Genomic DNA, 115,343 nt, shown 5'->3' with positions numbered 1-115,343 from the left:
GGGGGCGGCGGCGGCGAATATCCGCTGCAGGATGGCTTCGGCTGGAGCAACGGCGTGACGCTGAAAATGCTGGATCTGGTGTGTCCGAAAGAGAAACCGTGCGACAGCGTGCCGGAGAATCAGCCGGCGGCAAACGATGCTGTCGCGCCGACGAAAAGTACGGCGCAATAAAGCGGCCGCATTCCCTCACCCTCTCCCACCAGGAGAGGGTGAATGGGCCGTCTTACGGGGTTTAACAGGGCGTCAGAAGCTGTAGCTCGCGCCTAACTGATAGGTTCGGTCACGTCCAATCCAGCAGTTGGTCGCATCGTAACAGGTCAACGTCTCTTTATTGGTGATGTTCTGCGCGCTCGCTTTCAGGGTCAGCCCTTCAAGCGAAGGCAGAATTTCGCCCATCCGATAGGATGCCGCCAGATCGTACTGCGTGGTGCCACCGAGTTTACCCGCGTCGTTCGCCGGTGAAATCTCCATCGGCCCGGTGTAGCGCGCCCCGGCCCCCAGCATCAATCCTTTCAGTGGCGTATTCTCAAAGGTGTAATCCCCCCACAGGTTGAATGCATTTTCCGGCACCTGCGTAGGGCGTTTGCCCTGATACTTATCGTCCTGCGTATTGATGGCGTGAGTGTATGCGTAGTTGGCAATCAGGTTCAGATTGTCTGTCGGACGGCCAATCACAGACAACTCCGCCCCTTTAGACTCCACTTCGCCGGTCTGACGATAGTTCAGGAAGCCGGGATCGGAAGTGACGACATTCTTCTGGCGAATAGTAAACACTGAGGCGGTAAAGGTGGTGGCGTACTCTGCCAGCAGATATTTTACCCCGCCCTCCACCTGCTTGCTGGTGGTCGGCTTGACCTCTTTCGCCGTCAGGGTTCCCTGCGGCGAGACCGGGGCAAACCCTTCTGAATAGCTGATAAACGGAGAGAGACCGTTGTCGAAGGCGTAGAGCGCGCCCAGTCGTTTGGTAACGCGATCCTGCGATACCCACGCCTTGTCGCCGTTATGCAGATAATCGGTGGTGACGGAGCGATAATCATCATAGCGCAGGCTGCCCAACAGATTTAAGCCGCCAAACTCCACCTGATCCTGCAGGTAATACCCATTCTGCTGATAGCTCAGACGGTTTTTCTGCGCGGTATACAGCCCCAGCGCATCCTCATGGACCTGTGAATAGTCCAGATTGCGCATATCAATCCCCGGTGTTGTCGAGGCATAGCGGTAGTGGAAGTGGGAATTCAGCTTCTGGTAGTCAAACCCGGCCAGCAGATGGTGTTTCCACTCACCCAGCGCAACGGTTTTGGTCACCTGATTATCAATGTTGACGCTCCGGAGATCTTCATCCGTGGTGTAGGCAAAGCGGTTAAGCTGATTGACTTCACTGCCCGGCCCGGTTGCATAAATACTGCGCTGGTGGGTATCGATGTCAAAATAGCGTGCCTTCTGGTTAAAGCCCCAGCCGCTGTCAAATTCATGTTCAAAGCTGTAACCCAGCATCCACTGGCGCTGTTTAAACCCGCTCCATTCGTCGCCGGCATAATCCCGCTTGCCCGCATATTTCGAACGCAGCCAGGCGAGCGGCAGCGGGTTAGACGGCGTCAGGCTTGGGGAGTTTTGCGCCAGCGCATCAAGGGTGAGACGCGTTTTGTTGTCCGGTTGCCAGGTGACAGACGGCGCAACCAGGTAGTTTTCATACCGGGAGGTGTGCGGCTGATCGTCACTTTCCGTCGCTTTCCCCAGCAGACGGTAGTTCCAGTCGCTATCGGCAATTTGCCCGGTCGAATCCAGATACCCCTCTTTCAGGTTACGGTTGCCGGTGTTAAAACCCAGTTCGGTCCGGGCGGTCTCTTGCGGTTTTTTACTCTGAATATTCACCAGCCCACCCGGCGAGGCACCGCCGTACAGTACCGATGAGGGACCTTTGAGAATATCAACGCTTTCAACCAACAGCGGATCGATGCGGGCCTTGGTATTGCCGGTGACGTTATAGGGTAACTGCAGCCCGTTGTAGAACTCCTGATCGACGGTAAATCCGCGAATTTTATATTCGCTCATGTAGGAGGTGTTTCCGCGCACCTCGGTCGACACACCCGGTGCATAGCGCAGGATCTCATTCACGGAGTTCGCGTGACGTTTATCGATTTCCTGCGCCGACAGGGTATTGATCACCTGCGGGGTTTTACTCTCGGCAACGGCTGATTTGGTTGCGCTGTTCGTCCAGCCGGGCAGTACGCTGCCCTGCTCTGAGCCCGTGACTACGATGGTTGATTCTTCGGCAAACGCCTGTACCTGCAATGCCAGCGTCACGGCTCCTGCCAACGCGCATAACGTGAAACGAGAGGGGTTCATAAAGTCGTCTTGTGATTAAGTGTAATCAGGAACGACAATTATTATCATTTCGATTAGCAAATCAATATGCACGTAAAAAAACGGCCCTCCTTGAGAGCCGTTTTAGTGAAGTTATGCCCGTCGCAGTAACCTGAAAATGCCCAGCACAACAATGGCACCCACGACAGCCACCAGGAAACTGTGCAGGTCAAAACCGCTGATGCTGCCACCAAAGCCAAACATCGTCGCCAGCCAGCCGCCTACAACCGCCCCCACGACACCGAGCACACACGTCAGTATGAAGCCGCCGCCATCATTTCCCGGCATGATAAGTTTAGCGATAGCGCCAGCAATTAGACCAAAGATAATCCAGGCGATAATACCCATAGCGATGCCCTCTTGCAGGTTTAATGCATGCGCAGAAAACCTTCTGCGCAGGTAACTTAAGTATAGGTCATCCCTGGAAAACTAATTTCATCTCACCGACTTATCTTCTCTGCAATCTGAAAAAAAACTCATCGGTTTGTATTAAGTTTCATTGTGCAGTGCCGATAACGCAAAGACAGTCTGTCATCTATCAAGGAGCCATCCGGCGTGAGTAATTACAGTGAGCAGTTCCTCAAGCAAAATCCGCTGGCTGTATTAGGGGTATTGCGTGACCTGCAAAAAGGTGAAGTGCCGCTGCGCATCAGCTGGTCAAACAATCAGTTCATCACCAAGATCCTCGACGTCTCGCAGGAGCGACTGGTTATCGATCTGGGCAGTCAGGAGTATGAAAACCGCGCTGCACTGAAAGCAGAGAAACTCGCGGTGATGGCAGAGACCCACGGTGCAAAAGTGGAATTTGTGCTCCCGCGCCTTGAGATGAGCGAATACCAGGGTCTTCCCGCGTTTGTCACACCACTGCCTGCCAACCTGTGGTTTGTGCAGCGCCGGGAATATTTCCGCATCAGCGCCCCCCTTCATCCTGCCTATTTTTGTAAGGCTAAAATGCCGGACAAAAAAGAGCTCCGCTTCCGCCTCTTCGACCTGTCGCTGGGCGGTATGGGCGCGCTGATGGATACGCCGAAACCTGACGGACTGGTCGAAGGCATGCGATTCTCGCAAATTGAACTGGATATGGCCGGCTGGGGACGGTTTTATTTTGATGCCCAGTTGATTGCCATCAGCGAGCGGAAGGTGGTGGACAGCAAAAACGAAACGATTACCACGCCACGTTTGAGTTTCCGCTTCCTGAACGTTGGACCCGGTTCAGAGCGCGAACTGCAGCGCATTATCTTTGCACTGGAGCGCGAAGCACGGGAACGTGCGAATAAAGTTCTGTGAGGAAAACGGGCAGCGTGACCGCCGCCCGCCTGCGGCATTACATGGCATCCATCGCTTTCTGTACTTTCCAGATGTAACGCGGAGCCTGTGGTGCCGGATGATTTTTCGCCACATGTTCAACGAATTCATCTTTGTCCATGCCGTTAATCTCTTCTATCGCCTCTTTACGGTCAGAGGAGAAGGTTCGCAACAGCGCCCCGGCGCCGTTGACGTAAGAGACCACCAGCGCGTATTGCATCACTTCCGGGTCGTCGATGCCCTTCAGTACGCCATGCTCCAGAATGCTGAGATAGGCTGTCCCCATGGAGATATTACGCTCCGGGTTCTTCAGCTCGCTGGTCGACGGCTGACCGCTCCAGCCCATGTAGCGGTAGACCTCTTTACCTGCGGTAGACGCTTTAAGCTGCATCAGCCCCACTGCGTTTGATTTGCTGACAAGCGTGGGATTACCGCCGGATTCAACGGCAATGATCGCGGTGATAAGACGCGGACTGACGCCCCACGCCTTCCCGGCTTGCTCGCTGATCGGCATCCACTGCATGGCCCGTTTCACCGGCACTTCCGGGTTCCAGGGCGGATTTTGATAGTCATGTCTGGAACTACAGCCCGCAAGCAACACAATCAAAAAAGGAAACCATCTCAATTTCACGTCATCTATCCTTATAGCCGGTCATCGCAGTGCGCCGCCCCTTGAAGCGGGCAGCGTATAAGCGGCATGATATAGACAATTAGTTTCTCATTCAGCAAGGAATTGCCATGTCTCAGTTTCATCTTATCGCACCGTCGGGCTACTGCATCAATCAGGACGCGGCACAACGGGGCGTTCAGCGCTTACTGGGCTTCGGCCACCAGGTAGAAAATCAGACGATTATCCCTCGCCGCCAGCAGCGTTTTGCCGGAACCGAGGCCCAGAGACTGAATGATATCAACAGCCTGGTGAACCTGAAGGGTGAGGATCGGATCGTGCTTGCGGTGCGGGGGGGCTATGGCGCGAGCCGGTTACTGGAGAGCATTGACTGGCAAGGTCTGGCACAGCGTCAACAGCAGGACCCGCTGCTGATATGCGGCCACAGCGACTTCACGGTCATCCAGCTTGGGCTGCTGGCGCTGCATAACGTCATAACCTTCAGCGGCCCGATGCTGGCCGGAAATTTTGGTGCGCCGGCGCTCGATGCATTTACCCTTGAGCATTTCTGGCGCGCCCTGCGAAACCCAACCTACAGCATAACGTGGCAAGGCCAGGGGCCGCACTGGGCCTGTGAAGGCCAACTCTGGGGCGGTAACCTGGCAATGCTGGTCTCGCTCATCGGTACGCCGTGGCTGCCGGACATCGAAGACGGCATTCTGGTGCTGGAAGATATTAACGAACATCCGTTCCGCGTCGAGCGCATGTTATTGCAGCTTTATCATGTCGGGATCCTTGAACGTCAGTCAGCAATCGTGCTGGGCAGTTTTAGCGGTGCGGCACCCAATGATTACGACGCCGGTTACTCCCTTGAAACGATGGTTGATTTCATCCGTTCCCGTCTCGATATCCCGGTTATCACCGGTCTGGATTTTGGCCATGAGCAACAAACCGTAACCCTTGCGCTGGGGGCACATGCGTCCCTGATACATGATGATTCAGGCAGTCGGTTAACAATAAGCGGTCATCCGGTCATAAAGGCATAAAAAAGCCGTTAAACCCCTTAATAAAACGCTGTTGCCGTGGTTAATATGTTAGGGTTTTAGTAACAGCGTTAACATTGAGGTGGGAGTAAGACAACATTGGATGCCGCAGCGATAATCAGCCTTTTCATTCTGGGTTCTGTGCTTGTAACCTGTAGTATATTATTAAGTTCATTTTCATCGCGTCTCGGCATACCTATTCTCGTTATTTTCCTTGCTATCGGCATGCTGGCTGGCATCGATGGCATCGGCGGTATTCCTTTCGATAACTACCCTTTCGCCTACATGGTGAGTAACCTCGCGCTGGCAGTGATCCTGCTGGACGGCGGGATGCGCACTCAGGCGAGCTCGTTCCGCGTCGCCTTAGGGCCGGCGCTGTCGCTCGCGACCGTAGGCGTATTAATCACATCCGGCCTGACCGGGATGATGGCCGCCTGGCTGTTCCATCTCAATATCATGGAAGGCTTGCTGATTGGCGCTATTGTCGGTTCAACCGATGCGGCGGCGGTCTTTTCCCTACTTGGCGGTAAAGGGCTTAACGAACGTGTTGGCTCCACGCTTGAGATTGAATCCGGCAGTAACGATCCCATGGCGGTGTTTCTCACCATCACGCTGATTGAGATGATCCAGCAGCACGAAAGCGGGCTGAGCTGGATGTTTGCCTGGCATATCCTGCAGCAGTTTGGTCTGGGGATTATTCTTGGCCTCGGCGGCGGCTATCTGCTGCAGCAGATGATCAACCGGATTTCACTTCCCGCCGGGCTTTACCCTCTGCTGGCGCTGAGCGGCGGCATTCTGATTTTTGCCGTCACCACCGCGCTGGATGGCAGCGGCATTCTTGCCGTTTACCTCTGTGGCTTCCTGATGGGTAATCGCCCTATTCGCAACCGTCACGCCATTTTGCAGAACTTCGACGGACTGGCCTGGCTGGCGCAGATTGGCATGTTCCTGGTGCTTGGCCTGCTGGTTACCCCTTCAGACCTGCTGCCTATCGCCGTGCCGGCGCTGATGCTGTCGGCGTGGATGATCTTCTTCGCCCGTCCACTGTCGGTGTTTGCAGGCCTGCTGCCGTTTCGCGGCTTTAACCTGCGCGAGCGTATCTTTATCAGTTGGGTGGGTCTGCGCGGCGCGGTGCCGATTATCCTTGCCGTGTTCCCGATGATGGCGGGCCTGGATAACGCCCGACTGTTCTTCAACGTCGCATTCTTCGTTGTTTTGATTTCACTCCTGTTCCAGGGCACGTCACTCGGCTGGGCGGCGAAAAAGGCAAAAGTGGTGATCCCCCCCGTTGGCTGGCCCGTCTCCCGCGTCGGATTGGATATTCATCCGGAAAACCCGTGGGAACAGTTTGTGTATCAGCTTAGCGAAGACAAATGGTGCGTGGGCGCGTCGCTGCGCGATCTGCATATGCCCGCCGAAACGCGGATTGCCGCGTTGTTCCGCGACAATGTTCTGCTTCACCCTACCGGCAGCACCCGTCTGCGTGAAGGGGATATTTTGTGCGTGATTGGCCGCGAGCGCGACCTGCCCGCACTGGGTAAATTGTTCAGCCAGTCGCCACCGGTGGCGCTGGATCAGCGTTTCTTCGGCGATTTTATTCTGGAAGCGAGCGCCAAATTTGCAGATGTTGCCTTGATTTACGGTCTGGATGAAGGGCTGGAGTATCGCGATAAGCAGCAAACGCTGGGGGAAATTATCCAGCAACTGCTTGGCGCAGCACCCGTTGTCGGTGACCAGGTCGAGTTTGCCGGGATGATCTGGACGGTGGCCGAGAAAGAAGATAACGCGGTACGCAAAGTCGGCGTAAGGCCGATGGAAGAAGAGTCAGAGTAGTTTAGGTTTCGTGTCTTACTGGCCGGGGAAGGCGTTATCGCCCCCCGGCACATCGCATAGTTACACCGTCACAACCGGTACGCGCGGCGCCAGAGCGCACATCAGCTCATAGCCAACGGTCCCTGCAGCAGCGGCCACATCGTCAATTTTAATTTCATTTCCCCACAGCTCAACCGGTGAACCAATCCCCGCCTGCGGGCACGGCGTGAGGTCTACCGCCAGCATATCCATTGAGACCGTCCCCACGGTACCCGTGCGAACACCATCCACCCACACCGGCGTGCCGGTCGGAGCGATACGCGGGTAGCCGTCGGCATAGCCTCCCGCCACAATGCCAATTCGCTGTTCGCCTGTCGCCCGGTAACGGCTGCCGTAGCCCACAGTGGAACCGGCCTTCAGCGTTTGTACGCCGATGATTTCGCTGCGCAGGGTCATCACCGGTTTCAGGCCGCTGTTAGCAATATCCTGCCACTGCCCTGACGGTGACGCGCCGTACAGAATGATCCCCGGGCGTACCCAGCTGTAGTGCGCCTCCGGGTGCCACAGCGTGGCCGCCGAGTTAGAGAGCGAGCGCGAACACGCCAGACCTTCAGCCGCCTGCTCAATCCGCACCATCGCCTCGGCGATGCCATCGGGTTTTTCCGCGTCGGCAAAGTGCGCCATCAGCGTCATTTCGCCCACATTCTTGATGCCGCGCAGCTGTTGCCATACCGTATGTACCCGCTCGGGCTGGAAGCCCAGGCGGTTCATGCCGCTGTTCACCTTGAGATAAATGTCGAGCGGAGCATGCAGTCTGGCGTCCTGCAGGGCTTTAACCTGCCAGTTGCTGTGAATGCTGGTGGTCAGCCGGTACTTATCCAGCAACGGTAGATCGTCGGCATGGAAGAACCCTTCCAGCAATAAGATAGGGCCTTTCCAGCCACGCTCGCGCAGCAAAATGGCCTCTTCCAGATTCAGTAACGCAAAACCGTCGGTCGCGCTGAGCGCGCTCCAGATGCGGTCAATACCGTGGCCGTAGGCGTTCGCTTTCACCACCGACCAGACGCGTGAACCTGGCGCAGCACGGCGAACAATCTGCAGGTTATCCTTCAGGGCCTGCAAGTCCAGCTGAGCCAGAACAGGACGGGACATGACAACTCCTTAGTTATGCGCGCCGTGCAGGTGCTGTGGACGCGAGGGGGTGAACCCAGATTGATAGCGCGCGGCACTTAAATCGTCAAACGGAATTGCCGGGGTGCGACCGGAAATCAAGTCGCTCAACAGCTGACCTGAGCCACAGGCCATTGTCCAGCCGAGGGTGCCGTGTCCGGTATTCGTCCACAGGTTTTTGAACGGAGTGCGGCCCACAATCGGCGTGCCGTCTGGCGTCATTGGACGCAGACCGGTCCAGAACGTGGCCTGCTCGACAAAACCGCCGCGTGGGAAGAGATCGCCCACGACCATCTCCAGCGTTTCACGACGCGGCTGCAGCAGCTCGGTGTTGAAGCCGACAATCTCCGCCATGCCGCCTACGCGGATACGGTTGTCAAAACGGGTAATGGCGATTTTATAGGTTTCATCCAGAATGGTGGAGACGGGTGCACCGCTGTCCTCTTTCACCGGGATGGTCAGGGAGTACCCCTTCAGCGGATAGACCGGAATGTCCAGAATGCCCTTCAGCATGGCGGTAGAGTAAGAGCCAAAGGCCATGACGTAGGCATCCGCTTTGATCACCTCTTCGCCGCACTTCACGCCGTAAATATTACCGCCTTCCGACAGCAATTTATCGACGGGCGTGTTAAAGCGGAATGTTACCCCTGCCTGCTCGCACATCTGCGCCAGACGCTGGGTAAAGAGCTGACAGTCGCCGGTTTCATCGTTGGGTAAACGCAGGCCGCCCGTCAGTTTGTGGGACACCTCCGCCAGCGCCGGTTCAACCTGTCCCAGCTGACTGGCCTCGAGGAGTTGATACGGAACACCGGCATCTTCCAGCACGGCGATATCGCGGGTGGCGTTTTCGTACTGTTGCGCCGTGCGGAACAGCTGCAGCGTACCGCCCTGACGGCCTTCGTACTCAATGCCGGTGGTGGCGCGCAAGGTTTTCAGGCAGTCACGGCTGTATTCCGCCAGACGCACCATACGCCCTTTGTTTTCCATGTAATGGCGGGTGTCGCAATTGCGCAGCATCTGCCACATCCACTTAAGCTGGAACTGCGTGCCGTCGAGGCTAATGGCCAGCGGCGCATGGCGCTGGAACATCCATTTAATCGCCTTCAGTGGCACGCCGGGAGCCGCCCACGGTGCCGCATAGCCCGGAGAGATTTGCCCGGCATTCGCCGCGCTGGTTTCCAGCGCAGGGCCTGGCTCACGATCGATAACGGTTACGTCATGCCCCGCCTGACTTAAATACCAGGCGCTGGTTACGCCAACCACACCACTTCCCAGTATGACAACACGCATAGCCACTCCATAATGTGCAAAAGAACAATCTTCTAATTACAGATTGATAACCTAGTTGAAAATATTATTCAACATACGACTTTTTTATGGTGACTTATCTCACATCTCCCCCTACTGGCGGGGAAAGGACTTATTTGGGATCTCCTGCTGCGCGTTATTTTTAACCAGCATAAAACTCTGCATGAACCGCTTTTTTTACCGTATTGAAAACGGGAAATCGTAAAGAAAAAATTTCTGCTCCAGCACGCTTTTTAACACGTTGATCTATGCTTGAAAGGAGGCTCTCCAGACAGAGAGAGCACCCACAACGAGGGCGCGCTAATGGCTACTATTGATTCCCTGAACAAGGACAACACACGTCTCAGCGATGGACCCGACTGGACCTTTGAGTTGCTGGATGTCTACCTCGCTGAAATCGACCGGGTAGCAAAACTCTATCGCCTGGATACCTATCCTCACCAGATTGAAGTCATAACCTCCGAACAGATGATGGATGCCTATTCCAGCGTCGGGATGCCGATCAATTATCCGCACTGGTCGTTTGGTAAAAAATTTATTGAAACGGAACGGCTGTATAAACACGGCCAGCAGGGGCTGGCGTATGAAATCGTCATCAACTCCAACCCGTGTATCGCTTACCTGATGGAAGAGAACACCATTACCATGCAGGCGCTGGTGATGGCGCATGCCTGCTACGGGCACAACTCTTTCTTCAAGAATAACTATCTTTTCCGCAGCTGGACGGACGCCAGTTCGATCGTCGATTACCTGATCTTCGCCCGTAAATACATTACCGACTGCGAAGAGCGCTACGGCGTCGATGAAGTGGAGAAACTGCTCGACTCCTGCCATGCGCTGATGAACTACGGCGTAGACCGCTACAAACGGCCGCAGAAAATTTCCCTGCAGGAGGAGAAAGCCCGGCAGAAAAGCCGCGAGGAGTATCTGCAAAGCCAGGTGAATATGCTGTGGCGCACCCTGCCTAAGCGTGAAGAAGAGAAAGCTGTCGCTGAGGCGCGCCGCTACCCGTCTGAGCCACAGGAAAACCTGCTCTACTTTATGGAGAAGAACGCGCCGCTGCTGGAGTCATGGCAGCGTGAGATCCTGCGCATTGTGCGTAAGGTCAGCCAGTACTTCTATCCGCAAAAACAGACGCAGGTGATGAACGAAGGCTGGGCGACATTCTGGCATTACACCATCCTCAACCATCTGTATGACGAGGGGAAAGTTACCGAGCGGTTTATGATGGAATTCCTCCACAGCCATACCAACGTGGTGTTCCAGCCGCCTTACAACAGCCCGTGGTACAGCGGCATCAACCCGTATGCCCTCGGCTTTGCGATGTTCCAGGACATCAAACGTATCTGTCAGTCGCCAACAGAAGAGGACAAATACTGGTTCCCGGATATTGCCGGTTCGGACTGGCTGGAAACGCTGCATTTTGCGATGCGCGATTTCAAGGATGAGAGCTTTATTAGCCAGTTTATGTCGCCGAAGATCATGCGCGATTTCCGCTTCTTCACCGTGCTGGATGATGACCGTAACAACTTCCTGGAAATTTCAGCGATTCATAACGAAGAGGGATACCGGGAGATCCGCTCTCGCCTCTCTTCCCAGTACAACCTGAGCAATCTTGAACCCAATATTCAGGTATGGAACGTGGATCTCCGCGGTGACCGCTCTCTGACGCTGCGCTACATCCCGCACAACCGTGCCCCGCTGGATAAAGGGCGCAAAGAGGTGCTGAAGCATGTGCATCGCCTGTGGGGCTTTGACGTGCTGCTGGAGCAGCAGAATGAAGACGGTAGCGTGGAGCTGCTGGAGCGCTGCCCGACGCGGATGAATACGCTGTAGTGCCGGCCTGAACCGAAACGCCCGCATCAGGGCGAAAAAAAACCTCTCAGCTGAGAGGTTTTTTCTTTTAGCGGGTCTGGATGGCCAGGTCACCCGGCAGCGTTTTTTGCATCCGGTGCCAGATTTCACCGGAGTCGCGGCCGTAGCGGCGCACGGTTTCATACACCTGATCGTGCTGACCGGTAGAACAGAGCTCGCTCAGCTTGTGGTAAAAGCCCAGCGCCAGACTGCGGGCTTCCGGATTGGCAAAGTAGTGACGACCGATACGGGTATAGAGCCCTTTCATGCCGTTAAGGATGAGGCCGTAAATCGGGTTACCGGAGGCAAACGCCAGGCCGCGGAAGATGTTGTAATCAAGGGTAGCAAACGCATCCGCATGATCTTCCACCTGGTTGGCACTGGCCAGAACCTGGAGCGCATCTTCCGGGTGCTGACGGAAAGCCGTACGAATAAAGATGGTGGCGATATTGGTACGCACGGAGAGCAGATTATCAATCAGCTGCGGCACGCTTTCATGATCGAGGCGCGCCAGCGTTTCAAGAATATTCAGCCCGGAGGTTTCCCAGAAATTGTTTACTTTTGTTGGCTTGCCATGCTGAATCGTCAACCACCCATCACGCGCCAGTCGCTGGAGCACTTCCCGAAGCGTGGTGCGAGTGACGCCAATCAGTTCAGAGAGTTCGCGTTCAGCCGGAAGAATGGACCCTGCAGGGAAACGATTATTCCAGATGCTTTCAATGATGTACTCTTCCGCGAAACCCGCCGGGCTCTGCGCCTTAATGACCATAGTGAGATTTCCATTACACAGCTTTAGCAAATTGCACTCATCATACCAGAGGCTCGCAGAGGCAGATAGCGCAGCAGTGAGAGAAAAGAGGGATCGCCGTTTCATTTTTATGAAATTTACATTGCAGCCGAATCCCCCTCCAGGCTGTGATTTTTGCGTATACTGATGTTTTGTTTTACTTAACGGGGAAGAACGTCTGTCGTGGAAATTTCTTTTGGGCGCGCGTTGTGGCGCAATTTTTTAGGCCAGTCTCCCGACTGGTACAAGCTGATACTTCTGGTGTTCCTGGTTGTTAATCCTCTCATCTTTATTGTGCACCCGTTTATTGCCGGGTGGCTGCTGGTCGCGGAGTTTATCTTCACCCTGGCCATGGCGCTGAAGTGCTATCCCCTGCTGCCTGGCGGTTTGCTGGCCATTGAAGCGGTTGTCATTGGCATGACCAGCGCCGAGCATGTAAAAGCAGAACTGGCCTCAAACCTTGAAGTGCTTCTGCTGCTGATGTTCATGGTGGCCGGCATCTACTTTATGAAACAGCTGCTGCTGTTTATTTTTACCCGCCTGCTGCTGAGCATTCCTTCAAAAACGCTTTTGTCGCTGGCTTTCTGCGTGGCTGCGGCATTTCTTTCAGCCTTCCTGGATGCGCTGACGGTGGTCGCCGTGGTGATAAGCGTCGCGGTCGGGTTTTATGGTATTTATCACCGGGTGGCCTCTTCACGTCCCGGCGATGACCTGCTTGATGACAGCCAGGTCGATAATGACCACCGCGAGGTGCTGGAACAGTTCCGCGCCTTCCTGCGCAGCCTGATGATGCATGCCGGCGTCGGGACCGCCCTGGGCGGCGTGATGACGATGGTGGGTGAACCGCAAAACCTGATTATTGCTAAAGCTGCGGGCTGGCATTTCGGTGATTTCTTCCTGCGAATGGCACCGGTGAGCATACCGGTTCTGGTGTGCGGTCTGGCGACCTGTGTGGTGGTGGAGAAATTCAGCCTCTTTGGCTATGGCGCGCATATTCCGGCACCCGTGCGTCAGGAGCTGCAGAAATTCGACCAGCAAAGCCGTAGCCAGCGGACGCGTCAGGAGACGCTGCGTCTTATTGCACAGGGCGTCATTGGCGTCTGGCTTATCGCCGCGCTGGCGTTTCATCTTGCCGAAGTCGGTTTAATTGGCCTGTCGGTGATTATTCTCGCCACCAGTTTTACCGGCGTGACGGATGAGCATGCGATTGGCAAAGCCTTTACGGAAGCCCTGCCCTTTACCGCCCTGCTGGCCGTCTTTTTTGCGGTCGTCGCGGTGATCATCGACCAGAAGCTTTTCGCGCCGATCATTACCTTTGTCTTGCAGGCGGCACCGGATGCTCAGCTTTCGCTGTTTTATCTGTTTAACGGGCTGCTGTCGTCTATCTCGGATAACGTGTTTGTTGGCACGGTCTACATCAACGAGGCCAAAACGGCCATGGAGCAAGGCGTCATCAGCGCCGGACAGTTCGAACTGCTGGCGGTGGCAATTAACACCGGGACCAACCTGCCGTCGGTGGCGACGCCCAACGGTCAGGCGGCGTTCCTGTTCCTGCTGACCTCTGCGCTGGCTCCACTCATACGTCTTTCTTATGGGCGAATGGTCTGGATGGCGCTTCCCTATACGCTGGTGCTCACGCTTGTAGGATTGCTTTGCGTCAAAATTACCCTTATTCCCTGTACGCAATGGTTGATACAAGCGGGTATACTTGCCGCGCAGTAAACCTGATATATCGGGCAGCTTGCTGCCCGTTTACCTTTTCGCACGATAAACATCCAATTACGTTTTATTTCGTCAGGTACAGGTGGCGCGAAAAACGAATTCGTTTACACTGCGCTTTCTAAGCATGTTCCAGGGAAATGATTATGTTGAGATTTTTAAACCAGTGCTCTCGCGGTCGCGGAGCGTGGTTGTTAATGGCCCTGACCGCCTTTGCGCTGGAAATGGTCGCGCTGTGGTTCCAGCATGTGATGGGACTTCAGCCTTGCGTACTCTGTATTTACGAACGCTGTGCATTGTTCGGCATTATGGGTGCGGGTCTGGTGGGCGCGATTGCCCCTAAATCGCCGTTACGCTATGCCGCAATTGCCATCTGGCTGTACAGCGCCTGGAAAGGTATTGAGCTCTCCTGGCAGCACACCATGATGCAGCTGCATCCGTCACCTTTTATGACCTGTGATTTCGCCGCCCGCTTCCCGAGCTGGCTGCCGCTTGATAAGTGGCTGCCGCAGGTGTTTGTTGCTTCCGGTGACTGCTCTGTGCGCCAGTGGGAATTCCTGAGCCTTGAGATGCCGCAGTGGCTGGTGGGGATTTTTGTGGCCTACTTCATTGTGGCGCTGCTGGTGCTCATCGCACAACCGTTCAAACCCAAGAAACGCGACCTGTTTGGCAGGTAAAAAAAACCCGCCTCGGCGGGTTTTTTCTTATCCACGGTTGGGATGATTCATGATGTGATCTTCCCAGTCCTGTACCTCTGACTCTTTCACCGCAATATGACGCACAGAGATGCGTTCACCGTGCATCGCCGCTTTGGAGCCCGTCAGCAGCGGGTGCCATTTTGGCAGGTCTTTGCCTTCCGCCAGCAGACGATAGGCGCAGGTATGCGGCAGCCATTCGAAGGTGGGCAGGTTCTCACGGGTTAGCTTGATGCAATCCGGCTCGTACTCGAAGCGACGCTCATAGTTGCGACACTGGCAGGTTTTGATGTTCAGCTGCTTGCAGGCAACGTTGGTGAAATAGATTTCGTCCGAATCTTCATCCATCAGTTTATGCAGGCAGCACTGCCCGCAACCGTCACACAACGATTCCCACTCCACGTCTGTCATTTGGTCGAGAGTTTTGCTTTGCCAGAAAGGAATGTTGTTCATCAGGATGTCCACACGTCAAAAGAGAGCGCACCTTATAACGAGTCTGGCACGTTGTTGCAAGTTTTGCCGCCCTCTTCAGGCGGCAAGATGCTTTTACAGCACGCGAGTTTTCAGTGACAGGCCGTTAAAACTGACGTCCAGTTCGTCACCGGCCTGCAACGGGCCGACACCTTCTGGCGTACCGGTGAGGATCACATCGCCCGGTTTCAGGGTAAAGAAACGGCTCATGTAGGCAATCAGCGGCACAATTTTATGGATCATATCTGCCGTGGTGCCCTGCTGGCGGATCTCGCCGTTAACCTTCAGGCTAAGCGGGGTGTTCTGCGGATCGTCGGTAAATTCACTTACCGGAATAAAACCGGAGATCGGGCAAGCGTTATCAAACCCTTTGGCCTTTTCCCACGGCTGCCCCGCTTTCTTCATTTTGCCCTGAACATCACGCAGGGTCAGGTCGAGCGCGACACCGTATCCGGCAATCGCCTTTTGCACATGCTCTTCGGAGGCCTGACGCAGCGTCGCGCCAATCAGCACGGCCAGTTCCACTTCATGATGCACCGACCCCAACCCCTGCGGCAGCGCCAGCGGCTGGCGAATGTCGCACAGCGCGGTTTCTGGTTTGATGAACAGAACCGGCTCGTCTGGCGTCGCGCTGCCCATCTCCTGAATATGTTTGGCATAGTTACTGCCTACGCAGACCACTTTGCTGACGGGATAATCCAGTAATGCACCTTGCCAGTTATGATGTTGATACATGTACGACCCCTAAACGGTTGATGTGTTAACCCCGAAAACAGCCGGGACTATTTTTTCCCGTTCACCTCAAGATGCTGTTTTAATAAATTCTCGGGTGGTGGCGGGAGCTGTAAATAATAGCCTTGCTCCGCTAATGCGGTTTTCACTTTTTCCAGATCGGCGTTGACCAGTTTCTTACGGCCATCCAGCGGCAGCAGCATCGCCAGCTGAGGTCGGCCAAAGTTCTTCATTAATTCTTCAGGTACGCGCGAAAAATCGTCTTTCTTTTCGACATAAAGATAGGTCTGGTCACGACTTGTACTTCTGTAGATCACACAAAACATGTTTTTACTCTGAATTAATGGGTGGTTGCTTGCCTCAATATACTCCTGACTATAACATGCCTGATACTCTTCGGAATATCGCAACGGCGGTGTTGCGGTTAATAGCAAATTGAGTAAGGCCAGGATGTCAAACACGCCAATCGAGCTTAAAGGCAGTAGCTTCACCTTATCAGTGGTACATTTGCATGATGCAAAACCCGAGGTTATTCGTCAGGCGTTAGAAGACAAAATTGCGCAGGCTCCCGCTTTTCTGAAACATGCCCCCGTCGTCGTGAATGTCAGTGGTCTGGATGCACCGGTTAACTGGAAACTTCTCCAGCAAGCCGTGGCCGCGACCGGGCTGCGTATCGTCGGTATCAGCGGCTGCAAAGATGCTGAGCTAAAAGCAGAAATTGACCGTGCGGGTCTGCCCATTCTGACCGAAGGCAAAGAAAAAGCCGCGCGTCCTGCCCCTGCGGCAGTCCAAACGCCTCCTCCTCCGGTGCAAAACGTTACACCTGTCACAAAAACGCGATTGATTGATGTGCCGGTTCGTTCCGGTCAGCGCATTTATGCACCAAACTGTGATCTGATTGTTACAAGCCACGTCAGCGCTGGCGCAGAGCTGATTGCAGATGGCAATATTCACGTATACGGTATGATGCGTGGGCGTGCGCTCGCGGGTGCAAGTGGTGACAGGGATGCGCAAATATTTTGTACTCATCTGACGGCGGAACTGGTGTCCATCGCAGGTGAATATTGGCTGAGCGACAAGATCCCAGCCGAATTTTATGGCAAAGCGGCTCGTCTGCGACTGGCAGACGACGCGTTGACCGTTCAACCGTTGAATTGATCCCTTTTTAACAAGGAATTTCTATGGCACGCATTATTGTTGTTACTTCGGGTAAAGGAGGCGTTGGCAAGACCACCTCCAGCGCGGCCATCGCTACTGGTTTGGCCCAGAAGGGAAAGAAAACCGTCGTTATCGATTTCGATATCGGTCTGCGTAACCTCGACCTGATCATGGGATGTGAACGTCGCGTGGTCTATGACTTCGTGAACGTCATTCAGGGCGACGCCACACTGAACCAGGCGCTGATTAAAGACAAGCGCACCGAAAACCTCTACATCCTTCCGGCTTCTCAGACGCGTGATAAAGACGCCCTGACCCGCGAAGGCGTGGAAAAGGTGCTCGATGAGCTGAAAAAAATGGAGTTTGACTTCGTTGTCTGTGACTCCCCTGCCGGCATCGAAACGGGCGCCCTGATGGCACTCTACTTCGCTGATGAAGCCATCATCACCACTAACCCTGAAGTCTCATCCGTGCGTGACTCGGACCGTATTCTGGGGATCCTCGCCTCCAAATCGCGTCGTGCGGAAAATGGCGAAGAACCCATTAAAGAGCACCTGCTGCTGACCCGCTATAACCCGGGTCGCGTGAACAAAGGTGACATGCTTAGCATGGAAGACGTGCTGGAGATCCTGCGCATCAAACTGGTCGGTGTGATCCCGGAAGATCAATCCGTATTGCGCGCCTCTAACCAGGGCGAGCCAGTGATCCTGGATACAATGGCAGATGCAGGTAAAGCGTACGCGGATACCGTTGACCGTCTGCTGGGAGAAGAACGTCCTTTCCGCTTCATTGAAGAAGAGAAGAAAGGTTTCCTCAAACGCCTGTTCGGAGGATAAGTTATGGCATTACTGGACTTTTTTCTCTCGCGGAAAAAGAACACCGCCAACATCGCAAAAGAACGACTGCAAATCATCGTTGCGGAGCGTCGTCGTAGTGACGCCGAGCCACACTACCTGCCGCAGCTGCGTAAGGACATCCTGGAAGTGATCTGTAAGTATGTGCAGATTGACCCGGAGATGGTCACGGTGCAGCTGGAGCAAAAAGACGGGGATATTTCGATTCTGGAGCTGAACGTTACGCTCCCGGAAGCCGAAGAGTCACGTCCGTAGTTCGGGATTGTGTATCCCCGGTAAGCGTATGCCGCCGGGGAAATGTGCCGGGCATGTCAGCATGACCCGGCATTTTCATTATCGCGGATAACCTTCCAGCACCGTATTCAGGCGATCGGCCATCAATTCCCCGCGCCAGCCCGCCATCATTTCCGGCAAACCATTCTGAGGTTTCAGCTTCCAGTGCCAGTTCAGCAGCTGGTTAATCTGACGGCGTGACGCCAGCAGTTCCGCGCCCAGTTTGCTTTGCGTCGCGACGTCCTGCACCAGCGCTTTGATATCCTTGAACGCCTTGCGATAGCCCGGCATATCCATCAGATTCAGCAGTGGCTCCGGCAGTGCTTCGTCCGGCATTTCCTGCGCTTTTGCCACCAGCGCAAGCAGGGTTTTACCGTGGAAACGGATCTCGCTGCCGGAAAGCCCGATGCTGTCCAGTTCGCCCATGCTGCCCGGCATATACCGCGCGACCGCCCAGAGGTGTTCTTCGCGTACCACAAAGTTAACGGCCAGATCGCGCTCGCGTGCTTTACGCAAACGCCAGTCCGCTAACAGCTGCAGACACGCCAGCTGACGCGTACGCAGCTGCCAGGCGTTACTGATATCGCGCCAGGCCTCTTTCGGATCAACCACTTCCTGACGACGCTGCTGCGTCATTCGGCACTCATCCAGCGCGGCGGGCAACCAGCCTGACGCTTCCGCTTCTTTCATCAGCTGGCCAGCAATCGGCAGGAGGTAAAACACGTCTGCCGCCGCGTATTCCAGTTGACGCTCGGTTAATGGGCGTGCCAGCCAGTCGGTGCGGGATTCGCTTTTATCCAGCGTCAGGCCCGTATACTCCTCAACCATGGCGGCAAAGCCCCATGAGAGCGGTCGATTACTGAAGGCCGCGAGGATCTGTGTATCTATCAACGGTTGTGGCATGACGCCAAAAGTATTCAGAAAGACTTCCAGATCTTCACTGCCTGCGTGCAGGTATTTCGTTACCGCAGTATCGAGCAGCAGGTCACGCATCGGCGTCCAGTCGGTAATGCCGAGCGGGTCGATCAGCGACACGTGTTTACCGTCGTACATCTGAATCAACCCCAGCTGCGGATAGTAGGTCCGGGTGCGGACAAACTCGGTATCCAGGGCAATGGCAGGAAAGTCGCGCGTCACTTCGCACAGCGAAGCCAGCTCGTCGTTGGTCGTGATCATCTGGTAATTCAAAACGGATTCTCTTTTGTTTGCGCCCATAAAAAACGCCGGCTTAACCGGCGTCTGGGCGATTAGCGTGAAGCTCAGGCCTTATTGTCTACTTTGCCACGGGCTTCGTCACGTAATTCTCGTCGTAATATCTTTCCGACATTCGATTTCGGCAGTTCCTCGCGAAACTCAACCAGCTTCGGCACCTTGTAGCCGGTCAGCTGACGACGACAGAAGGTGATCAGCGCCTCCTCCGTAAGAGAAGGATCTTTTTTGACCACAAAAATCTTCACCGCCTCACCGCTGCTCCCGGAAGGGACGCCTACGGCAGCCACTTCGAGCACGCCGCTGTGCTGCATCACCACATCTTCGATTTCATTCGGGTAGACGTTGAAACCGGAAACCAGAATCATGTCTTTCTTACGATCGACGATACGCAGGAAGCCCTCTTCATCCATCACGGCGATATCACCTGTGTGCAGCCAACCGTCTTTGATAATTTCATCGGTCGCGTCAGGACGTTGCCAGTAGCCCAGCATCACCTGCGGCCCTTTGACACAGAGTTCGCCCGGTTCACCTGGCGCCACGTCGTTATCGTCATCATCAACCAGTTTGGCTTCGGTCGACGGAACCGGCAGGCCAATGCTTCCGCTGTGATAGTCGATATCGTGCGGGTTCACACTGACCAGCGGGGCGCACTCCGTCAGGCCATAGCCTTCCAGTAAATACTGACCCGTCAGTTTCATCCAGCGTTCGGCAACGGCCTGTTGAACCGGCATACCGCCACCCGCAGAGAGGTGCAGTGTGGAGAAATCGAGCTTCTGGAACTCTTTGTTGTTGAGCAGCGCGTTAAACAGCGTATTCACCCCGGTCATGGCGGTGAACGGATATTTCGCCAGCTCTTTCACCAGCCCCGGAATATCGCGCGGGTTCGTGATCAATACGTTTTGACCGCCCAGCTCAATAAACAGCAGACAGTTCATGGTCAGCGCGAAGATGTGATAAAGCGGAAGCGCGGTGATCACCAGCTCTTTTCCGTGGTGCAGCAACGGTCCGTAGGTGGCATTCACCTGCTCAAGGTTTGCCAGCATGTTACGGTGGGTCAGCATGGCGCCTTTAGCCACACCCGTTGTGCCGCCGGTGTACTGCAGAAACGCGAGGTCTTCTGATACCACTTCCGGTTTAACGTATTGCATGCGGTAGCCCGCCTGCAGCGCACTGCGGAAGGAGATCGCGTCCGGCAGGTGGTATTTCGGCACCAGACGTTTGATGTATTTGACGACAAAGTTAACCAGTGTCCCTTTGGCGGTAGAGAGTTGATCCCCCATACGCGTCAGGATGACGTGTTTGACCTGGGTTTTGTCGACCACTTTTTCCAGCGTGTGGGCAAAGTTAGAGACAATCACAATGGCGGCGGCACCGCTGTCGTTGAGCTGATGCTCCAGCTCCCGCGGCGTATACAGCGGGTTAACGTTGACAACAATCATCCCGGCACGCAGGACACCGAACAGCGCCACCGGGTATTGCAGCAGGTTCGGCATCATCAGCGCGACGCGATCCCCTTTTTGCAGCCCCAGCCCTTCCTGCAGATAGGCGGCGAACGCCCGACTACGCTCCTCAAGTTTACGGAACGTCATGACCTCGCCCATATTCACAAAAGCAGGCTGGTCTGCGTAACGCCTCACCGAGTGTTCAAACAATTCAACCAGGGATTGATAACGGTCAGGATTGATCTCGGCAGGAACATCTGCGGGATAACGGTTAAGCCAAACCTTCTTCAATGCATCACCTCTGAAATGAGTGTTCGTCGTCATCACAACCCCGATAATAAACAGTTTGTTAACATTATATTAACTCAGCGTACCAGTTTATTAATTGTTCAGATTTAAGGTTGCGAAGCGCGTCACTCTTTTTTTTCGTTTTATTCGTAAAAAACAGAGACAGCGGCTGAGCCGCTGTCTCTTTTCTAACAATTACAGGGAGTTACTCAGTAACGATTGTCTGAACCTGTGCAGGCCCCGGGTTATACCAGCCCCAGCCCGGGTAGCCATACCGATAAGGATGTGGACCCCACATCCACGGATCCATCGGCTGAGGTGGCATGATGACCTGCTGTGTCAGCCGCCAGCGCTTATACCCGTTGACCTGCATGGTCATAAATTTATACGGTGTGTTGCCGACTTTGCCCTCTACCGAACCGGTAATCGGGCCGACGACGGTGACCAGCTGTCCGCGAAAATCGACCGGGTCGAGAAAACCGCCAACGTCGGCATAAATACGCCCACGGGAAGGTTCGCCAAGGATGGGCCGCGCACCGCTATCCAGCGGAACGGTGGCAATCTCCAGACGGGTTTTCCCCTGCTGGTTTTGCACCTCGATAACCTTGCCGCCAAAGCGCGCTTCCTGACCGACGTAAAGCTCAGGCGCATTCATCACACGAACCAGATCCTGCTGTGGCGTGGGGCTGCTGCCCTTAATCGCATCAGGAACGGAAACGCATCCGCTCAGTGCTATGGCCACTGCGCCTGCCATAAAAAGGCGTACAACTTTAGTCTGAACCGCCATGATGCGACTCCTTTTTCTCAGTTCCTGTTACTGAGATTCATTCCCGGCCCGGAAGTTTCTTCCACGCGACGGTGTTTCGCAAATAAACCGGCTCCGCATGTTCAACGGCCACGGTTTTGCCCGCCTCAAGCAGTTGACAGGCGATGGGAAGCATATCCTCTGCGGCGGGCAGAAGCATGTTGCCGTCTGTCAGCGTGATCCCGGTGCCGTTAGCCATCTCTGGCCATGCCGGCCAGCCGGTGCCTACTGTCGCCCACTCGCCGGACAGCTGTTTCAGCCGCTCGGTCACCGCTTCCGGCTTGAGGACAGCCTCGGTCTCTTCACCGTGCCAGATGCCATTTTCATCGCGGGTGTATTCTGCCCAGTAAACTTCTCCCATTCGGGCGTCAATGGCCGCCAGAACGCGCGTTGCCCCGGTCATACGCCATGCGCCCTGCGCCATGGTTGCCAGCGTGGAAACACCGATCATCGGCAGTTCTGCGCCCAGCGCCAGCCCCTGCGCAATGCCAATTCCAATGCGTACGCCCGTAAAGCTGCCGGGGCCACGGCCAAAGGCCAGTGCGTCGAGGTCGGTTAAGGTGGTGTTGCCCCGGGTTAAAATCTCTTTAACCAGAGGCAGAATGCGTTGGGTGTGTTCTCGTGGGCACTCTTCGAAATGAGCAGAGATAGCACCGTCGTTCAACAGAGCAACAGAACAGGCCTCTGTCGCGGTATCAATAGCCAGAATTCGCATCAGTCGTCGCGCTCTCGCAATGGTCAGTCACAAAATGGCGCGCATCTTAGCATACTCACGGGCAAATTACTCCGCCGTTGGGTTTGCCAGGAAGCGAACCGCGCGTTTAATGTCCCGCGTGCGCGGCGCGGGCGGCAAGCTGGCAAGGAAGGTCGCACCGTAAGGGCGCATCACCAGCCGGTTATCGCATATAACCAGCACGCCGCGGTCGTCTGTGTCGCGAATCAGGCGCCCTACCCCTTGTTTAAGGGTGATCACCGCGTCCGGTAGCTGGACCTCATCAAAAGGATCGCCGCCGCGCAAACGGCAGTCTTCCATACGTGCCTTCAGCAGCGGATCGTCCGGTGAGGTAAACGGCAGTTTATCGATGATCACCAGCGACAGGGTATCTCCCCGCACGTCCACCCCTTCCCAGAAGCTGCTGGTGGCTACCAGCAGGGCGTTACCGGCACTGACAAACTGCTGTAACAGTTGCCCTTTGCTGGTCTCGCCCTGAAGCAGAACCGGCAAAGTCATGGTGGCGCGGAACTGCTCCGCCAGATCGCGCATCATCGCGTGGGAGGTGCAGAGCATAAAACAGCGGCCGTTGTTGGCCTCGATCATCGGCCTGAGCATTGCCGCCAGCAGGCGCGCCGCGCCGGGCTGGTTAGGCAGAGGCAGATTACGCGGAACGCAGAGCAACGCCTGTTTTTCATAATCAAACGGGCTGGGCAGCAGCAGCGACTCCGCCTCCTCAATCCCCAGACGCCCGGTAAAGTGGTGTAGATCGTCATTCACCGAAAGGGTTGCCGACGTGAAGATCCAGCTTCCCGGTTTTTGCGCCATCACCTCTTTGAATTTATCCGCTACCGTCAGCGGCGTCAGGGCCAGCGTGAAATGGCGGGAGGTGCATTCATACCAGTAGCTGAACCCCGGCTGGTTTATCTCTTTCAGCCGTTTGAGGCGTGCCCGATAGAGCGTGGCGCGCTCGAAGGCGGCATCCAGCAGTGCGGAACGGCCGAGCGATAGTTTCGCCACGTCGTAGCAAAGCTCAAGGGCATCATCGAGCAACAACAGCGCGCGCTGGATATTTTTGTCTGCCAGCAGCTCACGCAGATTACCGCGATAGCCCGGCTCACCCAGTTGCAGGCGAAAATCCTGCGCACTTTGCGCCAGGCGGTCAGCACACTTCTGCAGCTGTTGGGTATCTTTTAACTCGGTGCGGTAGGCAATGGTGAAATCTTTCGCTAAGTCCTGCAGCTGGCGGCTGGAGAGCGACTGGCCAAAATACTGGCTGGCGATGTCAGGAAGCTGGTGGGCTTCATCGAAGATCATCACGTCCGCTTCCGGGATCAGTTCGCCAAAGCCGCTATCTTTAACCACCATATCGGCAAGGAAGAGATGGTGGTTGACCACCACGACATCCGCATCCATGGCAGTTTTACGCGCTTTCACCACAAAACAATCTTTATACAGCGGGCAGTCGCTCCCCAGGCAGTTGTCGTTAGTACTGGTGACCAGCGGCCAGGCGGGAGAGTCTTCCGGCACGCTCGCGCAGGTGCTGATATCCCCCTCCTCCGTCTGATTGGCCCAGGCGCGAAGAATAATGACATCGCTGAGCGTCTGCACCGGCAGATCACCGCCCGCCAGCGCCTGCTGCTCAAGCCGTTCAAGGCAGAGGTAGTTGGAGCGGCCTTTCAGCAACGCCAGGCGACCTTTATACTTCAGGGCGTTGGCAACCGTGGGCAGATCGCGGCTGTAAAGCTGGTCCTGCAGCGCTTTAGACCCGGTGGAGATGATCACTTTCTTTTTAGCCCGCAGCGCTGGCGCCAGGTAGGCATAGGTTTTGCCCGTGCCGGTACCGGCTTCCACCACCAGCGGCTGCGCGGTGTCGATTGCGCGGGCCACGGCATGCGCCATCTGCCGCTGGGGTTCACGCGGTTTAAAACCGGGAATCGCCTGTGCTAACTGACCTTCTGGGGAAAAATCGTCTGCCACGTTGCTCTCTCACTGTATTTTTGCACAGGGATTATGTCAGCCCATCCTCTCCAGTGCCACCCCAAATAGTGACGAGGGGAACACAATATGGCAGTCTTGCCGACTGACATGAAAATAACGAGGAAACGTTTATGACAATTGTGCGCATTGATGCCGAAGCACGCTGGTCTGATGTGGTCATCCATAACAAGACGCTCTACTACACCGGTGTACCGGAAAATCTCGACGCAGATGCCTTCGAACAGACGGCGAATACGCTGGCGCAGATTGACGCCGTGCTGGAAAAGCAAGGCAGCGACAAATCACGCATTCTGGATGCGACCATTTTTCTTGCCAGTAAAGACGATTTTGCGGCGATGAATAAAGCCTGGGATGCCTGGGTTGTGGCGGGACATGCGCCCGTACGGTGTACCGTACAGGCGACGCTGATGAAGCCGGAATACAAAGTCGAAATTAAGATTATCGCGGCGGTTTAAGCCGGATTACTCCTCTTCATCATCCTCAAAACGCGCCACGATCCGCTCGCCGGTGTGGGTGGCGCGAAGTTCATTAGCAACTTGTGTGATCGCCTGTCCGCTGCTCATCCCCTGGGACATCAGTTCCTGAATACGCTCAACCGCTTTCTGCTGCTGGTCATGGCTCAGAGAAGGTAAACCTGCAAACATTGTCAACTCCTGCTAAATTATCCGCGCTAATTATTTCACGCTGCCCGGTAGTATGCCACACATGAACCCGTTACCCCCTACAGTCATTTCGTTACCCTGGCGTTCAGACGCCGCAGAATTCTGGTTTGCCCGCCTCAGCCATCTTCCTTTTGCGATGTTGCTGCACTCCGGTTATGCGGATCATCCCTATAGCCGCTTTGATATTCTGGTTGCCGACCCTCTGCAGACCCTGATAACACAAGGGAATGTGACTACGACGGGCGAAACGCAGTCAACGGACGATCCGCTGTCATTACTTCAGCAGGCGCTGGACGCGCTGGGCTTAACCGTTCCGCAAAATCCCGACCTTCCCTTCCAGGGAGGTGCGCTGGGCTTGTTCGGCTATGATTTAGGTCGCCGCTTCGAAACCTTGCCGGAGACTGCGCAGGACGACATTCCGCTGCCGGATATGGCGGTGGGGCTTTACGACTGGGCAATAATCGTCGATCACCACAAGCAGGCGGTCTCTCTGCTCAGCCATCAGGATGTGTCCGCCCGGCTTGCCTGGCTTGAGGCACAGGTCCCCGTCGCAACAGCGGATTTCCACCTGACCTCTGCGTGGCGCGCCAACATGACCGCGCGGGAGTACGCCGCGAAGTTTGAGCGGGTTCAGGGCTATCTGCAGAGCGGTGATTGCTATCAGGTCAACCTTGCTCAGCGTTTTCAGGCAACCTGTGAAGGCGATGAGTGGCAGGCATTTACCCGCCTCAACGCCAGTAACCGGGCACCGTTCAGTGCATTTCTGCGCCTGGAACAGGGCGCTATCCTGAGCCTCTCGCCCGAGCGTTTTATTCATCTTGCCGATGGCACTATTCAGACGCGACCGATTAAAGGCACGCTTCCCCGCCTGGCCGATCCTGTTGCCGACCGCCAGCAGGCGGAAAAACTGGCGGCCTCGTTAAAAGATCGCGCTGAAAACCTGATGATTGTCGACCTCATGCGTAACGACATTGGCCGGGTCGCTGTACCGGGAAGCGTGCGTGTCCCTGAACTGTTTGTCGTCGAGCCGTTCCCCGCGGTGCATCACCTGGTCAGCACCATTACCGCGCAACTGCCCGCCTCGCGCACGGCCTGCGATCTGCTTCGCGCCGCGTTCCCGGGAGGCTCGATAACCGGCGCGCCTAAAGTGCGGGCAATGCAAATAATCGATGAGCTGGAACCGCATCGTCGAAACGCCTGGTGCGGCAGCATTGGCTATATCAGTCTCTGCGGTATGCTGGATACCAGCATCACCATTCGAACGCTGACCGCCTGTAACGGGAATCTGTACTGTTCCGCAGGGGGCGGAATTGTTGCTGATAGCCAGGTCGATGCGGAATATCAGGAAACCTTTGATAAAGTTAACCGTATCCTGAAACAACTGGAGTAATGACGGGTGGAAAAAGAGAACCTGACGCTGGATGATTTTCTGTCGCGCTTTCAGCTTTTGCGGCCCAACGTGAGCCGCGAAGCCCTCAATCAACGTCAGGCAGCGGTGTTGATCCCGGTGGTCCGTCGTGAGCAGCCGGGTCTGCTGCTCACCCAGCGTTCGCCACATTTACGTAAGCACGCCGGTCAGGTCGCCTTTCCGGGCGGTGCCGTGGACAGTTCTGACGCCTCGCTGATTGCCGCCGCGCTGCGCGAAGCCCAGGAAGAGGTCGCCATTCCGCCTGAAGCGGTTGAGATCATTGGCGTGCTGCCGCCGGTCGACAGCGTGACCGGTTTTCAGGTCACACCGGTGGTCGGCATTATCCCGCCGGATCTGCAATATCACGCCAGCGTCGATGAAGTGTCTGCGGTGTTTGAGATGCCGCTGGAAGAGGCTCTTCGGCTCGGGCGTTATCATCCGCTGGATATCCAGCGTCGGGGTCATGCGCACCGGGTGTGGTTGTCCTGGTATCAGCATTATTTTGTCTGGGGCATGACGGCGGGCATCATTCGTGAACTGGCGCTGCAAATCGGCCTGAAACCTTGACTATACTTTACATTCCACCCTCTTCTGCCAGGTTTGCGATCGGCGTCGCGCTATTAGCAAAACCATCGTTAACCATTAGTTTAATTCATGTGAATAGTTAAGCCGAGGTTGGTCTTCCCTCTTACACTATGCGCAGTTATAACATCGTTACTGGAACCCCGGTAACCCTGTCAGGAGTGTGAAAGTGATTAGTATATTCGACATGTTCAAAGTGGGAATTGGCCCTTCGTCTTCCCATACTGTTGGCCCGATGAAGGCCGGTAAACAGTTCGTCGATGATCTGGTCGAAAAAGGATTACTGGAAAGCGTTACCCGTGTCGCCGTGGATGTTTACGGCTCACTGTCATTAACGGGTAAAGGCCACCACACCGATATCGCCATTATTATGGGTCTGGCGGGCAATATGCCGGATACCGTAGATATTGATGCCATTCCGGCATTTATCCGCGACGTGGAAACGCGCGGCCGCCTGCTGCTGGCAAACGGTCAACATGAAGTGGATTTCCCGCATGATGACGGCATGCGTTTTCGTAGCGATAACCTCTCCCTGCATGAAAACGGTATGCAGATCCACGCCTTTAACGGCGACAAAGTGATCTACAGCAAAACCTATTACTCCATTGGCGGTGGTTTTATCGTTGATGAGGAACACTTTGGCAAAGATACAACGGGCGATGTGAACGTACCTTACCCGTTCAAGTCCGCCAAAGAGATGCTGGACTACTGCCATGAAACCGGTCTGTCACTTTCCGGCATGGTGATGCAGAACGAACTGGCGCTGCACAGCAAAAAAGAAATTGAAGACTATTTTGCGAACGTGTGGCAAACCATGCAGGCCTGTATCGATCGCGGCATGAACACCGAAGGCGTACTGCCTGGGCCACTGCGCGTACCGCGTCGCGCCTCTGCGCTGCGCCGTATGCTGGTCACCACAGACAAATTCTCTAACGACCCGATGAACGTGGTCGACTGGGTGAACATGTTTGCGCTGGCGGTGAACGAAGAAAACGCCGCGGGTGGCCGGGTGGTGACTGCACCAACGAACGGCGCGTGCGGTATCGTTCCGGCGGTACTGGCCTACTACGATCACTTTATTGAACCCGTAACGCCTGATATCTACATTCGCTACTTCCTGGCAGCAGGGGCGATTGGTGCGCTGTACAAGATGAATGCGTCTATCTCTGGCGCTGAAGTGGGCTGTCAGGGTGAAGTGGGCGTGGCCTGTTCTATGGCCGCGGCTGGTCTTGCAGAGCTGCTGGGTGCCAGCCCGGAGCAGGTCTGCGTGGCGGCTGAAATCGGTATGGAACATAACCTCGGTCTCACCTGTGATCCGGTTGCGGGTCAGGTGCAGGTACCGTGCATTGAACGTAACGCTATCGCGTCGGTAAAAGCGATCAACGCCACGCGTATGGCCATGCGCCGTACCAGCGAGCCACGCGTTTCGCTGGACAAGGTTATCGAGACCATGTACGAAACCGGTAAAGACATGAACGCCAAATATCGTGAGACCTCCCGCGGCGGTCTGGCGATAAAGGTGCAGTGCGACTAACCGTTTCGCCTCAACGCCTCTCTCGCCCATCTTCCACGGATGGGCGAATTTTTATCCCTTTCTCGTCGACTTAATATTTCCCCACTACACTTGCTGTGTTGCCTCGGCTTTTGGTGCTGAAGGCGTATTGGGCGGCCTCCCATGCAAACAGCACAGAGGATCATAAAAAAGTATCGCCGAAAACGCGTCATCGTCTGCGTGATGGTTGCGCTTCTTACGCTCATCATTACGCTGGGTATACGCTTTATTTCACAGCGTAACGTAAATCAGCAAAACACCCTGAACTTTGCGGCGCACTCCGTCAACGTGCTGGATAACGTCTTATTGCCGCTGGAAAAAGGGCGCAGTCCGCTGCTGGCGCTGGTCGGAGCGCCCTGCTCTCAGGCGCATTTAGTGTTACGAAAACAGGCGGCCTCACTGCAAACGGTGCGCTCAATTGCACTGGTCAAAGACGGTATCCTTTACTGTTCAAGTATTTTCGGCAATCGCGACGTCCCGTTGCGAGAGATTCAGCCTGCCCTGCCCTCCGCCGAAACAAAACTGGTGCTCTCCACCGACAAATCCTTGCTCAAGGGAAGCCCGATCCTGATCCAGTGGTATCCGGTTTCTGATAGCGGAGAAGATGGGGTGATGCAGATTGTGAATATCGATCTCATCACTCGCCTGATGCTGGAGCCACAGCGCCCGCTTATCACCGACGTGGCCCTGACCGTAGGGGATAAATACCTGCGCTACGGTGAAAATGTCTCCGACTCGCTGACAATAAACGATGATGAGAGGGTTCTGCGCCAGCAATCCAGCCATTTCCCGTTCACCATTACCGTCAGTGGCCCGGGAGCCAGCGAGCTGGCGTTGATATATTTGCCCTCTCAGCTGCCGCTGGCGCTGATGCTCAGTCTCCTGATGGGTTACGTCGCCTGGCTTGCGACCGCGAACCGCATGAGTTTTACCTGGGAAATTAACCTTGGCCTGGCCGCGCGTGAATTCGAGCTGTTTTGCCAGCCGCTGCTGAATGCCCGCACGCAGAAATGCGTGGGGGTGGAGATCCTGCTGCGCTGGAACAACCCCCGTCAGGGATGGATCTCCCCGGACGTTTTTATTCCGCTCGCCGAAGAGCACAACCTGATTATCCCCCTCACACGTTACGTCATTAACGAGACGGTGAGTCAGATTGGCTATTTTCCGGCAACGCCCGGCTTCCACATTGGCATCAACGCCGCCGCCAGCCATTTCCGGCATGGAACGCTCATTCAGGACCTGAACCGCTACTGGTTCAGTGCGCATCCCACCCAGCAGCTGATTGTTGAGCTGACGGAGCGTGACGCGCTGCAGGACGTGGATTATCGCATTGTAAGAGAGTTACACCGTCAGGGCGTGAAGCTGGCCATTGATGATTTTGGCACCGGCAATAGCTCACTCTCGTGGCTGGAAAAGCTGCATCCGGACGTGCTGAAAATTGATAAGTCTTTTACCAGCGCTATCGGCACTGATGCCGTGAACTCCACGGTGACGGACATCATCATTGCGCTCGGACAACGGCTTAGCATTGAGCTGGTGGCTGAAGGGGTAGAAACGCCCGAGCAGGCGCGGTATTTGCGTCATCACGGGGTAGAGGTACTGCAAGGATTTTTGTTTGCGCAGCCTATGCCGCTTAGGGAATTTCCGCAATGGCTGGCGGAGAGTTCGTCTCCGCCAGCACCGCGTAACGGGCATATCGTTCCGCTGATGCCGTTACGCTAGACGCAGTTACTCTTCTTCGTCGTGGGCTGACTGCTCTTTAACAATGCGCACCATATCGACGCGATAGTCATTCGCTTCGATTATCGTGATCTGCAGCGGAGGCAGTTCAATGATATCGCCGGTCCGCGGGATTTGTCCGTTAACGGCAATAACCAGCCCAGCCACAGTCGCAATGTCCTCTTCATCGTTGATGATGTTTTCCAGACCCAGCGTGTGCTGTAGCGCGTGCAGATCGGTGGTGCCTTTCACCAGCCAGCCGTCACCGTCGGAGACAATTTCCGGGGTTTCATCCGCATCCGGGAATTCACCGGCAATGGCTTCAAGCACGTCGAGCGGCGTCACCAGACCCTGCACCACACCAAATTCATTGGTGACGATAACAAAGCTACCGCGTGCGCGGCGCAGGACGCCAAGCAGGTTGATAGGATCCAGCGTTTCCGGCACCACAATCGCCGGTGATGCGGCGGCGACAGCTTCGACGTTAATCCCCTCTTCCAGCGCCACCAGCATCTCTTTCGCACGCACCACGCCGATGATCTCGTCCAGTTCACCCCGGCATACCGGGAACAGACTATGCGGTGAAGAGAGCAACTGCTGGCGAATCTCATCAACGCTCAGGCGGGAATCGACCCAGCTGATTTCACCGCGCGGGGTCATGATGCCGCGCAGCGAGCGGGAGGCCAGGGAGAGCACGCCGTTAATCATATAGCGCTCTTCTTCCACAAATGCCCCTTCCGGGACGGGAACCGGGTTACGGCTTTCATTGTCATTCTGCACGTTGACCTGACGGCGACCGCCCATCAGACGCAGAATCGCATCAGCCGTACGCGCACGCAGCGGCTGGGTAGACTGCTGCTTGATAAAGTTATGTCGTGCAATCTGGTTAAACAGCTCGATGAGGATCGAGAAGCCAATGGCTGCGTACAGGTAGCCTTTTGGTATATGGAAGCCAAAACCTTCCGCCACCAGGCTCAGACCAATCATCAACAGGAAGCTAAGGCAGAGCACCACGACCGTCGGATGCTGATTCACAAAGCGCGTCAGTGGCTTAGACGCCAGCAGCATCACCGCCATCGCGATAACCACCGCAGCCATCATCACCGGGAGGTGGTTCACCATGCCGACAGCCGTGATCACCGCATCCAGCGAGAAGACCGCATCAAGCACCACGATCTGCAGTACCACGACCCAAAAGCTGGCATAGCCTTTACCGTGTCCATCATCGTGCTGGCGATTTTCCAGCCGCTCGTGAAGCTCTGTCGTCGCTTTGAAAAGCAGGAATATCCCCCCGAGCAGCATGATCAAATCACGGCCGGAGAAAGTGAAATCCATGACGGAAAAAAGCGGCTTCGTCAGCGTAACCATCCACGAGATCACGGACAGCAGTGCCAGACGCATGACCAGTGCCAGAGAGAGACCGATCAGACGCGCTTTATCACGTTGTTTTGGCGGCAGTTTGTCCGCAAGGATGGCAATAAACACCAGGTTATCAATGCCGAGAACAATCTCAAGCACGACCAGCGTGAGCAATCCCACCCAGATTGACGGGTCCATTAAGAATTCCATGAAACGCTCCTGCTAACGGAATGACCAAACGGTGCCCCACTCAACGTGGGCAAAACAGAGGCAGACAGAGTCGATACGTGGCGAGGATCGCCGGTGAAACAGGCGCGGAATGGCCTGGAGGATGACTGACGTCGGTGACGGTCCATATAGTGGGCTGTAGCCCTATACTCCTGAACAATTAAACGGAGGCTAAACATATCAGAGACAATGCGTTTTTAGCAAAGATTTACGTTCCTTTGCAAAGATCTGTAACACAGCTGCTTTACCTTACAGATAATTCTGTAACCCATAGCTAAATTACGGATCTTCATCACATAAATTATTTTTTCACTATCTAAAATAATTCGCGGAAGTCTTAGTTTTTTAACTCTAACCCTTTTCTGAATCGATTCGGTTGGCCAGATACGATTCACAGTGCGACTGCCTGGCAGGCGTATTAATGATAATAAAAGGAGGTAGCAAGTGACCATTGCTATTGTCATAGGCACACATGGTTGGGCTGCAGAGCAGTTACTCAAAACAGCAGAGATGCTGTTGGGTGAGCAGGAAAACGTCGGCTGGATCGATTTCGTTCCCGGTGAAAACGCTGAAACGCTGATTGAGAAGTACACTGCTCAACTGCAGAAACTGGATACCAGCAAAGGCGTGCTGTTTCTCGTTGATACATGGGGAGGCAGTCCGTTCAATGCTGCCAGCCGCATTGTCGTCGATAAAGAGCATTATGAAGTTGTCGCCGGGGTGAATATCCCCATGTTGGTGGAAACCTTCATGGCACGCGACGACAATCCGAGTTTCGATGAACTGGTCGCTCTGGCAGTTGAAACCGGTCGCGAAGGCGTGAAAGCGCTGAAAGCACAACCGGTTGAGAAGCCTGCTCCAGTGGCCGCGGCGCCAAAAGCCGCAGCCCCGGCGAAGCCCATGGGCCCGAATGATTACATGGTGATCGGCCTTGCCCGTATCGATGACCGTTTAATCCACGGCCAGGTGGCAACGCGCTGGACCAAAGAGACCAACGTTCGACGCATTATTGTCGTCAGCGATGAAGTTGCTGCTGATACCGTACGTAAAACCCTTCTGACACAGGTTGCTCCTCCTGGCGTTACCGCGCACGTGGTGGATGTCGCCAAAATGATCCGCGTTTATAACAACCCGAAATATGCGGGTGAGCGCGTGATGCTGCTGTTCACAAACCCGACAGACGTTGAACGCCTGGTTGAAGGCGGCGTGAAAATTACCTCCGTAAACATTGGTGGTATGGCATTCCGTCAGGGCAAAACGCAGGTCAACAACGCCATTTCAGTCGATGCGAAAGATATCGAGGCATTCAACAAGCTGAATGCACGCGGTATCGAACTGGAAGCCCGTAAGGTTTCCACGGATCAGAAACTGAAAATGATGGATCTGATCGGTAAAGTTGGGAAATAAGCCCGCGCCGGTTTTTCACATAAAGCTTATGTAATAGGAGAAGTACAATGGAGATTACCACTCTTCAGATTGTGCTGGTGTTCATCGTCGCGTGTATTGCGGGTATGGAATCCGTACTTGATGAATTTCAGTTCCACCGCCCTCTGGTGGCCTGTACGTTGATTGGTGCCGTTCTGGGTGATATGAAAACCGGAATCATCATCGGTGGTACCCTGGAAATGATCGCCCTGGGCTGGATGAACATCGGTGCGGCAGTTGCGCCTGATGCCGCGCTGGCGTCCATCATTTCTACGGTTCTGGTTATTGCCGGTCACCAGAGTATCGGTGCAGGTATTGCCCTGGCCATCCCGCTGGCAGCAGCAGGTCAGGTACTGACCATCATCGTGCGTACTATCACCGTGGCTTTCCAGCACGCGGCGGATAAGGCGGCCGAAAATGGCAACCTGACGGCGCTCTCCTGGATCCACGTCTCGTCCCTGTTCCTGCAGGCGATGCGTATCGCGATCCCGGCCGTTATCGTTGCGATCTCCGTCGGTACCAGCGAGGTACAGAGCATGCTGAACGCCATTCCAGAAGTGGTCACCGGCGGTCTGAACATCGCAGGCGGTATGATTGTGGTGGTTGGTTATGCGATGGTTATCAATATGATGCGCGCAGGCTACCTGATGCCGTTCTTCTACCTCGGCTTCGTTACTGCTGCGTTCACCAACTTCAACCTGGTTGCGCTGGGTGTGATTGGTGCAGTGATGGCGATTCTCTACATCCAGCTCAGCCCGAAATATAACCGCGTTGCGGGTGCCCCAGCGCAGGCTGCTGGTAATAACGATCTCGATAACGAACTGGACTAGCAGGTGAGCGAAATGGTTGATATGACAAAAACTACCACCGAGAAAAAACTCACTCCGGGTGATATTCGTGGCGTGTTCATCCGTTCTAACCTGTTTCAGGGTTCATGGAACTTCGAACGTATGCAGGCGCTGGGCTTCTGTTTCTCCATGGTACCGGCTATCAAACGCCTGTATCCGGAAAACAACGAAGCGCGCCGTCAGGCGATTAAGCGTCACCTGGAATTCTTTAACACCCATCCTTATGTGGCGGCTCCGGTTCTGGGCGTGACGTTGGCGATGGAAGAGCAGCGTGCAAACGGCGCAGAGATTGACGATGGTGCCATCAACGGTATCAAAGTCGGTCTGATGGGTCCGCTGGCAGGCGTCGGTGACCCGATCTTCTGGGGTACCGTGCGTCCGGTCTTCGCGGCGCTGGGTGCCGGTATCGCCATGAGCGGAAGCCTGCTTGGGCCACTGCTGTTCTTCATCCTGTTCAATGCGGTGCGTCTGCTGACCCGTTACTACGGTGTGGCTTACGGTTACCGTAAAGGGGTGGACATCGTTAAGGATATGGGCGGCGGCTTCCTGCAGAAACTGACTGAGGGGGCGTCAATCCTCGGCCTGTTTGTCATGGGGGCACTGGTTAACAAGTGGACGCACGTGAACATCCCGCTGGTGGTGTCTACCATCACCGGTCAGGATGGTCAGACCCGTGTTACCACCGTGCAGACGATTCTGGACCAGCTGATGCCGGGTCTGGTACCGCTGCTGCTGACCTTCGCCTGTATGTGGCTGCTGCGTAAGAAAGTTAACCCGCTGTGGATCATTGTTGGCTTCTTCGTCATCGGTATCGCGGGCTACGCTGTCGGTCTGCTGGGCCTGTAAGACATCATGTAATACGCCGGGGGCTTGCCCCCGGTTTTTTTATCTGGAGGATGAATGACTGTCACGGACATCGTACTGGTTTTGTTTATTGTGGCCCTTCTGGCATATGCGATCTATGACGAGTTCATCATGCCCCGCCGCCACGGCGAAACGCTGCTCTCCCTGCCCCTTCTGCGACGCGGCCGCGTGGATGCGTTTATCTTCGCCGGTCTCATCGTCATTCTAATTTACAACAACGTGACCGGTCATGGTGCAATATTAACCACATGGTTATTATGTGCGCTGGCATTAATGGCGATTTATCTGTTCTGGATCCGTGTTCCGAAAATCATTTTTAAAAGCCGCGGGTTTTTCTTTGCCAATGTATGGATAGAATATAACCGTATTAAAGAGATGAATTTATCGGAAGACGGTGTACTGGTGATGCAATTAGAACAACGCCGGCTGCTTATTCGGGTCAAGAATATTGATGACCTGGAAAGAATATACAAACTTATGCTTAAAACTCAGTAAGTTAACTACATAGCTTTGGCTATATTCTGCGTTTATTTTGCGCACCTGATATAGCCAAAGCTATATTCCATTCTGTCATTTATCTTATATTTATTAACGTTATTTTCACGCATAAATCTAAATGAAAATCGTTATCAACACCTTGACGAAATAATGCCGTTTCATTGTTGTTTTATATTCTCAAAATATGTTAAGGTTGCGCCCGTCGTTGGGGAGTAGCTGATTTCCTGTTCGCAGGAAATGTACGTGTCAACATACTCGTTGAAAAACGTGGCACGTACGGACCGTTTGCCGCACAGATTTGTGCAAGGCGGTCAGGCGAGACCATAGATACATCAACTGCTGTTTACTGGGGGCAGTGATGTGTCATATGGATATCTCCCGGTCTGGACGCTTTAATGAATATCTCCGCAACCCTTCTTCTTGCTTTCGGTATGTCCATGGACGCTTTTGCCGCTTCCATCGGTAAAGGTGCCTCGCTGCACAAACCCAAATTCTCTGAAGCGCTACGCACAGGCCTTATCTTTGGTGCTATCGAAACGCTGACACCGCTCATCGGCTGGGGTCTTGGTATGCTGGCAAGCCAGTTCATACTGGAGTGGAACCACTGGATCGCTTTCGTGCTGCTCGTATTTCTGGGGGGGCGAATGGTGATTGAAGGTTTTCGCGGCAATGGCGATGAGGAAGACGAGCCGCAGCACCGCCACGGTTTCTGGCTGCTGGTGACCACCGCCATCGCCACCAGTCTCGACGCCATGGCCGTCGGTGTGGGCCTGGCATTCCTGCAGGTCAATATTATTGCGACCGCGCTGGCCATTGGTTGTGCCACGCTGATTATGTCGACGCTGGGAATGATGGTTGGACGGTTTATTGGCCCTCTGCTGGGCAAACGCGCCGAGATCCTGGGCGGTATCGTGCTGATTGGCATTGGTGCCCAGATCCTCTGGGCACACTTCGCCGGTTAATCTTCACGCTGCCAGCAGTGGATACTGAAATCTGTCTGGCAGCGAAACGTTGTTTGCTCCGCTAAGGTTTCCCACACGTCCGGTTTTGCCCGCCATGCAAATGGCGTCATCTGCAACAACGCTACAGCTTCTTCCCCTGCCAGGTTCATCTCGTAGGCCAGCGTCTGCTCCTGCTTCAGCGTAAAGCCCGCCAGTTGCTCAGAATGTGGCGCATGCAGCCGAACATCATCATAGATAAGCCCTTTAAGCTCCATCAGATGTCGGGGACCTGGCGTGACGGTAATGACCCATCCGCCCGGTTTGATAACGCGTGCCAGCTCCTGCGCCTTACAGGGCGCATAGATGCGGATAACCGCATCCATGCTGGCATCGTCAAACGGCAGCCGGTGGCTCGATGCCACGCAGAACGTCACGCCGGAGTAGCGTTTTGCCGCCGCGCGGATAGCCACTTTGGAAACATCCAGACCAAATGTCTGCGCGCCCTTCTCTTGTGCAACCTCAGCAAACCGCGCGGTGTAATACCCTTCCCCGCAGCCAATATCCAGCACGCCTGCTGCACTGTCAGTCAGATTATCTTCCAGCAATTGCGCGACGGCCTCTCTGAGTGGCTGATAGTGCCCGGCGTCGAGAAATGCCCGGCGTGCCTGCATCATCTCAGCACTGTCACCCGGATCGCGCGAGCGCTTATGCTGCACCGGCAGAAGATTCACGTAGCCTTCTTTCGCCATATCAAACTGATGTCCCTGCGGACAGGCATAACTTTTTTCTGATCGCGTCAGACGCGCGTGGCAAAGGGGACAACTGAAGGACATGGCAGCTCCGGGGCGTAAATCAAAGGGCGAAGTGTACCGCTATTCGCCCCGGTATAAAACGCCTGGGTTAACGCATGACGATAAGGTGCGAGGAATCAGGCGCCAGACCATCGGGTTTGACGTTCTCAAGACGCAATACGTTACCCATAATCTCGCTGAATACCGGTGCGGAGACGGCGCCGCCATAGTACGCTCCGTTTTGAGGATCGTTAATCACGACCACCAGCGCAAAACGCGGATCGCTGGCAGGCGCGACGCCCGCGGTATAGGCAACGTATTTATCGACATATTTGCCGCTATCATCGATTTTCTTCGCCGTACCGGTTTTCACCGCCACACGGTAATCACGCACCGCAGCCTTAACGCCGCCCCCGCCCGGCAGCGCAACGCTCTCCATCATATGCTCGACCTGATGAGCAATCTCTTCCGGCATGACTCCGTGCCCGATAACGGGTGGATCGATACGGGTAATTGAAAGGGGCCGTTCCAGTCCGAAGCCGCCGATGGTGGCATAGACGTGCGCCAGCTGGAGGGGGGTGACCATCAGACCATAGCCAAAGGCGAAGGTCGCCCTGTCGAGCTGGCTCCAGTATTTACGCTGGGGTAACAGACCGGCGCTCTCGCCGGTTAAGCCAAGCCCGGTGTTTGTACCAAAACCAAAGTTCCGGTAGGTATCAATGAGGTGCTGAACAGGCATCGCCAGCGAGAGGCGAGATACGCCGGTGTCGCTCGATTTTTGCAGGATCCCGGTCATCGAGAGTTCAGGGTAGTAACCCACATCCCGAATACGGTGTCCGTCAAGCATGTAGGGATGGGTGTCAATGACGCTGTCAGGCTGCACCAGCCCCTGTTGCAATGCCGTCATCAGCACAAGCGGCTTCACGGTTGAACCTGGCTCGAACGTATCGCTGATGGCACGGTTACGAAAATCGTCTATTGTCGCGCCCTGGCGGTTATTGGGGTTGAAATCGGGATAGCTCGCCATCGCGAGGATTTCACCGGTGGGGATATTAATGAGCACTGATGCCCCCGACTCCGCCTTGTTCCAGGCCACTGCGTTATCTAGCGCATCTTCGGTGATGGTTTGCAGGCGCTCATCAATACTGAGCTGAATATTGTGCGCAGGCACTGGCGCGACTTCCGTCAGATTCTCCACCACGCGACCGTAACGGTCTTCCCTGACCTGCCGGACGCCCGGCTTGCCTGTTAGCTGGGTGTTGAAACTTTTCTCCACCCCCTCAATGCCCTGACCGTCAATATTGGTGAAACCAATCAGGTTTGCCGCCACATGCCCGGCAGGATAAAAACGGCGTGATTCATCGCGTAAATTGATACCCGGCAAATTCAGCTTATCGATCCATTTTGCCTGAGCAGGATCCACCTGCCGGGCAAGGTAGATGAATCTCCCCTGTGGATTCGCGTTTATCCGTGATGACAGGGTGTTCAGGGAGAGATGTAACGCATTCGCCAGTGCCTGCCAGCGATCGTCAAAGCCCACGCCCCCTTTTGCCAGCACCGTTTTTGGGTCGGCCCACACGGCCCTGACCGGGACACTGACCGCCAGCGGCCGGCCCTCACGATCCATGATCATTCCGCGGGGAGCATCAATCGGCAGTTCGCGCAGCGATCGCATATCCTCCTGCTTGACCAGGTTGTCAGGTTTAATAATTTGCAGCCAGGCAACGCGGCCCAGCAAAAACGCCAGACTGCAAAAAATGGCTAAACAGAGCAGCGCAAAACGCGCCGGCGTGAAATTGCCGGCGGTCGTTATCATTTTCTTCTTCACCTGAACCCCAGGACTGTTAAACAACGCCCTGATTTAACGGGAAAAGACGGCCAGAGGGAGGGAAAACAGTGCTACTAACCTCGTAGCTTTGCAACAAGTTACTAACAAGAGCGGGGATGGTAATATTTTGAAAGATAAGGCACATAAAAAAGCCCCGCTATATGCGAGGCTTTATGTCTGAGAGTGAAGTACTACGTGCTTCAGTCAGCAGTGGTTCGATCAGATAGCAGTTACGTTAACTGCAGCTGGGCCTTTCTGGCCGTCCTGAATTTCGAACTCAACGTTCTGGCCTTCAGCCAGAGTTTTGAAGCCGTTACCCTGGATTGCAGAGAAGTGTACGAACACGTCTTTGCTGCCGTCAGCAGGAGTAATGAAACCAAAACCTTTAGACTCGTTGAACCACTTAACTTGACCTTTAATCTTTGCCATTTGCAAAATTCCTTAGAGTGTTTTCTTAGCCCGCAGGCATTACTGAGATAAAACTGAGACATTACTGCATGAGGCACTAATATAAGGTTCGGCAGAGAAGCGGTATTCAACGACAACGTGTTTACTCAGGACTTCTTTACTGAAAATGCCACACATAAACAGAACTGTACCTCGTTTGACCCAAAACGTGTTATCACACACTATGTTTAATATGGCAAGCCATTTTTAAACATGTCTCGATCCGCCGCACAAATTCGAACTGTGCCGGTATGCTTTTGCACAATTATGCGCATGACATATGGACAGCCCTGCTCACTTACACAGACTCGCCGTTGCTTTCACAACCGCTGTTATCTAAGACTTTTTTAACATAGCTCAATCATTCCAGTGCGTCCAGCAACCCGCTAAGAAAAACCCTTACATTGATTGAGTTAGAACAATTTGTGAAAACTTATGCTTAAATCATTGTAACGCCCCTGTATTGTTACAGTGGAAATACAATGTTAATCCTTCACGCTAAACTGTATTAAAAAGCACCAGCTAATAAAGAATGTTATGCACCAAAATAATGAAATTTTTATGACTCTGCATCAAAACAAGGCAAGCAAAACGTTTCGATAAAAATAAAACATTCTTTAGACCTTAGACATACAGAATATATGCAACAATCCAGCGCTTCGTTTATAAGGATAAATATTCACCAATTTTCAGTATCCTGAAGGAATTATTAACCGGTGCTAAATTATCGAGGACTGCAGTTAACTCTCGCACGGGGTCATCAAGCGATTCATCAGCCAGTTCAAACACGCCCCAGTGAATGGGAAACGCCAGTGGGCATCCCAACTGTTGCCACAACGCAACGGCAGATTGCGGATCCATATGATGTACGGCCATGAACCACCGTGGTGCATAAGCGCCAACGGGCAACGCCGCGGCGTTAATTTTACCCAGCCTTTCCGGTATTCGCAGCAGTTCAGGTGAATAGCCCGTGTCGCCGCCAAACCAGAAACGATGATGCCGCCCTTCAAACACCCAGCCACACCACAGGGAGCGATTGCGGTTCCAGAGCGTGCGCATACTCCAGTGCTGCGCCGGTACGGCGGACAGCGTTATCCCCTGCCAGGTGAAACTCTGCCACCAGTCGAGCTCAACAATGCGTCTTGCCCCCCGGCGGCGAAACCAGTCTCCCAGACCTAAGGGAACAAACAGAGTGACGTCGGGGAAGCGTTTAAGGATCCGGCGAATGGTCGCGTCATCCAGATGATCGTAATGATTATGGGAAATAACCACTGCATCGAGCTGCTGGAGCTGTTCGACAGACAGAGCGGGAGGCGTTTTACGTTGTGGTCCGAGGAAAGGTAAGGGAGAGGCGCGACGAGAAAAAACGGGGTCGGTCAGCAGGGTGTTGCCATCAATGTGCAACAACAGGCTTGCGTGTCCGAGCCACCATACCCCATTTCCCTGCGGCTGCTTAAGCGTTGCCGGCTGCCACCACTGGCGGATAAAGTCCTCATATCCGTTTGCCGGGGGGCGGGGTAAGCCAGCTTCTTTGCGCGCTTTTCGCCAGCGATCAACGTCACCGGGCTGATGCCCGACGGGGTCAGTATTACGAAAACCGTTCGGTGTGTGATGTTTCAGGGAGGGGTCATACCAGGGATTTTTCCAGACCACAGCCACCTCCCGGATAAGACAAATTAACGCTCAGCCACCAGGCGGATAAAGTCATCCTGCTCAGTGTTGTCTTCAGCAACCGCGTCTTTCGCCGACTCTTTCTCTTCTGGTTCGTTAGCCTCACACAGACGACGTAACAGCGCATTCTGACGTTTTTGTTGGTCAAGCAGCGCTTCCAGCAGTTCGATCTGCTCGTTTGTACGGGAACTGGCACGGTTTACGAAAAACCAAATGACAAGCCCCACCAGCAGAACAACCAACGAGATCATCAGGGATGCCATATTTAGCAGCCCTGAATTCAGTAACTCACCCATTTCACCACCTCAATAAAAACGTCTATCTTACCACTGGTGCGAAGGAAGGAAATCACCTTGAGAAAAAATGCGTGTTACCACGGAATAAACTTATTGATTGCGCAAACGCCGCTAAAAAACTGTACATCCTGATCGCACATCACATTGATAGTCTGCGTCCACAACACCACACAGGCTACCAGCACAATAATCAGAATCACCCAGCGTATTTTTTTCACTCCACACTCCGTCTAAAGGCCCGATATAACCAGGTTATCACGGCTATCTTAAACAAGGACTAACTGTACCGCCATCTGGTCGTTTTCAGAATCATGCACTTGTTTCATAGAGTAAACCGTTTAGGCTTACTGCATGACAACAAAGATAAAGAGGCAATGATGCATTTAATCATTCGTACAATTATTGCACTGGGCGTAGTATGGGTTGGCCTTCTGTTAACCGGCTATGGCGTGCTTGTGGGAAGCACCGAAAACGCCGCTGGATTAGGTATTCAATGCAAATACATGACCGCGCAGGGCATGAGCACGGCACAATATATTCATTCAGACAGCGGGATCATTGGTTTAACCAACTGCCCGGTTCTGCGTAAAACATCCGTAGTCATTGATAACGGCTAATCACCCCGATTGATACTGACAAAAAACGCCGCACTGTGTGCGGCGTTTTTTGTGCCCGTAAGGATCAGAACGGGTAGTCGTTATAGCCCATTTGTTCAGAAATCTTGCGTGCGGCTGTATGGAGAATCGCCACATACTCATGCAGACGTTCTTCAGAAAAGCGCAGGGTCGGGAAAGAGATACTCAGCCCGGCAATGACAACGCCAAAGCGGTCAAATACCGGCACACCGATACAGCGCAGCCCTTCTTCCTGCTCTTCGTTATCTTCGCCATACCCCTGCTCACGTACTTTGTCGAGCACGGCCAATAACTCGTCAGTGCTGGTAATAGTGCGTTCAGTACTGCGCTTATATTCCACGCCTTCGAGGATCTGCTTCACTTCTTCGCGATCGCGCCACGCCAGCAGCACTTTGCCAATCGCGGTACTGTAAAGCGGATTACGACGACCGATACGTGAATACATGCGCAGGTTGTACATGGAGTCGATTTTATGGATGTAGACAATGCTGTCTTCATCCAGTGCCCCCAGGTGGATAGTCTCTTTGGTCAGGCGAGAGATCTCACGCATCTGGATATCTGCGCTGCGGATCAAATCCACGTTTTGCAGCGCACGGGCCCCGAGCTCGAACAGTTTCAGCGTCAGAGAATACTTTTCAGACTCGCCTTCCTGTGCGACGTAACCCAGTGACTTCATGGTTTGCAAAAAGCGATAAACGGTGCTTTTCGACATCATCACACGCTGCGACAACTCTGTAATACCAATTTCACGCTCTTCTCCGAGCGCCTGTAAGATGCCAAACACCTTCAGCACGGAAGAAACAGAATCTGGCTGTTTATCCAAATCTGCAATTGCCATTTACCACCTCATAGAGAGTGTTTTATAAAAATCAGAACCGGTTTTTATTATAAATTCCCGTCATGTTACCTGCAATCGATCCTCGTTTACTTCGTTACAAATCTGCGACATAAAACTGAAATAACGATGCTAAAATAGTTACCCTGAGAATAATTTCACACTGAGCTTTTCATCCCTAATGGAAAAAAACCTGTCCGATGGCCTGCCTTTGCCCCAGCGGTATGGCGCTATCGCAACGATTGTTATCGGTATTTCAATGGCCGTCCTTGACGGTGCAATCGCTAACGTTGCCCTGCCAACCATTGCCAGCGACCTGCATGCCTCCCCTGCCAGTTCTATATGGATAGTCAATGCCTACCAGATAGCGATCGTGGTTTCACTGCTCTCGTTCTCTTTCCTGGGCGATATGTTCGGTTACCGACGGGTGTATCAATGTGGCCTGCTGGTGTTCACCTTTACTTCACTTTTCTGTGCCCTTTCTGATTCGCTGCATACTCTGACGCTTGCGCGCATAGCGCAGGGTTTTGGGGGGGCGGCACTGATGAGCGTCAACACGGCGTTGATCCGCTTAATCTATCCGCAGCGTCATCTGGGACGCGGTATGGGGATAAACTCGTTTATTGTCGCCGTCTCGTCTGCGGCCGGGCCAACCCTTGCGGCGGCCATACTCTCTGTCGCGTCCTGGCAGTGGTTATTCGCCATTAACGTACCGCTGGGTATTGTGGCCCTCTTCTTTGCTCTGCACTATCTTCCCGCGAACGGTCCCAAAAGCACGATGCCACGCTTTGACCTTATCAGCGCAGTGATGAATGCCCTGACCTTTGGCCTGCTGATTACTGCCCTGAGCGGCTTTGCACAAGGTCAGTCCCTTATACTTACCGCCGCGGAGCTCATTGCGCTGCTGGGGATTGGCTTCTTCTTTGTACGCCGCCAGCTCGCGCTCCCTGTCCCTTTATTGCCTGTCGACCTGCTGCGTATTCCTCTTTTTTCTCTCTCGATTTGTACTTCTGTTTGCTCATTCTGCGCCCAGATGCTGGCCCTGGTCTCTCTGCCCTTCTTCCTGCAAAGTGTGGTGGGACGTTCTGAAGTCGAGACCGGACTGCTGTTAACGCCGTGGCCACTGGCGACGATGGTAATGGCGCCGCTGGCAGGGTATTTGATTGAGCGCGTCCACGCCGGATTGCTTGGCGCGCTGGGGCTTGCCGTCATGGCCACGGGGCTGTTCGCACTCGCACTACTCCCCTCATCACCCACCGATCTGGATATCATCTGGCGCATGATCCTGTGCGGTGCAGGGTTCGGTCTGTTCCAGTCGCCTAACAACCACACCATCATCACCTCAGCGCCGCGCCATCGCAGCGGTGGTGCCAGCGGTATGTTGGGCACCGCACGTCTGCTGGGACAAAGCACCGGCGCGGCCCTGGTCGCGCTGATGTTTAATCTTGCCGGGCAAAATGGCAACCACGTTGCACTTTTCACCGCAGGCGCCCTTGCCACCCTCGCCGCCATCATCAGCGGGCTGCGCATTACCCAGCCCAGAGTACAGGCATAAAAAAAGCCGGGCGGATATCTCCAGCCCGGCTCATTGCTCTTCTTAGCGTTACTTCAGGTATTCACCACTGCGCAGCGCTTCAATACGTTTATCCAGCGGCGGGTGACTCATAAACAGCTCGCTCAGCGATTTTGATTTACCGTTAATGCAGAATGCCATAATGCTGGTCGCTTCCTGCGGTTCATAGCTGGTTTTCAGACGCTGCAGCGCGGCAATCATCTTCTCACGGCCAACCAGTTTCGCCGAGCCGGCATCCGCATGGAACTCACGGTGACGGGAGAACCACATGGTGATGATGCTGGCCAGAATACCGAATACCAGCTCCAGTACCGTCGCAACCGCGAAGTAGATCAGCGGGTTGCCGTTGCTCTCTTCCCCTTCATCGCGGTTCCCGCCCATAAAGCCTGCCGCGATCTGCGCCAGAATACGGGAGATGAAGATAACAAAGGTGTTCACTACGCCCTGGATCAGGGTCATGGTGACCATGTCGCCGTTCGCGATATGGCTGATTTCGTGAGCGATAACCGCTTCGGCTTCGTCACGGCTCATGTTCTGCAACAACCCGGTGCTGACGGCAACCAGAGACGCATCACGGCGGGCACCTGTGGCAAAGGCGTTAATATCTGGCGCGTGGTAAATGGCCACCTGCGGCATGGCGATACCCGCCTGCTGCGATTGCTGAGCCACGGTATTCATCAGCCACTGTTCCATATCGTTACGCGGTTGCTCAATGACTTCACCACCTACCGATTTCAGTGCCATCCATTTCGACATCAGGAGTGAAACGAATGAGCCACCAAAACCAAACAGCAGCGCCATAATCAACAGACCCTGAACGCTGCTCGACTGAATTCCTGTCAGGCTTAGCACGAGCCCGAAAACCACCATCACCGCAAGGTTGGTGAGCAGGAAGAGCGCGATTCGCATCATAATTTTCTTTTAACCTCAGTTTAACAAAGCGCACTATGCGATTACCCACATCGTATGGGTATTACGGCTATTTTCAAGCATCCATCGGGCGTAAGTCACCAGAAAGACACAACTTTACACAATTGGAAATTTGCCTGACGGGAGAATGCGGAACAAAAAGAAACAGGCACAATTTCTTGTGCCTGTTGGGGGATTATTTTGCCGGTGCAGGTTGCACGGCGGGCTTCGCCTTTTCCTGATTCGCCAGGTCAAGAGCAATATGCACCGTCTCGTCGAGGTAAGGATCCGGCTCCTGGTAATCTTTTGGCAGATCGTCCAGTTTCTTGAGCAGAGGCTTACCTTCACGCTTGAAGCGATCGTTGATACGCGCCAGACGCGTTGCATCATCTTCGTTGTTCTCTTTCTCACGCTGAGCGTAGTTGAGAGAAACAATATTCCGCTTATCTTTCAGGGCATTGAAACGAGCAATGTCCTTCATGATGTACTGGAATTCCGGATCTTTGGCGATGCGATCGTTGTGCGCTTTCAGCAGTTCAGGACCAAACTGCGTCATATCACCCGCTTTCACGTAGGTCGCGGCGTTAATGCTATCCCACGGCAATGCGTTATCTTCAAACTTCTCGCCGGTTTCAGTCTCTTCCGTGCCTGTCGGCATCATGATATCCGGCGTCACGCCTTTACGCTGCGTACTGCCACCGTTCACACGATAGAATTTCTGAATGGTGTACTGAACCGAACCCAGTGCAGGCCATTCCGGACGCAGCATCTGATCGTAGATACGATTCAGAGAACGATACTGCTGTACGGTACCTTTACCAAATGTCGGCTCACCGACAATCAGCGCACGGCCATAGTCCTGCATAGCGGCGGCAAAGATTTCAGACGCGGAAGCACTGAAGCGATCGACCAAGACCACCAGCGGGCCTTTGTAGTAGACCACACCATCGTTGTCGGCATCTTCACGTACTTTACCGTTGTTATCGCGCACCTGAACCACCGGACCAGACGGGATAAACAGCCCGGACAGTGAAACCGCTTCGGTCAGCGCCCCACCACCGTTGCTGCGCAAGTCGATGATGACGCTGCTCACGTTCTGCTTTTCAAGCTTCTGCAGCTGGACTTTTACATCATCAGTCAGCCCGACGTAGAAGCCCGGGATATCCAGAACACCCACCTTCTCTTTACCCACGGTCTTCACCGACATTTTCACCGCGCGGTCTTCCAGGCGGATACGCTCACGCGTCAGGGTAACGATACGGGTTTTGGTGCCTTTACCGGCTGGCAGAATTTCAAGGCGAACTTTGCTGCCTTTCGGGCCTTTGATCAGCGCAACCACATCATCCAGACGCCAGCCGATCACATCGACCATGTTCTGTCCGGTTTGACCCACACCAACAATGCGATCGCCTACGCTTATCGCTTTGCTTTTCGACGCCGGGCCACCGGCGACCATTGAGTTGATCACGGTGTAATCATCGTCCATCTGCAGCACCGCACCGATACCTTCCAGAGACAGGCTCATTTCGGTATTAAACTGTTCGGTATTGCGAGGCGAGAGATAATTGGTATGCGGATCGATTTCGTGAGCGAAAGCGGTCATCGCCAGTGAGAAAACATCTTCACTGTTGGTCTGAGCCAGACGACGAATAGCGAATTTGTAACGACGCGTCAGCGTGTCACGGATCTCTTTTTCATCTTTGCCGGTCAGCTTAAGGCTCAGCTCGTCGTATTTTACTTTTCCATCCCACAGCGCATTCAGCTCGGCTTCGTCTTTCGGCCAGGGCGCTTTGCTGCGGTCCAGATTAAAGGTGTCGTTGCCGGTGAAGTCCATCGGACGTTCCAGCACTTTCAGCGCATACTGATAGCGTTCAAAGCGGCGCTTTTGCGACAGGTTATAGAGATCGTAGAACAGATCCAGCTTGCCTGAACGCAACTCGTCACCCACCCCGGATTTACGCTTAGCGAACTGCTCGACATCGCTGGCGAGCAGTACGTTATGGCTGTAATCCAGCAAGTTCAGATAGCGGTCAAAGATTTTGGCCGAAAAGGCCTGATCGAGATCGAACTGACGATAGTGCGAACGGGTGAAGCGTGAGGTCACACGCTCGCTCACCGTCGCGTGCTGCGTCTCTTCCTTGAGGACCGGAATTTGATCAACACGCGTGATATCGTCCACTGCGAAAGCATGGCCCGTTATAGCAAACAGGCCCGCCAACGCGGTGAGCTTAAAAAAAGTGTTCATGCCAGGCTTGGCCTCCGTTTCAGAACAACAAGTGTTCTGCGCGTACAATCATTGACATACCAGAAGTCAGCTGTACACGAACGCCATCTTTGGTGATTTCCAGTACGGTGGCGTCCATTGCGTTGTTACCCGCTTTCACCTTCAGTGCCTGACCCACGCTCAGGGCGTTAATGTCAGAAACCGGCGTATGGCGCGGCTCTTCACGAGGGGCGCGCGGGGCTTTAGCTGCTGGTTTGTCAGCACGCGGTTTGCGATCGTTATTATCGTTACGACGCGGCGCTGGGCGTGGTTTACGCTCACGACGAGGCGCTTCTTCCTGGCCGTTTGCCGCTGCGGCTTCGCGTTTTTTCGCTTGCTGTTCTGCACGTTGTGCCTGAACGCGTGCTTTGGCTTCTTCCAGCTGTTTACGTGCGTGCTCAACGTGCTGCTCGTCCAGCTCACCACAAGGGTTGCCGTCAAGATCAACACGCGTCGCGCCCGCTTTGATACCGTACAGGTAACGCCAGCTCGAAGTATAAAGACGTAAGGCGGAACGAAGCTGAGTTTTGCTGAGGTTCATTTCCCCCTCAACGCGTGCCACCAGATCCTGAAAAATACCGACTTTCAGGGGACGAGCTTCACCTTCAGCACTGAAGCACTGTGGGAAACGCTCGGCCAGAAATGCGATAACTTCTTTACTGCTATTCAACTTAGGTTGATTTTCCATGAAATTTCCTGATTACAACGGACGTTGCCAACAAGCGCAGGCATGAACAGGCGTCATTATAATGACGCTATCAGTAAATGCTACGTTATCCGTTGATTATCCTGCTACGCTCGCAAAGAATTTTTGATAATCGGTTGCGTCGAGAACGTTTTCGAGGTTCGCCACCAGCTCGCGCAGCCCTTGTTCGTCCTCGGTTGTGAAGCGACTGAAGACCGTGCTGTCGATATCCAGAACGCCAATAATCTGATTTTTTACCACCAGAGGCAGAACGATTTCAGAATTACTGGCTGCGTCACAGGCAATGTGTCCGTCAAACGCATGGACGTCTTCGACGCGCTGTACCTGATTAGTCGCGACCGCTGTACCACAAACGCCGCGTCCTACGGGAATACGCACGCAGGCAATTTTCCCCTGGAACGGGCCAAGCACCAGCGTTTCATCTTCCAGAAGGTAAAAACCGGCCCAGTTAACGTCTGATAGCCGTTCAAACAGCAATGCGCTAGTATTTGCCAGAGTGGCTAAGAAGCTGGTCTCACCCGCCATCAATGCCTTAAAATCGCGGTTAAGATCCGCGTAGAATTCTGTTTTGTTCATTATTCAATCACTTAGTTGTCTTACAAAATTACCGCATAGCCTATTAAAATAAGCATTAAATGCGCTCATGCTCAAGATGAATCCGTTCATGAGTTAATATAACGTTCAACAATACTTATTTGTGCGCAGCTGATGGCCTTAAAAACAACCAAAATTACGCCGACAAAAAAGATAACTGTCCATACGGTAAGCGAAGCTTTGCCTCGTGCACATTATCAGCGTTGCCCGCAGTGCGATACGCTTTTTATGTTGCCGAAGATGAAATCGCATGAAAGTGCTTTTTGCCCCCGCTGCGACGCTAAAATTCGCGACGGACGCGACTGGTCGCTGACCCGTCTCGCCGCGATGGCCATCACCATGCTGCTTCTTATGCCGTTTGCCTGGGGCGAACCGCTGCTGAAGCTGTACCTGCTTGGTGTGCGTATTGATGCCAACGTACTGCAGGGGATCTGGCAGATGACGCGCCAGGGTGACCCGCTCACCGCCGCCATGGTGCTGTTCTGTACGGTCGGCGCGCCGCTGGTGCTGGTCGCTGCCATTGCCTATCTTTGGTTTGGTAACATTCTGGGGATGAATCTCCGCCCCGTGTTGCTGATGCTGGACAAACTGAAAGAGTGGGTCATGCTGGATATCTACCTGGTGGGCGTCGGCGTGGCGTCCATAAAAGTCCAGGACTATGCATTCTTGCAGCCCGGGGTCGGACTCTTTGCATTTATTTGCCTGGTCTTGCTGAGCATCCTCACACTCATTCATCTGAACGTCGAACAGCTCTGGGAGCGCTTTTACCCTCAGCGCCCGGCCACGCGACCGGATGAAAGTCTCCGGGTCTGTCTGGGGTGTCACTATACTGGCTTGCCCGACCCACGTGGCCGTTGCCCGCGGTGTCATATTCCCCTGAGACTGCGGCGCAATAACAGTCTGCAAAAATGCTGGGCCGCGCTGATTGCCTCGCTGGTCTTTTTGATCCCGGCCAATATGCTGCCGATTTCCATCATTTACGTGAATGGTGGGCGCCAGGAGGATACCATCCTCTCCGGGATCATCTCCCTCGCCCACAGCAACGTGGGGGTGGCGGCAATCGTGTTTATCGCCAGTATTCTGGTGCCGTTTACCAAAGTGGTGGTGATGTTTACCCTGCTCCTGAGTATTCACTTCAAATGTGAGCAAGGTTTACGTACCCGAATTCTGCTTTTGCGATTCGTCACCTGGATTGGCCGCTGGTCGATGTTGGATCTGTTCGTGATTTCGTTGATGATGTCGCTGATCAATCGCGACCAGTTATTAGCTTTTACAATGGGACCCGCAGCTTTTTATTTCGGCTCCGCGGTGATATTGACTATTCTTGCTGTGGAATGGCTGGATAGCCGCTTACTTTGGGATGCACATGAGTCAGGAAACGCCCGCTTCGCCGACTGAAGCGAGAATTAAAACAAAACGCCGCATTTCTCCATTCTGGTTGCTGCCTGTCATCGCCCTGATGATTGCAGGCTGGCTTATCTGGACGAGCTATGAAGATCGCGGAAGCACCATCACCATTGACTTCCAGTCTGCCGACGGCATTGTGGCCGGGCGAACCCCTGTCCGCTTCCAGGGGGTTGAGGTGGGTACCGTTCAGGACATCAGCCTGGGAAAAGGGCTGAATAAAATTCAGGTCCGCGCCAGCATTAAGTCCGATATGCAGGATGCGCTGCGCAGCGAAACGCAGTTCTGGCTGGTAACGCCTAAGGCCTCTCTGGCGGGTGTTTCAGGGCTGGATGCACTGGTTGGCGGTAACTACATCGGCATGATGCCGGGTAAAGGTGAACCGCAGGATCACTTTGTTGCGCTGGATACCCAACCAAAATACCGACTGAATAACGGCGATCTGATGATCCATCTGCAGGCACCGGATTTGGGTTCCCTCAACAGTGGCTCACTGGTTTATTACCGTAAAATTCCGGTAGGTCGCGTTTATGATTACGCCATCAACCCGAATAAACAGGGCGTGACGATTGATGTGTTAATCGATCGCCGCTTCACTAACCTGGTGAAAAAAGGCAGCCGTTTCTGGAACGTCTCCGGCGTGGATGCCGATCTCAGCCTGAGCGGTGCCAAAGTGAAGCTCGAGAGCCTGGCCGCACTGGTCAACGGTGCCATTGCCTTCGACTCTCCGGAAAACTCCAGCCCGGCCACGGCAGATGACACCTTCGGATTGTATGCTGACCTGGCGCACAGCCAGCGCGGCGTGATCGTCAAACTCGCCCTGCCCGATGCTAAAGGGCTGAAAGCGGGTTCTACACCGCTTATGTATCAGGGATTGCAGGTTGGGCAGCTCACCAAAATGACGCTCAATCCAGGCGGTTCCGTGACCGGTGAGATGACCGTCGACCCGAGCGTGGTTGATCTCCTGCGTGAAAAAACGCGTATCGAGATGCGCAGCCCAAAACTGTCTCTGAACGATACCAGCCTGAGCAATCTTCTGACCGGCAATACGTTTGAACTGATCCCCGGTGAAGGTCAACCCAGCAACAGTTTCGTTGTTGCGCCGGCAGATAAAGCGCTGCTGCAAAAACCGGGCGTCGTAACGGTAAAACTGACCGCGCCTGAAAGTTACGGTATCGAAGCCGGCCAGCCGCTGATTCTGCATGGCGTCCAGGTGGGCCAGGTGCTGGAGCGTACGCTCTCTGAAAACGGCGTGAGCTTCTCGGTGGCTATCGATCCGCAATACAGCGACCTCGTGCATGGCGACAGTAAATTTGTGGTGAACAGCCGCGTCGACGTCAAGGTTGGCCTCGACGGCGTTGAGTTCCTCGGTGCCAGCGCCAGCGAATGGGTTAACGGTGGGATCCGCATTTTACCGGGCAATAAAGGCCCGGTGCGCGACAGTTATCCGCTGTATGCCAACCTGGACAAAGCGATTGAAAACAGCATGAGCGATCTCCCAACCACGACACTGACGTTAAGCGCCGAGACGCTTCCTGATGTCCAGGCTGGCTCCGTCGTGCTGTACCGGAAGTTTGAGGTCGGGGAAGTGATTGCCGTACGCCCTCATGCGGACGCGTTTGATATCGAATTGCATATCAAACCGGAGTATCGCAAGTTGCTGACCCCGAATAGCGTGTTCTGGGCCGAAGGTGGTGCGAAAGTGCAGCTTAACGGTAACGGGCTGACCGTGCAGGCCTCCCCGCTTTCACGTGCGCTGCGCGGAGCGATCAGCTTCGATAACCTCAGCGGTGCGGGTGCAAACCTGCGCAAAGGCGATAAGCGTATTCTCTTCCCGTCTGAAACCGCTGCCCGTGCCGTTGGCGGACAGATTACCCTGCATGCTTTTGATGCAGGGAAGCTGGCGGAAGGGATGCCTATCCGTTATCTGGGTATTGATATCGGGCAGATCCAGAAGCTGACGCTTATCACCGCGCGTAACGAGGTGCAGGCCACCGCCGTGCTCTACCCGGAATATGTTCAAACCTTCGCCCGCTCAGGCTCCCGCTTCTCGGTGGTGACGCCACAGATTTCGGCCGCTGGCGTTGAGCACCTCGACACTATCCTGCAGCCTTATATCAACGTCGAACCCGGTAAAGGGAATGTTCGCCGTGACTTTGAACTGCAGGAAGCCACGATCACTGACTCTCGCTATCTGGATGGCCTGAGCATTGTGGTGGAAGTGCCGGAAGCAGGCTCGCTAAACATCGGCACACCGGTGCTGTTCCGCGGGATTGAGGTGGGTACAGTGACGGGCCTGACGCTCGGTACGCTCTCTGACCGCGTGATGGTGGCATTACGCATCAGCGATCGTTACCAGCACCTGGTGCGTAATAACTCGGTGTTCTGGCTGGCCTCCGGCTATTCACTGGACTTCGGTCTGACGGGCGGGGTGGTGAAAACCGGCACCTTCAACCAGTTCATTCGTGGCGGTATTGCTTTCGCTACACCACCGGGGACGCCGCTGGCGCCGAAAGCGCAACCGGGCAAACACTTCCTGCTGCTCGAAAGCGAGCCGAAAGAGTGGCGTGAATGGGGCACTGCCCTGCCGCGTTAATCTCAGGGCTCCGGTGTCAACGCACCGGAGCCTTTATGTTACACTGCGCCCCTGAACTTTTCCCTGTGGTGTGCACGTGGCTCAAAACTCCGTATTTCTTCCTGAACAATTCCTGGCGCAGATGCGCGAGGCGCTTCCTTCTCACCTCTCGTTAGACGATTTTATCGCCGCCTGTCAGCGGCCGTTGCGCCGGAGTATTCGCGTCAACACGCTGAAAATAAGCGTCGCCGATTTTCTGGCGCTGGTCTCGCCGTATAACTGGCAACTGACGCCAGTACCGTGGTGTGCAGAGGGTTTTTGGATTGAACGGGATGACGAAGCGTCGTTGCCATTGGGCAGTACCGCAGAACATCTGAGTGGTCTGTTTTATATCCAGGAAGCCAGCTCGATGCTGCCGGTTGCCGCCCTGTTTGCGGATGATAATGCGCCAGAACGCGTCATGGATGTCGCTGCCGCGCCGGGCTCCAAAACCACGCAAATTGCCGCCAGGATGGGAAATCGCGGGGCCATTCTCGCCAACGAGTTTTCAGCCAGTCGCGTAAAAGTTCTGCACGCTAACATCAGCCGCTGCGGGATCCATAACGTTGCCCTGACGCACTTCGATGGCCGCGTATTTGGCGCAGCCCTGCCAGAAGCGTTTGATGCCATCCTGCTGGACGCGCCCTGCTCCGGCGAAGGGGTGGTGCGTAAAGATCCTGATGCGTTAAAAAACTGGTCTGTGGAGAGTAACCTTGAGATTGCCGCCACCCAGCGCGAACTGATCGACAGCGCCTTCCATGCCCTGCGTCCCGGTGGCACATTGGTTTATTCGACCTGCACCTTAAACCGTGACGAGAACGAGGACGTCTGTCTGTGGCTCAAGGCGCAATACCCTGATGCCGTCGAGTTCCTGCCGTTAAACGGCTTGTTCGCTTCAGCCAATGAAGCCGTCACGCCTGAAGGATTTCTGCACGTTTTCCCCCAGATTTATGACTGCGAAGGTTTTTTTGTCGCACGGTTGCGTAAAACGCAGGCGGTTGAGCCACTGCCAGCCCCGACGTTTAAGGTCGGCAATTTCCCCTTCGCCCCCATGAAAAGGCGTGAGGCGGAGCAAGTCACTACCGCCGCCGCTAAGGTCGGGCTGGCCTGGGATGACACATGCCATCTTTGGATTCGCGATAAAGAGATTTGGCTTTTCCCGGCAAATATTGAGCCGCTTATCGGCAAGGTACGTTTTTCCCGCATCGGGATCCGCCTGGCGGAAGTGCACAATAAAGGCTATCGCTGGCAGCATGAGGCGGTTATCGCCCTCGCCGGCAGCGAGAATACGTTCGGCCTGACGCACCAGGAAGCCGAAGAGTGGTACCGGGGCCGTGATGTATATCCGGACAACACGCCATCGCATGATGAAGTGGTGGTGACCTATCAGGGTTATCCGTTAGGGCTGGCGAAAAAGGTGGGCTCGCGACTGAAAAACAGCTATCCGCGAGAGCTGGTACGTGATGGACGATTGTTTACCGGTAACGATCGCACCGGCTGAAAAAAAGCGCATTTTTTTACTGGCGATTTTGCTCTCCTTGTCTACGATCAAAAATGGATGCCCATACTGGTCATACCAGATTTTGATAACACACCCGGAGAGCAATATGACGAAAACCAGCGTGCGTATTGGCGCTTTCGAAATCGACGACGCAGAATTGCGCGGCGAAGCACAGGGCGAACGAACGTTAAGTATTCCCTGCAAATCCGACCCGGATTTGTGCATGCAACTGGATGCCTGGGATGCCGATACCAGCGTACCGGCAATACTTGATGGCGAACACTCAGTTCTTTACCGTGAGCATTACGATAGTCAATCCGATGCCTGGGTCATGCGTCTTGCCTGACCTAAAGAGAACCCGCCCGAAGGCGGGTTATTTATTACTGAAGCTGCGCCAGCGTAAAGTAACCATCGAAAACGGCGCCCGTATCAATGTAGTGCAGGTTATTAAAATCATACCGCCGGTCAAGTGGCGTATGTCCGAACCAGAAATGGTCCGCACCGCCGATCCCCTGCCCTTTCCCGACCATAAACCCCATCAGCCGATCGCGATCCCATAGTACGTGCTGGGCGCTTACGGGTTTTTGCCAGCGGTATTCCGCTGCGGGATAGTCAGCGTGAGCAATCACATTCACACCGTTTGCACAGGTTATCTCGATAATGTGCGGCAGTTCCCGACACGCATTAAGTAACGTCAGCGCCAGCTGCTGCTGTGTGTGCTCAAGGCGGGTAAACCAAATTCCGCCATTCATTGACCAGAGTGCAAAATCATTATTATCAAGACTGTCGATAGCCATTTGTTCATGGTTGCCCCGTACTGCACAAAACCATTTTTCATTCATGAGCTGTAAACATTTAATACTGTCAGGGCCACGGTCAATTACATCCCCTACGGAAATAAGCAAATCCTCATAAGGATTAAAATGCCGGCGTTTCAGTTCATCCATGAGCCACTGATAACAACCATGTATGTCGCTGACAACCCAGACGTGCCGCCACTTCCCACCATCGATTCGCTGATACATAAAACCTCCTTGCTTAAGTATAGACGCAGCAGAAATTGCAGCTGACACGTGCAGCATTCACAAAGCCAAACGAACGGTAAACCAAATGGAAATAAAGATCCGCGCGCTATTAATCCCTTTTTGCTGACTCTTTAGAATAAGGCATGAATTAAACGAGAGGTCTTAACGTGTCTAATATGCACCTGCACAACGATGTGTTCTATCCGCATCGCACAAATATCATTTCCGAGCTGGTGAAAGGAAAACGCGTTCCGGGTCCAATCTGGCAGAAGCGCGAGTATCGTCTGAAGTTCCTGCTGCGCTCGCTCCTGTTCTGGTCTTCCACCCATCGCGTGCTGGAAACGCTCTCAGGACGTGATGATTTTGACCGTCTGCTGGCCTCTCAAATTACCTTACCGAGTAAAACCCATCGGCAGTATCTGATGCGTGGCCTGACGGCCGGCGATCGGGCTGACGCTATCATCAGCCATTATCACTGGGTCGATAGCCTGAAAAATATCACCCTCGCCAACGCGCTGACCAGCCCGCAAGAGCAGACGATAGTGCAATTTCAGGCAAAAAACGACGCGACGTATACCGTGAGTGCCTCCTCTGCCGGCAAAGCCGAGCGGGAAGGTGAAAGCACGCTGTGGCTGCGCGACAGCGAGAATACCGTGCTCGCAAGCCTGACGTTTAGCGTCGCCCGCAGCAACGGGCAGCGAGTGCTGGTGATTGGTGGGCTCCAGGGGCCACGTCGCAACGTCTCGCATGACGCCATTAAACTGGCGACCCGCGCCTGCCATGGCCTATTTCCAAAACGCGTGCTGATGGAAGTGGTTTTCCAGCTGGCCGCACATTCATCCGTCCGTGCGATTTTTGCTGTCGGTGATGAGGGGCACGTTTTCCGCGCACTGCGTTACCGCCTGAGCAAAGGCCGTCATTTCCATGCCAGCTATGACGAATTCTGGGCAAGTCTGGACGGTAAGAAAATCTCCCCCTTCTGCTGGCAACTGCCGTTACAGATGGAGCGTAAATCCCTGGAAGATATCGCCAGTAAAAAACGGGCGGAATATCGCCGTCGCTTTGAACTGCTTGACTGCATTGAGGCTGAGGTGAAATCACGCTTTTAAGCGCGCTGAGAGCTTTCTTCAACTCTGCATAAAAATTTAACAAAACCGGCAAAAAGGGCATGCCGTTTTGCCGGGCGATTGATGTCGATTCGGTCGAAAGGTATTTTTTTATAGGTAAAAAGTGATCCTTGAGGTTACGTCCGGCCAGAACTGACGATCTGTGGGATAAAATTGACCTTCCTCCCAGTTCATTTGCCCCGCTTTTCAATGTGATTTACTCTCCACTCTGCCGCTGTTGCAAAGATATTTTGCAATAGCGGACTGAACATTAAGCCCGTTTCTGTTTTGGTTCGTTGATGAAAAACCCTGAAGGGACTACCGTTGTATGAAAAGCGTGCCCTCTTGCCACGGGGTCTCACCTCCCGAAAGGTAGTACAATCATCGTCACAGAGATGCTGTTGCTATTCATTACTGAGGTGTCTAAACTTTGCTGATATTTCGTTAGGATACGATTATAATTGCATACTGATTTACGAATGCAATTGCTGTCTCCACCCTAATTTTCTTATATTTAGATAACCAACTATGTCCGTTCGGCTTTTACAGGTGTGTTATGCCTCTGATTGAAAACTATGCCTCACCTACGCCGGAAGACCTTGCTCTACTCAAGTCATCGCTCGGTCTTACGGGTACCCAAATGGCAAAGTTTGCCGGGCTTGCAGGAAGCAATCACTGGCGAAAATACACCGGCGGTGAGTTACCTCGCGTAATGGGGATGCACAGGGTGTTTTTTGGCCGCTCATTTAGTTTTAAATGAAAACGAATTAAATAAAGTGACAGGAAAAATGCGCGATATCGGTGCAAAAAATTAAGGAATTGATGATGATTTATGATTGTTTTTTATATTATGATGAAGATATGTTGTTAGACATCCGTCTACACACACTCTCGGATGTCGTTGACAAATTCGTTATTGTTGAATCAACATATACTTTTACCGGAAAACCAAAGAAACTCAATTTCGACATCGAGAAGTTCACGTGTTTCGCCGATAAAATCATTTATGTTGTAAACGATACGGACCCAACAAAAATTCCGGGTGCAAAATATACCACTGATAATGAAGTTGATCCCTGGGCTGTAGAATCGCACCACCGCAATAGCATTATGCAAGGGCTTGTAAACGCACAGCCTGACGATATCATTCTTGTTTCTGATGTAGACGAAATTTTTGATCCCGCAGTGATCGACAGGATTAACCCACGCCATCTGTGCACGACTATCCATCAAAATTTTTATAATTATCAGTTCAATATGCAAGTATTTAATACTAATGGTACTCCCCGAAAATGCACGTTACCGAGAGCAACAACATATAAAAATTTATTAAATTATTTTGATGGTGAACCTGAATCTTTCAGGAATATAAAGCATGCCCGTAAAAATAAAAATTGGTCGTGGTTTAAATGGAACTTTTTTAAATTAAAGAATAAAACTATCGATAATGGTGGCTGGCATTTCTCGTGGGTAATGTCCCCTGAACGCATTTCTGAGAAGATGGCGACTATTTCTCATCAGGAATACAACACTCCTGATTTCAATAATCCAGAACACATTATGAAAGTACTCAAAAATGCAGAAGATATTTGGGGAAGAGACAGGAAGCTAATTAGGCAGGCGCTAGAAAAACCCGTATTCCCAGCCTATCTCGTTGACAATAAAGATAAGTTTAAAGACTTTATCCTTTAATCACGTCATATCTTTCCAGCAAACATAACGGGGTGTTGTGGTTATATCAACATTGATGCCATGCCCCCTCTCCTTTCCCGGTTGTCCTTAACGTAGTCTTTCCCGGATAAAAAATATAGCACCGCAACAGTTGACGGTTAATGGCCGCGCATATGTGTGCTACACCTCTCCGTTACCCCAGTTCCTGTAAGCAAATTTGCAAGCGTTCTTCCATGATTGCCACTGTCCCGACATACACTCAAGCGGCAAACAGCACTGATTGTCGTCGCATGGACACAATGGGATGCAGGATAAAAGAGTGCGTGATGATCCCTAAATTTGCGTGTAAATGAATTGTGAATGTTAAAAACGGTGTGGTATAACGGGAAATACCGAATATTCAAGTTCGGACAATTTTAGGGTACTTTGGTGGCAGATCGCTGTAAGTGACTGAAATTTAAAATAGATAAAAAGAGACCGAATACGATTCCTGTATTCGGTCCAGGGAAATGGCTCTTGGGAGAGAGCCGTGCGCTAAAAGTTGGCATTAATGCAGGCTAAGTCGCCTTGCCTTTTAAGAATAGATGACGACGCCAGGTTTTCCAGTCCTCAGTTAAAGCGGCCGGAAAAAAAGCGTATGAGCATCATTAAAAGTGAAAAACCGCAGTGCTTTCGCAAGCATCTGCGGTTTTTTATTGGAAACCCGAAGATTAACAAAGCGTATCTGCACGCTCGATAAACGGTGCCAGGCTCATCTTCTGACCTGGATGTGCGGGATCATCAATCTGAATAACGCTGATTGGCTGTCCACTGCTTTTGCCACTGGCGACCTGCTGCTCTGCGACATCATTTAAAGGGTATTGCACCAGCGTGCTTGGGTTAATCGCATACAAGGCGTGCCCCGGACGGCAGGTTAGCATCACCTCTTCACGATTAAACGCCCATTTGTCCTTACCCACTTCAAAACGACTGACGGTAATGACCTGTGGTGCGGCCAGGGCACTCCCCGTGCAGGCCAGCAAGATGAGAGAAAGTAGTGTCTTTTTCATAGGATAGTTAACCTTGTCAGAAGGGTTCCCAGGTCGCGAACAGACTGACTGTAGCCAGCACCAGCGCACCCAGCACCACTTCTGCTTGTGTCATTCTGATAAATATTTGTTGTTCTCGCCCGCTTTGCGCACGAAACCGTGGCACCAGAAAATACCGATTTGCCAGCGCAATTACCACCATCAAAGCCACCAGCGCACATTTGAACAACAAAAATTGCACGTAACGGGCCTGCCAGGGAATATCGATACCCAGAATAAACAGCGCATTAAAAACGCCGGTAAGCACCACGCCTGCTACGGCGTAATGCCCCACGCGTGAGAAGCGCATCATGGTGTAGATTGCGGCAGGCTGCCACTGCCCTTTCGCCAGACGCATGCAAAACAGCAGCGGCAGTAATCCGCCAAGCCAGGTCGCGGCGCATAACACATGAAGAGCGTGATTAAGACGCTGTAATGCGCCCACCGCGCCTTCGTTCATTGTCGCATGCCCTACTCCCGCCAGCAGGACGAACTGTCCCATGGCGAGCAGTAACAGCCGTGAGCCTTTATGCGGAGCCAGCCATGCTGTACCGGCAGTAAGGGCCGCGAGAATGATTTGCCACAGCCAGACGCTTCCAAACTGCGTCCCCAGCACGCTACGCCAGATGTCGGGGTTGACGACATCGCCCCAGCCATTCCCCATTAACCCACCCTGAAGCGTAAACATCAGGAGCGCTGTCACCAGGCTGATTAACGCCGCCATTCTCTGCTGCGACTGAAAACGCCGGGACATGAGCCGTTGCAGAGAGGAAGGAGCAAACCAGACGCTATACAGCGCATTGCCAAAAATAAGCATTAACGCGCCGAAATGGAGAAAGCGCAGCCCTACGTAGCACATCGCCAGCATGCTATTTCACGCTAAAGTGATAACTGCCTTTTGTCTTGTGGCCGTCTACCGACACCACATGCCAGTCAACCTGGTAGGTTCCGGGCGTCAACTCGCGATCCAGCGACACATTCAGCTGCGTCTTGTCTTTCTCGTCGCGTTTAACGGCACCGGTCCTGATGGTCTGCTTTTGTGCATCCGTCACCACCACACCGCTAAAACCGGGCTCAATACCTTCTGAAAACGTCAGCGTCAGCGTGCGCGGTGCCGTCACGAGGCTATCTGCTGCCGGAGTCTGTTGTTTAAGGTGAGCGTGCGCCAGCACGGAGGGTGACATCACGCAAGAGGCCAAAAAGACCAGTGCGCCTGCCGCGCGGGAAGAGGATAAACCCATCGCAATCATTCCTTTTTGTTATGCCTGTATGGCAAAGAATAACTCTGTATAATAAGCGAGTCGAGGATCATCCCACCTCTGCTTGTCATCGTCGAGCAATCGCGGTAACGTTGCCGCCGTCTAAAAAGGAGAAGGTAATGAAGATCAATCTGGCCGCCCTTCCTCAGGACGAGATGGATAAAGTGAATGTCGATCTCGCTGCCGCTGGCGTCGCATTTAAAGAGCGTTACAACATGCCCATCGTGGCTGAAGTGGTTGAACGTGAGCAACCTGCTCATCTGCGCGACTGGTTTCGCGAACGCTTAATTGCACATCGTCTCGCCTCCGTTAACCTTTCTCGTTTACCGTACGAACCTAAAGTTAAATAAGCTTAACGAGTCGTTACACTTCCTTACGCGGAATATGGCAGGATAAGAAAACCCTGATTAAATTAGGTGTATTCTTAAATCACTGCGACTCTGTGTAAAGGAAGTCACGATGTCACAATGGAATATTGCTGCGGCCCAGTATGCCGGGCTGCACCACAGTGTAGATGAACATGTCGCGCACCATCTCCGTTTCATTGCCGAAGCGGCACGCCAGCAGTGCGATTTGCTGGTATTCCCGGAGCTCTCATTAACTGGCCCAGGGACAACGACGCTCCCCGCCCCTCCCGATGATAAACAGCTGGCCCCGTTGCTAAACGCCGCGAAATTATACCGGATCACTATTATTGCCGGGCTTCCGCTCGACGTGAATGGCCATCGCCAGAAAGGCCTTGCCCTGTTTACCCCCTCTCGCCATAGCATCCTGCGCTACCCTCAGGGTCGTGGTGCAAGCCTGATCCCGGGTGATAAGCAGCTGACGATCGTCGATGCACATGCTGATTCACCAAATCTCGACCCGCAGGCGACGCTGTTTACCAGCTGCCAGTCAGTGGGAGACAGCCGCTGGCGGCAATCCATCAGTACCCTGCAGCGATTCGCACACAAATATGCCATTGCGGTGTTAATGGCGAACGCACGCGGCGGCAGCGCGTTATGGGATGAAAAAGGTCAGTTGATCGTCCGCGCGGACAAAGGTGAACTGCTATTGACCGGATCTCTTGGCAGACAGGGTTGGCAAGGCGATATCATTCCTTTAGGCTAGGCGTTTTAGGCTCAGGAGAGTTCAATGCTGCGCGTCATCGATACCGAAACCTGCGATCTTCAGGGCGGAATAGTGGAAGTGGCTTCTGTCGACGTGATTGATGGAAAAATAGTCAACCCAATGAGCCATCTGGTACGTCCCGACCGCCCGATCAGCCCGCAGGCTATGGCTATTCATCGAATTACAGAATCGATGGTGGCGGACAAACCGTGGATAGAAGAGGTGATACCCCATTATTACGGTAGCCCGTGGTACGTCGCGCACAACGCCAGTTTTGACCGCCGGGTGCTCCCCGACATGCCCGGAGAATGGATTTGCACGATGAAACTGGCGCGTCGTCTCTGGCCTGGGATTAAGTACAGCAATATGGCGTTGTACAAATCCCGTAAGCTGAGCGTCAAAACGCCGGAGGGTCTGCACCATCACCGCGCCCTGTATGACTGCTACATCACCGCCGCGTTACTCATTGATATTATGAATAACTCCGGCTGGACCCCTGATGATATGGCGACCATTACCGGGCGTCCGGCATTGCTGACTACCTTCACCTTTGGCAAATATCGCGGTCGGGCGGTTTCCGATATTGCGGATAAAGATCCGGGCTATCTGCGCTGGCTCTATAACAACCTCGATAAGATGAGCCCGGAACTGCGTTTAACGCTTAAGCACTATCTTGGCGAAGCTTAACGCTCCGCACGGCCTGGCAGCGTCTCCTGTGTCAGGCCAATTAAAAACGCATACTCCAGTGCCACGCCTTCGTAAGATTTAAATCGTCCCGATTTCCCGCCGTGACCGGAGTCCATATCCGTGCACAGCAGCAGCAGGTTGTCGTCGGTTTTCAGTTCCCGCAGTTTCGCCACCCATTTTGCAGGCTCCCAGTATTGCACCTGTGAATCGTGCAATCCGGTGGTCACCAGCATGTGCGGATACGCTTTCGCTTCTACATTGTCGTACGGGCTGTACTCTTTCATGTAGCGATAGTAGATCTCATCCTGCGGGTTGCCCCACTCTTCAAACTCTCCGGTCGTCAGTGGGATGGATTCATCCAGCATGGTCGTTACCACATCGACAAACGGCACCTGCGCAATAATCCCTTTAAAGCGTTCGGGACGCTGATTGATGACGGCCCCCATCAATAATCCTCCCGCGCTGCCGCCCATACCAAAGCAAAGCCCAGGATCGCCATAGCCCTGCTCAATCAACGCATCGCAGACGTCGAGATAATCATTGAAGGTATTTTTCTTTTTCAGGAATTTCCCGTCTTCATACCAGTGCTGACCCAGCTCCCCGCCGCCGCGAACATGCGCAATGGCGAACACAAAACCGCGATCCAGCAGACTTAACCGGCTGCTGCTGAAATCAGCGTCCATGCTTGAGCCGTAGGAGCCGTAGCCGTAAACCAGAATCGGATTCTTACCTTTCTGGAAATGCGCCCGATGATAAACAAGCGAGACCGGCACCTCGACGCCATCGCGGGCGGTAACCCACAGGTGTTCGCTTCGGTAGTTGTCGGAATCGAACCCTTTCACTTCGGACTGTTTAAGCACCTGACGTTGCCCGGTGTCCATATCCAGCTCAAAGAGCGTATCGGGCGTGGTCATAGACGAGTAGCCGTAGCGCAGACGCGACGATTCCGGCTCAGGATTAAACCCTATCCACGTAACATAAGCCGGGTCGTCAAACGCAATCCCGATCACTTCCCGCGTTTTGCGGTTAATTTGCCGAAGGCTGGTCAGCCCCCGCTGGCGCTCCTCAACCACCAGCCAGTCGGTGAACAGCGTAAACCCTTCGAGCATTACCTGCTCCCGGGCGGGGATTAACACTTCCCACTTACGTTCATCGCGTACTTTGGTTTTGTAGAGGCCAAAGTTTTTACCCTCCCGATTAGAGCGCAGGTAAAAGCTGTGCTGGAAGTGATCGAGGCTGTATTCATGATCTTTACGTCGCGGCAGGAAGCACAGCGGCTGCGCATCAGGTAGCTCGGCGTCCAGCAGCAGAACTTCAGAGGTTGTGGCGCTGGCCAGGAAGATAATCACATAGTGGCGGGACGAGGTTTTGTGCAGGCTGACATAAAACGTTTCGTCTTTCTCTTCGTAAACCAGTTCGTCGTCAGCAGAATCCGTCCCAACGGTGTGGCGCCACACCTGGTAAGGTAACAATGTGGAGGCATGCTTTTTGACGTAGTAAACCGTTTCGGAATCATTCGCCCAGACAAAGTCCGGCGAAACGTTATCCAGCATTTCCGGATACCAGTTACCGGTTTCCAGGTTGCGAAAACGCAAACCGTACTGACGACGGGAGAGGTAATCCTCCGCCAGCGCCATAATGGTGTTATCGGGGGAAATAGACATGCCGCCGAGGGTATAAAACTCGCTATGGGCGGCGCGCTGGTTGGCATCCAGCAGGATGTCCCACTCATCCCATTCGGCGCATAACACCGACTGTCGCTGGTAGATGGGATACTCGTTACCAGGTTCGTAGATATGGCGATATCGATAGCCATTTTTGGTCCATGGCGCGGAAATATCGCGCTGGGGGATACGCTGCACCATTTCATTTAACAGCTGGTCCTGCAACGCCTGCTGGCTGGACATGACCTTGCGGCCATAGTCGTTTTCCTCGTGCAGGTAGTCGAGCACTTCTGGCCGGGAACGGGAGTCGTCCCGCAGCCAGTAATAGTTATCTATACGCGTATCGCCATGCGTGGTGATCGCATAAGGAGTACGTCGGGCTTTCGGTGGCATGTCATCATTCTTTTGAGTTTTACACCCTATAAGGTTGGCAAAACCCACGCATGATGCAAGCGAAACATGGCTGCGACGGCGGCAGTTAGCCCTGTAACGCCCGTTTTTGCTCCTGAATATCCTTCTCGATCCCGTCCCGGACATCTTGTGGGATCTTCAGGGCATCACCCAGCGCATTGAGATAGCTGCGCTCCATAAAGTGATCGATATCGATGGCGGCACAGCTCAGAAAATAGAGTTCAAGCGCCTCTTCCTCATTTTTCACGCTTTGCGCCAGACGCTGCGGTTCGAGTGGCTGTTCGATGGCCTGCGCCACCAGCGCTCTGCCCCTTTCTTCGACACCGGCCTCACGCAGTTGCTGCTCAATCGCCGATCGTTCCTGGTCATCAATGTGCCCGTCGCTTTTCGCCGCGAACACCAGCGCCAGGATGAGCCGTTCGGTACGCAGATCCAGCGGCGAGGTCTGCTCACCAAAGTGGGGTTCGTCGCTGTGCGCGGTCCGCACTCTGTCCTTGTATTTGTTCCACAGTACGGTACCCGCAATAGCGCCGCCGCCCGCCAGCAGCGCGCCGGTACCATACTTTGCCAGTAACTTACGCGAGGATTTATTGGCAACCAGCAGTCCAGCCAGCCCGCCAAGCGCCCCCGGCACCAGGAGTTTGCTCAGCCCCTGCTCGCCGGATGACGACGTTTTCTGCCCCAACATGGATTGCAATTGATTTAGCCAGCCTGACATGGTTTCCCTCACTTAACGGTGAATATGTCTCCCAGCGTAAGCGAGCAGGCGTCAGGAAATGTCTGCCACGGCTAAAGAAGCGCAAATTTCTTAACCGCTCTTGGGCCCTGAACAAGACAGACGCAAACGTTTACGTTTATAATGCGCGCAACTTTTTCAGGGGGATTGTTATGACTCGTTTAGGAACCGCGCTGCGACCTGCGGCGACGCGTGTGATGCTGTTAGGATCGGGCGAACTGGGTAAAGAGGTCGCCATTGAGTGCCAGCGTTTGGGCGTGGAAGTCATTGCAGTGGATCGTTACGCTGACGCACCTGCCATGCATGTCGCCCACCGTTCTTATGTGATCAATATGCTGGATGGCGATGCCCTGCGTACGCTGATTACGCAGGAGAAACCGGATTTCGTGGTACCCGAAATTGAAGCCATTGCCACCGATACGCTGATCGCCCTTGAGCAGGAAGGCCAGCGCGTGGTGCCCTGCGCAAAAGCGGCCAAACTGACCATGAACCGCGAAGGCATTCGTCGTCTGGCAGCTGAAGAGCTGGCCTTACCTACCTCAGGCTACCGTTTTGCCGGCGATAAAGCCGCTTTCCTGCAGGCTGTCGACGAAATTGGCTACCCGTGCATCATTAAGCCCGTCATGAGTTCCTCCGGTAAAGGACAGAGCTTTATCCGCGACAGCAGCACTCTGGATAAGGCGTGGGAGTATGCCCAGCAGGGAGGACGTGCCGGTGCCGGTCGCGTGATTATCGAAGGTGTCGTAAAGTTTGATTTCGAAATCACGCTGCTGACGGTCAGCGCCGTTGATGGCGTCCATTTCTGCGATCCGATTGGCCACCGTCAGGAAGATGGCGACTATCGTGAGTCCTGGCAGCCGCAGCAGATGAGCGATCTGGCGCTGGCACGTGCGCAGGAAATTGCCCGTAAAGTGGTTCTGGCGCTGGGCGGTTACGGATTGTTTGGCGTGGAGCTGTTTGTCTGCGGCGATGAGGTAATTTTCAGTGAAGTCTCCCCTCGCCCGCACGATACCGGGATGGTCACGCTGATTTCGCAGGACCTTTCTGAATTCGCCCTGCATGTGCGTGCCTTCCTCGGCCTGCCCGTTGGCGGCATTCGTCAGTACGGCCCGGCGGCTTCGGCGGTGATCCTGCCGCTATTAACCAGCCAGAACGTCACCTTTGATAACGTCGAAGGGGCTATGGGTGCAGGCTTGCAGGTTCGTCTGTTCGGGAAACCGGAGATTGACGGCACGCGCCGCCTTGGCGTGGCGCTAGCGACCGGTGAAAACGTGGATGAGGCTGTGGCAAGAGCCAAAACAGCCGCCGCGAACGTGAAGGTTGCAGGATAAAAAAAACGGGCCAGCAGGCCCGTTTTTCATACTGTCTTCGCTTACTGCTTCGCGCCTTCAACCGCTTCGCGAGCCAGTTTAGTGATGCGATCCCAGTCGCCTGCTTCCAGCGCATCCGCAGGAACCAGCCATGAACCGCCGATGCACAGGACACTCTTCAGCGCCAGGTAGTCACGGTAGTTTGCCGGAGAGATACCACCCGTCGGGCAGAAGCGAACCTGAGAGAATGGACCCGCAATAGCCTGCAGCGCTTTGGTGCCGCCGTTAGCTTCAGCCGGGAAGAATTTGAACTCTTTCAGGCCGTAATCCATACCCATCATCAGTTCAGATACGGTGCTGATACCCGGGATCAGAGGGATCGTGCCTTCGGTTGCAGCTTTCAGCAGCGGCTCGGTCAGGCCAGGGCTGATAGCGAACTGCGCGCCCGCTTCGGTCACGTCAGCCAGCTGCTGTGCGTTCAGTACGGTACCCGCACCGATGATCGCGTCCGGCACTTCTTTGGCGATAGCGCGAATAGCGTCCATCGCGCAGGCGGTACGCAGGGTCACTTCCAGAACACGAACACCACCCGCGACCAGGGCTTTCGCCATCGGGACAGCATGTTCCAGCTTGTTCACCACGATTACCGGCACGACAGGGCCAGTGGTCAGGATTGCTTCTGCACTTGTTTTCCAGTTTTTCATCAGAGTTTTCTCTCGCCAGATCGATAAAATCAAGTCGTCTTAAAACGTAATACAGGTTGCGCCCTGCTCCGCACCGGAGAGTTTCTCACGCAGCGCGCCAAACATTTCGCGTCCGGTTCCCACGCGCGATGCGCTCAGGTCAGGAATATGTGGCTTACGTGCCGCCAGTTCAGCGTCATCCACCAGCAGGGTTAACTCACCTGTCTGACCGTTAACGCGGATCATGTCTCCATCACGAACTTTCGCCAGCAAACCGCCGTCGTAAGCTTCCGGGGTCACGTGGATAGCAGAAGGCACTTTACCTGATGCGCCAGAGAGGCGTCCATCGGTCACTAACGCAATTTTGAAACGGCGGTCCAATAATACACCAAGTGGCGGCATAAGTTTATGTAATTCTGGCATCCCGTTCGCTTTTGGCCCCTGATGGCGCACCACAACGACGCAATCTTTGTCGAGCAGACCGGCATCAAACGCAGGCAAAACGTCATGCTGGCTTTCAAACACCACGGCCGGCGCTTCGATAATCTGGTTCTCTTCCGGTACGGCGGAGGTTTTCATCACCGCACGCCCCAGGTTACCGCTGAGCACTTTGGTGCCGCCGTGACGAGAGAACGGTTGTTCAAAGGTGGCGATAACCTGTGCGTCAAGCGAGGCGGTGGCGCCTTCACGCCAGTCAAGCTCACCGTTATTGAGCCACGGCTCATGGGTATAACGCTGCAGACCAAAGCCCGCCACGGTGTTCACATCTTCATGCAGCAGACCGCCTTTCAGAAGCTCGCGCATCAGCACCGGCACGCCACCGGCAGCCTGGAAGTGGTTGATGTCAGCCGGGCCGTTCGGGTACAGGCGCGCCATCAGTGGCACCACAGACGAGATATCCGAGAAATCATCCCAGTTAATCAGGATGCCCGCCGCGCGCGCCATCGCCACCAGATGCATGGTGTGGTTGGTTGAACCGCCGGTTGCCAGCAGCGCAACGATACCGTTGACGATCACTTTCTCGTCGACCATTTTACCCAGCGGCATCCACGCGTTGCCGTTACCGGTCAGACGCGTTACCTGGCGGGCAGCTGCTTCAGTCAGGGCCTTACGCAGTGGCGCATCCGGCTGAATGAAAGAGGACCCAGGAAGCTGCATCCCCATAAATTCCACCACCATCTGGTTGGTGTTGGCCGTACCGTAGAAAGTACAGGTGCCCGGCGCATGGTAGGAGGCGGCTTCCGCTTCCAGCAGTGCCTGACGATCTGCTTTACCTTCCGCATACAGCTGACGGATACGCACTTTTTCTTTGTTTGGCAGGCCGCTTGCCATCGGACCTGATGGCACGAAGATCGCAGGCAGATGACCGAACGACAGCGCTGCCATGGCCAGCCCCGGGACGATTTTATCGCACACGCCGAGGTACAGCGCGCCATCAAACATATTGTGAGACAGGCCCACTGCGGCCGACATCGCAATCACTTCGCGGCTCAGCAGAGAGAGCTCCATCCCATCCTGACCCTGCGTCACGCCGTCGCACATGGCCGGCACGCCGCCCGCGACCTGGCCTACTGCATTGACGCTGTGCAGCGCTTTACGGATGATCTCCGGATACACTTCATACGGCTGATGCGCAGAAAGCATGTCGTTGTAGGAGGTAATGATGGCGATATTGTTACGCAGCATGCTTTTCAGCGAGGCTTTATCGTCGGGCTGGCAGGCGGCGAAACCGTGCGCCAGGTTACCGCAGGCGAGTTGTGAGCGATGAACGGTATTACTTTTGGCCTGTTCAATCCGGGCGAGGTAGGCAGAACGGGTCTCTTTCGAGCGCTCAATAATGCGCTGTGTTACGCGTAACAATGTCGGATTCATAAAAGCTCCTCTAATTTATCTGTCCGGGCTCGGGAGTTTACAAAGTCGCTGGCGATTATTAACAACGCTGAAACGCTTGCTGTCCGGAGCTCAGGGGCAAAATCACTTCCGGCAGTGTAATAAAAAAAGCTCCGCGGGTGAATCCACGCGGAGCTTAAAAGTTTATAAATTGTGCCACGAGCTGTGTTAGATCATGTTACCGGTAAAATAACACCTAAGAGGCAGCTGATTATTTTACTCAAACTCATTCCAGGAGCGGCCATCACGGGTGATCATCGCGACGGACGCGACAGGCCCCCAGGTGCCCGCCTGATACGGTTTTGGCGCATCCTGATCCGCAGCCCAGGCTTCAGTGATGGAGTCGACCCATTTCCACGCTTCTTCCACTTCATCGCGACGCACGAACAGCGCCTGGATACCGCGCATGGTTTCCAGCAGCAGACGCTCGTAAGCATCGGCAAGATGAGTCTGATTGAACGTTTCGGAGTAGCTCAGGTCCAGCTTGGTGGTCTGCAGGTTATGTTTGTGATCCAGGCCCGGCACTTTGTTCAGGATCTGGATGTCCACCCCTTCGTCTGGCTGCAGACGAATGGTCAGTTTGTTCTGCGGCAGCTCTTGCCAGGACTCTTTGAACAGGTTGAGTTCAGGGTTTTTGAAGTAAACGACCACTTCGGAACATTTGGTCGGCAGACGTTTACCGGTACGCAGGTAGAACGGAACACCCGCCCAGCGCCAGTCATCGATATCCACGCGGATCGCCACAAACGTCTCGGTATTGCTCGCCTTGTTGGCGCCCTCTTCTTCCAGGTAGCCCGGCACTTTTTTACCCTGAGCAAACCCTGCGGTGTACTGGCCGCGTACCGTTTTCTCACGCACGTTTGAGCGATCGATGCGACGCAGTGACTTCAGCACTTTCACTTTAGCGTCACGAATGCTGTCCGCCGTCAGGTCAGACGGTGGAGACATGGCAATCATGCAAAGGATTTGCAGCAGGTGGTTCTGGATCATGTCGCGCATCTGACCGGCCTGGTCAAAGTAACCCCAGCGGCCTTCGATACCTACCTCTTCGGCCACGGTGATTTCCACATGGTCGATGGTACGGTTGTCCCAGTTATTCACAAACAGGGAGTTGGCAAAACGCAGCGCCAGCAGGTTCAGTACCGTCTCTTTACCAAGATAGTGGTCGATACGGTAGACCTGGCACTCTTCGAAGTACTCGCCGACCTGGTCGTTAATTTCGCGGGAGGTTGAAAGAGAGGTCCCCAGCGGTTTCTCCATCACCACGCGTGCCGGTTTAGCGTTCAGCTTCGCTTCGCCCAGGCCTTTGCAGATTGCACCGAAAGTGCTTGGCGGCATGGCGAAGTAGTTAATGGTGACACGGTTTTTCTGATCCAGCATCGCGCCTAAACGGTTAAACGCGCTGACGTCGTTCACGTCCAGGTTACAGAAATCAAGACGTCCGCTGAGGGTATCCCACAAACTTTCATCAATCTTTTCCTTCATGAACGTTTCGAGCGCCTCGCGTACGACCTTGGTATAAGCTTCCTTGTCCCAGTCGGCGCGCCCAACGCCCAGGATACGCGTATCCGGATGAATTTGGCCCGCTTTCTCCAGTTGATACAGGGAAGGCAGCAATTTCCGGCGTGCAAGATCGCCTTTCGCGCCGAAAATGACCAGGTCACATGCCTGGGCTGTTTGCGTTACCGCCATGTCATTCTCCTCAGTTGGATCACCTGGTACTTCTGCCAGGTATCGTTGTAATTTTATTACGTTGCACTGTACTGCTTTTACGTCATTCCCGAAACCATTAGCGCTTAACCTCGCGTGCGATACCGCGATTTTTTCGCCGTCAGCCGCTTGTGGTGGCGGAATCACGCAAAAAGCGTTGATTCTTTGAACTACAGGGTCATAACAAAACCCGACACCGATCAAGTAATGAAAAAAAACAACAACATTATCTTGTCGACTGTTACCCTTTATGGAAGCCACAGGGGTAATATCGGCTAAATCGAATCATGATTTCATGTATTAATGAAATCGTTTCCACCCATGAGCGCCCTGTTAACAATGAACATGCTGGAAAAAATCCAGTTCCAACTGGAACACCTTAGCAAATCCGAGCGAAAAGTGGCCGAAGTCATTCTTGCTGCTCCTGCTCAGGCGATTCATTCAAGCATCGCCGCTCTGGCGCAGGAGGCAGGCGTCAGCGAACCGACGGTTAACCGCTTCTGCCGTAGCCTTGAAACGCGCGGCTTTCCTGATTTTAAACTGCATCTTGCACAAAGTCTGGCAAACGGCACGCCTTATGTTAATCGCAATGTGGATGAAGACGACAGTGTTGATGCCTATACGGCAAAAATATTTGAGTCGGCCATGGCTACGCTGGACCACGTTCGCCAGTCCCTGGATATGAATTCCGTGAACCGCGCGGTGGATTTACTGACCCAGGCCAAGCGCATTGCGTTCTTTGGCCTCGGCTCGTCGGCGGCCGTGGCGCATGACGCCATGAATAAATTCTTCCGCTTTAACGTCCCGGTCATTTATTCCGATGACATTGTCCTGCAACGCATGAGCTGTATGAATTGCAGTGAAGATGATGTCGTGGTACTCATTTCGCACACTGGGCGCACCAAAAGCCAGGTGGAGCTGGCGCAACTGGCGCGTGAAAACGATGCCATGGTTATTGCCCTCACGACGGCGGGCACGCCGCTGGCAAGAGAAGCGACGCTCGCCATCACCCTTGACGTCCCGGAAGACACCGACATGTATATGCCGATGGTCTCCCGTCTGGCGCAGCTCACGGTGATTGACGTGCTGGCAACCGGTTTCACCCTGCGCCGTGGCGCAAAATTCAGAGATAACTTGAAGCGTGTCAAGGAAGCGCTTAAGGAATCGCGTTTTGATAAAGAATTGCTTATGAAAAGCGATGTTCCCTAAATAGTTTAATAACTACGATGTAACGATTTACGGCATTCGGTCCTCTCTCTGTTGCCTTGCAGCAGATGAAGGCCGATTTAATGTTCACGCAACACCAAAGTTGTTTCAGTCAACGGAGTATTACATGTCCAGAAGGCTTCGCAGAACCAAGATCGTAACCACCTTAGGCCCGGCCACTGACCGCGATAACAATCTCGAGAAAATTATCGCCGCGGGTGCCAACGTGGTGCGTATGAACTTCTCTCACGGTACGCCAGAAGACCATAAATTACGTGCCGACAAAGTGCGTGAAATTGCGGCCAAACTTGGCCGTCATGTTGCTATCCTCGGGGACCTGCAGGGTCCAAAAATTCGTGTTTCAACCTTCAAAGAAGGTAAAGTCTTCCTCAATATCGGCGACAAATTCCTGCTTGATGCCAACCTGGGTAAAGGCGAAGGCGATAAAGAAAAAGTTGGGATCGACTATAAAGGTCTGCCGGCTGATGTTGTGCCTGGCGATATCCTGCTGCTCGACGACGGTCGCGTTCAGCTGAAAGTGCTGGAAGTTCAGGGGATGAAGGTATTCACCGAAGTCACCGTCGGGGGCCCGCTCTCAAACAACAAAGGCATTAACAAACTCGGCGGTGGCCTCTCAGCCGAAGCGCTGACCGATAAAGACAAAGCGGATATCGTGACCGCTGCGCTGATTGGCGTTGACTACCTGGCCGTCTCCTTCCCGCGCTGTGGCGAAGACCTGAACTACGCGCGCCGTCTGGCACGTGATGCGGGCTGTGATGCCAAAATCGTTGCTAAAGTGGAACGTGCGGAAGCCGTTTGCGATCAGGACGCGATGGATGACGTGATTCTGGCGTCTGACGTGGTGATGGTTGCTCGTGGCGATCTGGGCGTGGAAATTGGCGACCCTGAGCTGGTGGGGATCCAGAAAGCCCTGATCCGCCGTGCACGTCAGCTTAACCGCGCCGTGATCACCGCAACCCAGATGATGGAATCCATGATCACCAACCCAATGCCGACCCGTGCAGAGGTGATGGACGTGGCTAACGCCGTGCTGGACGGTACCGATGCCGTAATGCTTTCTGCAGAAACCGCAGCCGGCCAGTACCCTGCTGAAACCGTAGCCGCGATGGCACGCGTTTGCCTGGGTGCTGAAAAGATCCCAAGCATCAATGTCTCTAAACACCGTCTGGACGTGCAGTTCGACAACGTGGAAGAAGCGATTGCGATGTCTGCCATGTACGCCGCTAACCACCTGAAAGGCGTAACGGCGATTATCACCATGACCGAATCTGGCCGTACCGCGCTGATGACCTCCCGTATCAGCTCCGGTCTGCCCATCTTCGCCATGTCCCGTCACGAGCGTACGCTGAACCTGACGGCGCTGTATCGCGGTGTCACGCCGGTTCACTTCGACAGCACCAACGACGGTGTCGCGGCTGCCCACGACGCCGTGAACCTGCTGCGCGACAAAGGCTATCTGGTCTCCGGTGATATCGTGATTGTGACTCAGGGTGACGTGATGAGCACCATCGGCTCGACCAATACCACTCGCGTATTGACCGTCGAGTAAGCACGCCCCTGTTAAAAAGCCCGCTCTTTTCGGAGCGGGCTTTTTTTATTTCTGCTTATTTCTTCGGGAAAAGCTCTTTGCGTTTGTACGGCTCTGTTTCACCGGGCTTACGCGTTTTGAGCAACTTCAGTATCCACGTGTATTGCTCAGCATGCGGTCCCACCAGAATCTCGACCTCTTCGTTCATTCGACGCGCAATGGTGTGATCGTCCGCCGTCAGTAAATCATCCATCGGTGGACGCACTTCAATGCTCAGGCGATGGGTTTTCCCGTCGTATACCGGAAACAGCGGAATGACGCGCGCACGGCAGACTTTCATCAGGCGGCCAATCGCCGGCAACGTGGCTTTATACGTCGCGAAGAAATCCACAAACTCACTGTGCTCGGGGCCGTGGTCCTGATCCGGCAGATAGTAACCCCAGTAGCCCTGACGCACGGACTGTATAAACGGTTTAATGCCATCATTACGCGCATGCAGACGGCCACCAAAACGGCGCCGCACGGTGTTCCAGACGTAATCAAAGATCTTATTGCCCTGGTTATGGAACATTGCCGCCATTTTCTGCCCCTGTGACGCCATCAGCATCGCAGGAATATCCACGCCCCAGCCGTGAGGAACGAGGAAGATCACCTTCTCGTTGTTGCGGCGCATCTCTTCGATGATTTCCAGCCCTTTCCAGTCAACTCGCGTCTGAACTTTCTCCGGCCCTTTGAGCGCCAGTTCGGCCATCATCGCCATGGCCTGCGGCGCGGTCGTGTACATGTCGTCAATCAGCGCTTCACGCTCAGCGTCACTCTTCTCCGGGAAACAGTACAGAAGGTTAATCTGCGCACGGCGACGGGCACTTTTACCAAACCGGCCCGCCAGGCGGCCTATTTTTCCCAGTACCGGATCGCGAACCGAGGCAGGTAACATCGCAATCCCCGCAAATGCGTAAACGCCAAGCCAGGCACTCCAGTTGCGCGGGTGGCGAAAAGATTTTTCAAACTCAGGAATGTACTCAATATTGTTTTTTTGGGTTTCCATGCTGGTTCCAGGGTCTGGTGACGCAAAATTTCATTCAGATAGTGTAGCGAGGCAGCCGCTCGCGCACAAAACAAAAAGCCGGCACATACTGAGGCCGGCTTTTTCACAAAACAGAGGGCTTAATCAAAGCGCAGCTGCGGAATCACCTCTTTCACCTGCGCCAGGTAATCGGAACGATCTTTACCTGTCAGGCCTTCGGTACGCGGCAGTTTCGCCGTAAGCGGGTTCACTGCCTGTTGGTTAATCCATACCTCATAGTGCAAATGCGGCCCGGTAGAGCGCCCGGTATTCCCGGAGAGCGCGATACGGTCGCCACGTTTCACTTTCTGTCCCGGCTTAACCAGTAGCTTACGCAGGTGCATATAGCGGGTGGTGTAGGTACGACCATGACGCACCGCGACATAATACCCGGCTGCACCGCTACGTTTTGCAATCACCACTTCGCCATCACCCACAGCCAGCACAGGTGTCCCCTGCGGCATGGCAAAGTCAACGCCACGGTGCGGCGCAACGCGCCCGGTGACCGGGTTCAGACGGCGCGGGTTAAAGTTGGATGAGACACGGAATTGTTTAGCCGTCGGGAAGCGCAGGAACCCCTTCGCAAGCCCGGTACCGCTGCGGTCGTAGAACTTACCGTCTTCGGCACGAATGGCGTAGTAATCTTTGCCATCAGAGCGCAAACGCACGCCCACCAGTTGGCTCTGCTCACGCTTGCCGTCAAGCATTTCACGGGACATGAGAACGGAGAATTCATCGCCTTTCTTCAGTTTGCGGAAGTCCATTTGCCACTGCATAGCTTTGATTACCGAGCTGATCTCGGCGCTGGTCAGCCCCGCATCGCGCGCGCTGGAGACAAAGCTTGCGCCTACGGTCCCTTTCATCACGCTGTTCACCCAGTCGCCTTTCTGCATTTCACTGGTCATCTTGAAACCGTTTGCAGTGCGATCGTAGGTGCGGGTTTCGCGACGGGACATTTCCCAGGTCAGGCGTTGCAGATCGCCATCAGCGGTTAACGTCCAGGAGAGCTGTTGACCAATTTTCAGATTACGAAGATCTTTATCAGCCGCCGCCAGCTGGCTGATGTTTCCCATGTCGATACCGTACTGGTTCAGAACGCTGCTTAACGTATCACCCGTCGAAACGACATATTCGTGGATCCCCGCTTCATTCTCGGTTTTATCGTCCAGCTCATCCTGCGGGATGGCTTCATCTTCCTGAGCCGCCTGGTCGATAGGTTCACTGGCCTCAGGGAGGAGAGAGCGGATCTCGCTCTTCTCAAGCTCGATGGTTTTGATGATTGGGGCAGAACTCGGATGGTAAACATAGGGCCGCCAGACGGCGACCGCTAACGTGAGAACTGTAAGAGACCCCAGCATAACGCGATGGGGTCGAGGCAGATTGTTAAATGCCAGGGCGACAGAGCGGGCTATCTGTTGCACGTATTCACTTCCTCGTTAATCTCCTTTCAGGCAGCTCGCATACTGGTTCGCCAGTTGGCTGAGAAACTGCGAATAGCTCGCTTTGCTCAACTGGATATTCGTTCCTAGCGGGTCAAGGGTTCCCATGCGCACGGATGTTCCCCTGGCCACGGCTTCTACGACCGCTGGCCTGAACTGTGGCTCAGCAAAAACGCATGTCGCTTTCTGCTCAACCAACTGTGTTCTGATTTCATGTAAACGCTGCGCACCAGGTTGAATTTCAGGGTTGACGGTAAAGTGCCCCAGCGGGGTCAGGCCGTAGTGTTTCTCGTAATAGCCATAGGCGTCATGAAAAACGAAATACCCTTTTCCTTTCAACGGTGCGAGCTCATTACCCACCTGCTTATCGGTTGCGGCTAATTGTGCCTCAAAATCCTTCAGGTTGGCGTCTAGTTTGGCTCGACTTTGCGGCATAAGTTCCACTAATTTGTCATGGATTGCAACCGCCGAAAGCCGCGCTATCTCTGGGGAAAGCCAAAGATGCATGTTGTACTCGCCGTGATGGTGATCCCCATCACCTTTTTCGCCGTCGGCGTGTCCGGCATCATGTTCATCACCGTCGTCGTCAGCCCCTTTCATGAGCAACGGTTTCACGCCCGGGAGTTCGGCAATGGCGACCTGTTTTTCGCCCGGCACCTGTTTTGCCGACTTCTGCATAAACGCTTCCATCTCTGGGCCAATCCAGACAACTAAGTCCGCGTTTTGTAAGCGTTTTACATCGGATGGACGCAGGGAATAATCATGCTCGGAAGCCCCATCAGGGAGCAGAACCTGGGTGTCAGTAACCCCATCTGCAATCGCGGAAGCAATGAAACCGAGCGGTTTAAGCGAAGCGACAACAGCAGCGTTAACATCTTGTGCTGTTGAACCCCAAAGGGCAGCGGATAATGCTGCGAAAAGAAGCGTATTTTTATGTAACATAATGCGACTAATCATCGTAATGAATGCGTGGGATGTGATATTATAACATTCGTTGACTTCTGCAAGCTTAATTGACATGACAACTTTGGTTTCTCTCGACAATATTTCGGTCTCATTTGGCCAACGCCGCGTCCTCTCTGACGTGTCGCTGGATCTGAAACCCGGCAAAATTCTGACGCTGCTCGGCCCCAATGGCGCAGGGAAATCCACCCTGGTGCGCGTGGTGCTGGGTCTGGTAACACCTGACGAAGGGATTATCCGCCGTGAGGAAAAATTACGCATCGGCTATGTACCGCAAAAACTCCACCTCGACGCCACGCTGCCGCTGACGGTTAGCCGCTTCCTGCGTCTGCGCCCCGGGACACATAAAGCCGATATTCTTCCGGCGCTGAAACGCGTGCAGGCAGGCCATCTGATTGATGCCCCGCTGCAGAAACTGTCCGGGGGTGAAACCCAGCGCGTATTGCTTGCCCGCGCCCTGTTGAGCAGCCCACAGCTTCTGGTGCTGGATGAGCCGACGCAGGGTGTGGACGTCAATGGTCAGGTCGCACTTTATGATTTAATCGACCAGCTACGCCGCGAACTCAACTGTGCGGTGCTGATGGTTTCCCACGATCTCCATCTGGTGATGGCCAAGACCGACGAAGTGCTGTGCCTTAACCATCACATCTGCTGTTCCGGCACGCCGGAAGTGGTGTCAATGCACCCTGAATTCATCTCCATGTTCGGCCCTCGCGGCGCTGAGCAGCTGGGAATTTATCGCCATCATCACAATCACCGCCATGATTTACAGGGACGAATTGTCCTGCGCCGGGGAAATGGACACTCATGATTGAACTGTTACTGCCCGGCTGGCTGGCCGGGATTATGCTTGCCTGTGCCGCGGGCCCACTGGGCTCGTTTGTGGTGTGGCGCAGAATGTCCTATTTTGGCGATACGCTGGCACACGCGTCTCTGCTGGGCGTTGCCTTTGGCCTGTTACTGGACGTGAATCCCTTCTACGCGGTGATTGTGGTCACGCTGCTGCTGGCCGCAGGGCTGGTATGGCTGGAAAAGCGCCCTCACCTCGCCATCGATACGCTGCTTGGTATTATGGCCCACAGCGCCCTGTCGCTGGGTCTGGTGGTCGTGAGCCTGATGTCGAACATTCGTGTTGATCTGATGGCCTACCTGTTCGGTGACCTGCTGGCCGTGACGCCTGAAGATCTGATCTGCATCGCCGCTGGTGTGGTGGTCGTGCTGGGTATTCTGCTCTGGCAGTGGCGTAATTTGCTGGCGATGACCGTCAGCCCGGATCTGGCGTTTGTCGACGGCGTGAAGCTGCAGCGCGTGAAGCTGTTGCTGATGCTGGTGACGGCGTTAACGATTGGTGTGGCGATGAAATTCGTCGGCGCGCTGATCATCACTTCCCTGCTGATTATCCCCGCGGCCACTGCGCGTCGTTTTGCCCGTACGCCGGAGCAAATGGCCGGTGTGGCGGTTATCATCGGGATGATTGCGGTAACGGGAGGGTTAACCTTCTCGGCGTTCTACGATACCCCTGCCGGCCCGTCTGTGGTGCTGTGTGGGGCGCTGCTGTTTATCTTCAGTATGATGAAGAAGCCTGCAAGCTGATCGCCTCTCCCCTCTCCCACCCGGGAGAGGGGACCTCTGCTACGGCATCGCTGGCGGGGTAATACCAAAATGGTTCCACGCCCGCACCGTTGCCATACGACCGCGCGGGGTACGTTGCAAGAAACCCTGCTGGATCAGATACGGCTCAAGCACATCTTCAATTGTCTCGCGCTCTTCACCAATCGCTGCCGCCAGGTTATCCAGTCCGACCGGACCGCCAAAGAACTTATCCAGTACCGCCAGCAACAGCTTACGGTCCATGTAGTCAAAGCCTTCGGCATCCACATTCAGCATATCCAGCGCCTGCGCTGCAATCTCAGCCGAGATCGTGCCATCGTGCTTTACTTCGGAAAAGTCACGTACGCGACGCAACAGGCGGTTCGCAATACGCGGCGTCCCCCGGGAGCGCTTCGCTACCTCAAACGCCCCTTCCTCGCTCATCTCCAGCCCCATATAGCGGGCACTGCGGCCAACGATATGCTGAAGATCCGCAACCTGATAGAACTCCAGACGCTGAACGATACCAAAACGATCGCGAAGCGGAGAGGTCAATGACCCGGCACGCGTCGTCGCGCCAATCAGGGTAAACGGAGGCAGATCGATTTTGATGGAACGTGCTGCCGGACCTTCCCCGATCATGATGTCCAGCTGGTAATCTTCCATCGCCGGATAGAGCACCTCTTCCACAACCGGCGACAGACGGTGGATCTCATCGATAAACAGCACGTCATGCGGTTCAAGGTTGGTCAACATTGCCGCCAGATCGCCCGCTTTTTCCAGTACCGGGCCAGAGGTTGTGCGCAGGTTAACGCCCATTTCATTGGCGACAATGTTCGCCAGCGTGGTTTTCCCCAGACCGGGAGGGCCAAAAATCAGCAGGTGATCGAGTGCATCGCCGCGCAGTTTTGCCGCCTGGATGAAGATCTCCATCTGAGAACGAACCTGCGGCTGGCCAATATACTCATCAAGCAGTTTCGGGCGGATGGCGCGATCCACCACGTCTTCTGCCTGAAGGGTGCCTGCCGATACCAGGCGATCTGCTTCAATCATCCTTTACCTCACAATGCCGCGCGTAGCGCTTCACGAATCAGGGTTTCACTGCTGGCATCCGGTTTGGCAATTTTGCTCACCATCCGGCTGGCCTCCTGAGGTTTATATCCCAGCGCCACCAGCGCAGCAACCGCTTCCTGTTCAGCATCGTCAGAGGCTTGCGCGCCCGGCGAGGTAAGCACCAGATCAGCGGCAAGCGTGAACAGATCGCCATGCAGACCTTTAAAGCGGTCTTTCATCTCGACAATCAGACGCTCCGCGGTTTTCTTGCCGATACCCGGGAGTTTAATCAGCGCAGCAGGATCTTCGCGCTCAACGGCATTGACGAACTGTGGAGCGGACATGCCGGACAAAATAGCCAGCGCCAGCTTCGGCCCTACGCCGTTAGTTTTGATCAGCTCGCGAAACAGCATCCGTTCCTGTTTGTTATTGAAGCCATACAGCAACTGGGCATCTTCACGCACCACAAACTGGGTAAAGACAATCGCCTCTTTGCCCGCATCCGGCAACTCATAGAAGCAAGTCATCGGCATATGGACTTCATAGCCCACGCCACCGACTTCCAGCAGCACTAACGGGGGTTGTTTTTCAATGATGATGCCTCTGAGTCTGCCTATCACGTGACGCTCCTGCGTTCTGGAAGAAATTAACTGCCGACATAATAAAAAAAGGCTGGATAAACATCCAGCCTGATTTGTCATTATCGTAACCTGCCTCGCGCCAGATTAAGCCGCGATTCGCTCATCTGAATCGCGTTCTGGCTTATATGACAGTGGGTAATGGCTATCGCCAGCGCATCGGCGGCGTCTGCCTGCGGGTTCGCGGGAAGCTTCAGAAGCGTGCGCACCATATGCTGCACCTGACTTTTCTCCGCGCTACCAATCCCCACGACGGTCTGTTTGACCTGTCTGGCTGCGTATTCGAACACCGGAAGATCCTGATTCACCGCCGCAACGATGGCAACGCCCCGTGCCTGACCCAGTTTTAACGCTGAATCGGCGTTTTTCGCCATAAAGACCTGCTCAATGGCAAAAAAGTCGGGCTGAAACTGGGTGATGATCTCCGACACGCCAGCATAGATTAGCTTCAGGCGCGACGGCAGATCGTCCACTTTGGTCCGAATACAGCCGCTGCCAAGGTAGGTTAACTGGCGCCCTACCTGCCGGATGACGCCATAACCGGTGACGCGCGAGCCGGGGTCAATCCCGAGGATAATCGACATCACGCGTCTCCCGTAAACGGTTTATACGCTCTCATCAGAGAGTCGCTGCAACCTCATCAGAGATTTCACCGTTATGATACACTTCCTGCACGTCGTCGCAGTCTTCGAGCATGTCGATCAGACGCAGCAGTTTAGGTGCCGTTTCTGCATCCATGTCCGCTTTGGTTGACGGGATCATGGAAACTTCAGCGTTGTCTGCTTTCAGACCCGCCGCTTCCAGCGCGTCACGTACCGCGCCCATCTCTTCCCACGCGGTGTAGACGTCGATTGCGCCATCATCATAGGTCACAACGTCTTCTGCACCGGCTTCCAGCGCCGCTTCCATGATTACGTCTTCGTCGCCTTTCTCGAAGGAGATGACGCCTTTTTTGCTGAACAGATAGGCCACGGAGCCGTCAGTGCCCAGGTTACCACCGCATTTGCTGAAGGCATGACGCACTTCCGCTACGGTACGGTTACGGTTGTCGGACAGACATTCAACCATCACCGCCGTACCGCCAGGACCGTAACCTTCATAAATGATGGTTTCCATGTTCGCGTCTTCATCACCGCCTACGCCACGAGCGATAGCACGGTTCAGGGTGTCACGCGTCATGTTGTTGGACAGGGCTTTATCCACTGCCGCGCGCAGACGCGGGTTAGACGCCGCATCGCCGCCGCCCAGACGTGCCGCTGTAACCAGCTCACGAATAATTTTGGTGAAGATTTTACCGCGCTTGGCATCCTGTGCCGCTTTGCGGTGTTTGGTGTTGGCCCACTTACTATGACCTGCCATAAAAATTTCCTCAAAGAGCGCGCCTTTTCAGGCTACGTTAATTACAAATTCTTCAATCGCCTGCCGGTTGCTCCACGATTTGGTCAGTGCAGCGGCATCCGCCGCATCCACCCAGCGGTAGGTCAGGTGTTCGGTAAACACGATCTCCCGTTCATGGGGGAGCGCGAGACAGAACCACGATTCCGTATTGCGCTCAATACCCGGCGCATAGCGATGACGTAAATGGCTAAAAATTTCAAACTCCACCGTGCGCTGACAGTCCTTCAGGGTCAGTTGCTCGCAAGCAACGTCAATGGTGACCTCTTCCTTCACTTCGCGCGCGGCGGCCTGCGACGCGGTCTCCCCCTCTTCCAGGCTGCCGGTAACCGACTGCCAGAAATCAGGGTCATCGCGCCGCTGCAACATCAGCACCCGTTTCGTATCTTCTGCATAAATGACAACCAGAACCGAAACGGGACGCTTATACTGCATATTATTCGTTCTCCGAAATCTCTTTTGAAGCTTTCGGAAGCACCTGAATGCCCAGCTCAGCCAGCGCGGCCGGGTTGGCAAAGCTTGGGGCTTCCGTCATCAGACAGGCCGCAGCCGTGGTTTTCGGGAAGGCGATAACATCACGAATGTTGTCGGTGCCGGTCAGCAGCATGGTCAAACGGTCAAGACCGAATGCCAGACCCGCGTGTGGCGGCGTACCGTATTTCAGAGCGTCCAGCAGGAAGCCGAATTTCTCGCGCTGTTCGTGCTCGTTAATTCCCAGAATACCAAACACGGTTTGCTGCATTTCTCCGCTGTGAATACGCACGGAACCGCCACCCACTTCGTAGCCGTTGATAACCATGTCATACGCGTTTGCTACCGCATCTTCCGGTGCCGCTTTCAGCTCTGCCGCCGTCATGTCTTTTGGCGAGGTGAACGGGTGGTGCATTGCGGTCAGGCCGCCTTCACCGTCGTCTTCGAACATTGGGAAGTCGATTACCCACAGCGGAGCCCATTTGCTCTCGTCCGTCAGGCTCAGGTCTTTACCCAGCTTCAGGCGCAGCGCGCCCATCGCGTCAGCAACGATTTTCTTGTTGTCTGCGCCAAAGAAGATCATGTCGCCATCCTGTGCGCCCGTGCGCTCGAGGATCGCTTCCACGATTTCCGCGTTCAGGAATTTCGCCACCGGGCTGGTAATGCCTTCCAGACCTTTCGCACGTTCGGTCACTTTAATATAGGCCAGACCTTTCGCGCCGTAGATCTTGATGAAGTTGCCGTAATCGTCAATCTGCTTACGGCTCAGCGCCGCACCGCCCGGTACACGCAGGGCAGCCACGCGACCTTTTGGATCGTTAGCCGGGCCGGCAAATACCGCGAACTCAACGGATTTCACCAGGTCTGCAACGTCCACCAGCTCCATCGGGTTACGCAGGTCTGGTTTGTCAGAACCGTAGCGACGTTCAGCTTCAGCGAAGGTCATGATGGGGAAATCACCCAGTTCCACGCCTTTCACGTCATTCCACAGACTGCGCACCAGGGCTTCCATCACTTCACGCACCTGCTCGGCCGTCATGAAGGAGGTTTCCACATCGATCTGGGTAAATTCTGGCTGACGATCAGCACGCAGGTCTTCGTCGCGGAAGCATTTTACAATCTGATAGTAGCGATCGAAGCCGGACATCATCAGCAGCTGTTTAAACAGCTGAGGAGACTGTGGCAGCGCGTAGAATTTGCCTTTGTGTACACGGGATGGAACCAGGTAATCGCGCGCGCCTTCCGGCGTGGCTTTGGTCAGCATCGGGGTTTCGATGTCGAGGAAACCGTGGTCATCCATAAAGCGACGCACCAGGCTGGTGATTTTCGCACGGGTTTTCAGGCGCTGAGCCATTTCCGGACGACGCAGGTCCAGATAGCGGTATTTCAGACGCGCTTCTTCAGTGTTGACGTGGTTGGAGTCCAGCGGCAGCGCTTCAGCACGGTTGATGATAACCAGATCCGACGCCAGCACTTCAATTGCGCCGGTCGCCATGTCTGCGTTAACGTTTTTCTCGTCACGCGCACGTACGGTGCCGGTGACCTGAATGCAGAACTCATTACGCAGCTCAGAAGCCAGCTTCAACGCATCTGCGCGATCTGGGTCGAAGAACACCTGAACGATACCTTCGCGGTCGCGCATATCGATGAAGATAAGGCTCCCAAGATCACGACGACGATTGACCCAACCACACAGGGTTACCTGCTGTCCAACGTGGGACTGACGCAGCTGCCCGCAATATTCTGTACGCATGAGATATCCCTTAATTAGCCGCAGGCTAAATGTCGCCTGGAATGCAGGCTACTATGTCGCAGCTTTCTGTATGTCACAACTGGATGAAAAAAGGCGGCTATTATACTGGAAATTCCGCCAGACGATAAGAGCGAACCACGGCCAGACGGTCGTTTGCTGCGCGCTTATTGTGTATTCTCACAAAAATTAACAAAATTATCCGACCGATAACAGGTCATTACGTCGTAAGGTGTAGCGGAAGCGACTCATTTCACTGGAGTTACCATGTTAACACTTAATGCCCGCAAAACCGCGCTTGTGGTGATTGATTTACAGGAAGGGATCCTGCCGTTTGCCGGAGGCCCGCACAGCGCCGAAGATGTTGTCAGCCGCGCCGCGCGTCTGGCAGAAAAATGCCGTGCCAGCGGCGCCCCTGTGATCATGGTGCGCGTTGGCTGGTCAGCGGATTTCGCTGAGGCCTTAAAACAGCCTGTCGATGCTCAGGTTGCAGCACATTCACTACCTGAAAACTGGTGGACCTATCCGGTTTCGCTCGGCAAACGGGACAGCGATATCGAAGTGACCAAACGCCAGTGGGGCGCATTCTACGGCACCGATCTTGAGCTGCAGCTGCGTCGGCGCGGTATCGACACCCTGATTCTCTGTGGGATCTCCACCAACATTGGCGTGGAATCCACCGCCCGAAACGCCTGGGAGCTGGGCTTTAACCTGGTGATTGCTGAAGATGCATGCAGCGCAGCGTCTGCGGAGCAGCACCAGAGCAGTATGACCCACATATTCCCGCGCATTGGCCGCGTGCGTAGCACGGACGACATTATAAGCGCCCTATGATCTACCTTGGCCTGCCCCAGTGGTCGCACCCGAAATGGGTGCGCCTGGGTATTACCAGCCTTGAAGAGTATGCCCGTCATTTCAACTGCGTCGAGGGCAATACCACTCTCTACGCGTTACCCAGAGCAGAGATTGTTGAGCGCTGGCACGACCAGACGACCGATGATTTCCGCTTCTGCTTCAAGTTTCCGGCGACGATCTCCCACACCGCTGCGCTGCGAAACTGCGGTGATTTGACCGACGAGTTCTTTGGCCGGATGTCGCCGCTGGCGAACCGCATCGGTCAGTACTGGTTGCAGCTTCCGGCCACCTTTAGCCCACGCGACCTGCCTGCGCTATGGCAGTTTCTTGATACCCTGCCCAAGGACTTTACCTACGGCGTTGAGGTGAGACATGCGGCATTTTTTGCCAAGGGAGAGGCTGAAACGGCGCTTAACCGTGGCTTACATGCGCGCGGGGTGAACCGGGTGATTCTCGACAGCCGCCCCGTGCACAGCGCCATTCCGCATAACGAGGCCATCATTGATGCCCAGCGTAAAAAGCCCAGGGTGCCTGTTCACGCCGTGGTCACCGCGCAAAACCCGATGGTCAGGTTTATCGGCAGCGATAATATGCAGCAAAACCAGGAGATGTTCGCCGTCTGGCTGCAAAAATTAGCGAAATGGGAGCAAACCACCACGCCGTATCTCTTTCTCCATACGCCGGATATCGCTCACGCCCCCGAACTGGTCGATGTTCTCTGGCAGGCCTTGCAGGCTGCGGTTCCGTCCGTTGGCAACGCCCCTTCTATCCCACAACAATCTTCTCTTTTCTGATATCAGCCCCTATCATAGGAAGGTGCCATCTGCCAAAAACAGGGAGTTAGTATGGTCAGCGCGCTGTATGCGGTGTTAGGTGCATTACTGCTGATTAAGTTTTCATTTGATGTTGTGCGCCTGCGAATGCAGTACCGTGTTTCTTACGGTGACGGCGGTTTTTCGGAGTTACAGAGCGCTATCCGCATTCACGGTAACGCGGTTGAGTACATCCCCGTTGCGTTAATTTTGCTGCTGTTTATGGAAATGAACGGCGCGGAAACCTGGATGGTGCACGTCTGCGGCCTGCTTCTGATTGCCGGCCGGTTAATGCATTATTACGGCTTTCACCACCGCTTGTTCCGCTGGCGTCGTTCCGGCATGAGCGCGACCTGGTGTTCGCTTTTGCTGATGGTGCTGGCTAACCTTTGGTATATGCCGTGGGAGTTGGTTTTCTCCTTCCATTAGCGCACAATACGCCACTTTATTTTTCCCGGATTTTTACGTTATGTCAGATCGCGACACGCTTTTTTCCGCGCCTATCGCCAGCCTGGGCGACTGGACCTTTGATGAACGGGTAGCCGAAGTCTTCCCGGATATGATCCAGCGCTCTGTTCCCGGTTATTCCAATATCATCTCTATGATCGGCATGCTGGCTGAGCGCTTCGTTCAACCCGGCACGCAGGTGTATGATCTGGGCTGCTCGCTCGGCGCGGCAACGCTGTCTGTTCGTCGTAACGTTCACCATGAAGGCTGCAAAATCATTGCCGTGGATAACTCCCCGGCCATGGTGGAACGCTGCCGTCGCCACATCGACGCGTATAAAGCCCCGACGCCAGTCGAGGTTGTGGAAGGTGATATCCGTGATATCGACATCAATAACGCGTCGCTGGTGGTTCTGAATTTTACTCTGCAGTTCCTGGTGCCTGAAGACCGTCAGCTGTTGCTGGACAAAATCTATAAAGGCCTGAAGCCCGGTGGCGCGCTGGTGCTGTCCGAGAAATTCAGCTTTGAAGATGCCGAAGTGGGTGAACTGCTGTTCAATATGCACCACGACTTCAAACGGGCCAACGGCTATAGCGAACTGGAAATTAGCCAGAAACGTAGCATGCTCGAAAACGTGATGCTGACGGACTCCGTCGAAACTCATAAAGCACGCCTGCGTCAGGCAGGCTTCGAGCACAGCGAACTGTGGTTCCAGTGCTTCAACTTCGGCTCGCTGGTGGCGCTGAAAGGTGGGGACATCGCATGATCGAGTTCAGTAATTTCTATCAGCTGATTGCCAAAAACCACCTCTCCCACTGGCTGGAGACGCTGCCTGCACAAATTGCTGCCTGGCAGCGGGATCAGCAGCATGGTCTGTTAAAGCAGTGGTCCAACGCGGTGGAGTTTCTGCCGGAACTGACCCCGCACCGTCTGGATCTGCTCCACAGCGTTACCGCGCAAAGCGAAACGCCGCTTCCGCCCGGGCAGATAAACCGCATTGAAACGCTGATGCGTAACCTGATGCCGTGGCGCAAAGGTCCGTTCTCACTCTATGGCGTTAACATTAATACTGAATGGCGTTCTGACTGGAAATGGGATCGCGTGCTGCCTCACCTTTCCGACCTCACCGGGCGAACCATTCTGGATGTTGGCTGCGGCAGCGGGTACCACATGTGGCGCATGATTGGCGCAGGGGCACATCTGGCAGTGGGGATTGACCCTATGCAGCTGTTCCTGTGCCAGTTTGAAGCGGTGCGTAAATTGCTGGGTAACGACCAGCGCGCGCACCTGCTGCCGTTGGGTATTGAACAGCTCCCTGCCCTGAAGGCGTTTGACACCGTGTTTTCGATGGGGGTCCTGTACCACCGCCGCTCCCCACTCGAACATCTGTGGCAGCTGAAAGATCAGCTGGTCAGCGGCGGCGAACTGGTGCTGGAAACGCTGGTGGTAGAGGGTGATGAAAATACCGTTCTGGTGCCGGGCGATCGCTATGCGCAGATGCGGAACGTTTACTTTATCCCTTCCGCGCCGGCGCTGAAAAACTGGCTGGAGAAATGCGGTTTTGTGGATGTCCGTATTGCCGATGTCTGCGTAACGTCAACTGAAGAACAGCGTCGCACCGACTGGATGATCACGGAATCACTGGCGGAATTCCTCGACCCGGCAGACCACAGCAAGACTGTCGAAGGGTATCCTGCGCCAATGCGCGCGGTGTTGATCGCGACGAAACCGTAGATTTTCCCCCACCCCCGGCCCTCTTCCCAAAGGGCGAGGGAGAAAAGACCGCACCGTACTGTCCCTCTCCTCTTTGGGGAGAGGGTTAGGGTGAGGGGCATAAAAAAAGGCCCCTGTTGAAATTGCAGGGGCCTGGTACAAGCAAGCATCATATTGGGCGACATGATGCGCGGTAAAAATCGGTACGTTGCTACACGTGATGACGTTCAATCATCGATTTCATTACCGCAACCGACTCTCCCTCTACACCGTAGCGTGAATACTCATCCGCTTCAGCATCCGTCGACATTGACAACCCTGTGTTGCGATAACGCATGGGCGATGGCATCCATTTGCCTGCAGAGCTGTGAAGCTCCTCTACCCCGGCGTTTAAAAACAGTTCCATATTGCTGGCACGTACTCCCGCACCCGCCATTATTATTGGAACACCGGAATGTGCTTTTAGTTCCGTAATTAATTGCAGTCCTTTTTCAGCAGAGGACTGCTGACCCGATGTCAGGACCCGCGCCACGCCAAGTTCAGCAAGAATATCAAAGGATTGCAGGGGATCTTTACACATATCAAACGCGCGATGAAAAGTGACCGCCATCCCTTTTGCCGCGTTCATGACCTGACGCATGCGCGGCAGATCGACATTGCCGTCTTCATCAAGCAACCCAATAACCAGGCCGGGGAATCCCAGATCGCCAACGAGAGTGATATCTTCAAGCATGGCACTGAACTCGCCCGGCGTGTAACAGAAATCGCCGCCGCGAGGACGAATAATCGGGTGTACCGGAACGGTGACAGCCTGACGGGCAGACTTCAGCATCCCGTATGAAGGCGTTAACCCACCCTCTTTGGGTGCGGCGCACAGTTCAATGCGGTCAGCCCCGTGCTGTTGCGCGGTGACGGCACACTCCACGCTGTAACAACAAATCTCCAGCAGCGCCATTACATCCTCCTTAATATCCACTTAACGCACCATCATGACACGCAGGCTACGCCCGGTCTCAGCGTACGGTCACATCTTATGCTTCGCTGGCAACAATCTGTTCAATCGTCCAGGGATGGAACTTCACGGTAACCTGTCCGTCAGTGACGGCCAGAGTAGGATTAGGCAGACGCTCACGTTCGCCTTTCGGGGAACTTGTTTTCACAAAAATGCCAGGCTTGCTCAGCCCCTCGTCAGACAACAGCGCCAGTGCACGAGCATTCAGCGTTTCGGGCTCACCCGGCAGGACAATTTCGATATGCTCCCAGCCTTCATGCGGATAGCGTTTCTCGCCCGGCCAGGGCAATTCGACTACACTGAACTGCCAGTGAGCCACGCACACCGGTTCATGCAGTTTGAACAGGCAAATGGGGCGACCGTTGATGATGTTCTCTGAGAGTAACTCGCCACACTGTTCAAACCCGCGACGCCAGCGCTCGGCGGTTGCGTTCTGATGGCAGCGCAAGGAGATGTGATCGGCCTCAAGCGGCGCAATATCCAGACCAAGGCGGGTGGCAAGTTCTGTGAACGCCTGGGTGAAGCGCGGTAAATCTGCGGAAATATCATGCAGTTCGTCAATGGAGTGCCAGTTCGCCATACGTCAGTCTCTTATCGTGTCGCAAAGCCGCTAATTTACTCTGTTGCCCTCTTTCGACCAACCTATGAATAGCGGTTTTTACGACTGCATGTTTATGCATGCTTTCTTAGCCTGGATTCTGAGCAATCTTCGGCCCCCGCAATGCTGACGCCAGAAGGCATTTGCAGTATACTCCCGCCCTAAATTCTTTAACTGGCGCGGGCGGTTATTTGCCCGCATCAAAAATGTAAGGTATCCAGGTGAATATTCAGGCTCTTCTCTCCGAAAAAGTCAGTCAGGCACTGATTGCCGCAGGTGCGCCTGCGGATTGCGAACCGCAGGTTCGTCAGTCAGCAAAAGTACAGTTTGGCGACTATCAGGCTAATGGCGTGATGGCAGTGGCTAAAAAACTGGGTATGCCGCCGCGACAACTCGCCGAGCAGGTGCTGACTCATCTGGATCTCACCGGTATTGCCAGCAAAACTGAAATCGCCGGCCCTGGATTTATCAACATCTTCCTTGAGCCTGCTTTCCTGGCACGCCACGTTGACGCGGCGCTGAAATCTGACCGTCTGGGTGTCTCCCAGCCAGAAGCGCAGACCGTGGTGATTGACTACTCAGCGCCAAACGTGGCGAAAGAGATGCACGTCGGGCACCTGCGTTCCACTATTATCGGTGACGCGGCCGTGCGTACCCTGGAGTTCCTCGGTCACAAAGTGATCCGCGCGAACCACGTGGGCGACTGGGGTACCCAGTTCGGGATGCTGATTGCTTACCTGGAAAAACAGCAGCAGGAAAACGCGGGTGAGATGGCCCTGGCAGACCTGGAAGGGTTCTACCGCGAAGCTAAAAAACACTACGACGAAGACGATGCTTTTGCCGAGCGCGCGCGCAGTTACGTGGTAAAACTGCAGGGCGGCGACCCGTACTTCCTCGAGATGTGGCGTAAACTGGTTGACATCACCATGTCCCAGAACCAGCTCACCTATAATCGTCTGAACGTTACCCTGACCCGTGACGATGTGATGGGTGAAAGCCTCTATAACCCGATGCTGCCTGGCATTGTGGCCGACCTGAAAGCCAAAAACCTGGCGGTTGAGAGCGAAGGCGCTACGGTCGTGTTCCTTGATGAGTATAAAAACAAGGAAGGTGAACCGATGGGCGTGATCATCCAGAAAAAGGATGGCGGCTATCTCTACACCACCACCGATATCGCCTGTGCGAAATACCGTTACGAAACGCTGCATGCGGACCGCGTGCTGTACTACATCGACTCCCGTCAGCACCAGCACCTGATGCAGGCGTGGACTATCGTGCGCAAAGCAGGCTACGTGCCGGATTCCGTGCCGCTTGAACACCATATGTTCGGCATGATGCTGGGTAAAGACGGTAAGCCGTTCAAAACCCGTGCAGGCGGTACCGTGAAGCTGTCCGACCTGCTGGACGAAGCGCTGGAACGCGCCCGCCGTCTGGTGGCCGAGAAGAATCCGGATATGCCTGCCGATGAGCTGGAAAAACTCGCCAACGCCGTGGGTATCGGTGCAGTGAAGTACGCGGATCTTTCCAAGAACCGTACCACCGACTATATCTTCGACTGGGATAACATGCTGGCCTTTGAAGGTAATACTGCGCCGTATATGCAGTACGCCTACACCCGCGTGCTCTCCGTGTTCCGTAAAGCCAGTATCGATGAAAGCGCGCTGGCCAATGCTGAGGTAATCATTTCCGAAGATCGCGAAGCCCAGCTGGCGGCACGTCTGCTGCAGTTTGAAGAGACGCTGGCCGTTGTCGCACGTGACGGTACCCCGCATGTGATGTGCTCTTACCTGTACGATCTGGCGGGTCTGTTCTCCGGTTTCTACGAACACTGCCCTATCCTGTCTGCGGAAAGCGAAGCGGTCCGCAACAGCCGCCTGAAGCTGGCTCAGCTGACGGCGAAGACCCTGAAGCTGGGTCTGGATACCCTGGGTATCGAAACCGTAGAGCGCATGTAATAAACAAACCCGGCCATCGCCGGGTTTTTTATGTTCAAAAATATTTGCGCAGGTATTCCGTTAAACACAGGATTGCCATGGCCTGTCCATAGGGCATCGACGTGAGTGGGATCTGGCGATAGAACGCCAGATCGCTGCCCATCCCCGTACCGAACGACGTCTGCAGTAACTCTCCTTCTGGCGAAATATTTTCCACAATGCCGCGAATCGCTTTCTCCGCCACCTCAGCATATTCAGCGCCGACATAGCGTTTACGCACCGCTTTCAGAATACCGTAGGCAAAGCCTGCCGTGGCTGACGCCTCAAGGTAGGCGTGCGGATCGTCGAGCAGCGTATGCCACAGGCCGCTATCGTCCTGACATTTGGCGAGGGCCGCAATCTGTGCGTTCAGCACCTGCACAAGGTAGCGACGAACGGCGTTATGTTCAGGCAAATCCACCAGCTCAAGGAAATCCGGGATCACGATGGTCAGCCAGCTGTTGCCTCGTGCCCAGCGTGCCTTCGCAAAGTTATGGTGGCCTTCGTAATTCCAGCCGTGGAACCACAGGCCGGTCTCGCGATCCATCAGGTTTTGCACGTGCAGCAGAAACTGATACACCGCCTCTTCAACGTACTCCGGTTTATTAAGGAGCTTGCCGATTTTCGCCAGCGGCAGAACCGTCATCATCAGCGTGTCATCCCACATCTGCTGAGAATTCTCTTCCGCCAGGGTGATGTGCTGCATGCCGCCATGGTCGGTGCGCGGCATCTCATTCATGGCCCACTCCGCCCAACTTTCCAGCCACGGCAGCCAGGCCGGGTTTCTGGTCTCTTCGTAACGATATGCCAGCGTCAGGAACGGTGACATGGTATTCACGTTTTTGGTGGTCGCCCCTTCCCTGAAACGATCGGCAAACCAGCGGTCAATGATGTCACGCATCGCTTCGTCGCCCGTCTGGCAGTAATACTGCCAGATACCGTATAACCCCACGCCGTGGGTCCACTCCCAGCCTGCCCATCCTTTGGTGTCAATGACCCGCCCGTCGTCCAGGCGCAGTAAAAACTCACCTGTTGTATCGTGGATATTAACGAGGTTATGCGTCACCTTTTCAATCAGCGATTTCAGCTCGTCCCGGGCGATGAAATGCGCAGGCTGACGCAGGAGTGGACTGTGTTTGACCGGCCAAACTTTCATTATCTTAACCTCTGTTGTATGTCGAATTCAGTACCGCGCGCCCCTTCAGCGAAGGTGCCGCAGGCTTATTACGATTCAGATAACCGATGTTGTTATTGCCCCACAGCGACGCATAAGGCATACCGGCCAGCATCTCCACGGTGGCGCGGGCTTCCGGTGTCGCACTCTCAGGAATGGCGCGACCAGACGCGCGCATTTTGGCGGTCTCTTCACGCAGCGTGGTGTGGGTGTGCAAATTGAGTTTGAAACGCAGCGAGACCAGGAAGCCGCAGAACAGAACCAGAAGCGTTCCCACGCTCAGGATCAGCAGAATGGTGTGGCTCACTTCCGCGGGCTGGGTCTTTTGTCCGCTGACAAAGCCGGACATCTGCATCACAATGCCCACCAGCATTACCGCCCCCGCCTGCGAGGCTTTGCGGGTCAGCGTCATGATGCCGGCGAAAATCCCTTCGCGGCGCTGGCCGGTGATCACTTCATCGACATCAGCAATGTAGGTGTAGGTATTCCACGGCACATAGTTGATCCCACCACGTCCCAGTCCGGCAACTGCAGAGACCAGCAATAACAGAGAGTAGATATCACTCAGGCCCGCGTAATACAGCACGGCGTAGGAAAGCGATGCCAGGCCAAACAGCACCACGACCATCCGATAGGACGGCGCGGGTCCGAAGCGAATGCACAGCGGGATCATGGCGATAACCGCAATAAACTGGAAGATGGCCATCGTGCCCAGCAGGCTGGAGGCCATGGATGCTTCCTGCATCAGCACGAAAACCACGTAGTAGGTAAACACGGCATTAAAGACGTCCTGGGCGATATACCCGCCAAGGTACATCCCCAGATGCTGACGAAAAATTCTCACGCGCAGCGTAGAGCTCAACTCCACAAACAGGCGGTTGAGGCTCTGCCCGAGCGACAGTTTCTTCTTCTCCTCTTCGGCACGCAGGGCGGCTTCGCTCCACTCTTCCCGCGGTCGCTCCCAGGTGAAGAACCAGACGAGCATCAGCATCAGCGCGCACAGCACGGAGAAGACCAGGCTTGCATAGAAAAAGGAGACCGCGTTGTCTTTGCCGAAATGCGTGAGCAGGATCCCCGGCAGGAATGAGGCCAGGATGGCAGACATTTGCGCCATCGAGATACGGGCACCTGAGAAGCGGGTTTTCTGTTTAAAGTCATCGGTCATTTCCGGCACCAGCGTTTCGTACGGCACCAGAATCATGGTGTAGACGATATCGAACACCAGATAGGTCAGCAGGTAATACCAGAAACTCATCTCCCCCACCCACATCAGGGAGTAGCTGAATACGCACGGGATCCCCAGCAGAATAAAGAACTTACGCCGACCGAAGCGCTTGCCGAGCCAGGTCGTGCCAAAGTTATCGGTCAAAAAGCCCATCAAAGGGCTGACGACGGCATCCAGTACCCTTGCGGCAGCAAAGATGAAGGTTGCTTCAATCGGGGAGAGTCCACAGAACGTTGTATAAAAATACAAAAGCCAGGCCGCCGTCAGGGCGGTGGTTCCCGCCCCGAGGAAATCGCCTGACCCGTAAGCAAGATAATTTGCGAGTCCAATTTTTCGTGTTTTCATTGCCGTCAACCCTACTCAGTTTTGGGAGACTCCCTGTAAGCAAAATCTGATCCGGGAGTTATTACACGGCTACAGTAAGAGTATCGACCTGGTGATACCTTTCTGTTTTTGCCATCACCGGCAAGCGGCTGGCAAAAATGCAAAGAGTGTCGTTACGCGTGTCACTGATTTATAAAACAGCGTTTCTTTTACATCAAAAGAGGAGGTCATTTTTTGCGAGCCAGCCATCAGAAATGACTGATGGCTGGCGTAGAAAGCGGGGTATTAGCGGTAGTTGACGATGACGGAATTACGTTGAACTTTCAGCGCAGGGATCAGGCGTCCGCCGCCCGGCACTTCCCAGATAAAGCGCAAAGGTTCGACAGCAGGCACGCCGTTGAAGGCCTGAGTGGTGCCATTCTCTCCGTCAATTTCCGTACAGCGTGTCTGGGAGCACAGCCGTACCCGAAGCCCGGCAGGCGTTGGGCCAATAAGCGTGTAGTTCCAGACCACCAGGGTCATCAGACCGGACACCGGCTCAGTCGGTGATAGCGGTCGCGAAGACATGGCGACACCGCGGTTGCTGAGGGTCACGCCAATGCTGCTGGCCTGCCAGGTCCCTTCCCCGGCGGCCTGGGCCACCAGCGGAAAAAGTAAAATCCATAACCACTTACGCATTATTTTCCTCCGATCGTCGCCGTCATACGGATATGACGGTTATCCGACAACTCCATATTCGACAGCACGACCAGCTGGTTCAGGCTACGGCGCAGGAAGCGCGACAGCAGCGGACGCAGCGCATGGTTCACCAGCAGAACCGGTGGCGCACCCAGCATCTCCTGACGCGCCAGCGCCTCTTGTGTTTGCTCCAGCAGACGGTCGGCCAGGCCAGGTTCCAGCCCTCCACCGCCCTGCAGAGCCTGCAGCAGCAGACGTTCAAGCGGCGTATCGAGGCCGATAACCTGCACTTCCCCGGTGCCCGGGAACCACTGCTGCGTGATCGCCCGCCCCAGTGCCACGCGCACCACCGCCGTCAGTTCGTGCGGATCGCTTTGCAACGGTGCATGCTCGGCGAGGGTTTCCAGAATGGTACGCATATCGCGGATCGGCACTTTTTCCTCGAGCAGGTTTTGCAGCACCTTGTGCAGCGTGGTCAGCGTCACAACGCCTGGCACGAGATCTTCCGTCAGCTTCGGCATCTCCTGCGTGACGCGATCGAGCAGTTGCTGGGCTTCCTGACGACCAAACAGCTCTGCCGAGAATTGTCCAATCAGATGGTTCAGGTGGGTCGCCACCACGGTACTCGCCTCCACCACGGTGTAGCCCTGAATTTGCGCCTGCTCTTTCAGCGCGCTTTCAATCCAGATGGCAGCCAGGCCAAAGGCCGGGTCGATGGTTTGCTCGCCCGGCAGCGTACCCGCCGCGGTGCCTGGATTAATGGCCAGCCAGCGGCCTGGATAAGCATCACCGCTGCCAATCTCTACGCCTTTCATCAGAATACGATAGCGCGCAGGCGGCAGATCCATATTGTCGCGGATGTGAACCACCGGCGGCAGGAAGCCCATGTCCTGGGCGAATTTTTTACGGATGCTGCGGATTCGGCCCAGCAGTTCGCCATCCTGCTGGAAATCGACCATCGGGATGAGGCGATACCCTACTTCCATTCCCAGCGAGTCTTCCAGTTGAACGTCGTTCCAGGTCGCTTCCACGGCCTGCGTGTTCTCCGGCATTTTTACCGGAGCAGGTTCCGCTGCCGGGGTCATCTCACGGCCACGCATCCACCAGGCAAGACCCAGCAATGCCGCAGTGAACAGCAGGAACACCAGGTTTGGCATTCCCGGCACCAGACCGAGCAGGCCCAGCACCGCGGCGGCCAGCAGCATCACGCGCGGGTTGCTGAAGAGCTGCCCGACCATCTGCTCGCCAACATCCTGATCGGTACTGACGCGGGTCACGATAACCCCCGCCGCCGTTGAGATGACCAGCGCCGGGATCTGAGCCACCAGACCGTCACCAATGGTCAGCAGCGTATAGCTTTCCGCCGCGTGGCCCATGTCCATACCGTGCTGCAGCACGCCCACCAGCAGGCCGCCGACCACGTTAATCACCATGATCAGGATGCCCGCAATGGCATCACCGCGAACAAACTTACTCGCACCGTCCATTGAGCCGTAGAAGTCAGCTTCCTGCGTCACTTCCGAGCGGCGCTTTTTGGCTTCATCTTCGGCAATAAGCCCGGCGTTCAGATCCGCGTCGATGGCCATCTGCTTGCCCGGCATCCCGTCAAGCACAAAACGCGCGCCCACTTCCGCGATACGTCCGGCACCTTTGGTGATAACCATAAAGTTAATGATGACGAGAATGACGAACACCACGATACCGATGGCAAAGTTACCGCCGACCAGGAAGTGGCCGAATGCCTCAACCACTTTACCCGCCGCGGCAGCACCGGTGTGGCCTTCCATCAGAATGATACGGGTTGACGCCACGTTCAGCGCCAGCCTTAACAAGGTGGTAAACAGCAGAATGGTCGGGAATGCGGCGAACTCAAGGGTGCGCTGGGTGAACATCGCCACCAGCAATACCATAATGGACAACGCAATGTTGAATGTGAAAAGCAGGTCGAGGATGAACGCCGGAAGCGGCAAGACCATCATCGACAGAATTAGCAGGATGAGAATCGGTCCGGCAAGGATCTGCCATTGCGTCGATTTCAGGTTGCCGGGCAGGCGCAACATTGCCACCAGATTAGCCATCAGTGTCCTTCTCGTTCATAAAATCCAGCGCGTCAGGCACCGGAAGGTTCTCAGGTTTCACTGGCCGTTGACCGCCAGCCAGACGCCAGCGTTTCAACTGCCATACCCAGGCCAGCACTTCCGCCACCGCGGCGTAGAGTTGTCCTGGGATCTGTTGTCCAATTTCCGCATGGCGATACAGCGCTCGCGCCAGCGGAGGCGCTTCGAGTATGGGCACCCGGTTTTCGGTACCAATTTCACGAATACGCAGGGCGATGAGCCCCGCCCCTTTCGCCACCACTTTCGGCGCGCTCATTTTGTTTTCGTCGTACTGCAGCGCAACGGAATAGTGTGTCGGGTTAGTCACAATGACGTCGGCTTTTGGCACATCTTCCATCATCCGTCGACGGGCGGCAGCACGTTGCATCTGGCGGATACGCCCTTTCACGTGCGGGTCACCTTCCATCTGCTTATATTCATCCCGAATATCCTGACGAGACATGCGCAGTTTCTTGAAGTGGCTGTAAAGCTGGAAGATAACGTCAAAACCCACCATGGGAATAATGCTGAGCACCACCAGCAGGGCACAGAGCCCGGCCAGGTTCAGCGCATTGCTCATCGCGGTTAACGGCGATTCGCTGATAAGACGCATCATTTCCGGCCAGTGGTGCCACAGAAAAAAACCGCCGGTACTGCCCATCAGGACCGATTTCAGAATCGCTTTAAGCAACTCCGCACCGGTTTGCGCCGAGAACATTTTCGCAATCCCCGGCAGCGGGTTCAGTTTCGAAAACTTGGGTTGCAGCGATTTCCCGCTAAACACCAGACCGCCCAGCATTACGGGCGAGACCAGCGCCACCAGCACGACGCCGGTAATCAGGGGCAACAGCGCAAGCATGGCATCTTTAACGAGCAGGATTATCTGGCTGAGGATCAGGTTAGGGTCGTTGACCATACTGTGGTCAAAACGTAGGCCAGCCGAGAGCATTCCCGCCAGTTTGCGGGCGAGCGCCTCCCCACCCCACCAGATAATGCACACGCCTACGATGAGGATCAGCAGGGATGTCAGTTCTCGGGATCGGGGGACCTGCCCTTCCTCACGCGCTTTTTCTAGTCGGTGGGGTGTGGGGGCTTCCGTTTTGTCGTCGTTCTCTTCTGCCACAGTGCCTGCTCGCAGCCCATTTAGTCAGGGGTATCATGCCAGCCTGACCTTTCATCAATGGGTTGAAAAAACCCAATAACCGGGTTCTTTTAGCCAGTTCAGCGTCGGAGCAATCGGGTGATGAGTAAAAAACGGCAAAAAAATTTGAGATAGCGTTTGGCAACACTGTCAGCAAGTAGGGCGTGAGCAAGGGCCAGCCACCCCAGCGTTATGCACTCAAAATTAAGCGGCATACCCTCAGGTTGCGCACGCAACCTGAGGGTCATCACCTCAATCAGAAACCAAGGCTGTCCAGCAGATCGTCTACCTGATCCTGGCTTGCCACAACGCCCGCTTTGGTGGCGTCGAGCTGTGGACCGTTGAGCAGGCTTTCGTTCTCGCGTTTTGGACGAGCGGCCGGTTCCGGAATGTTCTCCAGCAGCACCATCAGCAGCTGACGTTCAATTTCCTGAATCACATCCATCATGCGCTTGATAACCTGGCCCGTGAGGTCCTGGAAATCCTGCGCCATCATGATGTCCAGCAGCTGCGCGTTGGTAAAGCTGGTGTGGCCCGGCACATCGCCCAGGAACTGACGGGTATCCGTGACCAGCTCGCGGGCATCCGCCAGCTCGATTGGATTCTCAAACCACTCATCCCAGCGTTTGGTCAGCGCTTTCGCGCCTTTCTCCATCGCATCCTGATGCGGTTGTGACGCTTCAACGCTGTTCAGCGCACGTTCAGCCGCCTGAGCGGTCATCTGCACAACATAGTCCAGACGATCGCGGGCATCCGGAATGGCTTCCGCCGCTTCGGCAATTGCCTGGTCCAGCCCCAGTTCACGCAGGCTGTCACGCAGCATGCGTGTCAGGCTGCCGATGCGGGCAATGATATCGCTGGGCGAGTGTTCTTCAACGGGTTTCATAGCAGGTTGCATCATCATAACCAACACCTCACATGCCGAGTTTCTCGAAGATCTTACCGAGCTTCTCTTCCAGGGTGGCCGCAGTGAACGGCTTCACAACATAGCCACTAGCGCCCGCCTGTGCTGCGGCAATAATGTTCTCTTTTTTCGCTTCTGCGGTCACCATCAGAACCGGCAATGACGCCATTCCCGCGTCCGCACGGATGGTTTTCAGCAGTTCCAGACCGTCCATGTTTGGCATGTTCCAGTCGGAGATAACAAAACCAAACCCGCCCGCCTGCAGTTTGTTCAGCGCATCAACGCCGTCTTCTGCTTCTTCAACGTTGTTGAAGCCCAGCTCTTTCAGCAGGTTGCGTACGATACGACGCATGGTGGAAAAGTCATCCACAACCAAAAACTTAAGCTCTTTATCCGCCATAAAATAATACTCCTGAGTCAAATACGTATTGCCTGTCCGGCACTGATTTTCGCCAGCATTTGCTGGCTTACCTGGCTAAGATCGACCACTTCGCTCACGCCACCCATATTGATGGCCTCGCGCGGCATGCCGAACACCACACAACTTGCTTCATTCTGCGCAATCGTCCAGGCGCCAGCCTGGTGCATTGCAAGCATTCCGGCGGCACCGTCGTTACCCATCCCCGTCAGGATCACCCCAACGGCGTTGCGCCCCGCATGTTTCGCCACCGAATGAAACAGCACATCCACCGACGGACGGTGCCGGTTTACCGGCGGCCCGTCATGAATTTTGATTTGATAGTTAGCGCCACTGCGCGCCAGCTCCATATGCTTGTCACCCGGGGCGATATACGCATGGCCGGGGAGTACGCGCTCACCGTCTTCCGCCTCTTTCACGCTGATCTGACACAGCTTGTTCAGACGCTCGGCGAACGAGCGGGTAAAGCCTGGCGGCATATGCTGCGTGATCAGAATACCCGGACTTGACAGCGGCAATGGCTGGAGTACATGACGAATTGCCTCTGTTCCCCCGGTTGACGCCCCAATCACCAGCAGTTTTTCTGAACTGAGTAAAGGACCGGCCTTCAGCGTTACCGGTGCATCCATCGGTTTGTGCGCGGCAAGCTTCGCACGTGACGCGGTGCGGATCTTCTCGGCGATCATTTCGCTGTACGCCAGCATCCCTTCACGAATGCCAAGTTGAGGTTTGGTGACAAAATCCACCGCCCCTAACTCCAGCGCACGCAGGGTAATTTCAGATCCTTTTCCGGTCAGGGATGAGACCATCACCACCGGCATGGGCCGCAGGCGCATCAATTTTTCCAGGAAATCAATGCCATCCATGCGCGGCATTTCGACATCCAGCGTTAACACGTCGGGGTTATATTTTTTAATTAAATCCCGCGCTACCAGCGGATCAGGCGCTGTCGCCACCATCTCCATGTCGCTGTGGCTATTGATAATTTCAGTCATGATCTGGCGCATCAGCGCAGAATCGTCGACAGACAACACCCTGATTTTACTCATGCTTTTTCCTTACTCAGCGCATATACCGTTTGCCCACGCAGGCTAAACTCACGCACGAGGTTGCTGAAGTTTTCCGAGTGCCCGGCAAACAGTAAACCGTCAGGCTTGAGCAACGGAACAAACCGACGCAGAATGTCCTGTTGCGTCGTTTTATCAAAATAGATCATGACGTTACGGCAAAAAATAGCGTCGAACGGCCCCGGCACGTTGTACTGCTTATCCAGTAGGTTAACGGGCGCGAATTCGACACAGTTCGCCAGCTCCTGGCGCACGCGCACCAGGCCTTCATGCGGGCCGGTCCCGCGCATGAAGTAACGCTGCAACTGCTGAGGTGACAGCGTTTTCAGTTCATCCTGGCGATACACGCCGTTGCGTGCCTTTTCCAGCACTTCGGTATCAATATCACTGGCGTAGACTTTCCAGCGTCCAGGCGCCATGCCCAGCGTGTCGGCAAGGGTGATCGCCAGCGAGTACGGCTCTTCCCCGGTTGAGGCGGCCGCACTCCAGACGCGATACTCCCCGCTGCGGCGACGCGCGTGCTCCGCCAGGACCGGGAAGTGGTGAGCTTCACGGAAAAATGCGGTCAGGTTGGTGGTTAACGAGTTAATAAAAGCCTGCCACTCTGCGCTGTTCTGGTTCGCTTCGAGCATGCTCAGATAGCGACCAAAATCGTCCAGCCCCAGCGTACGCAAGCGCCGCACCAGACGGTTGTAGACCATGTCTCGCTTATGATCGGCAAGCACAATCCCCGCACGCTGGTAGATTAACTGACATATCCGACGAAAATGCGCGTCGGACAGCGCGAGGCGCTGTGTCATCTGCAACAGTAATGACGTTTGCCCTGGGGGCATTGGTGATGTCATAGCGCCTTCTTAATTACATTCAGGATACAACTGGCACGGCCTGCGACCGCCCGACTTCTGTTACTGCTTCAACGTGCTCTTTCACATTAAATACCGCGACCAGCCCGGTCAGATGATCCGCCTGGCTGGCCAGCTGATCGGTTGCCGCTGCCGCTTCCTCCACTAACGAGGCGTTTTGTTGCGTGACCTGATCCATCTGGCTTACCGCCTGGGCCACCTGCTCAATTCCGCGACGCTGTTCATCGGACGCAGAAGCAATCTCGCCCATGATGTCGTTAACCCGCGTAACGGAGGTGACGATTTCGTGCATGGTTTTCGCCGCCGTGTCCACCAGGGCAGAGCCTTGCTGGACGCGCGAAACGGACTCTTCAATCAGTCCTTTAATTTCTTTCGCGGCGTTGGCGCTGCGGCTCGCCAGATTACGGACTTCACCGGCCACAACCGCAAAACCACGCCCCTGTTCACCGGCTCGTGCCGCTTCAACGGCCGCGTTCAGCGCCAGAATGTTGGTCTGGAACGCAATACCGTCGATCACGCTGATGATGTCACCAATTTTCTGTGAACTGGCGGCAATGTCCTGCATTGTACTGGCCACGTGAGAGGCCTGATCGCCCCCTTTCTTCGCCGTCATCGCCGCCTGTCTGGACAGGTCAGACGCCTGACGCGCGTTATCCGCGTTCTGGCTTACCGTCGCGGTGAGCTGCTCCATGCTGGCAGCCGTTTGGGCCAGCGAAGCTGCCTGCTGCTCGGTACGCGACGAGAGATCGTTATTACCTGCCGCAATCTCCGAGATCCCGGTGTGCATGGCATAACTGCCCTGTCGCACATCGGAGACCGTTTCCCGCAGGGCGCCCTGCATCGCCTTCAGGCTGGCAAAAATCGCCGAAATTTCGTTCTTGCCGTACACCGCCACCGGACGCGCCAGGTTACCCTTCGCAATACTGTCGAAGTGGCTGCTGACGATCGCCAGCGGTTGCACAATCATTCTGCGCGACCAGTACAGGGCACCGCCGGTCAGCAGCACCGCCAGAATCACCACCACGGCAAAAATCACGCCTGACATATGGTAGTTTTTACGGCTGTCATTCCCGGCGCGTTGGACAAACTGGTTAATGTTCTGCTGCCAGGCATTAAAGCTCGCATCAAACGCCGCCTGGGACGCCTGGACTGGCGCGGTCATAAAGTCCGAGAGCTGGTTGTTCTCAAGCCAGGTCGCCTGGTGCTCCAGGTCGCTGTGCCACTGATCAAAACGCTTCTTCATCGCGACTTTCAGCGCTTTCACTTCCGCGCTGCCGGCGTCCTGTGCCGCGAAGGCGTTAAACTGCGCGTCAGCCAGCTTCAGGCTGTCGCGCGCGGTCACCATCAACGCCTTGATGTCATCCGGCGGATAACTCAGGGCGGTTAAGGTTCCCGCTTTGTTCAGCGCCGTGCTTGCCTGCAACAGTACGGCGCGCGTCTGTGCCACGGCGGCGCGCTGCTGGTTACTCGCCTCAACTTCCTGCAAATTCTGATAGCCATCGCGAAACGCCCAAAAAGACAACCCGTTACTGCCAACCTGCAACACACCGCAAAGGATCAGAATCAAAAACAGTGTGGTCGAGATACGAATACGATTTAACATCCACGCTCCCATCATGCGGCAAGCAGCCGCGGTTTAAATGTCAGTCAAAATGTTTCCCAGTTTTCATGTCCGGTCGTCGCTGCAGGTTTACGGGTCGCTGCCGCTGCTGCGGCAGGCGCGAGATACGTTGCTTGCGGGGTGACCGTGTTTCCAGCGAGTGAAGCGAGACGAAACGCCGAGACGGCCATCTTCAGACGGCTTGCCTGGTCTTCCAGCGCAGCGGCCGCCGCAGCGGACTCCTGCACCAGCGCGGCGTTTTGTTGTGTCACGCGATCCATTTCCGATACCGCCAGAGCGACCTGGTCGATACCACGACTCTGCTCATCCGACGCAGAGGCGATTTCACCCATGATGTCCGTTACGCGGGTAACGGCATTCACGATGTCATTCATGGTTTCCCCTGCGCTTTCTACCAGCACGGAGCCGGTATCGACGCGGGAAACGGAGTCTTCAATCAGGGCCTTGATCTCTTTCGCCGCGTTGGCACTGCGGCTGGCAAGGTTGCGCACTTCCCCGGCCACCACGGCAAACCCGCGCCCCTGCTCGCCCGCACGTGCGGCTTCAACGGCGGCGTTGAGGGCGAGGATATTGGTCTGGAAAGCGATGCCGTCGATAACGCTAATGATGTCGGCGATTTTCTTCGAACTGTCGGCGATTTCGTGCATGGTTTTCACCACGCCGTCCACCACGCGACCGCCTCGCTGCGCCGTTTCGGACGCGCTTTCCGCCAGCTGTGAGGCCTGACGGGCGTTGTCCGCGTTCTGCTTCACGGTCGCGGTAAGTTGCTCCATGCTGGCGGCGGTCTCTTCGAGCGCCGACGCCTGCTGTTCGGTGCGCGACGACAGATCGTTGTTGCCCATCGCAATTTCGCTGGTACCGGTATAAATCGCTTCCGATCCGTTACGCACGTTGGCGACGGTCTCAATTAGCGAGCGCTGCATATGATCAACGCTGTTTGCCAGCTCGGTAATTTCATTGCGCCCGGAAACGGTCAGCGTTTTGGTCAGGTCACCACCGGCAATCTCGCGAATGTGGGCAATGACGCGACCGAGAGGATTAAGCAGGATGTGGCGAATGCCATACCACACGCCCACCAGCACGATGACCAGCGCCAGCGCCATGACGGCCATCTGCCATTTGGCAAAGCGGTAATCATTCTGGCTTTGCGTAAAGGCCGAGTGATACAGGTTGCCACTGGCTTTGGCATATTCCCCGAGTGCCGCACCGAGGGCGTTTTGCATCCCCTGGGTAGGCTGCGCGAAATACGCGTCCATGTTGCCGCTTTCCAGGAACTGAATAAGCTCCGTCAGACCGGCATAGTAGGCGTTGTACTTTTCATCGATATTCTGGCTCACCTGCGCCATGGCAGGCTGTGGCGTGATTTTCTTAAAGGCGTCGTAGTGTTTCGCGGCGTCAGCAAGGGTCGCCCGCGCATTTTTCAGCAGTTCCGTTTTCGCACTGCTCTGCTGATTATTTGGATCCATCATCATGCGGGCGGAAGAGCGGCTCAGGTTGATACGCGTTTGCAGCATCAGATCCCACGTCGAGGTCAGTTCACTCTGCTGTACGCGGAGATCGTTCGAGGCGGCGAAACTGTCCTGGTTTTGTTTAAGTGACGAGAAAAAAAGCCCGCCGGAGGTAAGCTGAAGAAGTGCGAAAATGACCAGCACCATCATAAGCATTGTGACAACGCGGATACGGTTCAACATACAACACCTTCTCATAGATTTATTAACGGTGTTATCGGCACTGACTACAGGAACTTTACATTTGAGAAAGGGAAAAGCGCGGGGTTAAAACGCAACGTCAACGATCAGCGTATCGGTATAGGTGCCGGCAGGCGGCGTAGACTGGCTGGTAAGGACTTTGGCAGTGTAGTTGTAGGTTCGCAATAAACCGTCGGTACTGACCTGCGAGGAGGTTGCGCTGGTCCAGCGCTCGGTACCGCTGCCACCCCAGCGGTTGGTCGTGGCTTCTTTATAAATGTCGTAACTCATGTAGTTACTGCCGCTCACCATGCGGCGAACGTTATTCAGCGCGTTGGCACCATTATTAATTCCGATAGTGTAAGTGCTTCCTTTGGTACAGGTGACGGCAATCGCCTGCGAGACAGTGGGGAAACTTTGCACCAGCGGCGCACTGTTGAAGTTGACGTCCGGCGTGGTCATGGCGCTGCAGTCGTTGGTGACGGTCATGTTGAGAAGAATACTGGTGGTCGCCGTGCCTGTCTGGGGAAGGGTGCAAAGGCCCAGCACGCCCACGGAACAGACGCTGTAGTTGATGCTGAAGGTGAGCAGCACCTGATAGGGCCCGGCCGTGACGTTTTGTCCGGCAACGGTGCGGAAATAAAGCGGAATGCTGTACTGTTTTGACCCCAGTAATCCCAGCAGGGTGTTGCCGCTCCAGGTATAAGCTTTGCTGATTTGCACTTCGCTATTGCTCGAACACCCCGTTAACCCGCACAACCGGGTGGGGATCACATCCGTGATGGCCGCATTGTCGGTGCGTTTCATGGTGGCACGGCTGTTGCCTGAAACGGACGCGGCGGTGTAGTTCAGCGTCACCGAGTCGTTGGTCAGAAGATTGAGCACAGCGTCGCATGCCACAATCAGCCTGCCGGTGGTTTCGACCTCCCCGGTTCCGCTGAGCGCGAACGAGGTGACGCTACCAAATGACGCATTTACCGTACTGACGGTACACGCCGCCCAGCCGCCGCCGGAAAACAGCAGCAGCATCAACAGCAGTAAGCGCTTCACCGTTCCTCCCGGCAAATCAGCGGTCCGTATGTCTGCAGCTTATGTTCCGGGTTGGCCCCCACGGTCAGCGTGGCCGAGCAGTGTTTTCCGTCTGGCGTAATCACCTCAAGCGGGTTCACATCGCTGAGATTTTCCAGCCAGGCGATGCCGTCATACCCCACCACCGCATTGTTGCGCGAGGCGCGTCGAACCTGGCTTCCCACCGGGATAGCCTGCCCCTGCTTGTCATGCAGAATAACGCTTGCCACCCGCTCCTGCTCCATCGGGAAATCGACCAGATAACCGCTGTGGCGGCGAATAGCGATCCGCCGCTCTGTCTCTTTCAGCCGGGTATCCGCGGGCAGATTCAGGGTATCAATGCGATAACTGGCCGGGTAATAAGCCGATACCCCGCTGACCAGCAGGTAGCCGTTATTGTTCGTTTTGCCGACCGGCTGGTTCTCATAACTGACGGGAACGTCCGGGTGACCGTCGGTGCTGATCACCACAAACGCATCGTTGATTTTATTTGCCGCAAACAGCTCGCCGTCCATCAGCACAATCGCGCCCATCGCCTCTCCCCACCAGGTCATCATGCCCCTTTCGCCATAACCACCGCCCTGAAGTTCGATGTTGTTATTGCGCCAGCCCAGCGTTCCCTGCTGATAATCATTGGCTTTCGACTGGTTGGCCCATGCCATGTTCCAGCTAAAGCCACCGTCGGAAGGCATGGAGTGGTTGTAGTTGATACGCTGCGTGCTGCCGGCATCTGGCGTGTTTTCATAGGTTACGGCGGCACTGTCACGCTCTCCCAGCGGCACCTGAAGCGACATGGCCACCGTCCAGTCTCCCCGCTGCTGATCGCGGCTTGCAGCCAGATAAATACTGCTCGCCCCCCACAGATTGCGGCTCCAGGAGAGATTCAGCAGTTCGGTTTTTTGGTTGTCAAAGCTCTCCACGCCGATCCACGCAGCACCGAGACTGCCATATTCGCCCAGGTTAAAGGTGAGAGAGTACTGGTCGGTGTTGCGACTAAAACTGGCGATGGGCCGGTCATTTTCGTCATAGACCGTCGGTTGGTCGTAGAGGGCGAGGTTGCCAAAGTCGCGATCGCGCCGCGTATGCTGTGTCGCTACACTAAATTCACTGGTACTGTACTGATAGCCCCAGTTGATTTGCCCGCCATTATCTCCGCGCATGCGGCTTTGAGAATACGCGGTATTCACGACGCCAAACCGACCCAATTTAACCACCGTCCCCATCCCGCCCAGCGCCAGCGCTTCTGCCCCTTCGGCATGGCCCTCCAGCGTCAACCAGTCCGTAACGCCATAGCGATACGATCCACTACCCGCCGCCGGGCCGTAGTCAAAATTCTTGATGCCGTAATTACGCCGCAGGCTACCGAGCGTCACCGCCCCGTCGCTCAGGCCTTGTTTCAGCAATTCGCTGGTGACGTAAAACGGCAGCGTGGTACTCACCTGGCGCCCCAGCGCATCGGTGGTGACCAGTACCGCGTCCCCTGCTCCGTTGATATAGGGCAGATTGGTCAGGGTGAACGGTCCCGGCTGAAGCTGGGTCGAGCCGGAACGATAGCCATTGATAAAGAGATCCACCGAGGTGGGAACCGCCGCTTCGCCCGAGAACTCTGGCAGTGGCCAGGTCACGAGGTCAGGACGCAGGGAGAAATCCCGCCCGTAGCTGATCCCGCCCATGCGCACGCTGGTGCTCCAGCTCAGGGCATCACTGATCACATCCCCGGCGGTCCAGGTCGTGGCCTCGTCCTCGTTCGTCATCAGAAGCGTCGTGTCATAGCGCACATACCCTTCCTGCTGACCGTCGTTTCCGGTGAAATTTTCCCGGGCATAGCCGGTTGAAGAAAAGGAGCCGTTCTCATTGAAGTAGCGGAATTCATGCCAGAGCGAGGCCTGTCCGCCGACATGTTCCGTATGGTTGGTGTAGAGATCGTAATTAAGCAGCGCTCCACGCCCGAAGTGCGGTTTACTTTGTGACATTTGTCCGCTGAAAGGGGTCACGCGTGAGGCGACCCAGTCGGCCGGAACGCCCAGCAGCAGACGCTGCGCTGCGCTGTCGTACTCTACGCGCACCTGCGGCAGGGTAGAAAGGTTCACGTCTCCGGCAGGCACATGCTCCGGCGGTAGCCCTGCCCGCAGCAGGTCGGCGCTGGAAATAAAAAATGCCCCCTCGCGCTGCGTCACGGGCACCACCATACCGGTGTCGTAGTGATTCAACACAATCGAGAGCTGAAAGACCGCTTCGCCGTTCAACGCCTGAGCCTGCGGCGGCGGCGGTAAACTGTCATCGCCGGGCTCAGCCCAGGTGCTGGTACTGACGCAGAGCAGGATCATCATCGCCGGTTTCAGTTGACGGGCGTCGACTGCCATTGCGTATCCCTGGCATTAATCTGCGCGCTCAGCCGGTCTGGCTGACCTATTCCGGCCGGGATTGACCAGGTGCGGGTGCTACCCGCAAGAACATACCCGAGTAATCCGTCTGCAACCGTCCGCTTCTGCCCGCCCTGCTCCAGCGCCACCTGGCTGAGTTTGACGTGCACATCCCCCTGATTACGGACCTCCAGGGCAGGATGTCCCTTCTCCTGCGTCACCCGCCAGCTCAGATTTTTGGTCTCCACCAGCGCATGATGCGCCCCCTCTTTGAGGGTCGGGATCCCCTGCCCATAAACGAACAAAGGAATGGAGTAGCGCATTTGCAATTTCAGGCCAATGGCCGGCTCGGCTTTGGCATCCGGCTGGGGGATTTCATCCACAATAATGCGGTAGGCCTGTTCAACGCCGAGCGGCACCGTACCCTGCTTAATCAGACGAATAAGCTGCTTACTGCCTTTACCAATGGTGACGATGGGCGGACTGGCCACCACGTCCTGCTGTGCGGAGTAGCGTTCATAACCGCCCTCCTGCTTCCAGCGCACAATGCGGACCTGCATTGTCGTTGCGCTGTTCCCCTGATTCTGGATCCATAATTCAGTGGCTTTGGCATCCGCTGACAGCCACGGATCGATGGGCCACAACAGAATGGTTGCCGCCGCCTGCGCCTGACCTGTCGCCGCAGCCATTCCCCCCAATAAACTCACCAGACAAAGGTGTCTGAAAAATGGCTTCATCGACTGTCTCCCTTTATCACCATGACAAGGTCACGGTGAGCTGATCAGAATACGTTCCTGCCGGGCTAAACCCGGTCAGCAGCGCCACGCCAAAAAGCGGCAGCGCAATGTTATTACTGTTGGTATAGGTCACCGGTATTGCCTGATTGACGCCAATTTCGCTGTTCGCCGCCAGCGAACTGCTGCTGTAAAGGCGATATCCCACCACTTCCGTTCCCCCTGAGCGCTTCATACGCCGAATGGAGGAGTAATTCTGTCCGCCGTTAATGCTCATACTCAGCGCCACGCCGGGCGTGCAGGCGATGGACAAGGCCCCGTTAGGCACAAAACTGGTGCTCACCGGGGCACTTTCCACCCCGTTGTGGGTACCGAAATCGAGCGTACCGAAAAGTCCTCCGCTGCCCGTGGATACCGCGCACCCGGGCACAATGGTCGCGCTGACCTTAAATGACTGTGACGTCACAGCCCCCGCCGCAGGCACCAGCATCAGGCAGACGATCAGCGCGTACAAAGGGTGCACGATCCCCTCCGCGCTGTTGCGCAGACGCAAAATGGATGCCTTCATGGCTGCGTGAAACTAGTAGGTGACGCTGACGTTAATCGTGTCGGTGTAGGTGCCCGGAACGACCGTAACGCTGTTACCGCCCCCGGTAATGCGCCCGTAAAGTGTGTAACTGTCGATGCCCCCGGCGGTTGACGCTATTGGCAGTGCCGCGTTGTTGGCAACGACGTTGTTAAATCCGCTGTCGCTATACAGGCTGTAAGCCACACCCTGTGCAGCATTGGTGGTGTTGACCAGATAGCGCGCAGGCGTGCCTGGCGTTCCCACGACGGTACCCGGCGCGGTGGAGTTAGTATTCCCCGTGATCGCCACCGTATAGCTGGCGGTCGTACATTGAATGGTGAACGTGTTACCGCCGCTGGCACCGGTCAACTGCGTCGTCAGGGTGGAAAACGTTGCGGGATGGGTGCCGAAATCCAGGGTCCCGAAATTAATGCCATTTTGCGTGGGCGAGCCGTTTATCAGACAACCGTTCGTCAGGGTTAACGTCGCGCCAATAGTACCGCTGCTGGTCACCGCCAGCGCCTGTTGGGCTGTTGTCGCCGTCAGCAACGTGCCTGCACAGATCAAAAGGAGTTTTCTTTTCATTTACCACCCTCCAGAAGACATTTCCGTTCGCTTGCCACATTTTATTTTTGCTGTTCAAGATGTTAGCCCCACTTAACGTTCCTCTTCCGGGGGTTATTGAGAATTTAGTTTATGGATACCGCTTCGACCACCCGCGCCGTGGAGGGCAAGACTAATGGCTTATTGACTGAATATTTATTTATAAAACAGGATGTTAATACTTTGTAAATGCCTTATTTCTCGTATACGCAGAGGATATATCCATTGAAATGTGATCTGCATCACAATATATCGTCGAGGCGTTAACAACAAAATTAATAAAAATTAAAAACTAGTTGTATCTCCCTCCGCTTTACTTCAATTTATGTGCCGAATAATTTCCTGCGTCGTAATAAAAAATCTATATACATCGGCGCAGACGGCAACCAAAGCGCATAGAGGGTCTTTTTTCGTGGCAAGTGCAAACAAACTCACACTCTTCATCGTGATATTCATGCTGGCGGGTATTCTTTCAGGGGCGGCGATTCATGAGTATGCCTCTGCGGATGCCATCAAAGCATGGTCGGATAACATCACGCTGCTGACCGATATTTTCCTGCGTCTGATTAAAATGGTTATTGCGCCACTGGTCTTCAGCACGCTGACCGTGGGCATTATGAAACTGGGTGAAACCTCCACCATTGGTCGCGTGGGCGGCAAAGCGATGGTGTGGTTTATTAGCTCATCCGTGCTTTCCATTCTGGTGGGACTGTTTATCGTCACGCTGGAGCGCCCGGGCAGCGGCCTGAACCTGGCTATCCCGAAAGAGGCGGTAGACACCGGCCTTGCTGTGGGGGGGATGACGCTGAAAGCGTTCTTGTCCCATACCATTCCGACCAGTATCGCCGGTGCGATGGCGAACAATGAAATCCTGCAGATTGTGGTCTTCTCTATGTTCTTCGGCATCGCCGGCGCGTCGCTGGGGCAAAAATTCAATGCCCCGCTGGTGGCCGCGCTGGATGTGGTCTCCCATATCATGCTGAAGGTGACGGGTTACGTGATGTACGTCGCCCCGCTGGCTATTTTCGCCGCCATCTCATCTGTGATTGCCACTCAGGGTCTGGGCATCCTGCTGAACTACGCCTCCTTTATTGGCGGCTACTACGTGGCAATCCTTCTCACCTGCATGGTGCTGCTGGCCGTCGGTTATATGGTGCTGAAGAAAGAGGTGTTCCGCCTGGTCAGCATGCTGAAGGACCCGGTGCTGGTGGCGTTTACCACCAGCAGTTCAGAAGCGGCGTATCCAAAAACGCTGGAGCAGCTTGAGCGTTTTGGTTGCTCGCGCAATATCGCCTCCTTCGTTCTGCCGATCGGTTACTCCTTTAACCTGGTGGGCTCTATGGTGTATTGCTCTTTCGCCTCGATGTTTATCGCCCAGGCGTACAATATTCACCTGAGCTTCACCGAAGTGACCGTGCTGATGCTGACGCTGATGCTGGCTTCAAAAGGGATTGCGGGGGTGCCTCGTTCGTCGCTGGTGGTGCTGGCGGCAACCATCCCGAGTTTCAATATTCCGGTGGCGGGTATTTTGCTGCTGATGGGGATCGATCATTTCCTGGATATGGGACGTTCAGCGATTAACGTGCTGGGTAACGGTATTGCGACTGCGATGCTGTCGCAAAATGAAGGGGCGCGTGAAGCGGAGACTGAGCTGGTAGAGCAGGAAGCGTAACGGGTTGGCCGAATGGTTTCGTTCACCTTAAGACCAGCAGAAAATACTACGTCTGCAGTAAGTGAATAAGATAAGGGGGCTGCAATAGCCCCCTTAATACGTTCACCGCAGCGGGCGAATCAGATAACCGAAATGCCCGACTGAACGAAACGGTTCCACGAAAGCCTCACAGAACCGTTTAGAGAAACATTACGCCACGTGATTCGTCGCGATATCCAGCAGCGCCATCTCATCACTGTTCAGCAGCTTCTCAATATTCACCAGAATTAGCATACGCTCACCCAGCGCTCCCAGCCCGGTCAGATACTCGGTAGACAGCGTGACCGCAAACTCCGGCGCCGGACGGATTTGATCGGACGTCAGGGACAGCACATCAGATACGCCATCCACCACGATCCCAACCACGCGCTGCCCCAGATTCAGGACAATCACCACGGTGTTCTCGTTATAGTCCACGTCACCCTGGCTGAACTTCACGCGCAGGTCAACGATAGGCACAATCACGCCGCGCAGGTTGGTGACACCTTTAATAAAGGCAGGCGTGTTCGCGATGCGGGTAACCTGGTCGTAACCACGAATTTCCTGCACTTTCAGGATATCGATGCCGTACTCCTCATCGCCTAAAGTGAATACCAGGAATTCCTGCCCTGATGGCTCGCCCGCCAGTTTCGTTACATTACTCATACCGGTCATGTTATTACCTTCTACTTAATCAGGCGGCTGTGTACGCCACACGTTGTTCACGATTTAATCCCTGAAGCGCCGACACATCAACGATCAGCGCCACGCTACCGTCACCCAGAATAGTGGCGGCAGAAATACCTGGCACTTTGCGGTAGTTGCTTTCGAGGTTCTTCACGACCACCTGGTGCTGGCCAATCAGCTGATCAACCAGCAGCGCGTAGCGGCGACCCGCACTTTGCAGGATCACCACGATCCCCTGCGTGGCCTCGGTTTTCGCGCCATCCACTTCGAACACTTTCCACAATTCGACCAGCGGCAGGTACTCACCGCGCACTTCAAGAACGCGCTCGCCACCCGCCAGCGGATGCAGATCTTCTTCACGCGGCTGCAGCGATTCCATCACTGCGTTCAGCGGCAGAATAAAGACTTCGTCCGCCACTTTCACCGACATGCCGTCGAGGATTGCCAGCGTCAGCGGCAGCAGGATACGAATGGTGGTGCCGGAACCTTGCTTAGACTTGATCTCAACGTGGCCGCCCATCTCCTGAATGTTACGCTTCACCACGTCCATTCCCACGCCGCGGCCGGAAACGTCCGTCACCTGCTCTGCGGTCGAGAAGCCTGGCGCGAAGATCAGCATGCCCACTTCTTCGTCAGTCATGTTTTCGTTGACCGCCATTCCCTGCGAAATGGCTTTCGCCAGAATGCGCTCACGGTTCAGGCCCGCACCGTCATCGGTCACTTCGATGCAGATGTTCCCGCCCTGGTGTTCGGCGGAGAGGATCAGATTCCCGATCGGGGATTTTCCGGCGGCAATGCGGTTTTCCGGCAGTTCGATACCGTGGTCGAGGCTGTTACGCACCAGGTGCGTTAACGGGTCGATAATGCGTTCGATCAGGCTTTTATCCAGCTCGGTGGAGCTGCCCATCAGCGTCAGTTCAATCTGTTTATTCAGTTTGCTGGCCAGGTCACGCACCAGACGCGGGAAGCGGCTGAAGACATATTCCATCGGCATCATACGGATGGACATCACCGATTCCTGCAGGTCGCGGGCATTACGTTGCAACTGCCCCATGCTGGTGATCAGATCGCCGTGGGTCACCGGGTCCAGTTCGTTAGACCGCTGTGCCAGCATCGACTGGGTAATCACCAGTTCACCCACCAGGTTAATCAGCTGGTCAACTTTCTCGACGGCGACGCGGATGCTGGTGGATTCACTGGAGCGCGCGGCCGGTTTTTCACCACGGCCTGGCGCGGCAGCATCTTTTGGCACCGCTTTCAATACCGGCGCCGCAGGCGCAACGGCAGGCGCGGCCGCCTGAGGAACAACCGCCACCTCTTCCACTGCCGCTGGCACGTCCACCGCCGCCGTTTCGGTTTCAAACGCGATCTGGTCGGCTTCGATAACAAAGCACAGGACCGCCACGATATCGTCCTGGCTAATCCCCTCTTCCAGCGTCGCACTCAGGCTGTCTTTGCCTTTCACCACGTTGCTTAATTTCGCCAGGTTACTCAGCTCTTCTTCAAGAAGGTCAACTTCGTTCTCTTTGAGGCGAGACAGCACCACGCGCACTTTACTCGCAGCGGCGGCCGGGGCCGCCTCTTGTGCGGTAACGGCATCGACAACGCTCAGTTTGGCTGCCGGAACAACAGCTGCGGCTGCGTCACCTTTGGCTTCCAGCGCGAGCTGGCGCAGCGCATTGCAGATGTATTCAAAGCTGGCGGCATCAGGCTCTGCCGAGCTTTTATAGGCGTCGAGCTGTTCCTGCATAATATCTTTGGTTTCCAAAAACAGGTTGATAATGTCGGTATTGAGCTGCATCTCACCGCGTCGTGCTTCATCCAGCAGGTTTTCCATTAAATGGGTCGTTTCCTGCAGGATGGTAAATCCAAACGTTCCGGCTCCGCCTTTAATCGAGTGCGCCGCACGGAAGATGGCATTGAGCTGCTCGGAGTCCGGTGCTTCAGGCACCAAATCCAGCAAGTGTTGCTCCATATCGGCCAACAATTCGTCGGCTTCATCAAAGAATGTCTGGTAAAAATCGCTAATATCCATGCTCACGCTATCACCTCGGATTGGCTGGTGGCGATGTTGGAACGGCAGCCGAAGGAACGGCCCCAGGCTGTTTTAAATCGTCCAGTGACTCATTCTGACTTTCGGCGTTTTCGTGCAGGATGGCCTGCTCCGCCTGCTGGTTCAGCACTAAAAGACTGATACGACGGTTGATGGCGTCATCCGGCCCGCGGTCAGTGACACGCATGGTTGATGCCATGCCGACCACGCGCAGTACCTTGCCATCATCAAGCCCACCTGCCACCAGCTCGCGACGCGAGGCGTTGGCACGATCGGCAGAAAGCTCCCAGTTGCTGTATCCCTTCTCACCCGTGGCGTACGGGAAGTCATCCGTGTGTCCAGACAGGCTGATACGGTTAGGAATACCGTTCAGCACTGGCGCAATGCCGCGCAAAATGTCGCGCATGTATGGCTCAACTTCCGCGCTGCCCGTTTTGAACATCGGGCGGTTCTGGCTATCAATAATCTGTATACGTAAACCTTCCTGCACCAGATCGATCTTCAGGTGTGGTCGCAGGGCACGCAGTTTAGGATCCGCCTCAATCAGCTGATCGAGATCGCCGCGCAGTTTCTTCAGGCGCGCTTGCTCCATGCGTTTTTTCAGCTCGTCGATGTTCGGCTCTTTCTTCACCTCACCCTTCTGCTGGGTGTAATCATCGCCACCGCCAGGGATCGGGCTGTCGCTGTTAGAGATTCGCTGTCCACCGGTCACGGCGGTCGCCAGCGGCGTTCGGAAATACTCGGCAATCTGGAT

The 115,343-nt window shown here is 54.8% G+C and carries 112 protein-coding genes and 1 riboswitch (2 of these 113 running past the window's edge); of the genes, 44 read left to right on the top strand and 68 right to left on the bottom strand.

What is annotated here, in order from left to right; translation table 11 throughout:
- On the top strand, positions 1-171 hold the final stretch of the coding sequence (locus F8561_RS22110) for an alpha,alpha-trehalase (RefSeq protein ID WP_151887944.1). 1,515 nt of this gene lie to the left of the window's left edge; only the last 171 of its 1,686 coding nucleotides appear in the window; the start codon falls outside the window, past its left edge; the stop codon is at positions 169-171.
- Between the two features lie 72 nt (positions 172-243).
- On the opposite strand, the gene F8561_RS22105 is transcribed toward F8561_RS22110, so the two are convergent.
- Together F8561_RS22105 and F8561_RS22100 are read right to left on the bottom strand one after the other, a co-directional pair.
- On the bottom strand, positions 244-2,346 hold the full coding sequence (locus F8561_RS22105; protein WP_151887943.1) for a TonB-dependent siderophore receptor: 2,103 nt from the start codon (positions 2,344-2,346) through the stop codon (positions 244-246).
- 111 nt (positions 2,347-2,457) lie between these two features.
- On the bottom strand, positions 2,458-2,712 hold the full coding sequence (locus F8561_RS22100; RefSeq protein WP_010432765.1) for a GlsB/YeaQ/YmgE family stress response membrane protein: 255 nt from the start codon (positions 2,710-2,712) through the stop codon (positions 2,458-2,460).
- Between the two features lie 207 nt (positions 2,713-2,919).
- On the opposite strand from F8561_RS22100, the gene ycgR reads away from it, so the two are divergent.
- Positions 2,920-3,651 carry a flagellar brake protein YcgR gene (gene ycgR / locus F8561_RS22095; protein ID WP_151887942.1) on the top strand — a complete coding sequence of 244 codons (732 nt, stop codon included), beginning with the start codon at positions 2,920-2,922 and terminating at the stop codon, positions 3,649-3,651.
- Between the two features lie 37 nt (positions 3,652-3,688).
- On the opposite strand, the gene emtA is transcribed toward ycgR, so the two are convergent.
- Positions 3,689-4,300 (bottom strand): membrane-bound lytic murein transglycosylase EmtA, encoded by a 612-nt coding sequence (gene emtA, locus F8561_RS22090; protein WP_151887941.1) that lies wholly within the window; start codon positions 4,298-4,300, stop codon positions 3,689-3,691.
- Positions 4,301-4,407: 107 nt separating this feature from the next.
- Between emtA and ldcA the strand changes: the two genes are divergently transcribed.
- Both ldcA and F8561_RS22080 read left to right on the top strand, forming a co-directional pair.
- Positions 4,408-5,322 (top strand): muramoyltetrapeptide carboxypeptidase, encoded by a 915-nt coding sequence (gene ldcA, locus F8561_RS22085; protein ID WP_151887940.1) that lies wholly within the window; start codon positions 4,408-4,410, stop codon positions 5,320-5,322.
- A 96-nt stretch (positions 5,323-5,418) separates the two neighbouring features.
- Positions 5,419-7,152 carry a potassium/proton antiporter gene (locus F8561_RS22080; protein WP_014170573.1) on the top strand — a complete coding sequence of 578 codons (1,734 nt, stop codon included), beginning with the start codon at positions 5,419-5,421 and terminating at the stop codon, positions 7,150-7,152.
- A 60-nt stretch (positions 7,153-7,212) separates the two neighbouring features.
- Here F8561_RS22080 and dadX read toward each other — a convergent pair whose 3' ends face one another.
- On the bottom strand, positions 7,213-8,283 hold the full coding sequence (gene dadX, locus F8561_RS22075) for a catabolic alanine racemase DadX (RefSeq protein ID WP_025203876.1): 1,071 nt from the start codon (positions 8,281-8,283) through the stop codon (positions 7,213-7,215).
- A 9-nt stretch (positions 8,284-8,292) separates the two neighbouring features.
- The gene (locus F8561_RS22070; RefSeq protein ID WP_020883441.1) at positions 8,293-9,591 is read right to left on the bottom strand and encodes a D-amino acid dehydrogenase; all 1,299 of its coding nucleotides are present in this window, start codon (positions 9,589-9,591) and stop codon (positions 8,293-8,295) included.
- Positions 9,592-9,912: 321 nt separating this feature from the next.
- Here F8561_RS22070 and F8561_RS22065 point away from each other — a divergent pair, with 321 nt between their 5' ends.
- Complete coding sequence (locus tag F8561_RS22065) at positions 9,913-11,445, top strand: SpoVR family protein (RefSeq protein WP_020883440.1); 1,533 nt, start codon at positions 9,913-9,915, stop codon at positions 11,443-11,445.
- A 67-nt stretch (positions 11,446-11,512) separates the two neighbouring features.
- On the opposite strand, the gene fadR is transcribed toward F8561_RS22065, so the two are convergent.
- The gene (fadR, locus tag F8561_RS22060; RefSeq protein ID WP_025203875.1) at positions 11,513-12,232 is read right to left on the bottom strand and encodes a fatty acid metabolism transcriptional regulator FadR; all 720 of its coding nucleotides are present in this window, start codon (positions 12,230-12,232) and stop codon (positions 11,513-11,515) included.
- Positions 12,233-12,433: 201 nt separating this feature from the next.
- Here fadR and nhaB point away from each other — a divergent pair, with 201 nt between their 5' ends.
- A complete protein-coding gene (gene nhaB / locus F8561_RS22055; RefSeq protein WP_020883438.1) occupies positions 12,434-13,972 on the top strand; it encodes a Na(+)/H(+) antiporter NhaB in 1,539 nt (512 codons plus the stop codon).
- Between the two features lie 143 nt (positions 13,973-14,115).
- Entirely contained in the window at positions 14,116-14,646 is a 531-nt protein-coding gene (gene dsbB, locus F8561_RS22050) for a disulfide bond formation protein DsbB (protein WP_020883437.1), read from the top strand.
- A gap of 27 nt (positions 14,647-14,673) precedes the next feature.
- Here dsbB and F8561_RS22045 read toward each other — a convergent pair whose 3' ends face one another.
- The 3 genes from F8561_RS22045 to F8561_RS22035 all read right to left on the bottom strand — a co-directional run bounded on the left by F8561_RS22045 (position 14,674) and on the right by F8561_RS22035 (position 16,193).
- Positions 14,674-15,117 (bottom strand): YcgN family cysteine cluster protein, encoded by a 444-nt coding sequence (locus F8561_RS22045; RefSeq protein WP_020883436.1) that lies wholly within the window; start codon positions 15,115-15,117, stop codon positions 14,674-14,676.
- 93 nt (positions 15,118-15,210) lie between these two features.
- The gene (locus F8561_RS22040; RefSeq protein WP_020883435.1) at positions 15,211-15,870 is read right to left on the bottom strand and encodes a fumarylacetoacetate hydrolase family protein; all 660 of its coding nucleotides are present in this window, start codon (positions 15,868-15,870) and stop codon (positions 15,211-15,213) included.
- Positions 15,871-15,917: 47 nt separating this feature from the next.
- On the bottom strand, positions 15,918-16,193 hold the full coding sequence (locus tag F8561_RS22035; protein ID WP_020883434.1) for a YcgL domain-containing protein: 276 nt from the start codon (positions 16,191-16,193) through the stop codon (positions 15,918-15,920).
- 124 nt (positions 16,194-16,317) lie between these two features.
- Here F8561_RS22035 and minC point away from each other — a divergent pair, with 124 nt between their 5' ends.
- Genes minC through minE form a run of 3 tightly spaced genes read left to right on the top strand, consistent with a single transcriptional unit; the run spans position 16,318 to position 18,134 of the window.
- Positions 16,318-17,025, top strand: a complete 708-nt coding sequence (gene minC, locus F8561_RS22030) for a septum site-determining protein MinC (protein ID WP_020883433.1) — start codon at positions 16,318-16,320, stop codon at positions 17,023-17,025.
- A gap of 23 nt (positions 17,026-17,048) precedes the next feature.
- The gene (gene minD / locus F8561_RS22025) at positions 17,049-17,861 is read left to right on the top strand and encodes a septum site-determining protein MinD (protein ID WP_014170584.1); all 813 of its coding nucleotides are present in this window, start codon (positions 17,049-17,051) and stop codon (positions 17,859-17,861) included.
- Between the two features lie 3 nt (positions 17,862-17,864).
- Complete coding sequence (gene minE, locus F8561_RS22020) at positions 17,865-18,134, top strand: cell division topological specificity factor MinE (protein WP_008500504.1); 270 nt, start codon at positions 17,865-17,867, stop codon at positions 18,132-18,134.
- Between the two features lie 78 nt (positions 18,135-18,212).
- On the opposite strand, the gene rnd is transcribed toward minE, so the two are convergent.
- The 5 genes from rnd to F8561_RS21995 all read right to left on the bottom strand — a co-directional run bounded on the left by rnd (position 18,213) and on the right by F8561_RS21995 (position 24,591).
- Positions 18,213-19,328, bottom strand: coding sequence for a ribonuclease D (gene rnd / locus F8561_RS22015; RefSeq protein WP_123266851.1), 1,116 nt, complete (start codon positions 19,326-19,328; stop codon positions 18,213-18,215).
- Positions 19,329-19,411: 83 nt separating this feature from the next.
- The gene (fadD, locus tag F8561_RS22010) at positions 19,412-21,097 is read right to left on the bottom strand and encodes a long-chain-fatty-acid--CoA ligase FadD (RefSeq protein ID WP_025203871.1); all 1,686 of its coding nucleotides are present in this window, start codon (positions 21,095-21,097) and stop codon (positions 19,412-19,414) included.
- A 202-nt stretch (positions 21,098-21,299) separates the two neighbouring features.
- On the bottom strand, positions 21,300-21,881 hold the full coding sequence (locus tag F8561_RS22005; RefSeq protein ID WP_020883430.1) for a Slp family lipoprotein: 582 nt from the start codon (positions 21,879-21,881) through the stop codon (positions 21,300-21,302).
- A gap of 37 nt (positions 21,882-21,918) precedes the next feature.
- The gene (gene tsaB, locus F8561_RS22000) at positions 21,919-22,614 is read right to left on the bottom strand and encodes a tRNA (adenosine(37)-N6)-threonylcarbamoyltransferase complex dimerization subunit type 1 TsaB (protein ID WP_014170589.1); all 696 of its coding nucleotides are present in this window, start codon (positions 22,612-22,614) and stop codon (positions 21,919-21,921) included.
- Between the two features lie 66 nt (positions 22,615-22,680).
- A complete protein-coding gene (locus F8561_RS21995) occupies positions 22,681-24,591 on the bottom strand; it encodes an ATP-dependent DNA helicase (RefSeq protein ID WP_014170590.1) in 1,911 nt (636 codons plus the stop codon).
- Positions 24,592-24,722: 131 nt separating this feature from the next.
- Between F8561_RS21995 and F8561_RS21990 the strand changes: the two genes are divergently transcribed.
- Positions 24,723-25,067, top strand: a complete 345-nt coding sequence (locus tag F8561_RS21990) for a RidA family protein (protein ID WP_151887939.1) — start codon at positions 24,723-24,725, stop codon at positions 25,065-25,067.
- A gap of 6 nt (positions 25,068-25,073) precedes the next feature.
- On the opposite strand, the gene F8561_RS21985 is transcribed toward F8561_RS21990, so the two are convergent.
- On the bottom strand, positions 25,074-25,256 hold the full coding sequence (locus tag F8561_RS21985) for a YoaH family protein (protein ID WP_020883426.1): 183 nt from the start codon (positions 25,254-25,256) through the stop codon (positions 25,074-25,076).
- A 61-nt stretch (positions 25,257-25,317) separates the two neighbouring features.
- Between F8561_RS21985 and pabB the strand changes: the two genes are divergently transcribed.
- From pabB to F8561_RS21965, 4 genes are all read left to right on the top strand, one after another.
- Positions 25,318-26,664: an aminodeoxychorismate synthase component 1 gene (pabB, locus tag F8561_RS21980; protein ID WP_151887938.1), complete on the top strand. Its 1,347-nt coding sequence runs from the start codon at positions 25,318-25,320 to the stop codon at positions 26,662-26,664.
- 6 nt (positions 26,665-26,670) lie between these two features.
- On the top strand, positions 26,671-27,249 hold the full coding sequence (locus F8561_RS21975) for a CoA pyrophosphatase (RefSeq protein ID WP_014170594.1): 579 nt from the start codon (positions 26,671-26,673) through the stop codon (positions 27,247-27,249).
- A 184-nt stretch (positions 27,250-27,433) separates the two neighbouring features.
- A complete protein-coding gene (gene sdaA / locus F8561_RS21970; RefSeq protein WP_020883424.1) occupies positions 27,434-28,798 on the top strand; it encodes an L-serine ammonia-lyase in 1,365 nt (454 codons plus the stop codon).
- A 141-nt stretch (positions 28,799-28,939) separates the two neighbouring features.
- Complete coding sequence (locus tag F8561_RS21965; RefSeq protein WP_044865663.1) at positions 28,940-30,538, top strand: EAL domain-containing protein; 1,599 nt, start codon at positions 28,940-28,942, stop codon at positions 30,536-30,538.
- A 6-nt stretch (positions 30,539-30,544) separates the two neighbouring features.
- On the opposite strand, the gene yoaE is transcribed toward F8561_RS21965, so the two are convergent.
- On the bottom strand, positions 30,545-32,104 hold the full coding sequence (gene yoaE / locus F8561_RS21960; protein WP_014170597.1) for a CNNM family cation transport protein YoaE: 1,560 nt from the start codon (positions 32,102-32,104) through the stop codon (positions 30,545-30,547).
- Positions 32,092-32,250 carry a protein YoaL gene (locus F8561_RS24680; RefSeq protein ID WP_370874538.1) on the bottom strand — a complete coding sequence of 53 codons (159 nt, stop codon included), beginning with the start codon at positions 32,248-32,250 and terminating at the stop codon, positions 32,092-32,094. Before F8561_RS24680 ends, yoaE begins: the two co-directional genes overlap by 13 nt.
- Before the next feature lie 316 nt (positions 32,251-32,566).
- Between F8561_RS24680 and manX the strand changes: the two genes are divergently transcribed.
- The 5 genes from manX to mntP all read left to right on the top strand — a co-directional run bounded on the left by manX (position 32,567) and on the right by mntP (position 36,719).
- Positions 32,567-33,529 (top strand): PTS mannose transporter subunit IIAB, encoded by a 963-nt coding sequence (manX, locus tag F8561_RS21955; protein ID WP_014170598.1) that lies wholly within the window; start codon positions 32,567-32,569, stop codon positions 33,527-33,529.
- Positions 33,530-33,576: 47 nt separating this feature from the next.
- On the top strand, positions 33,577-34,377 hold the full coding sequence (gene manY / locus F8561_RS21950) for a PTS mannose transporter subunit IIC (protein ID WP_014170599.1): 801 nt from the start codon (positions 33,577-33,579) through the stop codon (positions 34,375-34,377).
- A 12-nt stretch (positions 34,378-34,389) separates the two neighbouring features.
- On the top strand, positions 34,390-35,241 hold the full coding sequence (locus F8561_RS21945) for a PTS mannose transporter subunit IID (RefSeq protein ID WP_006810994.1): 852 nt from the start codon (positions 34,390-34,392) through the stop codon (positions 35,239-35,241).
- Between the two features lie 54 nt (positions 35,242-35,295).
- A complete protein-coding gene (locus F8561_RS21940; protein ID WP_014170600.1) occupies positions 35,296-35,754 on the top strand; it encodes a DUF986 family protein in 459 nt (152 codons plus the stop codon).
- 198 nt (positions 35,755-35,952) lie between these two features.
- Positions 35,953-36,142, top strand: a riboswitch (yybP-ykoY riboswitch).
- A gap of 10 nt (positions 36,143-36,152) precedes the next feature.
- Positions 36,153-36,719 carry a manganese efflux pump MntP gene (gene mntP, locus F8561_RS21935; protein ID WP_014170601.1) on the top strand — a complete coding sequence of 189 codons (567 nt, stop codon included), beginning with the start codon at positions 36,153-36,155 and terminating at the stop codon, positions 36,717-36,719.
- Here mntP and rlmA read toward each other — a convergent pair.
- The 7 genes from rlmA to mgrB form a co-directional block, all read right to left on the bottom strand.
- The gene (gene rlmA, locus F8561_RS21930; RefSeq protein WP_150344102.1) at positions 36,716-37,531 is read right to left on the bottom strand and encodes a 23S rRNA (guanine(745)-N(1))-methyltransferase; all 816 of its coding nucleotides are present in this window, start codon (positions 37,529-37,531) and stop codon (positions 36,716-36,718) included. The two genes, mntP and rlmA, sit on opposite strands and share 4 nt — an antisense overlap.
- A gap of 67 nt (positions 37,532-37,598) precedes the next feature.
- A complete protein-coding gene (gene ftsI, locus F8561_RS21925; RefSeq protein WP_074169994.1) occupies positions 37,599-39,305 on the bottom strand; it encodes a peptidoglycan glycosyltransferase FtsI in 1,707 nt (568 codons plus the stop codon).
- Between the two features lie 231 nt (positions 39,306-39,536).
- On the bottom strand, positions 39,537-39,746 hold the full coding sequence (gene cspE, locus F8561_RS21920) for a transcription antiterminator/RNA stability regulator CspE (RefSeq protein WP_001062678.1): 210 nt from the start codon (positions 39,744-39,746) through the stop codon (positions 39,537-39,539).
- 39 nt (positions 39,747-39,785) lie between these two features.
- A complete protein-coding gene (locus tag F8561_RS21915; protein ID WP_032611517.1) occupies positions 39,786-39,902 on the bottom strand; it encodes a DUF2627 domain-containing protein in 117 nt (38 codons plus the stop codon).
- Between the two features lie 525 nt (positions 39,903-40,427).
- Positions 40,428-41,417, bottom strand: coding sequence for an MBL fold metallo-hydrolase (locus F8561_RS21910; protein WP_151887937.1), 990 nt, complete (start codon positions 41,415-41,417; stop codon positions 40,428-40,430).
- Between the two features lie 23 nt (positions 41,418-41,440).
- Positions 41,441-41,731, bottom strand: coding sequence for a YebO family protein (locus F8561_RS21905; RefSeq protein ID WP_014170605.1), 291 nt, complete (start codon positions 41,729-41,731; stop codon positions 41,441-41,443).
- Between the two features lie 74 nt (positions 41,732-41,805).
- Entirely contained in the window at positions 41,806-41,949 is a 144-nt protein-coding gene (gene mgrB / locus F8561_RS21900) for a PhoP/PhoQ regulator MgrB (RefSeq protein WP_014170606.1), read from the bottom strand.
- 159 nt (positions 41,950-42,108) lie between these two features.
- Between mgrB and F8561_RS21895 the strand changes: the two genes are divergently transcribed.
- Positions 42,109-42,348 (top strand): YobH family protein, encoded by a 240-nt coding sequence (locus F8561_RS21895; RefSeq protein ID WP_151887961.1) that lies wholly within the window; start codon positions 42,109-42,111, stop codon positions 42,346-42,348.
- Positions 42,349-42,412: 64 nt separating this feature from the next.
- On the opposite strand, the gene kdgR is transcribed toward F8561_RS21895, so the two are convergent.
- Positions 42,413-43,204, bottom strand: a complete 792-nt coding sequence (gene kdgR, locus F8561_RS21890) for a DNA-binding transcriptional regulator KdgR (protein ID WP_014170608.1) — start codon at positions 43,202-43,204, stop codon at positions 42,413-42,415.
- Between the two features lie 178 nt (positions 43,205-43,382).
- Between kdgR and F8561_RS21885 the strand changes: the two genes are divergently transcribed.
- Positions 43,383-44,756, top strand: a complete 1,374-nt coding sequence (locus F8561_RS21885; protein ID WP_151887936.1) for an MFS transporter — start codon at positions 43,383-43,385, stop codon at positions 44,754-44,756.
- Positions 44,757-44,804: 48 nt separating this feature from the next.
- Here the strand turns inward: F8561_RS21885 and htpX are convergent, their stop codons facing one another.
- The 4 genes from htpX to F8561_RS21865 form a co-directional block, all read right to left on the bottom strand.
- Positions 44,805-45,686, bottom strand: a complete 882-nt coding sequence (gene htpX, locus F8561_RS21880; RefSeq protein WP_014170610.1) for a protease HtpX — start codon at positions 45,684-45,686, stop codon at positions 44,805-44,807.
- A 193-nt stretch (positions 45,687-45,879) separates the two neighbouring features.
- On the bottom strand, positions 45,880-47,928 hold the full coding sequence (gene prc, locus F8561_RS21875; protein WP_020883416.1) for a carboxy terminal-processing peptidase: 2,049 nt from the start codon (positions 47,926-47,928) through the stop codon (positions 45,880-45,882).
- A 19-nt stretch (positions 47,929-47,947) separates the two neighbouring features.
- Positions 47,948-48,634 carry an RNA chaperone ProQ gene (proQ, locus tag F8561_RS21870; RefSeq protein WP_014170612.1) on the bottom strand — a complete coding sequence of 229 codons (687 nt, stop codon included), beginning with the start codon at positions 48,632-48,634 and terminating at the stop codon, positions 47,948-47,950.
- A 96-nt stretch (positions 48,635-48,730) separates the two neighbouring features.
- The gene (locus F8561_RS21865; protein WP_063215244.1) at positions 48,731-49,228 is read right to left on the bottom strand and encodes a GAF domain-containing protein; all 498 of its coding nucleotides are present in this window, start codon (positions 49,226-49,228) and stop codon (positions 48,731-48,733) included.
- A gap of 132 nt (positions 49,229-49,360) precedes the next feature.
- Between F8561_RS21865 and yebS the strand changes: the two genes are divergently transcribed.
- The 4 genes from yebS (at position 49,361) to F8561_RS21845 (ending at position 55,111) form a co-directional block, all read left to right on the top strand.
- On the top strand, positions 49,361-50,644 hold the full coding sequence (gene yebS, locus F8561_RS21860) for a membrane integrity lipid transport subunit YebS (protein WP_020883415.1): 1,284 nt from the start codon (positions 49,361-49,363) through the stop codon (positions 50,642-50,644).
- Positions 50,613-53,246, top strand: coding sequence for a PqiB family protein (locus F8561_RS21855; protein ID WP_151887935.1), 2,634 nt, complete (start codon positions 50,613-50,615; stop codon positions 53,244-53,246). The genes yebS and F8561_RS21855 overlap by 32 nt, the downstream gene beginning before the upstream one ends.
- Before the next feature lie 76 nt (positions 53,247-53,322).
- Entirely contained in the window at positions 53,323-54,765 is a 1,443-nt protein-coding gene (rsmF, locus tag F8561_RS21850; protein ID WP_151887934.1) for a 16S rRNA (cytosine(1407)-C(5))-methyltransferase RsmF, read from the top strand.
- A 106-nt stretch (positions 54,766-54,871) separates the two neighbouring features.
- On the top strand, positions 54,872-55,111 hold the full coding sequence (locus F8561_RS21845; RefSeq protein WP_020883412.1) for a YebV family protein: 240 nt from the start codon (positions 54,872-54,874) through the stop codon (positions 55,109-55,111).
- A gap of 34 nt (positions 55,112-55,145) precedes the next feature.
- On the opposite strand, the gene pphA is transcribed toward F8561_RS21845, so the two are convergent.
- Complete coding sequence (gene pphA / locus F8561_RS21840) at positions 55,146-55,790, bottom strand: protein-serine/threonine phosphatase (RefSeq protein WP_149376774.1); 645 nt, start codon at positions 55,788-55,790, stop codon at positions 55,146-55,148.
- Positions 55,791-55,957: 167 nt separating this feature from the next.
- Between pphA and F8561_RS21835 the strand changes: the two genes are divergently transcribed.
- The 3 genes from F8561_RS21835 (at position 55,958) to F8561_RS21825 (ending at position 58,588) form a co-directional block, all read left to right on the top strand.
- Positions 55,958-56,899 carry a VirK/YbjX family protein gene (locus F8561_RS21835; protein WP_014170619.1) on the top strand — a complete coding sequence of 314 codons (942 nt, stop codon included), beginning with the start codon at positions 55,958-55,960 and terminating at the stop codon, positions 56,897-56,899.
- Positions 56,900-57,452: 553 nt separating this feature from the next.
- Positions 57,453-57,656 (top strand): hypothetical protein, encoded by a 204-nt coding sequence (locus F8561_RS21830; RefSeq protein WP_226778101.1) that lies wholly within the window; start codon positions 57,453-57,455, stop codon positions 57,654-57,656.
- 65 nt (positions 57,657-57,721) lie between these two features.
- On the top strand, positions 57,722-58,588 hold the full coding sequence (locus tag F8561_RS21825) for a glycosyl transferase family 17 (RefSeq protein ID WP_020883409.1): 867 nt from the start codon (positions 57,722-57,724) through the stop codon (positions 58,586-58,588).
- Between the two features lie 689 nt (positions 58,589-59,277).
- Here the strand turns inward: F8561_RS21825 and F8561_RS21820 are convergent.
- Genes F8561_RS21820 through yobA form a run of 3 tightly spaced genes read right to left on the bottom strand, consistent with a single transcriptional unit; the run spans position 59,278 to position 60,875 of the window.
- Positions 59,278-59,616, bottom strand: a complete 339-nt coding sequence (locus F8561_RS21820) for a YebY family protein (protein ID WP_014170622.1) — start codon at positions 59,614-59,616, stop codon at positions 59,278-59,280.
- A gap of 16 nt (positions 59,617-59,632) precedes the next feature.
- Positions 59,633-60,502: a copper homeostasis membrane protein CopD gene (gene copD, locus F8561_RS21815; RefSeq protein ID WP_032678425.1), complete on the bottom strand. Its 870-nt coding sequence runs from the start codon at positions 60,500-60,502 to the stop codon at positions 59,633-59,635.
- Between the two features lies 1 nt (position 60,503).
- Positions 60,504-60,875 carry a CopC domain-containing protein YobA gene (gene yobA / locus F8561_RS21810; RefSeq protein WP_113656005.1) on the bottom strand — a complete coding sequence of 124 codons (372 nt, stop codon included), beginning with the start codon at positions 60,873-60,875 and terminating at the stop codon, positions 60,504-60,506.
- 137 nt (positions 60,876-61,012) lie between these two features.
- Here yobA and F8561_RS21805 point away from each other — a divergent pair, with 137 nt between their 5' ends.
- The 3 genes from F8561_RS21805 (at position 61,013) to exoX (ending at position 62,690) form a co-directional block, all read left to right on the top strand.
- Complete coding sequence (locus F8561_RS21805; RefSeq protein WP_013096102.1) at positions 61,013-61,243, top strand: DNA polymerase III subunit theta; 231 nt, start codon at positions 61,013-61,015, stop codon at positions 61,241-61,243.
- A gap of 109 nt (positions 61,244-61,352) precedes the next feature.
- Positions 61,353-62,003, top strand: coding sequence for a carbon-nitrogen hydrolase family protein (locus tag F8561_RS21800; RefSeq protein WP_138614244.1), 651 nt, complete (start codon positions 61,353-61,355; stop codon positions 62,001-62,003).
- Positions 62,004-62,027: 24 nt separating this feature from the next.
- Positions 62,028-62,690, top strand: coding sequence for an exodeoxyribonuclease X (exoX, locus tag F8561_RS21795; protein ID WP_151887933.1), 663 nt, complete (start codon positions 62,028-62,030; stop codon positions 62,688-62,690).
- Here the strand turns inward: exoX and ptrB are convergent.
- Positions 62,687-64,747, bottom strand: coding sequence for an oligopeptidase B (ptrB, locus tag F8561_RS21790; RefSeq protein ID WP_151887932.1), 2,061 nt, complete (start codon positions 64,745-64,747; stop codon positions 62,687-62,689). The two genes, exoX and ptrB, sit on opposite strands and share 4 nt — an antisense overlap.
- An 85-nt stretch (positions 64,748-64,832) precedes the next feature.
- A complete protein-coding gene (locus tag F8561_RS21785; RefSeq protein WP_020883404.1) occupies positions 64,833-65,483 on the bottom strand; it encodes a tellurite resistance TerB family protein in 651 nt (216 codons plus the stop codon).
- A 170-nt stretch (positions 65,484-65,653) separates the two neighbouring features.
- Between F8561_RS21785 and purT the strand changes: the two genes are divergently transcribed.
- Positions 65,654-66,832, top strand: coding sequence for a formate-dependent phosphoribosylglycinamide formyltransferase (purT, locus tag F8561_RS21780; protein ID WP_151887931.1), 1,179 nt, complete (start codon positions 65,654-65,656; stop codon positions 66,830-66,832).
- 41 nt (positions 66,833-66,873) lie between these two features.
- On the opposite strand, the gene kdgA is transcribed toward purT, so the two are convergent.
- The 3 genes from kdgA to zwf form a co-directional block, all read right to left on the bottom strand.
- Positions 66,874-67,515: a bifunctional 4-hydroxy-2-oxoglutarate aldolase/2-dehydro-3-deoxy-phosphogluconate aldolase gene (gene kdgA, locus F8561_RS21775; protein WP_020883402.1), complete on the bottom strand. Its 642-nt coding sequence runs from the start codon at positions 67,513-67,515 to the stop codon at positions 66,874-66,876.
- Between the two features lie 39 nt (positions 67,516-67,554).
- Positions 67,555-69,366, bottom strand: coding sequence for a phosphogluconate dehydratase (gene edd / locus F8561_RS21770; RefSeq protein WP_014170631.1), 1,812 nt, complete (start codon positions 69,364-69,366; stop codon positions 67,555-67,557).
- Between the two features lie 234 nt (positions 69,367-69,600).
- A complete protein-coding gene (zwf, locus tag F8561_RS21765) occupies positions 69,601-71,076 on the bottom strand; it encodes a glucose-6-phosphate dehydrogenase (RefSeq protein ID WP_020883401.1) in 1,476 nt (491 codons plus the stop codon).
- A 357-nt stretch (positions 71,077-71,433) separates the two neighbouring features.
- On the opposite strand from zwf, the gene F8561_RS21760 reads away from it, so the two are divergent.
- Together F8561_RS21760 and pyk are read left to right on the top strand one after the other, a co-directional pair.
- The gene (locus F8561_RS21760; RefSeq protein WP_025203851.1) at positions 71,434-72,303 is read left to right on the top strand and encodes a MurR/RpiR family transcriptional regulator; all 870 of its coding nucleotides are present in this window, start codon (positions 71,434-71,436) and stop codon (positions 72,301-72,303) included.
- Positions 72,304-72,427: 124 nt separating this feature from the next.
- Entirely contained in the window at positions 72,428-73,870 is a 1,443-nt protein-coding gene (pyk, locus tag F8561_RS21755) for a pyruvate kinase (RefSeq protein WP_020883399.1), read from the top strand.
- A 55-nt stretch (positions 73,871-73,925) separates the two neighbouring features.
- On the opposite strand, the gene lpxM is transcribed toward pyk, so the two are convergent.
- The 3 genes from lpxM to znuA form a co-directional block, all read right to left on the bottom strand.
- The gene (gene lpxM / locus F8561_RS21750) at positions 73,926-74,897 is read right to left on the bottom strand and encodes a lauroyl-Kdo(2)-lipid IV(A) myristoyltransferase (protein ID WP_032678429.1); all 972 of its coding nucleotides are present in this window, start codon (positions 74,895-74,897) and stop codon (positions 73,926-73,928) included.
- A gap of 119 nt (positions 74,898-75,016) precedes the next feature.
- Positions 75,017-76,336: a murein DD-endopeptidase MepM gene (gene mepM / locus F8561_RS21745; RefSeq protein ID WP_014170636.1), complete on the bottom strand. Its 1,320-nt coding sequence runs from the start codon at positions 76,334-76,336 to the stop codon at positions 75,017-75,019.
- Between the two features lie 15 nt (positions 76,337-76,351).
- On the bottom strand, positions 76,352-77,296 hold the full coding sequence (gene znuA, locus F8561_RS21740; RefSeq protein ID WP_025203849.1) for a zinc ABC transporter substrate-binding protein ZnuA: 945 nt from the start codon (positions 77,294-77,296) through the stop codon (positions 76,352-76,354).
- A gap of 76 nt (positions 77,297-77,372) precedes the next feature.
- Between znuA and znuC the strand changes: the two genes are divergently transcribed.
- Both znuC and znuB read left to right on the top strand, forming a co-directional pair.
- Positions 77,373-78,128: a zinc ABC transporter ATP-binding protein ZnuC gene (znuC, locus tag F8561_RS21735; RefSeq protein ID WP_020883396.1), complete on the top strand. Its 756-nt coding sequence runs from the start codon at positions 77,373-77,375 to the stop codon at positions 78,126-78,128.
- A complete protein-coding gene (gene znuB, locus F8561_RS21730) occupies positions 78,125-78,910 on the top strand; it encodes a zinc ABC transporter permease subunit ZnuB (protein ID WP_151887930.1) in 786 nt (261 codons plus the stop codon). The genes znuC and znuB overlap by 4 nt, the downstream gene beginning before the upstream one ends.
- A 39-nt stretch (positions 78,911-78,949) precedes the next feature.
- Here znuB and ruvB read toward each other — a convergent pair whose 3' ends face one another.
- The 6 genes from ruvB to aspS form a co-directional block, all read right to left on the bottom strand.
- Complete coding sequence (gene ruvB / locus F8561_RS21725) at positions 78,950-79,960, bottom strand: Holliday junction branch migration DNA helicase RuvB (protein ID WP_014170640.1); 1,011 nt, start codon at positions 79,958-79,960, stop codon at positions 78,950-78,952.
- Between the two features lie 8 nt (positions 79,961-79,968).
- Positions 79,969-80,580, bottom strand: coding sequence for a Holliday junction branch migration protein RuvA (ruvA, locus tag F8561_RS21720; protein ID WP_151887929.1), 612 nt, complete (start codon positions 80,578-80,580; stop codon positions 79,969-79,971).
- Positions 80,581-80,660: 80 nt separating this feature from the next.
- Entirely contained in the window at positions 80,661-81,182 is a 522-nt protein-coding gene (gene ruvC, locus F8561_RS21715; RefSeq protein ID WP_020883394.1) for a crossover junction endodeoxyribonuclease RuvC, read from the bottom strand.
- 34 nt (positions 81,183-81,216) lie between these two features.
- On the bottom strand, positions 81,217-81,957 hold the full coding sequence (locus F8561_RS21710) for a YebC/PmpR family DNA-binding transcriptional regulator (RefSeq protein WP_014170643.1): 741 nt from the start codon (positions 81,955-81,957) through the stop codon (positions 81,217-81,219).
- Positions 81,958-81,984: 27 nt separating this feature from the next.
- Positions 81,985-82,428, bottom strand: a complete 444-nt coding sequence (gene nudB, locus F8561_RS21705) for a dihydroneopterin triphosphate diphosphatase (RefSeq protein ID WP_014170644.1) — start codon at positions 82,426-82,428, stop codon at positions 81,985-81,987.
- 1 nt (position 82,429) lies between these two features.
- Positions 82,430-84,217, bottom strand: coding sequence for an aspartate--tRNA ligase (aspS, locus tag F8561_RS21700; protein WP_032678430.1), 1,788 nt, complete (start codon positions 84,215-84,217; stop codon positions 82,430-82,432).
- Between the two features lie 264 nt (positions 84,218-84,481).
- On the opposite strand from aspS, the gene F8561_RS21695 reads away from it, so the two are divergent.
- Genes F8561_RS21695 through cmoB form a run of 5 tightly spaced genes read left to right on the top strand, consistent with a single transcriptional unit; the run spans position 84,482 to position 88,062 of the window.
- Positions 84,482-85,048, top strand: coding sequence for a hydrolase (locus F8561_RS21695; protein WP_063156573.1), 567 nt, complete (start codon positions 84,482-84,484; stop codon positions 85,046-85,048).
- Positions 85,045-85,863, top strand: coding sequence for a DUF72 domain-containing protein (locus tag F8561_RS21690; RefSeq protein WP_151712416.1), 819 nt, complete (start codon positions 85,045-85,047; stop codon positions 85,861-85,863). The genes F8561_RS21695 and F8561_RS21690 overlap by 4 nt, the downstream gene beginning before the upstream one ends.
- A 51-nt stretch (positions 85,864-85,914) precedes the next feature.
- A complete protein-coding gene (locus F8561_RS21685) occupies positions 85,915-86,310 on the top strand; it encodes an MAPEG family protein (protein ID WP_020883391.1) in 396 nt (131 codons plus the stop codon).
- A 40-nt stretch (positions 86,311-86,350) separates the two neighbouring features.
- Positions 86,351-87,094: a carboxy-S-adenosyl-L-methionine synthase CmoA gene (gene cmoA, locus F8561_RS21680; protein ID WP_020883390.1), complete on the top strand. Its 744-nt coding sequence runs from the start codon at positions 86,351-86,353 to the stop codon at positions 87,092-87,094.
- Complete coding sequence (cmoB, locus tag F8561_RS21675) at positions 87,091-88,062, top strand: tRNA 5-methoxyuridine(34)/uridine 5-oxyacetic acid(34) synthase CmoB (RefSeq protein ID WP_020883389.1); 972 nt, start codon at positions 87,091-87,093, stop codon at positions 88,060-88,062. Before cmoA ends, cmoB begins: the two co-directional genes overlap by 4 nt.
- A 190-nt stretch (positions 88,063-88,252) precedes the next feature.
- Here the strand turns inward: cmoB and cutC are convergent, their stop codons facing one another.
- Together cutC and F8561_RS21665 are read right to left on the bottom strand one after the other, a co-directional pair.
- Positions 88,253-88,996: a copper homeostasis protein CutC gene (cutC, locus tag F8561_RS21670; RefSeq protein WP_121339431.1), complete on the bottom strand. Its 744-nt coding sequence runs from the start codon at positions 88,994-88,996 to the stop codon at positions 88,253-88,255.
- Positions 88,997-89,072: 76 nt separating this feature from the next.
- Entirely contained in the window at positions 89,073-89,633 is a 561-nt protein-coding gene (locus F8561_RS21665) for a VOC family protein (RefSeq protein ID WP_014170652.1), read from the bottom strand.
- A gap of 239 nt (positions 89,634-89,872) precedes the next feature.
- Here F8561_RS21665 and argS point away from each other — a divergent pair, with 239 nt between their 5' ends.
- Complete coding sequence (argS, locus tag F8561_RS21660) at positions 89,873-91,606, top strand: arginine--tRNA ligase (protein ID WP_014170653.1); 1,734 nt, start codon at positions 89,873-89,875, stop codon at positions 91,604-91,606.
- 34 nt (positions 91,607-91,640) lie between these two features.
- Here argS and F8561_RS21655 read toward each other — a convergent pair whose 3' ends face one another.
- From F8561_RS21655 to F8561_RS21580, 16 genes are all read right to left on the bottom strand, one after another.
- A complete protein-coding gene (locus F8561_RS21655) occupies positions 91,641-92,780 on the bottom strand; it encodes a glycoside hydrolase family 105 protein (protein ID WP_032680772.1) in 1,140 nt (379 codons plus the stop codon).
- A gap of 4 nt (positions 92,781-92,784) precedes the next feature.
- Complete coding sequence (locus tag F8561_RS21650; RefSeq protein WP_025203842.1) at positions 92,785-94,368, bottom strand: MFS transporter; 1,584 nt, start codon at positions 94,366-94,368, stop codon at positions 92,785-92,787.
- 264 nt (positions 94,369-94,632) lie between these two features.
- Positions 94,633-95,028, bottom strand: a complete 396-nt coding sequence (gene flhE, locus F8561_RS21645; protein ID WP_123266835.1) for a flagellar protein FlhE — start codon at positions 95,026-95,028, stop codon at positions 94,633-94,635.
- A complete protein-coding gene (flhA, locus tag F8561_RS21640) occupies positions 95,025-97,103 on the bottom strand; it encodes a flagellar biosynthesis protein FlhA (protein WP_014170658.1) in 2,079 nt (692 codons plus the stop codon). The genes flhE and flhA overlap by 4 nt, the downstream gene beginning before the upstream one ends.
- Positions 97,096-98,244, bottom strand: coding sequence for a flagellar biosynthesis protein FlhB (gene flhB / locus F8561_RS21635; RefSeq protein WP_014170659.1), 1,149 nt, complete (start codon positions 98,242-98,244; stop codon positions 97,096-97,098). Before flhB ends, flhA begins: the two co-directional genes overlap by 8 nt.
- Before the next feature lie 274 nt (positions 98,245-98,518).
- Entirely contained in the window at positions 98,519-99,163 is a 645-nt protein-coding gene (cheZ, locus tag F8561_RS21630) for a protein phosphatase CheZ (protein ID WP_013096065.1), read from the bottom strand.
- A 13-nt stretch (positions 99,164-99,176) separates the two neighbouring features.
- The gene (gene cheY, locus F8561_RS21625; protein ID WP_000763862.1) at positions 99,177-99,566 is read right to left on the bottom strand and encodes a chemotaxis response regulator CheY; all 390 of its coding nucleotides are present in this window, start codon (positions 99,564-99,566) and stop codon (positions 99,177-99,179) included.
- A gap of 17 nt (positions 99,567-99,583) precedes the next feature.
- Positions 99,584-100,633 carry a protein-glutamate methylesterase/protein-glutamine glutaminase gene (locus F8561_RS21620; RefSeq protein WP_014170663.1) on the bottom strand — a complete coding sequence of 350 codons (1,050 nt, stop codon included), beginning with the start codon at positions 100,631-100,633 and terminating at the stop codon, positions 99,584-99,586.
- On the bottom strand, positions 100,630-101,496 hold the full coding sequence (cheR, locus tag F8561_RS21615; protein WP_014170664.1) for a protein-glutamate O-methyltransferase CheR: 867 nt from the start codon (positions 101,494-101,496) through the stop codon (positions 100,630-100,632). Before cheR ends, F8561_RS21620 begins: the two co-directional genes overlap by 4 nt.
- A gap of 19 nt (positions 101,497-101,515) precedes the next feature.
- Positions 101,516-103,117, bottom strand: coding sequence for a methyl-accepting chemotaxis protein IV (gene tap / locus F8561_RS21610; RefSeq protein ID WP_126487935.1), 1,602 nt, complete (start codon positions 103,115-103,117; stop codon positions 101,516-101,518).
- A gap of 44 nt (positions 103,118-103,161) precedes the next feature.
- Positions 103,162-104,826 carry a methyl-accepting chemotaxis protein II gene (gene tar / locus F8561_RS21605; RefSeq protein WP_151887928.1) on the bottom strand — a complete coding sequence of 555 codons (1,665 nt, stop codon included), beginning with the start codon at positions 104,824-104,826 and terminating at the stop codon, positions 103,162-103,164.
- Between the two features lie 84 nt (positions 104,827-104,910).
- A complete protein-coding gene (locus tag F8561_RS21600; RefSeq protein WP_086463548.1) occupies positions 104,911-105,873 on the bottom strand; it encodes a spore coat protein U domain-containing protein in 963 nt (320 codons plus the stop codon).
- Positions 105,870-108,254: a fimbria/pilus outer membrane usher protein gene (locus F8561_RS21595; protein ID WP_121339419.1), complete on the bottom strand. Its 2,385-nt coding sequence runs from the start codon at positions 108,252-108,254 to the stop codon at positions 105,870-105,872. The genes F8561_RS21600 and F8561_RS21595 overlap by 4 nt, the downstream gene beginning before the upstream one ends.
- A complete protein-coding gene (locus F8561_RS21590) occupies positions 108,230-108,991 on the bottom strand; it encodes a molecular chaperone (protein WP_014170669.1) in 762 nt (253 codons plus the stop codon). Before F8561_RS21590 ends, F8561_RS21595 begins: the two co-directional genes overlap by 25 nt.
- A gap of 16 nt (positions 108,992-109,007) precedes the next feature.
- Positions 109,008-109,556 (bottom strand): spore coat U domain-containing protein, encoded by a 549-nt coding sequence (locus F8561_RS21585; protein ID WP_151887927.1) that lies wholly within the window; start codon positions 109,554-109,556, stop codon positions 109,008-109,010.
- Positions 109,557-109,568: 12 nt separating this feature from the next.
- Complete coding sequence (locus F8561_RS21580; RefSeq protein ID WP_020883378.1) at positions 109,569-110,141, bottom strand: spore coat protein U domain-containing protein; 573 nt, start codon at positions 110,139-110,141, stop codon at positions 109,569-109,571.
- A gap of 430 nt (positions 110,142-110,571) precedes the next feature.
- Between F8561_RS21580 and F8561_RS21575 the strand changes: the two genes are divergently transcribed.
- Entirely contained in the window at positions 110,572-111,831 is a 1,260-nt protein-coding gene (locus F8561_RS21575) for a dicarboxylate/amino acid:cation symporter (protein WP_025203835.1), read from the top strand.
- A gap of 189 nt (positions 111,832-112,020) precedes the next feature.
- Here the strand turns inward: F8561_RS21575 and cheW are convergent, their stop codons facing one another.
- The 3 genes in view from cheW to motB are tightly spaced (at most 19 nt apart) and all read right to left on the bottom strand, a layout consistent with a single transcriptional unit that may run on beyond the window.
- Positions 112,021-112,524, bottom strand: a complete 504-nt coding sequence (gene cheW / locus F8561_RS21570; protein ID WP_020883376.1) for a chemotaxis protein CheW — start codon at positions 112,522-112,524, stop codon at positions 112,021-112,023.
- 19 nt (positions 112,525-112,543) lie between these two features.
- Positions 112,544-114,577, bottom strand: coding sequence for a chemotaxis protein CheA (gene cheA / locus F8561_RS21565; RefSeq protein WP_151887926.1), 2,034 nt, complete (start codon positions 114,575-114,577; stop codon positions 112,544-112,546).
- A 4-nt stretch (positions 114,578-114,581) separates the two neighbouring features.
- Positions 114,582-115,343, bottom strand: partial view of a flagellar motor protein MotB gene (gene motB / locus F8561_RS21560; protein WP_014170676.1) — the 3' portion only. It continues 168 nt past the right edge of the window; 762 of the gene's 930 nt are visible here — the last part of the coding sequence; its start codon lies beyond the right edge, outside the window; it ends in the stop codon at positions 114,582-114,584.

The sequence above is a fragment of the Enterobacter sp. 198 genome, assembly GCF_009025585.1.
GTDB lineage: Bacteria > Pseudomonadota > Gammaproteobacteria > Enterobacterales > Enterobacteriaceae > Enterobacter > Enterobacter ludwigii.
This window is presented reverse-complemented; position numbering and strand designations above follow the sequence as displayed.

Excerpts from the sequence above, each read along its gene's own strand:
- F8561_RS22105 (WP_151887943.1), bottom strand. The coding sequence starts at position 2,346 with ATGAACCCCTCTCGTTTCACGTTATGCGCGTTGGCAGGAGCCGTGACG.
- F8561_RS22100 (WP_010432765.1), bottom strand. The coding sequence starts at position 2,712 with ATGGGTATTATCGCCTGGATTATCTTTGGTCTAATTGCTGGCGCTATC.
- ldcA (WP_151887940.1), top strand. The coding sequence starts at position 4,408 with ATGTCTCAGTTTCATCTTATCGCACCGTCGGGCTACTGCATCAATCAG.
- dadX (WP_025203876.1), bottom strand. The coding sequence starts at position 8,283 with ATGTCCCGTCCTGTTCTGGCTCAGCTGGACTTGCAGGCCCTGAAGGAT.
- F8561_RS22070 (WP_020883441.1), bottom strand. The coding sequence starts at position 9,591 with ATGCGTGTTGTCATACTGGGAAGTGGTGTGGTTGGCGTAACCAGCGCC.
- F8561_RS22065 (WP_020883440.1), top strand. The coding sequence starts at position 9,913 with ATGGCTACTATTGATTCCCTGAACAAGGACAACACACGTCTCAGCGAT.
- fadR (WP_025203875.1), bottom strand. The coding sequence starts at position 12,232 with ATGGTCATTAAGGCGCAGAGCCCGGCGGGTTTCGCGGAAGAGTACATC.
- dsbB (WP_020883437.1), top strand. The coding sequence starts at position 14,116 with ATGTTGAGATTTTTAAACCAGTGCTCTCGCGGTCGCGGAGCGTGGTTG.
- F8561_RS22045 (WP_020883436.1), bottom strand. The coding sequence starts at position 15,117 with ATGAACAACATTCCTTTCTGGCAAAGCAAAACTCTCGACCAAATGACA.
- F8561_RS22040 (WP_020883435.1), bottom strand. The coding sequence starts at position 15,870 with ATGTATCAACATCATAACTGGCAAGGTGCATTACTGGATTATCCCGTC.
- F8561_RS22035 (WP_020883434.1), bottom strand. The coding sequence starts at position 16,193 with ATGTTTTGTGTGATCTACAGAAGTACAAGTCGTGACCAGACCTATCTT.
- minC (WP_020883433.1), top strand. The coding sequence starts at position 16,318 with ATGTCAAACACGCCAATCGAGCTTAAAGGCAGTAGCTTCACCTTATCA.
- minD (WP_014170584.1), top strand. The coding sequence starts at position 17,049 with ATGGCACGCATTATTGTTGTTACTTCGGGTAAAGGAGGCGTTGGCAAG.
- minE (WP_008500504.1), top strand. The coding sequence starts at position 17,865 with ATGGCATTACTGGACTTTTTTCTCTCGCGGAAAAAGAACACCGCCAAC.
- rnd (WP_123266851.1), bottom strand. The coding sequence starts at position 19,328 with ATGATCACGACCAACGACGAGCTGGCTTCGCTGTGCGAAGTGACGCGC.
- F8561_RS22005 (WP_020883430.1), bottom strand. The coding sequence starts at position 21,881 with ATGGCGGTTCAGACTAAAGTTGTACGCCTTTTTATGGCAGGCGCAGTG.
- tsaB (WP_014170589.1), bottom strand. The coding sequence starts at position 22,614 with ATGCGAATTCTGGCTATTGATACCGCGACAGAGGCCTGTTCTGTTGCT.
- F8561_RS21990 (WP_151887939.1), top strand. The coding sequence starts at position 24,723 with ATGACAATTGTGCGCATTGATGCCGAAGCACGCTGGTCTGATGTGGTC.
- F8561_RS21985 (WP_020883426.1), bottom strand. The coding sequence starts at position 25,256 with ATGTTTGCAGGTTTACCTTCTCTGAGCCATGACCAGCAGCAGAAAGCG.
- pabB (WP_151887938.1), top strand. The coding sequence starts at position 25,318 with ATGAACCCGTTACCCCCTACAGTCATTTCGTTACCCTGGCGTTCAGAC.
- F8561_RS21965 (WP_044865663.1), top strand. The coding sequence starts at position 28,940 with ATGCAAACAGCACAGAGGATCATAAAAAAGTATCGCCGAAAACGCGTC.
- yoaE (WP_014170597.1), bottom strand. The coding sequence starts at position 32,104 with ATGGAATTCTTAATGGACCCGTCAATCTGGGTGGGATTGCTCACGCTG.
- F8561_RS24680 (WP_370874538.1), bottom strand. The coding sequence starts at position 32,250 with ATGGACCGTCACCGACGTCAGTCATCCTCCAGGCCATTCCGCGCCTGT.
- manY (WP_014170599.1), top strand. The coding sequence starts at position 33,577 with ATGGAGATTACCACTCTTCAGATTGTGCTGGTGTTCATCGTCGCGTGT.
- F8561_RS21945 (WP_006810994.1), top strand. The coding sequence starts at position 34,390 with ATGGTTGATATGACAAAAACTACCACCGAGAAAAAACTCACTCCGGGT.
- F8561_RS21940 (WP_014170600.1), top strand. The coding sequence starts at position 35,296 with ATGACTGTCACGGACATCGTACTGGTTTTGTTTATTGTGGCCCTTCTG.
- mntP (WP_014170601.1), top strand. The coding sequence starts at position 36,153 with ATGAATATCTCCGCAACCCTTCTTCTTGCTTTCGGTATGTCCATGGAC.
- rlmA (WP_150344102.1), bottom strand. The coding sequence starts at position 37,531 with ATGTCCTTCAGTTGTCCCCTTTGCCACGCGCGTCTGACGCGATCAGAA.
- ftsI (WP_074169994.1), bottom strand. The coding sequence starts at position 39,305 with ATGATAACGACCGCCGGCAATTTCACGCCGGCGCGTTTTGCGCTGCTC.
- cspE (WP_001062678.1), bottom strand. The coding sequence starts at position 39,746 with ATGGCAAAGATTAAAGGTCAAGTTAAGTGGTTCAACGAGTCTAAAGGT.
- F8561_RS21915 (WP_032611517.1), bottom strand. The coding sequence starts at position 39,902 with ATGTGTGGCATTTTCAGTAAAGAAGTCCTGAGTAAACACGTTGTCGTT.
- F8561_RS21905 (WP_014170605.1), bottom strand. The coding sequence starts at position 41,731 with ATGGGTGAGTTACTGAATTCAGGGCTGCTAAATATGGCATCCCTGATG.
- F8561_RS21895 (WP_151887961.1), top strand. The coding sequence starts at position 42,109 with ATGCATTTAATCATTCGTACAATTATTGCACTGGGCGTAGTATGGGTT.
- kdgR (WP_014170608.1), bottom strand. The coding sequence starts at position 43,204 with ATGGCAATTGCAGATTTGGATAAACAGCCAGATTCTGTTTCTTCCGTG.
- F8561_RS21885 (WP_151887936.1), top strand. The coding sequence starts at position 43,383 with ATGGAAAAAAACCTGTCCGATGGCCTGCCTTTGCCCCAGCGGTATGGC.
- htpX (WP_014170610.1), bottom strand. The coding sequence starts at position 45,686 with ATGATGCGAATCGCGCTCTTCCTGCTCACCAACCTTGCGGTGATGGTG.
- prc (WP_020883416.1), bottom strand. The coding sequence starts at position 47,928 with ATGAACACTTTTTTTAAGCTCACCGCGTTGGCGGGCCTGTTTGCTATA.
- proQ (WP_014170612.1), bottom strand. The coding sequence starts at position 48,634 with ATGGAAAATCAACCTAAGTTGAATAGCAGTAAAGAAGTTATCGCATTT.
- F8561_RS21865 (WP_063215244.1), bottom strand. The coding sequence starts at position 49,228 with ATGAACAAAACAGAATTCTACGCGGATCTTAACCGCGATTTTAAGGCA.
- yebS (WP_020883415.1), top strand. The coding sequence starts at position 49,361 with ATGGCCTTAAAAACAACCAAAATTACGCCGACAAAAAAGATAACTGTC.
- F8561_RS21855 (WP_151887935.1), top strand. The coding sequence starts at position 50,613 with ATGAGTCAGGAAACGCCCGCTTCGCCGACTGAAGCGAGAATTAAAACA.
- F8561_RS21845 (WP_020883412.1), top strand. The coding sequence starts at position 54,872 with ATGACGAAAACCAGCGTGCGTATTGGCGCTTTCGAAATCGACGACGCA.
- pphA (WP_149376774.1), bottom strand. The coding sequence starts at position 55,790 with ATGTATCAGCGAATCGATGGTGGGAAGTGGCGGCACGTCTGGGTTGTC.
- F8561_RS21830 (WP_226778101.1), top strand. The coding sequence starts at position 57,453 with ATGCCTCTGATTGAAAACTATGCCTCACCTACGCCGGAAGACCTTGCT.
- F8561_RS21825 (WP_020883409.1), top strand. The coding sequence starts at position 57,722 with ATGATTTATGATTGTTTTTTATATTATGATGAAGATATGTTGTTAGAC.
- F8561_RS21820 (WP_014170622.1), bottom strand. The coding sequence starts at position 59,616 with ATGAAAAAGACACTACTTTCTCTCATCTTGCTGGCCTGCACGGGGAGT.
- copD (WP_032678425.1), bottom strand. The coding sequence starts at position 60,502 with ATGCTGGCGATGTGCTACGTAGGGCTGCGCTTTCTCCATTTCGGCGCG.
- yobA (WP_113656005.1), bottom strand. The coding sequence starts at position 60,875 with ATGGGTTTATCCTCTTCCCGCGCGGCAGGCGCACTGGTCTTTTTGGCC.
- F8561_RS21805 (WP_013096102.1), top strand. The coding sequence starts at position 61,013 with ATGAAGATCAATCTGGCCGCCCTTCCTCAGGACGAGATGGATAAAGTG.
- F8561_RS21800 (WP_138614244.1), top strand. The coding sequence starts at position 61,353 with ATGTCACAATGGAATATTGCTGCGGCCCAGTATGCCGGGCTGCACCAC.
- exoX (WP_151887933.1), top strand. The coding sequence starts at position 62,028 with ATGCTGCGCGTCATCGATACCGAAACCTGCGATCTTCAGGGCGGAATA.
- ptrB (WP_151887932.1), bottom strand. The coding sequence starts at position 64,747 with ATGCCACCGAAAGCCCGACGTACTCCTTATGCGATCACCACGCATGGC.
- F8561_RS21785 (WP_020883404.1), bottom strand. The coding sequence starts at position 65,483 with ATGTCAGGCTGGCTAAATCAATTGCAATCCATGTTGGGGCAGAAAACG.
- purT (WP_151887931.1), top strand. The coding sequence starts at position 65,654 with ATGACTCGTTTAGGAACCGCGCTGCGACCTGCGGCGACGCGTGTGATG.
- kdgA (WP_020883402.1), bottom strand. The coding sequence starts at position 67,515 with ATGAAAAACTGGAAAACAAGTGCAGAAGCAATCCTGACCACTGGCCCT.
- edd (WP_014170631.1), bottom strand. The coding sequence starts at position 69,366 with ATGAATCCGACATTGTTACGCGTAACACAGCGCATTATTGAGCGCTCG.
- zwf (WP_020883401.1), bottom strand. The coding sequence starts at position 71,076 with ATGGCGGTAACGCAAACAGCCCAGGCATGTGACCTGGTCATTTTCGGC.
- F8561_RS21760 (WP_025203851.1), top strand. The coding sequence starts at position 71,434 with ATGAACATGCTGGAAAAAATCCAGTTCCAACTGGAACACCTTAGCAAA.
- pyk (WP_020883399.1), top strand. The coding sequence starts at position 72,428 with ATGTCCAGAAGGCTTCGCAGAACCAAGATCGTAACCACCTTAGGCCCG.
- lpxM (WP_032678429.1), bottom strand. The coding sequence starts at position 74,897 with ATGGAAACCCAAAAAAACAATATTGAGTACATTCCTGAGTTTGAAAAA.
- znuA (WP_025203849.1), bottom strand. The coding sequence starts at position 77,296 with ATGTTACATAAAAATACGCTTCTTTTCGCAGCATTATCCGCTGCCCTT.
- znuC (WP_020883396.1), top strand. The coding sequence starts at position 77,373 with ATGACAACTTTGGTTTCTCTCGACAATATTTCGGTCTCATTTGGCCAA.
- znuB (WP_151887930.1), top strand. The coding sequence starts at position 78,125 with ATGATTGAACTGTTACTGCCCGGCTGGCTGGCCGGGATTATGCTTGCC.
- ruvB (WP_014170640.1), bottom strand. The coding sequence starts at position 79,960 with ATGATTGAAGCAGATCGCCTGGTATCGGCAGGCACCCTTCAGGCAGAA.
- ruvC (WP_020883394.1), bottom strand. The coding sequence starts at position 81,182 with ATGTCGATTATCCTCGGGATTGACCCCGGCTCGCGCGTCACCGGTTAT.
- F8561_RS21710 (WP_014170643.1), bottom strand. The coding sequence starts at position 81,957 with ATGGCAGGTCATAGTAAGTGGGCCAACACCAAACACCGCAAAGCGGCA.
- nudB (WP_014170644.1), bottom strand. The coding sequence starts at position 82,428 with ATGCAGTATAAGCGTCCCGTTTCGGTTCTGGTTGTCATTTATGCAGAA.
- aspS (WP_032678430.1), bottom strand. The coding sequence starts at position 84,217 with ATGCGTACAGAATATTGCGGGCAGCTGCGTCAGTCCCACGTTGGACAG.
- F8561_RS21695 (WP_063156573.1), top strand. The coding sequence starts at position 84,482 with ATGTTAACACTTAATGCCCGCAAAACCGCGCTTGTGGTGATTGATTTA.
- F8561_RS21690 (WP_151712416.1), top strand. The coding sequence starts at position 85,045 with ATGATCTACCTTGGCCTGCCCCAGTGGTCGCACCCGAAATGGGTGCGC.
- F8561_RS21685 (WP_020883391.1), top strand. The coding sequence starts at position 85,915 with ATGGTCAGCGCGCTGTATGCGGTGTTAGGTGCATTACTGCTGATTAAG.
- cmoA (WP_020883390.1), top strand. The coding sequence starts at position 86,351 with ATGTCAGATCGCGACACGCTTTTTTCCGCGCCTATCGCCAGCCTGGGC.
- cmoB (WP_020883389.1), top strand. The coding sequence starts at position 87,091 with ATGATCGAGTTCAGTAATTTCTATCAGCTGATTGCCAAAAACCACCTC.
- cutC (WP_121339431.1), bottom strand. The coding sequence starts at position 88,996 with ATGGCGCTGCTGGAGATTTGTTGTTACAGCGTGGAGTGTGCCGTCACC.
- F8561_RS21665 (WP_014170652.1), bottom strand. The coding sequence starts at position 89,633 with ATGGCGAACTGGCACTCCATTGACGAACTGCATGATATTTCCGCAGAT.
- F8561_RS21655 (WP_032680772.1), bottom strand. The coding sequence starts at position 92,780 with ATGAAAGTTTGGCCGGTCAAACACAGTCCACTCCTGCGTCAGCCTGCG.
- F8561_RS21650 (WP_025203842.1), bottom strand. The coding sequence starts at position 94,368 with ATGAAAACACGAAAAATTGGACTCGCAAATTATCTTGCTTACGGGTCA.
- flhA (WP_014170658.1), bottom strand. The coding sequence starts at position 97,103 with ATGGCTAATCTGGTGGCAATGTTGCGCCTGCCCGGCAACCTGAAATCG.
- cheZ (WP_013096065.1), bottom strand. The coding sequence starts at position 99,163 with ATGATGCAACCTGCTATGAAACCCGTTGAAGAACACTCGCCCAGCGAT.
- cheY (WP_000763862.1), bottom strand. The coding sequence starts at position 99,566 with ATGGCGGATAAAGAGCTTAAGTTTTTGGTTGTGGATGACTTTTCCACC.
- F8561_RS21620 (WP_014170663.1), bottom strand. The coding sequence starts at position 100,633 with ATGAGTAAAATCAGGGTGTTGTCTGTCGACGATTCTGCGCTGATGCGC.
- cheR (WP_014170664.1), bottom strand. The coding sequence starts at position 101,496 with ATGACATCACCAATGCCCCCAGGGCAAACGTCATTACTGTTGCAGATG.
- tap (WP_126487935.1), bottom strand. The coding sequence starts at position 103,117 with ATGTTAAATCGTATTCGTATCTCGACCACACTGTTTTTGATTCTGATC.
- tar (WP_151887928.1), bottom strand. The coding sequence starts at position 104,826 with ATGTTGAACCGTATCCGCGTTGTCACAATGCTTATGATGGTGCTGGTC.
- F8561_RS21595 (WP_121339419.1), bottom strand. The coding sequence starts at position 108,254 with ATGGCAGTCGACGCCCGTCAACTGAAACCGGCGATGATGATCCTGCTC.
- F8561_RS21590 (WP_014170669.1), bottom strand. The coding sequence starts at position 108,991 with ATGAAGCCATTTTTCAGACACCTTTGTCTGGTGAGTTTATTGGGGGGA.
- F8561_RS21585 (WP_151887927.1), bottom strand. The coding sequence starts at position 109,556 with ATGAAGGCATCCATTTTGCGTCTGCGCAACAGCGCGGAGGGGATCGTG.
- F8561_RS21580 (WP_020883378.1), bottom strand. The coding sequence starts at position 110,141 with ATGAAAAGAAAACTCCTTTTGATCTGTGCAGGCACGTTGCTGACGGCG.
- cheW (WP_020883376.1), bottom strand. The coding sequence starts at position 112,524 with ATGACCGGTATGAGTAATGTAACGAAACTGGCGGGCGAGCCATCAGGG.